This is a genomic window from Arthrobacter sp. SDR-2R, assembly GCF_057747955.1.
Window position 1 is genome coordinate 1,583,815 of the sequence record NZ_CM173231.1, and the last position, 113,105, is coordinate 1,696,919.

103 protein-coding genes and 3 tRNA genes (2 of these 106 only partly in view) are annotated in these 113,105 nt (G+C 67.4%); 64 read left to right on the forward strand and 42 right to left on the reverse strand.

Annotated elements, in window-relative coordinates; genetic code table 11:
- A protein-coding gene (locus AC3ANU_RS07360) for a hypothetical protein (RefSeq protein WP_488315769.1) crosses the window boundary here: on the forward strand, positions 1-96 show its end. Its footprint begins 399 nt before the window's first position; the window shows 96 of its 495 coding nt (coding positions 400-495); the start codon falls outside the window, past its left edge; its stop codon occupies positions 94-96.
- A gap of 368 nt (positions 97-464) precedes the next feature.
- On the forward strand, positions 465-845 hold the full coding sequence (locus AC3ANU_RS07365) for a VOC family protein (RefSeq protein ID WP_488315770.1): 381 nt from the start codon (positions 465-467) through the stop codon (positions 843-845).
- Between the two features lie 135 nt (positions 846-980).
- Here AC3ANU_RS07365 and AC3ANU_RS07370 read toward each other — a convergent pair whose 3' ends face one another.
- Together AC3ANU_RS07370 and AC3ANU_RS07375 are read right to left on the reverse strand one after the other, a co-directional pair.
- Positions 981-1,913 (reverse strand): phosphatase PAP2 family protein, encoded by a 933-nt coding sequence (locus AC3ANU_RS07370; RefSeq protein WP_056392974.1) that lies wholly within the window; start codon positions 1,911-1,913, stop codon positions 981-983.
- A 101-nt stretch (positions 1,914-2,014) separates the two neighbouring features.
- Positions 2,015-3,229 (reverse strand): MFS transporter, encoded by a 1,215-nt coding sequence (locus AC3ANU_RS07375; RefSeq protein WP_488315771.1) that lies wholly within the window; start codon positions 3,227-3,229, stop codon positions 2,015-2,017.
- 53 nt (positions 3,230-3,282) lie between these two features.
- Here AC3ANU_RS07375 and AC3ANU_RS07380 point away from each other — a divergent pair, with 53 nt between their 5' ends.
- The 6 genes from AC3ANU_RS07380 (at position 3,283) to AC3ANU_RS07405 (ending at position 8,873) form a co-directional block, all read left to right on the forward strand.
- Positions 3,283-4,269, forward strand: a complete 987-nt coding sequence (locus AC3ANU_RS07380) for an ABC transporter ATP-binding protein (protein WP_488315772.1) — start codon at positions 3,283-3,285, stop codon at positions 4,267-4,269.
- A 1-nt stretch (position 4,270) separates the two neighbouring features.
- Entirely contained in the window at positions 4,271-5,893 is a 1,623-nt protein-coding gene (locus AC3ANU_RS07385) for an ABC transporter permease (RefSeq protein ID WP_488315773.1), read from the forward strand.
- Positions 5,890-6,402 (forward strand): GbsR/MarR family transcriptional regulator, encoded by a 513-nt coding sequence (locus tag AC3ANU_RS07390; protein WP_134163956.1) that lies wholly within the window; start codon positions 5,890-5,892, stop codon positions 6,400-6,402. The genes AC3ANU_RS07385 and AC3ANU_RS07390 overlap by 4 nt, the downstream gene beginning before the upstream one ends.
- Complete coding sequence (gene corA, locus AC3ANU_RS07395; protein WP_018768637.1) at positions 6,399-7,415, forward strand: magnesium/cobalt transporter CorA; 1,017 nt, start codon at positions 6,399-6,401, stop codon at positions 7,413-7,415. Before AC3ANU_RS07390 ends, corA begins: the two co-directional genes overlap by 4 nt.
- A 70-nt stretch (positions 7,416-7,485) precedes the next feature.
- Entirely contained in the window at positions 7,486-8,472 is a 987-nt protein-coding gene (locus AC3ANU_RS07400; RefSeq protein ID WP_488315774.1) for an o-succinylbenzoate synthase, read from the forward strand.
- 158 nt (positions 8,473-8,630) lie between these two features.
- On the forward strand, positions 8,631-8,873 hold the full coding sequence (locus AC3ANU_RS07405) for a hypothetical protein (protein WP_018768635.1): 243 nt from the start codon (positions 8,631-8,633) through the stop codon (positions 8,871-8,873).
- A 34-nt stretch (positions 8,874-8,907) separates the two neighbouring features.
- Here AC3ANU_RS07405 and AC3ANU_RS07410 read toward each other — a convergent pair whose 3' ends face one another.
- Positions 8,908-10,080, reverse strand: a complete 1,173-nt coding sequence (locus tag AC3ANU_RS07410) for a serine hydrolase domain-containing protein (protein WP_018768634.1) — start codon at positions 10,078-10,080, stop codon at positions 8,908-8,910.
- Positions 10,081-10,381: 301 nt separating this feature from the next.
- Between AC3ANU_RS07410 and AC3ANU_RS07415 the strand changes: the two genes are divergently transcribed.
- Together AC3ANU_RS07415 and menD are read left to right on the forward strand one after the other, a co-directional pair.
- A complete protein-coding gene (locus AC3ANU_RS07415) occupies positions 10,382-12,448 on the forward strand; it encodes a PhoX family protein (protein WP_488315775.1) in 2,067 nt (688 codons plus the stop codon).
- Between the two features lie 191 nt (positions 12,449-12,639).
- Entirely contained in the window at positions 12,640-14,397 is a 1,758-nt protein-coding gene (gene menD, locus AC3ANU_RS07420) for a 2-succinyl-5-enolpyruvyl-6-hydroxy-3-cyclohexene-1-carboxylic-acid synthase (protein WP_488315954.1), read from the forward strand.
- A gap of 118 nt (positions 14,398-14,515) precedes the next feature.
- Here the strand turns inward: menD and AC3ANU_RS07425 are convergent, their stop codons facing one another.
- From AC3ANU_RS07425 to AC3ANU_RS07440, 4 genes are all read right to left on the reverse strand, one after another.
- Positions 14,516-15,292, reverse strand: a complete 777-nt coding sequence (locus AC3ANU_RS07425) for an amino acid ABC transporter ATP-binding protein (RefSeq protein ID WP_144600837.1) — start codon at positions 15,290-15,292, stop codon at positions 14,516-14,518.
- Entirely contained in the window at positions 15,289-16,251 is a 963-nt protein-coding gene (locus AC3ANU_RS07430; protein ID WP_488315776.1) for an amino acid ABC transporter permease, read from the reverse strand. The genes AC3ANU_RS07425 and AC3ANU_RS07430 overlap by 4 nt, the downstream gene beginning before the upstream one ends.
- A gap of 35 nt (positions 16,252-16,286) precedes the next feature.
- Positions 16,287-17,240 carry an ABC transporter substrate-binding protein gene (locus AC3ANU_RS07435; protein ID WP_488315777.1) on the reverse strand — a complete coding sequence of 318 codons (954 nt, stop codon included), beginning with the start codon at positions 17,238-17,240 and terminating at the stop codon, positions 16,287-16,289.
- 183 nt (positions 17,241-17,423) lie between these two features.
- Positions 17,424-18,824 (reverse strand): isochorismate synthase, encoded by a 1,401-nt coding sequence (locus AC3ANU_RS07440; RefSeq protein WP_018768628.1) that lies wholly within the window; start codon positions 18,822-18,824, stop codon positions 17,424-17,426.
- A 115-nt stretch (positions 18,825-18,939) separates the two neighbouring features.
- Between AC3ANU_RS07440 and AC3ANU_RS07445 the strand changes: the two genes are divergently transcribed.
- The 4 genes from AC3ANU_RS07445 (at position 18,940) to AC3ANU_RS07460 (ending at position 23,385) form a co-directional block, all read left to right on the forward strand.
- Positions 18,940-19,713, forward strand: a complete 774-nt coding sequence (locus AC3ANU_RS07445) for a demethylmenaquinone methyltransferase (RefSeq protein WP_377204606.1) — start codon at positions 18,940-18,942, stop codon at positions 19,711-19,713.
- A gap of 3 nt (positions 19,714-19,716) precedes the next feature.
- A complete protein-coding gene (locus tag AC3ANU_RS07450) occupies positions 19,717-21,048 on the forward strand; it encodes a geranylgeranyl reductase family protein (protein WP_488315778.1) in 1,332 nt (443 codons plus the stop codon).
- Positions 21,045-22,145: a polyprenyl synthetase family protein gene (locus AC3ANU_RS07455; protein ID WP_056392994.1), complete on the forward strand. Its 1,101-nt coding sequence runs from the start codon at positions 21,045-21,047 to the stop codon at positions 22,143-22,145. The genes AC3ANU_RS07450 and AC3ANU_RS07455 overlap by 4 nt, the downstream gene beginning before the upstream one ends.
- Positions 22,146-22,545: 400 nt before the next feature.
- Complete coding sequence (locus AC3ANU_RS07460; protein WP_488315779.1) at positions 22,546-23,385, forward strand: type IV toxin-antitoxin system AbiEi family antitoxin domain-containing protein; 840 nt, start codon at positions 22,546-22,548, stop codon at positions 23,383-23,385.
- A gap of 140 nt (positions 23,386-23,525) precedes the next feature.
- On the opposite strand, the gene AC3ANU_RS07465 is transcribed toward AC3ANU_RS07460, so the two are convergent.
- Together AC3ANU_RS07465 and AC3ANU_RS07470 are read right to left on the reverse strand one after the other, a co-directional pair.
- On the reverse strand, positions 23,526-23,954 hold the full coding sequence (locus tag AC3ANU_RS07465) for a hypothetical protein (protein ID WP_056392997.1): 429 nt from the start codon (positions 23,952-23,954) through the stop codon (positions 23,526-23,528).
- A 51-nt stretch (positions 23,955-24,005) separates the two neighbouring features.
- A complete protein-coding gene (locus AC3ANU_RS07470) occupies positions 24,006-24,659 on the reverse strand; it encodes a trimeric intracellular cation channel family protein (RefSeq protein WP_488315780.1) in 654 nt (217 codons plus the stop codon).
- A 60-nt stretch (positions 24,660-24,719) separates the two neighbouring features.
- On the opposite strand from AC3ANU_RS07470, the gene AC3ANU_RS07475 reads away from it, so the two are divergent.
- The 12 genes from AC3ANU_RS07475 to AC3ANU_RS07530 all read left to right on the forward strand — a co-directional run bounded on the left by AC3ANU_RS07475 (position 24,720) and on the right by AC3ANU_RS07530 (position 38,322).
- Positions 24,720-25,589, forward strand: coding sequence for a sirohydrochlorin chelatase (locus AC3ANU_RS07475; protein WP_018769001.1), 870 nt, complete (start codon positions 24,720-24,722; stop codon positions 25,587-25,589).
- A gap of 54 nt (positions 25,590-25,643) precedes the next feature.
- Positions 25,644-27,389: a nitrite/sulfite reductase gene (locus AC3ANU_RS07480; protein ID WP_488315781.1), complete on the forward strand. Its 1,746-nt coding sequence runs from the start codon at positions 25,644-25,646 to the stop codon at positions 27,387-27,389.
- Entirely contained in the window at positions 27,389-28,117 is a 729-nt protein-coding gene (locus tag AC3ANU_RS07485; RefSeq protein ID WP_488315782.1) for a phosphoadenylyl-sulfate reductase, read from the forward strand. The genes AC3ANU_RS07480 and AC3ANU_RS07485 overlap by 1 nt, the downstream gene beginning before the upstream one ends.
- Complete coding sequence (gene cysD, locus AC3ANU_RS07490; protein WP_018769004.1) at positions 28,114-29,058, forward strand: sulfate adenylyltransferase subunit CysD; 945 nt, start codon at positions 28,114-28,116, stop codon at positions 29,056-29,058. The genes AC3ANU_RS07485 and cysD overlap by 4 nt, the downstream gene beginning before the upstream one ends.
- Positions 29,058-30,464 (forward strand): sulfate adenylyltransferase subunit 1, encoded by a 1,407-nt coding sequence (locus AC3ANU_RS07495; RefSeq protein WP_488315783.1) that lies wholly within the window; start codon positions 29,058-29,060, stop codon positions 30,462-30,464. The genes cysD and AC3ANU_RS07495 overlap by 1 nt, the downstream gene beginning before the upstream one ends.
- Before the next feature lie 110 nt (positions 30,465-30,574).
- Complete coding sequence (locus AC3ANU_RS07500; RefSeq protein WP_488315784.1) at positions 30,575-31,741, forward strand: RtcB family protein; 1,167 nt, start codon at positions 30,575-30,577, stop codon at positions 31,739-31,741.
- A gap of 130 nt (positions 31,742-31,871) precedes the next feature.
- Positions 31,872-33,002, forward strand: a complete 1,131-nt coding sequence (locus AC3ANU_RS07505; RefSeq protein WP_018769007.1) for an ABC transporter substrate-binding protein — start codon at positions 31,872-31,874, stop codon at positions 33,000-33,002.
- A 28-nt stretch (positions 33,003-33,030) separates the two neighbouring features.
- Positions 33,031-33,756, forward strand: a complete 726-nt coding sequence (locus tag AC3ANU_RS07510; protein ID WP_056393004.1) for an ABC transporter ATP-binding protein — start codon at positions 33,031-33,033, stop codon at positions 33,754-33,756.
- The gene (locus AC3ANU_RS07515) at positions 33,746-34,702 is read left to right on the forward strand and encodes an ABC transporter permease (RefSeq protein WP_018769009.1); all 957 of its coding nucleotides are present in this window, start codon (positions 33,746-33,748) and stop codon (positions 34,700-34,702) included. Before AC3ANU_RS07510 ends, AC3ANU_RS07515 begins: the two co-directional genes overlap by 11 nt.
- Before the next feature lie 263 nt (positions 34,703-34,965).
- Positions 34,966-35,421: an SRPBCC family protein gene (locus tag AC3ANU_RS07520; protein WP_134163944.1), complete on the forward strand. Its 456-nt coding sequence runs from the start codon at positions 34,966-34,968 to the stop codon at positions 35,419-35,421.
- A gap of 74 nt (positions 35,422-35,495) precedes the next feature.
- Positions 35,496-36,758, forward strand: coding sequence for a uroporphyrinogen-III C-methyltransferase (cobA, locus tag AC3ANU_RS07525; protein ID WP_488315785.1), 1,263 nt, complete (start codon positions 35,496-35,498; stop codon positions 36,756-36,758).
- Positions 36,759-36,855: 97 nt separating this feature from the next.
- On the forward strand, positions 36,856-38,322 hold the full coding sequence (locus tag AC3ANU_RS07530; protein ID WP_488315786.1) for an FAD-dependent oxidoreductase: 1,467 nt from the start codon (positions 36,856-36,858) through the stop codon (positions 38,320-38,322).
- 72 nt (positions 38,323-38,394) lie between these two features.
- On the opposite strand, the gene AC3ANU_RS07535 is transcribed toward AC3ANU_RS07530, so the two are convergent.
- The 3 genes from AC3ANU_RS07535 to AC3ANU_RS07545 are packed head-to-tail and all read right to left on the reverse strand — an operon-like array spanning position 38,395 to position 40,804.
- On the reverse strand, positions 38,395-39,654 hold the full coding sequence (locus AC3ANU_RS07535; protein ID WP_488315787.1) for an SRPBCC family protein: 1,260 nt from the start codon (positions 39,652-39,654) through the stop codon (positions 38,395-38,397).
- Between the two features lie 28 nt (positions 39,655-39,682).
- The gene (locus AC3ANU_RS07540) at positions 39,683-40,510 is read right to left on the reverse strand and encodes a DUF1206 domain-containing protein (protein ID WP_018769014.1); all 828 of its coding nucleotides are present in this window, start codon (positions 40,508-40,510) and stop codon (positions 39,683-39,685) included.
- 3 nt (positions 40,511-40,513) lie between these two features.
- A complete protein-coding gene (locus AC3ANU_RS07545; RefSeq protein ID WP_026265726.1) occupies positions 40,514-40,804 on the reverse strand; it encodes a hypothetical protein in 291 nt (96 codons plus the stop codon).
- Positions 40,805-40,964: 160 nt separating this feature from the next.
- On the opposite strand from AC3ANU_RS07545, the gene AC3ANU_RS07550 reads away from it, so the two are divergent.
- A complete protein-coding gene (locus tag AC3ANU_RS07550) occupies positions 40,965-41,504 on the forward strand; it encodes a hypothetical protein (RefSeq protein WP_018769016.1) in 540 nt (179 codons plus the stop codon).
- 89 nt (positions 41,505-41,593) lie between these two features.
- Here the strand turns inward: AC3ANU_RS07550 and AC3ANU_RS07555 are convergent, their stop codons facing one another.
- The 3 genes from AC3ANU_RS07555 to AC3ANU_RS07565 form a co-directional block, all read right to left on the reverse strand.
- On the reverse strand, positions 41,594-42,856 hold the full coding sequence (locus AC3ANU_RS07555) for an AI-2E family transporter (protein ID WP_488315788.1): 1,263 nt from the start codon (positions 42,854-42,856) through the stop codon (positions 41,594-41,596).
- Between the two features lie 147 nt (positions 42,857-43,003).
- A complete protein-coding gene (locus AC3ANU_RS07560) occupies positions 43,004-43,684 on the reverse strand; it encodes a FadR/GntR family transcriptional regulator (RefSeq protein WP_268001779.1) in 681 nt (226 codons plus the stop codon).
- Positions 43,685-43,688: 4 nt separating this feature from the next.
- The gene (locus AC3ANU_RS07565; RefSeq protein WP_488315789.1) at positions 43,689-44,990 is read right to left on the reverse strand and encodes an MFS transporter; all 1,302 of its coding nucleotides are present in this window, start codon (positions 44,988-44,990) and stop codon (positions 43,689-43,691) included.
- A 136-nt stretch (positions 44,991-45,126) separates the two neighbouring features.
- Between AC3ANU_RS07565 and AC3ANU_RS07570 the strand changes: the two genes are divergently transcribed.
- Positions 45,127-46,722, forward strand: a complete 1,596-nt coding sequence (locus tag AC3ANU_RS07570; protein WP_488315790.1) for a CYTH and CHAD domain-containing protein — start codon at positions 45,127-45,129, stop codon at positions 46,720-46,722.
- A 43-nt stretch (positions 46,723-46,765) separates the two neighbouring features.
- On the opposite strand, the gene AC3ANU_RS07575 is transcribed toward AC3ANU_RS07570, so the two are convergent.
- Positions 46,766-48,202: a PucR family transcriptional regulator gene (locus AC3ANU_RS07575; protein ID WP_488315791.1), complete on the reverse strand. Its 1,437-nt coding sequence runs from the start codon at positions 48,200-48,202 to the stop codon at positions 46,766-46,768.
- A 168-nt stretch (positions 48,203-48,370) separates the two neighbouring features.
- Between AC3ANU_RS07575 and AC3ANU_RS07580 the strand changes: the two genes are divergently transcribed.
- Positions 48,371-49,801 (forward strand): aminobutyraldehyde dehydrogenase, encoded by a 1,431-nt coding sequence (locus AC3ANU_RS07580; protein WP_488315792.1) that lies wholly within the window; start codon positions 48,371-48,373, stop codon positions 49,799-49,801.
- A gap of 37 nt (positions 49,802-49,838) precedes the next feature.
- Positions 49,839-51,209 (forward strand): 4-aminobutyrate--2-oxoglutarate transaminase, encoded by a 1,371-nt coding sequence (gene gabT, locus AC3ANU_RS07585; protein ID WP_018769023.1) that lies wholly within the window; start codon positions 49,839-49,841, stop codon positions 51,207-51,209.
- A gap of 78 nt (positions 51,210-51,287) precedes the next feature.
- Here the strand turns inward: gabT and rarD are convergent, their stop codons facing one another.
- Positions 51,288-52,292 carry an EamA family transporter RarD gene (gene rarD, locus AC3ANU_RS07590; protein ID WP_478223068.1) on the reverse strand — a complete coding sequence of 335 codons (1,005 nt, stop codon included), beginning with the start codon at positions 52,290-52,292 and terminating at the stop codon, positions 51,288-51,290.
- A gap of 119 nt (positions 52,293-52,411) precedes the next feature.
- Between rarD and AC3ANU_RS07595 the strand changes: the two genes are divergently transcribed.
- From AC3ANU_RS07595 to AC3ANU_RS07640, 10 genes are all read left to right on the forward strand, one after another.
- Complete coding sequence (locus tag AC3ANU_RS07595) at positions 52,412-53,407, forward strand: DNA topoisomerase IB (protein WP_488315955.1); 996 nt, start codon at positions 52,412-52,414, stop codon at positions 53,405-53,407.
- Between the two features lie 75 nt (positions 53,408-53,482).
- Complete coding sequence (locus tag AC3ANU_RS07600; RefSeq protein WP_488315956.1) at positions 53,483-54,910, forward strand: FAD-dependent oxidoreductase; 1,428 nt, start codon at positions 53,483-53,485, stop codon at positions 54,908-54,910.
- Between the two features lie 82 nt (positions 54,911-54,992).
- Positions 54,993-55,268, forward strand: coding sequence for a DUF4304 domain-containing protein (locus tag AC3ANU_RS07605; protein ID WP_488315793.1), 276 nt, complete (start codon positions 54,993-54,995; stop codon positions 55,266-55,268).
- A gap of 54 nt (positions 55,269-55,322) precedes the next feature.
- The gene (locus tag AC3ANU_RS07610) at positions 55,323-55,928 is read left to right on the forward strand and encodes a TetR/AcrR family transcriptional regulator (RefSeq protein WP_488315794.1); all 606 of its coding nucleotides are present in this window, start codon (positions 55,323-55,325) and stop codon (positions 55,926-55,928) included.
- Entirely contained in the window at positions 55,928-57,199 is a 1,272-nt protein-coding gene (locus AC3ANU_RS07615) for a glycosyltransferase (protein WP_488315795.1), read from the forward strand. Before AC3ANU_RS07610 ends, AC3ANU_RS07615 begins: the two co-directional genes overlap by 1 nt.
- Before the next feature lie 33 nt (positions 57,200-57,232).
- The gene (locus AC3ANU_RS07620; RefSeq protein WP_056393038.1) at positions 57,233-58,594 is read left to right on the forward strand and encodes a helix-turn-helix domain-containing protein; all 1,362 of its coding nucleotides are present in this window, start codon (positions 57,233-57,235) and stop codon (positions 58,592-58,594) included.
- 124 nt (positions 58,595-58,718) lie between these two features.
- Complete coding sequence (gene exaC / locus AC3ANU_RS07625) at positions 58,719-60,242, forward strand: acetaldehyde dehydrogenase ExaC (protein ID WP_488315796.1); 1,524 nt, start codon at positions 58,719-58,721, stop codon at positions 60,240-60,242.
- 44 nt (positions 60,243-60,286) lie between these two features.
- Positions 60,287-61,309, forward strand: coding sequence for an alcohol dehydrogenase AdhP (adhP, locus tag AC3ANU_RS07630; protein WP_026265728.1), 1,023 nt, complete (start codon positions 60,287-60,289; stop codon positions 61,307-61,309).
- Positions 61,309-61,716 carry a DUF779 domain-containing protein gene (locus AC3ANU_RS07635; protein ID WP_488315797.1) on the forward strand — a complete coding sequence of 136 codons (408 nt, stop codon included), beginning with the start codon at positions 61,309-61,311 and terminating at the stop codon, positions 61,714-61,716. The genes adhP and AC3ANU_RS07635 overlap by 1 nt, the downstream gene beginning before the upstream one ends.
- A gap of 176 nt (positions 61,717-61,892) precedes the next feature.
- Positions 61,893-63,455 (forward strand): amino acid permease, encoded by a 1,563-nt coding sequence (locus tag AC3ANU_RS07640; protein ID WP_488315798.1) that lies wholly within the window; start codon positions 61,893-61,895, stop codon positions 63,453-63,455.
- A gap of 76 nt (positions 63,456-63,531) precedes the next feature.
- On the opposite strand, the gene AC3ANU_RS07645 is transcribed toward AC3ANU_RS07640, so the two are convergent.
- From AC3ANU_RS07645 to AC3ANU_RS07655, 3 genes are all read right to left on the reverse strand, one after another.
- Positions 63,532-64,167: a DUF2461 domain-containing protein gene (locus AC3ANU_RS07645; protein WP_478223072.1), complete on the reverse strand. Its 636-nt coding sequence runs from the start codon at positions 64,165-64,167 to the stop codon at positions 63,532-63,534.
- A 137-nt stretch (positions 64,168-64,304) separates the two neighbouring features.
- Positions 64,305-65,801 carry a catalase gene (locus tag AC3ANU_RS07650; protein WP_018769036.1) on the reverse strand — a complete coding sequence of 499 codons (1,497 nt, stop codon included), beginning with the start codon at positions 65,799-65,801 and terminating at the stop codon, positions 64,305-64,307.
- Between the two features lie 7 nt (positions 65,802-65,808).
- A complete protein-coding gene (locus tag AC3ANU_RS07655) occupies positions 65,809-66,294 on the reverse strand; it encodes a Fur family transcriptional regulator (protein ID WP_018769037.1) in 486 nt (161 codons plus the stop codon).
- An 81-nt stretch (positions 66,295-66,375) separates the two neighbouring features.
- Here AC3ANU_RS07655 and AC3ANU_RS07660 point away from each other — a divergent pair, with 81 nt between their 5' ends.
- Together AC3ANU_RS07660 and htpX are read left to right on the forward strand one after the other, a co-directional pair.
- Complete coding sequence (locus tag AC3ANU_RS07660) at positions 66,376-67,647, forward strand: MFS transporter (RefSeq protein ID WP_026265730.1); 1,272 nt, start codon at positions 66,376-66,378, stop codon at positions 67,645-67,647.
- Between the two features lie 29 nt (positions 67,648-67,676).
- Positions 67,677-68,543, forward strand: coding sequence for a zinc metalloprotease HtpX (htpX, locus tag AC3ANU_RS07665; protein WP_018769039.1), 867 nt, complete (start codon positions 67,677-67,679; stop codon positions 68,541-68,543).
- A gap of 203 nt (positions 68,544-68,746) precedes the next feature.
- Here htpX and efeB read toward each other — a convergent pair whose 3' ends face one another.
- From efeB to AC3ANU_RS07685, 4 genes are all read right to left on the reverse strand, one after another.
- Positions 68,747-70,123: an iron uptake transporter deferrochelatase/peroxidase subunit gene (gene efeB / locus AC3ANU_RS07670; protein ID WP_478223074.1), complete on the reverse strand. Its 1,377-nt coding sequence runs from the start codon at positions 70,121-70,123 to the stop codon at positions 68,747-68,749.
- Positions 70,120-71,316 (reverse strand): iron uptake system protein EfeO, encoded by a 1,197-nt coding sequence (gene efeO / locus AC3ANU_RS07675; protein ID WP_488315799.1) that lies wholly within the window; start codon positions 71,314-71,316, stop codon positions 70,120-70,122. The genes efeB and efeO overlap by 4 nt, the downstream gene beginning before the upstream one ends.
- A gap of 53 nt (positions 71,317-71,369) precedes the next feature.
- Positions 71,370-72,233 carry an iron uptake transporter permease EfeU gene (gene efeU / locus AC3ANU_RS07680; RefSeq protein WP_018769042.1) on the reverse strand — a complete coding sequence of 288 codons (864 nt, stop codon included), beginning with the start codon at positions 72,231-72,233 and terminating at the stop codon, positions 71,370-71,372.
- Positions 72,234-72,540: 307 nt separating this feature from the next.
- Positions 72,541-73,032 (reverse strand): YajQ family cyclic di-GMP-binding protein, encoded by a 492-nt coding sequence (locus AC3ANU_RS07685; RefSeq protein WP_018769043.1) that lies wholly within the window; start codon positions 73,030-73,032, stop codon positions 72,541-72,543.
- Positions 73,033-73,218: 186 nt separating this feature from the next.
- Here AC3ANU_RS07685 and AC3ANU_RS07690 point away from each other — a divergent pair, with 186 nt between their 5' ends.
- The 3 genes from AC3ANU_RS07690 (at position 73,219) to AC3ANU_RS07700 (ending at position 74,337) form a co-directional block, all read left to right on the forward strand.
- A complete protein-coding gene (locus AC3ANU_RS07690; protein ID WP_018769044.1) occupies positions 73,219-73,476 on the forward strand; it encodes a hypothetical protein in 258 nt (85 codons plus the stop codon).
- Positions 73,477-73,642: 166 nt separating this feature from the next.
- A tRNA-Tyr gene (locus AC3ANU_RS07695) sits at positions 73,643-73,724 on the forward strand.
- A gap of 187 nt (positions 73,725-73,911) precedes the next feature.
- Positions 73,912-74,337, forward strand: a complete 426-nt coding sequence (locus AC3ANU_RS07700; protein ID WP_056393052.1) for a CBS domain-containing protein — start codon at positions 73,912-73,914, stop codon at positions 74,335-74,337.
- A 105-nt stretch (positions 74,338-74,442) separates the two neighbouring features.
- Here AC3ANU_RS07700 and AC3ANU_RS07705 read toward each other — a convergent pair whose 3' ends face one another.
- A complete protein-coding gene (locus AC3ANU_RS07705; protein ID WP_478223075.1) occupies positions 74,443-75,450 on the reverse strand; it encodes a LysM peptidoglycan-binding domain-containing protein in 1,008 nt (335 codons plus the stop codon).
- A 401-nt stretch (positions 75,451-75,851) separates the two neighbouring features.
- Positions 75,852-76,586, reverse strand: a complete 735-nt coding sequence (locus AC3ANU_RS07710; protein ID WP_488315800.1) for an ion channel — start codon at positions 76,584-76,586, stop codon at positions 75,852-75,854.
- Positions 76,587-76,657: 71 nt separating this feature from the next.
- On the opposite strand from AC3ANU_RS07710, the gene AC3ANU_RS07715 reads away from it, so the two are divergent.
- Complete coding sequence (locus AC3ANU_RS07715; protein WP_056393057.1) at positions 76,658-77,212, forward strand: acyl-CoA thioesterase; 555 nt, start codon at positions 76,658-76,660, stop codon at positions 77,210-77,212.
- A gap of 92 nt (positions 77,213-77,304) precedes the next feature.
- Positions 77,305-77,742 carry a thioredoxin gene (trxA, locus tag AC3ANU_RS07720; protein ID WP_268001764.1) on the forward strand — a complete coding sequence of 146 codons (438 nt, stop codon included), beginning with the start codon at positions 77,305-77,307 and terminating at the stop codon, positions 77,740-77,742.
- Positions 77,743-77,809: 67 nt separating this feature from the next.
- On the opposite strand, the gene AC3ANU_RS07725 is transcribed toward trxA, so the two are convergent.
- Positions 77,810-78,088 carry a putative quinol monooxygenase gene (locus tag AC3ANU_RS07725; RefSeq protein WP_018769050.1) on the reverse strand — a complete coding sequence of 93 codons (279 nt, stop codon included), beginning with the start codon at positions 78,086-78,088 and terminating at the stop codon, positions 77,810-77,812.
- Between the two features lie 103 nt (positions 78,089-78,191).
- Here AC3ANU_RS07725 and AC3ANU_RS07730 point away from each other — a divergent pair, with 103 nt between their 5' ends.
- Positions 78,192-79,868, forward strand: a complete 1,677-nt coding sequence (locus tag AC3ANU_RS07730) for an AMP-binding protein (protein WP_488315801.1) — start codon at positions 78,192-78,194, stop codon at positions 79,866-79,868.
- Here the strand turns inward: AC3ANU_RS07730 and AC3ANU_RS07735 are convergent, their stop codons facing one another.
- The 4 genes from AC3ANU_RS07735 to AC3ANU_RS07750 all read right to left on the reverse strand — a co-directional run bounded on the left by AC3ANU_RS07735 (position 79,869) and on the right by AC3ANU_RS07750 (position 83,571).
- On the reverse strand, positions 79,869-80,186 hold the full coding sequence (locus AC3ANU_RS07735) for a hypothetical protein (RefSeq protein ID WP_488315802.1): 318 nt from the start codon (positions 80,184-80,186) through the stop codon (positions 79,869-79,871).
- 137 nt (positions 80,187-80,323) lie between these two features.
- Positions 80,324-81,817, reverse strand: a complete 1,494-nt coding sequence (locus tag AC3ANU_RS07740) for a calpain family cysteine peptidase (RefSeq protein ID WP_488315803.1) — start codon at positions 81,815-81,817, stop codon at positions 80,324-80,326.
- Positions 81,818-81,886: 69 nt separating this feature from the next.
- Positions 81,887-82,480, reverse strand: a complete 594-nt coding sequence (locus AC3ANU_RS07745; protein ID WP_018769054.1) for a hypothetical protein — start codon at positions 82,478-82,480, stop codon at positions 81,887-81,889.
- Between the two features lie 104 nt (positions 82,481-82,584).
- Positions 82,585-83,571, reverse strand: a complete 987-nt coding sequence (locus AC3ANU_RS07750) for a DNA glycosylase family protein (RefSeq protein ID WP_134163662.1) — start codon at positions 83,569-83,571, stop codon at positions 82,585-82,587.
- Between the two features lie 184 nt (positions 83,572-83,755).
- Here AC3ANU_RS07750 and AC3ANU_RS07755 point away from each other — a divergent pair, with 184 nt between their 5' ends.
- Positions 83,756-84,160, forward strand: a complete 405-nt coding sequence (locus AC3ANU_RS07755) for a VOC family protein (protein WP_018769056.1) — start codon at positions 83,756-83,758, stop codon at positions 84,158-84,160.
- 71 nt (positions 84,161-84,231) lie between these two features.
- Here the strand turns inward: AC3ANU_RS07755 and AC3ANU_RS07760 are convergent, their stop codons facing one another.
- Positions 84,232-85,419 carry an ArsB/NhaD family transporter gene (locus tag AC3ANU_RS07760; protein ID WP_488315804.1) on the reverse strand — a complete coding sequence of 396 codons (1,188 nt, stop codon included), beginning with the start codon at positions 85,417-85,419 and terminating at the stop codon, positions 84,232-84,234.
- A gap of 59 nt (positions 85,420-85,478) precedes the next feature.
- On the opposite strand from AC3ANU_RS07760, the gene AC3ANU_RS07765 reads away from it, so the two are divergent.
- Genes AC3ANU_RS07765 through AC3ANU_RS07785 form a run of 5 tightly spaced genes read left to right on the forward strand, consistent with a single transcriptional unit; the run spans position 85,479 to position 90,763 of the window.
- Positions 85,479-86,864 carry a cystathionine beta-synthase gene (locus AC3ANU_RS07765; RefSeq protein ID WP_018769058.1) on the forward strand — a complete coding sequence of 462 codons (1,386 nt, stop codon included), beginning with the start codon at positions 85,479-85,481 and terminating at the stop codon, positions 86,862-86,864.
- Positions 86,865-86,889: 25 nt separating this feature from the next.
- Positions 86,890-88,053: a cystathionine gamma-synthase gene (locus AC3ANU_RS07770; RefSeq protein ID WP_018769059.1), complete on the forward strand. Its 1,164-nt coding sequence runs from the start codon at positions 86,890-86,892 to the stop codon at positions 88,051-88,053.
- A gap of 49 nt (positions 88,054-88,102) precedes the next feature.
- Positions 88,103-88,609: a winged helix-turn-helix transcriptional regulator gene (locus AC3ANU_RS07775; protein WP_488315805.1), complete on the forward strand. Its 507-nt coding sequence runs from the start codon at positions 88,103-88,105 to the stop codon at positions 88,607-88,609.
- Entirely contained in the window at positions 88,606-89,967 is a 1,362-nt protein-coding gene (locus tag AC3ANU_RS07780) for an MFS transporter (RefSeq protein WP_488315806.1), read from the forward strand. Before AC3ANU_RS07775 ends, AC3ANU_RS07780 begins: the two co-directional genes overlap by 4 nt.
- A 25-nt stretch (positions 89,968-89,992) precedes the next feature.
- A complete protein-coding gene (locus AC3ANU_RS07785; protein ID WP_018769062.1) occupies positions 89,993-90,763 on the forward strand; it encodes an SDR family oxidoreductase in 771 nt (256 codons plus the stop codon).
- Positions 90,764-90,866: 103 nt separating this feature from the next.
- Here the strand turns inward: AC3ANU_RS07785 and AC3ANU_RS07790 are convergent, their stop codons facing one another.
- From AC3ANU_RS07790 to AC3ANU_RS07805, 4 genes are read right to left on the reverse strand one after another with little or no spacing between them, the layout of a single operon-like run.
- Positions 90,867-92,057, reverse strand: a complete 1,191-nt coding sequence (locus AC3ANU_RS07790) for an acyl-CoA dehydrogenase family protein (RefSeq protein WP_056393068.1) — start codon at positions 92,055-92,057, stop codon at positions 90,867-90,869.
- On the reverse strand, positions 92,054-93,547 hold the full coding sequence (locus tag AC3ANU_RS07795; protein WP_134163668.1) for an APC family permease: 1,494 nt from the start codon (positions 93,545-93,547) through the stop codon (positions 92,054-92,056). The genes AC3ANU_RS07790 and AC3ANU_RS07795 overlap by 4 nt, the downstream gene beginning before the upstream one ends.
- Positions 93,548-93,560: 13 nt before the next feature.
- Positions 93,561-94,772 carry a glutathionylspermidine synthase family protein gene (locus tag AC3ANU_RS07800; RefSeq protein WP_056393073.1) on the reverse strand — a complete coding sequence of 404 codons (1,212 nt, stop codon included), beginning with the start codon at positions 94,770-94,772 and terminating at the stop codon, positions 93,561-93,563.
- Positions 94,773-94,775: 3 nt separating this feature from the next.
- Complete coding sequence (locus AC3ANU_RS07805) at positions 94,776-95,417, reverse strand: Tat pathway signal protein (protein WP_134163669.1); 642 nt, start codon at positions 95,415-95,417, stop codon at positions 94,776-94,778.
- Positions 95,418-95,597: 180 nt separating this feature from the next.
- Between AC3ANU_RS07805 and AC3ANU_RS07810 the strand changes: the two genes are divergently transcribed.
- From AC3ANU_RS07810 to AC3ANU_RS07845, 8 genes are all read left to right on the forward strand, one after another.
- Positions 95,598-96,251 carry an MOSC domain-containing protein gene (locus AC3ANU_RS07810; RefSeq protein WP_056393075.1) on the forward strand — a complete coding sequence of 218 codons (654 nt, stop codon included), beginning with the start codon at positions 95,598-95,600 and terminating at the stop codon, positions 96,249-96,251.
- A 395-nt stretch (positions 96,252-96,646) separates the two neighbouring features.
- Positions 96,647-98,704, forward strand: coding sequence for a DEAD/DEAH box helicase (locus tag AC3ANU_RS07815; protein ID WP_018769068.1), 2,058 nt, complete (start codon positions 96,647-96,649; stop codon positions 98,702-98,704).
- Between the two features lie 295 nt (positions 98,705-98,999).
- Positions 99,000-99,071 (forward strand) — tRNA-Thr (locus AC3ANU_RS07820).
- Between the two features lie 60 nt (positions 99,072-99,131).
- Positions 99,132-99,205 (forward strand) — tRNA-Met (locus tag AC3ANU_RS07825).
- Between the two features lie 337 nt (positions 99,206-99,542).
- Complete coding sequence (locus AC3ANU_RS07830; RefSeq protein WP_056393080.1) at positions 99,543-99,791, forward strand: hypothetical protein; 249 nt, start codon at positions 99,543-99,545, stop codon at positions 99,789-99,791.
- Between the two features lie 23 nt (positions 99,792-99,814).
- Positions 99,815-100,006: a hypothetical protein gene (locus tag AC3ANU_RS07835; protein ID WP_018769070.1), complete on the forward strand. Its 192-nt coding sequence runs from the start codon at positions 99,815-99,817 to the stop codon at positions 100,004-100,006.
- A gap of 185 nt (positions 100,007-100,191) precedes the next feature.
- Positions 100,192-100,980, forward strand: a complete 789-nt coding sequence (yidC, locus tag AC3ANU_RS07840) for a membrane protein insertase YidC (RefSeq protein ID WP_488315807.1) — start codon at positions 100,192-100,194, stop codon at positions 100,978-100,980.
- A 138-nt stretch (positions 100,981-101,118) separates the two neighbouring features.
- Positions 101,119-101,673, forward strand: a complete 555-nt coding sequence (locus tag AC3ANU_RS07845) for a dihydrofolate reductase family protein (protein WP_018769072.1) — start codon at positions 101,119-101,121, stop codon at positions 101,671-101,673.
- Here the strand turns inward: AC3ANU_RS07845 and AC3ANU_RS07850 are convergent.
- From AC3ANU_RS07850 to AC3ANU_RS07870, 5 genes are read right to left on the reverse strand one after another with little or no spacing between them, the layout of a single operon-like run.
- Positions 101,658-102,869 carry an MFS transporter gene (locus tag AC3ANU_RS07850; RefSeq protein WP_134163672.1) on the reverse strand — a complete coding sequence of 404 codons (1,212 nt, stop codon included), beginning with the start codon at positions 102,867-102,869 and terminating at the stop codon, positions 101,658-101,660. The two genes, AC3ANU_RS07845 and AC3ANU_RS07850, sit on opposite strands and share 16 nt — an antisense overlap.
- Before the next feature lie 45 nt (positions 102,870-102,914).
- Entirely contained in the window at positions 102,915-103,712 is a 798-nt protein-coding gene (gene narI / locus AC3ANU_RS07855; protein WP_018769074.1) for a respiratory nitrate reductase subunit gamma, read from the reverse strand.
- Between the two features lie 2 nt (positions 103,713-103,714).
- A complete protein-coding gene (gene narJ / locus AC3ANU_RS07860) occupies positions 103,715-104,335 on the reverse strand; it encodes a nitrate reductase molybdenum cofactor assembly chaperone (protein ID WP_223992337.1) in 621 nt (206 codons plus the stop codon).
- Positions 104,332-106,026, reverse strand: a complete 1,695-nt coding sequence (narH, locus tag AC3ANU_RS07865) for a nitrate reductase subunit beta (protein WP_043424889.1) — start codon at positions 106,024-106,026, stop codon at positions 104,332-104,334. The genes narJ and narH overlap by 4 nt, the downstream gene beginning before the upstream one ends.
- Positions 106,026-109,733: a nitrate reductase subunit alpha gene (locus AC3ANU_RS07870; protein WP_488315808.1), complete on the reverse strand. Its 3,708-nt coding sequence runs from the start codon at positions 109,731-109,733 to the stop codon at positions 106,026-106,028. The genes narH and AC3ANU_RS07870 overlap by 1 nt, the downstream gene beginning before the upstream one ends.
- Before the next feature lie 105 nt (positions 109,734-109,838).
- Here AC3ANU_RS07870 and AC3ANU_RS07875 point away from each other — a divergent pair, with 105 nt between their 5' ends.
- Positions 109,839-110,495 (forward strand): SDR family oxidoreductase, encoded by a 657-nt coding sequence (locus AC3ANU_RS07875; RefSeq protein ID WP_018769078.1) that lies wholly within the window; start codon positions 109,839-109,841, stop codon positions 110,493-110,495.
- A gap of 31 nt (positions 110,496-110,526) precedes the next feature.
- Here the strand turns inward: AC3ANU_RS07875 and AC3ANU_RS07880 are convergent, their stop codons facing one another.
- The gene (locus AC3ANU_RS07880) at positions 110,527-111,738 is read right to left on the reverse strand and encodes an ROK family protein (RefSeq protein ID WP_488315809.1); all 1,212 of its coding nucleotides are present in this window, start codon (positions 111,736-111,738) and stop codon (positions 110,527-110,529) included.
- 96 nt (positions 111,739-111,834) lie between these two features.
- Here AC3ANU_RS07880 and AC3ANU_RS07885 point away from each other — a divergent pair, with 96 nt between their 5' ends.
- Positions 111,835-113,105 carry the 5' portion of a glycoside hydrolase family 13 protein gene (locus tag AC3ANU_RS07885; protein WP_488315810.1) on the forward strand. 442 nt of this gene lie beyond the right edge of the window, so 1,271 of the gene's 1,713 nt are visible here — the first part of the coding sequence; its start codon is at positions 111,835-111,837; the stop codon falls past the right edge of the window.

Sequence of the window (113,105 nt, forward strand, 5' to 3'; positions counted from 1 at the left end):
TACGCGAACCAGGTGCAGACCACCGCGTCAGCCACCGTGTCACTGGAACAAGGAAACAACAGCAACAAAGTCACCTGCTTGTCCACGACCTTCTAGGCGCCGGTCCACCGCCAGCCCGACGGAAGAAGGCGCCGCTGCTAACACCCCCCACGCAGCGGCGCCGCCTCCCGCCGGGCTGGGTTGCCCGTCCAGCTGTGGTTCAGCCCGCCCTTGTCACGACGCGCATGTTCACTTTCGACCCGCAGTTGCCTTTGCGCCCCGGATATTTGGGCCGCGGAGGGGAATATCCGCGTCGAGAACAACTACGCGCGTCGAGAACAACTACGCGCGTCGAGAACAACCCTGCGCGTCGGGAAAGGCGATGCGCGTCGGAGGTGAGTTCCCGCGCGAGGTGCGTGCCGCCGTCGTGCCTTCCTGTCCGTGTCCGCCCGCATGCAGCCGCGGCCCGTCCGTACACTGGCACCATGTCATGCCGTATCAGCGAACTGGTCCTGAACTGTGCCGACCCGGAACTGCTTGCGCGGTTCTGGAGCGGGGTCCTGGGTTATGTGGAGATCGACCGGGAGGATGGTGCGATTGAGATCGGACCGCCCGATGCCGGCTTTGGCGGTCTGCAGCCCACCATCTTCCTGAGCCCCAGCAGCAGCAATCCGCGGGTGGGGAGGCTTCCGCTGCATATCGACGTCAACCCGGTGGACCGGGACCAGGACGCGGAGCTGGAACGCCTGCTGGCCCTCGGCGCACGGCCGGCCGACGTGGGGCAGACCGGCGACGAGCAGTGGCACGTGCTGCAGGACCCGGAAGGCAACGAGTTCTGCCTCCTGCGCAAGCGGCTCGATCCCTGAGACCTCCGCCGGAGAGGCTGCAAGCGGGAGAGCAGTGGGGGTACCGGGCGGCGCCCACTTCAAGACGCCGCCCGGGCACCTGCAACTATCCCGGGCATGGCTCAAGCCAGGGGGTATCAATTCCTCAAGATTTGCTCAAAACCCCGCTGCCGGCGGCCGCTCCGTGCTACTGGGCGCGTCCCGCCGTCGTGCCGCGTAGGCGAACAGGGAGGTGGTGGCAACGGTGGCCAGGTATCCCGCGATCACAATCAGGGAGATGCCCGCCCAGAAGTAGTTGGTGGTGCTGGCCTCCTGCCATGGACTGGGCGCAATCCGGATCAACGAGTACACCGCCACCACGGCCGAGGCCAAGCCGATCAGCACCGGCAGCGTAAGCCAGATCCGGGCGGATCCCACATGCTCGCCGAACCCGTCCCATTCGTTCCATGAACCACGGCGGAGGATCAGCCAGCCGGCAGGGATCATGAACGCCCCCACCAGCAGGAACGCTGCCACCACGTCGGCGGGCCGGTGCCATTGGTTGATCAGCGTGGACACCCCCGAGGCGATGGCAAAGGTGCCGCCAATGAAGCCGGCCATGGGGCGCCAGCGCGGCGACGCCATCAAAAACACCGCAGCCGCCGCGGACGCGGCCAGGGTGGTGTGCCCGGACGGCAGCGAATTCAGCTCCAGCGTCAACACGCCTTTGTCCGGGCGCGGCGGCAGGAGGTCCTTCAGTACCTGGGTTGCCACGTTGGCGCCGATGCACGCGGCCACGGCGATCCCTGCCTCCGTCCAGTGCCGCCGGATCACCGTCACAAAAAGGACCACGACGGCGGCCATCACCAGCGAGATGGTGGGCAGCAGGTCCAGGAACCGGGTGGCGGCCTTGCCGGCGGGGCCGTGGATCTCCACGGCCTCCACCAGCGCGGACTCGTCAATGAACTGTCCGGTGGTGGTCTGGACGAAGAAGTAGTAGGTGGCAACCAGCCCGGCAATGCACGCCAGGGTGGACAGCACGAACAGGAACGCCGAGCCCGGGGCAGGCCGGGCCGGGGTCCTGGTGGGTAGTTGCCGTGAAGAAGTCATCGCGGTTAAGGGTGACACAGAAAGCTGGAAGACCTCTCAAGCGTTGAAACTGGCTCGCACTAACTGTCGTTTTCAGGGCTCAAAACGACAGTTACTGCGAGCTAGTTGGGCCGCGGGGGGTTGATTGGGCCGCGGTGGGTGGGTTGGACCGGGTCCAGCCGGGGGATGCTCGCCGCGGCCACTAGCAGCGCCAGCACACCCAGCCCGAACGGAAGCGCCGTGGCCGTGGCGATGCCGCCCACCAGCAGCGGCCCGCCGGCGTCGCCCAGTTCGCGTCCCAGTTCCGCCGAGCCCATGGTCCTGCCCATCCGTTCGGGGGGCGTGGTGTCCGCCAGGTGGGCGAAACCGAGGGGGGTCACCGCGCCGATCCCAACCCCGATGAACGCCGCGGCAACGAAGATGGTGACCACTCCCGGGGCGGCCGCCACCACGCCGACGCCCGCGGCAATCAGCAGCAGGCCCGTCGTCGTGCCCCTGTTGTCCGTGACGGCGTGCCGGTCCCGCAGCCGCCCGATCCACGGCTGGGTCAGCACCGAGCCCAGCGCCACCACGCTCACCGCCGCCGTCCCGGCGAAGGTGTCCAGGCCGTGCCGGGTGGCCAGCGCCGGAAGGAAGCCGACGGCGGCACCCAACGCACCCGTTGAGGCAGCCAGCACCAGCGTGGGGACCAGAAACCGGCGCTCGCCCACCTGCCGCGCCAGGTCCAGCACCGTGTACCGCTTCCGCGGCAGCGGCGCCAGATGCGGCACGGACAGCAGCACCCACACCGCGGTCACCGCAGCCAGCGCGGACAGCGTGCCGAACAGCAGCGGGAAACCGCCGGCCAGGATCAGCCCCGCGCCCAGCGGTGGGCCGATGATGTATCCCAGGCTTTTCCAGGACCCGTACCGGCCAAAGTAGGTGCCGGCCTTCCCGCCGCGGGCCATCCTTGCCACCATGGCGGACGACGCCGGCGAGAAGGCCGACGCCGCCGCGCCCTGTCCCAGCCTGGCCAGGGCAAGGATCAGCGGGTCAGCTGCGCCAAGGCCGATCAAGGACAGGGCGGCAAAAGCGAAGAGGCCGCCGACGACGACGGGTTTGGCGCCGATCCGGTCGCTGAGCGCACCGAAGACGGGCTTCAGGAAGACCTCGGCAACGTCGTAGAGGGCCAGCAGGATGCCCAGGTTCAGCAGGGTCAGCCCGATGTTTCCGCTCTGGGCGCCCAGCCCGGCCGCGATGCTGTGGGCACCGAAAGCGGTGACGAAACCCGCCGCATACAGCGGTGCCGAGGACGAGCTGGCGGCCTTGCCGCTGGACTGGGGGTGGCCGGTGCTCATAGTGGGGACTTTAGTACCTTCATAAATTTGTGAAAACTTCGAAGACTTGAACCATGAACACCGTTGTCCACACAGCGAACCTGCACAAGCACTTTGGGCACGTCAAGGCCCTTGACGGCCTCGACCTGGAAGTCCAGCGCGGTGAGATCCACGGTTTCCTGGGCCCCAACGGCGCCGGGAAATCCACCACCCTGCGCATCCTGCTGGGGCTGGCCAGGCCCACGTCCGGCTCCGCGTCCGTCCTGGGTTTCGAGCCCTGGACCCAGGCGGTGGAGCTGCACCGCCGGCTGGCCTACGTTCCCGGCGACGTCCGGCTCTGGCCCAACCTCTCCGGCGGGGAAACCATCGACCTGCTGTCCCGGCTGCGCGGCGGCACCGCCGACGGCGGTGCGTACAGGCGTCGAAAAGCCCGGCTGTGCCAGGTCTTCGACTTCGATCCCGCCAAGAAGGGACGCGCCTACTCAAAAGGCAACCGGCAAAAAGTGGCCCTGATCGCGGCCCTCGCCACCGAAGCCGAGGTGTACCTGCTCGACGAACCCACCAGCGGCCTTGACCCGCTCATGGAGGAGGTCTTCCGCAGGGAGCTGCTCACCGCCGTCGACCGCGGAGCCACCGTGCTCCTCTCCAGCCACATCCTCTCCGAGGTGGAGGTGCTGTGCCACCGGGTGAGCATCATCCGCGCGGGCAGGATTGTCGACGGCGGGACGCTGGACTCCCTGCGGCACCTCACCAGGTCGGAGGTGTCGTTCGCCGCTGACGGTTTGGACCCCGAGGCCCTGGCCCGCCTGGGGGCTGTGCATGACCTGACGGTCGACGCCGGGCGGATCCGGTTCAGCGCCGACACCGACCGGATCGCGGAGGTGCTTCCTGCCCTGGGCGCCTTGGGCGTTCAGGGCCTGACGATTGTTCCGCCGTCCCTGGAGGAACTGTTCCTGCGCCACTACGGCGACAGCGCCGGTACCGCAGGGCCACAGGCTGATGCGCCCGACGGCGGACATGGCTCCCGGCGCCACCTGCTCGGCGCGAGGGGGCGGGGCTGACATGGCCGTCCTCCTGGTCCTTTGGGGCCAGCGGCTGCGCCGGGACCGCTGGCAGCTGGTGAGCTGGGTGGCGGCCGTCGGGGCGTTTGCCTGGTTCGCAGCCGCCGCAGTGACCCAGACCTACGGCAACGTGGCCAGCCGCACGGAAATCCTGCAGGTGGCCATCGCCACGCCCGCCATCCTGATGCTGCGCGGCCTGCCCCGTGGCGCCGACCAGGGGGCCTTCACGTTCTTCCTGATCTACGCGTTCCTTGCCCTGCTGGCAGGCCTGATGAGCACCTTCCTGGCGGTACGCCACACCCGGGCGGACGAGGAGACGGGGACGGCGGAACTGGTGGCCGCCACGCCTGCCGGCCGCCTGCTGCCCAATACCGCCACCCTGCTGCACGGCGTCACAGCCAACATCCTGGTGGCGCTCGCGGTGTTTGGCGGATTCGCCGCCCAGGGGCTGGACGCGCAGGGTGCCCTGACCGCCGGAGCCGCAACGGGCGCCGCCGGCCTCGCCTTCCTGGGCGTGGGACTGCTGGTGGCCCAGTTCATGGGGACTTCGCGCGGTGCGAACGGGGTCTCGGCCGCGCTGGTTGTCCTGGCCTATGTCCTGCGTGGGATCGGGGACGCCACCGGAACGCCCGGCGCCGACGGGACCACTATGACTGAAGGGGCAGCCAGCTGGTTCTCGCCCATCGGCTGGGGCCAGCAGACGTTCGCGTTCTCTGGAAACCGTGCCTGGCCGCTGCTGCTGCCGGTGGGGCTTGCAGTCGGCTGCCTCACGGCCGCCTGGCTCATCCTCCGCACGCGGGACAGCGGGGCCAGCGTCTGGGGTGCCAGGCCGGGACGCGCCGCCGCCCGGCCGGCGCTTCGAAGCCCCGTGGCCCTGGCGCTGCGGCTGCAGTCCGGGTCAATCATCGGCTGGGGGTTCAGCGGCCTGGCCCTCGGGCTGCTGGCGGGGTCGCTGGGAAAGGCGATTGCCGCCGTCGACACCCCTGACACCAACATCACTGCCGTGATGCGGGCCATGCTCCAGTCGCAGGGCACATCACTGACCCAGCTCATGGTGTCGGTACTCTTCTCGATGGCCGGGGTCCTGGCGGCGGCGTGCGCCCTCCAGGCGGTGATCAGGCAGCGGCAGGAGGAAGCCGCCGGATCCGCCGAACTCTTGCTGGCCGCACCGGTGGGCCGCGTCCAGTGGCTGGCCGGCTACCTGCTGCTGGGCGCGGGGGCCGTGGTGCTGGTGGTGGGCCTGGCCGGGGTGGGGGCGTGGGCCACGCTCACCGGTTCCGGGGATACCTCAATGCCGGCCGATGCGCTGTGGGAAACCGCGCTGGCCCAGCTGCCCGCAGCGTGGATCTACCTTGCCGTTCCGGCGCTGGTGTTCGTCCTGTGGCCTGCCGGGACCACCGCCACCAGCTGGGCGTTGCTGGCCCTGGGCGTGATGCTGGGAATCTTCGGGGGCATGCTGGGGCTGGACCAAAGCCTGCGCGACCTGTCCCCGTTCACCCACACACCGGTACCGCACGGGGACGCCACGGACTGGAGCGGCGCATGGTGGATGCTGGCCATCGCCGCGGCTGCCGCCGCGCTGGCCATTGCGGGCATGCGGCGGCGGGAAGTGGGGTCGGCATGAGCACCCGAGCTGAGGTGGCGGCTGCCCGGGACACGCTGGCCGCCGCGGCTTCCACCGCCGCCGCTGCCGAAATAACTGCCGCTGCCTTCGCCGCCGCCGGTTTCCCCAAGATGCCGGCACGGACCCTGCTGGCACTGGTGTCCTCCGAGCAGGGGAGCCTCACGGCTGCGGAACTTTCGGAGCGGCTGGGGGCCAGCGCCGCGGCGGTCTCCGGGGCTGTGCGGTACCTGCAGACGGTGGGCTTCGTCCATCGCGTCTCCCAGCCCGGCAGCCGCCGCGACCTCTACGCCCTGCATGAGGACGAGTGGTACGTGGTGTCCATGCGGAACAGCCCCATCTACGAAAAGCTGGCGGCCCTGACCGACGCCACGGCGGAAACCCTCCCGGAGGGATCAGCGGCCCGGGCCCGGGTGGCGGACATGGCCCGGTTCTACCGGTTCCTCAATGCGCGGATGCCGGCCCTGCTGGACGACTGGGAGCGCGAACGGGCCAGGGAGGCCACGCCGTGACCATCATCGACAACGCCGTGTACGTGAACGGGCTGCGCACCGAGGACCCGGAAGACCTTGACGAGACCTACTTCCTGCTCCGCCAGCGGGAGGGGATGGCGTGGATAGGGCTGTACCGGCCTGACGCAGAGGAACTGCAGTCCGTCGGCGAGGAATTCGACCTCAACGCGCTGGCCATCGAGGACGCACTTGCCGGCCACCAGCGGGCCAAGCTGGAGCACTACGGCGAGTGCCTGTTTTTGGTGCTGAGGCCAGCCCGGTACCGTGACGACGAAGAAAGGGTGGACTTCGGCGAGATCCACGTCTTCGCCGGCGACGAGTACGTGGTCACCGTCCGGCACGCCGAGTCCCCGGATTTGGCCAAGGTCCGCCGCCGGATGGAGTCGATGCCGGAATTCCTGGCCCTGGGACCGGACGCGGTGCTCTACGGGATCCTGGACCAGGTGGTGGACGAATACGAGCCGGTGGTGGCGGGCCTGGAAAACGACATCGACGAAATTGAGGATGACCTGTTCGGTGCGGATCCGGACGTATCCCGCCGCATCTATGAACTGTCCCGGCAGGTCATCACCTTCCAGCGGGCCACGAGTCCGCTGGCGGGGATACTGCAGGCCCTGATCGCCGGAGCCCCGGACCGCGAACAGTCAACCGAGCTTCGGGACCACTACCGCGATGTCCTGGACCACGTCCTCAGGATCAATGAACGCGTGGCATCCTTCCGGGCCCTGCTCCAGAACGCGCTCGCCGTCAACGCCGCCCTCGTGGCCCAGCGGCAAAACGATGAAATGCAGCGGATGACAGAGTCCAGCTTTGAGCAGAACGAGCAGGTCAAGCGCATCTCCTCCTGGGCTGCCATCCTGTTCGCCCCCACGCTGGTGGCGTCCATCTACGGCATGAACTTCGTCAACATGCCCGAACTGGCGTGGACCTATGGCTACCCCTATGCGCTGGGTGTGATGGCGGCCATGGGGCTGGCCCTTTACCTGGCGTTCAAGCACAACAAGTGGATCTGACTTTCCTTCGCTGGCCCTGCGCCTCCTCGACGCGCAAAATTCGCAGTGAGGTGCGGCTACAGTAAACGGCATGCTTGACGAACTCCTGGCCAGCGCGCATGTGGTCAGCCTGCCCATGCGCGTGAAGTTCCGGGGAATCATGGAACGCGAGTCCCTCCTGCTCCGCGGGCCGGCGGGCTGGGGCGAGTTCTGCCCCTTTCCCGAGTATGGCGACGCCGAGGCATCGCACTGGCTGGCCGCCGCCATCGAGGCGGGCTGGCAGGGGTTCCCGGCCCCGCTGCGGGACAGCATCCCGGTGAACGCCACCGTGCCGGCTGTCTCCGCGGACCGGGTGCCGGACGTTCTGGCCCGGTTCGGCCGCGTGGACGCCGTCAAGGTCAAGGTGGCGGAGCAGGGCCAGTCGCTTGACGACGACGTCGCCCGGGTCCGTGCTGTGCGCGCCGCTTTGCCGGACGCGGCCATCCGCGTGGACGCCAACGGCGGCTGGGACGTGCCCGGCGCCGTGGAGGCGTTGACCCGGCTGGCGCCTGTTGGGCTGGAATACGCAGAGCAGCCGGTGCCTTCCATCGAGGGCCTTGCCGAGGTCCGGTCCCGGCTTCGGGACGCCGGGACGCCGGTGTTGATCGCGGCCGACGAAAGCGTCCGCAAGGAAACCGATCCGCTCCGGGTGGCCCGGGCGGGCGCGGCGGACCTGATCGTGGTCAAGGTGGCACCGCTTGGGGGAGTGCGGCGCGCCCTGGACATCGTGGCACAGGCCGGACTCCCCGCCGTCGTCAGCTCCGCGCTGGACACCTCCATCGGCATCCGCGCGGGCCTTGCCCTCGCCGCCGCCCTGCCCGAGCTGCCCTACGCCTGCGGCCTGGGAACGGTGTCGCTGTTTGACTCGGACATCACCACGGACCCCCTAGTGGCCGACGACGGCGCCATCCGCCTGCGCGACGTTGCCGCCGACGCCGGGCTGCTTGAGCGGTTTGCGGCTCCTGCGGAACGCCGCGACTGGTGGCTGGCACGGCTCCGCCGCGTGCACGCCCTCCTCACCCGAGCGACTGCTGAGTAGCTGCCGTTTTCACGCCCCAAACGGCAGCTAGCCGGCATTGGATGTCGCTGCAGGGTGGCGTCCTGCGGGTGATTGCCGGAGGGTTGCGTGGCTCCTATCATGGTTCCACCGGTTCCTCCCTGCACCGAACAGGGACGTTATTTAAGGTCACAAGTGCCATGGTGAAGATACCTTTCAGGCATCAGGCGGATGAATCGAAAAAGCGGGAAAACTCCGGGGAGCATCACCGGCTGCACCTGGCGGAATGGCTGAGGCGGGAGGACGAGGGCATCGAGCGTGCCTCCAGCAGTATCTTCCTCAGCAGCCATGACCGGCCCCTTGCCCCGCAACGGACCTGCATCCAGGGGCATGAGATCCTGCCGGGGGAGGACCACTGCTCGCACGGGCATCCCGTGGGTTGAGGAAGACGGCCACCAATCGGGGAGTGGTGTTTCCTCATTTTGCCGGCGCGCACAGCCGGTCAAGGGCCTCGTTAAGGGTTGACTCGATTTGGCCGACCAGGAGTTCGCGCATGTTCTGGGTGGACTCATCCTCCAGCTCTGTCGGAAGCGGCGGGGTGGTGACGGTCATCGCGGCCTGGTAGCGCCCGTCGCTGCTGCTGACCGCCACAGTCTGATAGTCCCAGAAGAGCCCCCTGCCCGCGTAGCGCGGCTGGGGCGAGCAGCCATCTGCGTGTTCCCAGAGGCCCAGCCCGTACGGCGAGAAGACGGTCTTCGCCGTCATCGCGCCCAACGACGCGGCGGAGATTGCCCGGCCCTGGAAAAGGGCCGCCATGAAGTGGTTCATGTCCTCCACTGTCGAAACGGCGCCCACGGCCGGCGAACCGGCACTGAAGATGTTGTCAGTGGTATCGATCCGCTCACCCCGGAGGGTCACATAGCCGTGGAGAAGCCCGGATTCGAGCGGGTCGAGGTGGTCCAGGGTGGTGCTCTTCAAACCAAGCGGACCAAAGATCTCCTCACGCATGACGCTGGTGAAGGGCTTATGCCGCAGTTCCTGGATAAGCAGGCCGAGTGCGAGGTAGTTCGTGTTCGAGTACCTAAAGGAGCCGACGCTGGACCCATCCCACGGGAGGGTGCCGGCCAGCTGCAAACCCCGCTCCATCGTCATCGTCCGGGAAACACTTGGGCGGAAGTCGACGTCGCGCGGCAACGCATCGTTGGCCTCCGGCATGCCAGACGTGTGGCTGAGCAGCTGTCTCACCGTGATGGGGCCCGGAGGCTTGAGTGCTGTGAAGCCGGGGATGACATCGTTTACGGGGTCGTCCAGGCCGATGAGGTGGTCGTCGACGAGTTTGAGTACTGCCACGGCCGTCATCGTTTTGGTGACGCTGGCGATCTGCACACGGTCGGTGGCCTGTGCCGGGGTCCTCGTTTCAAGGTCGCGCATGCCAAAGGCCTTGGACCACTCACCTTCCGGCCATTTGACCTGCACGACGGTGGCCACCGCGCCGTCGTTCATGAACAGCTTCACCTGGTTCTCAAGGGAACCGAAGGGGTTGGGGGAGCTTGGGGAGGGGACGGGCTCGTCCGGGGTGTAGGTGCAGCCGGTCACGGCGAGGACGGCGGCGAAGACCGCCCGCCGCCAGGCAGGTCTGTTCGTGCTCATGCCGGGGCATCCGCTCTGGACAGGGTGACGTGTTTGGGCCGCCTGCAGCGCCGTGTCCGGCCAAACCTCTGATGGCGCCGTCCGCCCAGCACTCCAATTTTAAGTCCGCCCACCGCCAGCGGGAAGCAGCCGCGGCATGTTCAGCCAACCCACGGAACGGGCGGTACCACCTGCATTGACGGATGAAACGTTCCTGCAGGTCACGGGCGGTTCACCATAACTTCATCCAATTGATGGCTTCCTGTAGGAACCGGCTGGAAGGGTGATCGGGCACCCCAGCGAGAATTCTTGGAAGGTTCCCATGTCTGAAACTGCCCGCAAGTTCACCCTGCTGCCCATGCTCGGCCATACCAAGGGCAAGCGCAGCCCCGTCACCTGCGCGCTCAAGTGCGACAACGCCTGCGCCGGTGACGTCTGCAACACCAGCTCCAACAGCTACTTCCGCGACATCGCCTCCGCCACCCTGTCCCGCCGCGCCGCCCTGGGCATGGGAGCCGCCGGTGCACTCGCCGTCGTCCTCGGTTCCGCGGTGAGCTCCGCCGAACCCGCCTCCGCTGCGGGCCTGTCCAAGGCCGCCAAGGAAGGCTTCGGCAACTCCAAGCTGCAGTTCAACGCCATCAAGCCCGTGGACAAAGCCGTCGACGCCTTCACCGTCCCGGAAGGTTTCACCTGGCAGCCGATCATCCGCTGGGGCGACCCGCTGTTCGCTGACTCGCCGGACTTCGACCTCAACAACCAGACTGCCGCAGCCCAGGCCCGCCAGTTCGGCTACAACAACGACTACACGGACATCGTGGAAATCCCGGGCAGCAAGGGCCGCCGCGCGGTACTGTTCACCAACCACGAATACACCAACGAGAACATCATGGTCCCGGCCGGCTACGACGCCGCCGAAACCCGTGCCATCGGCCGCGCAGCGCACGGCCTGGCCGTGGTGGAACTCGAGCGCAAGAACACCACCAAGCCGTGGAGCTACGTCAAGGGCGCCCCGCTGAACCGCCGCTACCTCTCCGATACCACCTACGAACTGACCGGCCCCGTCGCCGGCTCGGCCCTCGTCAAAACCGTCGCCGATCCCTCCGGCCGCGCCATCAAAGGCACGTTCGGCAACTGCTCCGGCGGCACCACCCCCTGGGGCACCATCCTCTCCGGCGAGGAAAACTTCAACGGCTACTTCGTGGCCGGCGGCACCTCCGCCAGCGACAAGCGCTACGGCCTCACCGCCAAGCCCACCGCCCGCAAGTGGGAGCTGGACGATCCCCGCTTCGACACCCGCAACGCCGGCTACGAAAACGAAACCAACCGCTTCGGCTGGATCGTGGAAGTCGACCCCTTCGACCCCACCTCAACGCCCAAGAAGCGCTCCGCGATGGGCCGCTTCAAGCACGAGGGTGCCAACGTGATCGTGGCCGAATCCGGTCACGTGGTGGCCTACATGGGCGACGACGAAAAGTTCGACTACCTCTACAAGTTCGTCTCCGCGGAGAAGTACCGTGAGGGCGACCGCAGGCACAACATGGACCTGCTGTCCCAGGGTGACCTCTACGTTGCCAAGTTCACCGGCAACTCTCCCGCGGCAGAAATCACCGGAACCGGGGCGCTCCCCTCCGACGGCGCGTTCGACGGCACCGGAGATTGGCTGCCCCTGGTGGTCGGCGGCAAGTCAGCCGTGCCCGGCATGTCCGTCGAAGAAGTCCTGGTCTACACCCGCCTGGCAGCGGACAAGGTGGGACCCACCAAGATGGACCGGTGCGAGGACGTCCAGCCCAGCCTGCACACCGGCAAGGTCTACGTGGTCTGCACCAACAACTCGGACCGCGGCACCGGCACCAAGGAGGGCGCCACCGAAGTCAACCCGCGCACCCAGAACCGCGACGGGCACATCGTGGAAATCACCGAAACCGGCGACCAGACCTCCACGAAGTTCAACTGGACCCTCCTGATGGTCTGCGGCGACGCGGCGCAGGGCGATGCCACCTACTTCTCCGGCTACCCGGCGGACAAGGTCTCGCCCATCTCCTGCCCGGACAACGTGGCCTTCGACTCCGTGGGCAACCTCTGGATCTCCACCGACGGCGCGCCGTCCGGCATCGGCTACAACGACGGCCTCTTCAAGGTCACCCTGGACGGCGCCGAGCGCGGCAAGGTGGAGCAGTTCCTCTCCGTTCCCCGCGACGCCGAGACCTGCGGCCCGGTCATCCACGACGACGAGCGCATGGTGTTCGTCTCCGTGCAGCACCCGGGCGAGGAAGGCACCTTCGAGGCGCCGCACTCCTACTTCCCGGACTACGTCCCGGCAGGCACGACGCCGGCACCCGGCCAGGTGCGCGCGCCCCGTCCCGCGGTGGTCCAGGTGTTCCGCGGCTAGTCTTCCTTAAGACTGGAAACGCCCGCTCACCTTTGACGGGTTTTCTGGAAACGCCCGCTCACCTTTGACTCCTAATGGGGCCCGGAGGTGAGCGGGCGTTTGGTTTTGGGCGACCAAAGGTGAGCGGGGGTTGGGAGATTGTTTGCCATACATGAGCGGGCGTCGCGGGGTGGCAGACTGGTTGGGTGACTTTGCCGAACGAACCTGCCCCGGAGGCCACCCCTGGATTCCCCGACCGGGATGACCCGGAAGCCCAGTTGAGCGCCCTGGCTGCGGCGCGGATCGCCGTCGACGTCCTGCTCGACGGCGGTGTGCGGCACGTGGTGGTGTCGCCTGGTTCCCGGTCGGCCCCCATGGCGTACGCCCTGGCCGAGGCCTCCGCGGCCGGCCGGGTGGACCTGCTGGTCCGGATCGACGAACGGTCCGCCGGGTTCACGGCCCTGGGCCTGGCCCTGTCCACCGGTTCGCCCGCAGCCGTGCTCACCACGTCCGGGACCGCCGTCGGAAACCTGATGCCGGCGGTGATGGAGGCCAACCATGCTGCCGTCCCGCTCATCGTCCTGTCCGCGGACCGGCCGGAGGAGTTGCGCGGAACCGGCGCCAACCAGACCACCGTGCAGCCGGACCTGTTCGGTGACCAGGTCCGGTTCGCGGCCGACATACCCGCCGGAACCAGTCCGGAGCGGGCCATTCAAACCGGGCTTTCCGCGGCAGCCGGCGCCTTCCCGGACCTGCCGCCGGGCCCTGTCCAGCTGAACCTCGCGTTCCGCGACCCCCTGGTCCCGTCCCCCGAAGAAGGTCTGCCGGAAGCGGTGGAACGGACGCGCTACCGGGTGGGCACCGAGCCCCTGGTCATGAACCTGCCCCCGGCAGCGGACAGCCTGCCCGAGCGGCGCACCGTGGTGCTGGCAGGGCACGACGCCGGGCCGGTCGCCGAGGCGTTCGCCCGCGCCCACAACCTGCCGCTGCTCGCCGAACCGTCCTCCAATTCCCGGTTCGGACCCAACGCCGTGGGCCCGTACCGGCTGCTGCTGGAGCATTTCGGACCCAGCTCGGCGCAGCCGATTGAGCGCGTGGTGCTGTTCGGCCGGCCCACCCTGTCCCGTCCCGTGGCCGCGCTGCTGGCCCGCGACGATGTTGAATCCGCTCTGTACCAGCCGGTTCCGGTCGCATGGTACGAGCCTGGCCGACGCACCGAGCTGCCGCTGGAGAACCTGGCCGACCTTGCCGATTTCGCCGGCCGGGGCACCTCCGCCTGGCTGGACACCTGGCTCCTCGCCGGCTCGGCTGCCCAGCATGCCCTGGACCAGGTGGTCTCCGCAGAGGCCGCCGCCACCGGCCCCTCCGTCGCCTCGCTGGTCTGGAAGCACGCCCGCGGCCAGCTGCTGCTGGGGTCCTCCAACGGCATCCGGGACGTGGACCTGGCCGGAGTGCCCGCCACTGATCCGGCCGCCACCGTCTACGCAAACCGGGGCCTTGCCGGGATCGACGGCACCATTTCCACAGCAACCGGCATTGCCCTGGGCGGCCGGCAGGAGACCACCGCCCTCATGGGCGACGTGACCTTCCTCCATGAGGCCGGCGGACTCCTCCTCGGCGCGGGGGAGGAGCAGCCGGACCTGCGGATCGTGGTCCTGAATGATTCCGGCGGCGCCATCTTCGGGCTGCTGGAGCACGGGGGAGTCGAGGAGGGTGGCCGGTACGGGGACGTCGTCGAGCGCCTCTTCGGTACCCCGCACTCAGTGGACATCGCGGCACTCGCCGCAGCGTACGGCGTCGCACATTCACTGGTAAGTACGACGGCGGGACTCGCCGAAGCGCTGGCCCGGCCTGTGCAGGGGCGCAGCATCGTGGAGGTCCGGACGGACCGCCGGCAGCTGCGGCAGCTCCACGCCCGCATCAAGGAAGCGGTGGCCGCGGCAGTTGAGGGCGTGCTGGCCGGCCGGTAAGCGCCTGGGGGGCGTGCGCACGTCCTCGACGCGCATATTCCCTCTGGAAGCACAAATTCCCTGGCGCTACCGAGATAACGGCAGCGCCAGGGAATTTGGGCTTCGAAAGCGGACCAAGCTAAAGCACTCGGCTGAGGAACTCCTTGGTGCGCGCATGCTGCGGGTTGGCGATGATCTCGCGGGGATCGCCCGACTCCACCACCACGCCGCCGTCCATGAACGTCAGCGTGTCACCCACCTCGCGGGCGAAGCCGATCTCGTGGGTGACCACGATCATGGTCATGCCGGACTTGGCCAGGTCCTTCATCACGTTCAGGACGTCGCCCACCAGCTCCGGATCCAGGGCCGAGGTGGGCTCATCAAAGAGCATGAGCTCCGGCTCCATGGCCAGGGCCCGGGCGATGGCGACGCGCTGCTGCTGGCCGCCGGAGAGCTGGGAGGGGTAGTGGCCGGCGCGGTCGCCCAGCCCCACCCGGTCCAGCAGCTCAAGGGCACGCTTCTGCGCTACAGCCTTCGACTGGCCCTTCACATGCACCGGTGCTTCCATGACGTTCTGGAGCGCGGTCTTGTGCGGGAACAGGTTGAACCGCTGGAACACCATGCCGATTTCCCGGCGCTGGGCGGCGATTTCCTTGGTCTTGAGGTCGTGGAGCCGGCCGTTGACCTCGCGGTAGCCGATCAACTGACCGCCCACGGAAATCCGCCCGGCACTGATAGTTTCCAGGAGGTTCACGCAGCGCAGCATGGTGGACTTGCCCGAACCCGAGGGCCCGATCACCACTGACACTTCGCCCTGGTTGACGGTCATGTCGATGCCCCGGAGCACATGGTGGTGCCCGTAGTACTTGTGCAGGCCTTCGATCTTGACCAGCGGCTTTTCGGCTGTGATCGTCATCGTGCACTCTCCTCGGGGAAGTCCGTCTTCATTGAGTGGTGCGCGTCAGCACCCGCACCGGAGGCTTTGGCAGCAGCCGGGTTGACGCCGGCTGCCGGGGCCTGGTTGTCCACGCCCCTGCCGTAGTAGGCCTCAAGGTAGTGCTGGCCGACCATCAGGATGCTGGTGACCAGGAGGTACCAGAAGGCGGCAACGATCAGCAGCGGGATCGGCAGGTAGATGCGGTTGGCGAGGGCGTTGGTGGCGAAGGTCAGGTCCAGGGTGAACGGGACGGCGAGGACCAGCGAGGTGGTCTTCAGCATGCCGATCGTTTCGTTGCCTGTGGGCGGCACGATGATCCGCATGGCCTGCGGCAGGATGATCCGCCACATGATCTTGCCCTTGGACATGCCGAGCGCCTCCGCGGCTTCCTGCTGGCCCCTGTCCACGGACTTGAGGCCGGCCCGGAAGATTTCCGCGAGGTAGGCCGACTCGTTCAGGCCGAGGCCGAGGATCGCGGGGATCAGGCCTTTGCTGGGATCGGAGAGCGCATAGCTGAACAGTTCAGGACCAAACGGGATCCCCAGCGTGAAGGCCGGGTAGAGAACCGTAACAAGGCCCCAGAACACCAACTGCGTGTAGACCGGTGTTCCGCGGAAGAACCACACCCAGACCCAGCTGGACCAGCGGAACACGGGGTTGTCGGACTGCCGCATGACTGCCAGCAGGATGGCCAGGACAATCGCCAGAACCATCGACGCCACGGTCAGCAGCAGGGTCCAGCCCACGCCCTGGACAACCTTCACGTCCAGGATGTAGGTGCCCACAATGTCCCAACGGAAGTTGGGGTTGGTGAACAGGCTCTGAAGAAGGCCTGCGACCAGGAGGAGAATGATGGCGGCGCTGATCCACCGGCCGGGGTGGCGCACCGGTACTGACTTGTTCAGTATCGGTGTGTCCCGGTGTTGATGATGTTCCATATGCACGCCTGACTTGTCGTCGGAAACGCGAGAACTCAAGACTTGACCGCCGGGTTGACCTCGGACTTGGTAATGGCGCCCTCAGAGTTGCCCCAGCCCTCCAGGATCTTCTTGTAGGAGCCGTCCTCCATCAGCTTGGTGACGGCTTTCTGGATGACCTCAGCCCAGGCGGTGTCAGCCTTGGCCACGGCGATGCCCTGCGGAGCGGAGTCATAGACGTCGCCCAGCTTTTCCAGCTGTCCATTGGTCTGGGTCAGCGCGTAGCCGATGATGGGGGAGTCGGCGGTCATGGCGTCGATGCTGCCGTTCACCAGTCGGGTGGTGACATCCGTCTGGTTCTTCAGGGTGACGATGTCAATGGGCTTCTTGCCGTCCGCGACGCACTTCTTGTTGCGGTCCGAAAGATCCGGGTCTTCCTGGACGGTCCCGGTCTGCACACCGATGGACTTGCCGCAGACATCGTCCAGGGAGAACTTCTTGGGGTTGCCCTTCTGCACGGCCCAGGCGGTGCCGGCGTTGAAGTAGCTGACCATGTTCACGGCGCCCAGTCGCTCCGGGTTGATGGTGAACGAGGAGATGCCCAGATCGTACTTGGGGCCGAGGGCCGGAAGGATGCCGGTGAATTCGGCAGTCTGGACCTGGACCTTGAGGCCCAGCGTGGCGCCGATGGCCTTGGCGATGTCCACGTCGTAGCCCACGGGAGTCTGGCCGTCCGGACCCAGGAATTCGGCCGGTGCGTAGCTGGTGTCGGAGCCTACCATGATGGTGCCCTTGGACTTGATGGTGTCCGGGACCATGGCAGCGAGGGCGTCGTCCTTCTTAACCGTGGACGGATCAAAGCTCGCGCTGGCCTTGCCTGAGGACGTGGCCGCGCCGGAGGGACCCGTTTCCGAGGCGTTCGTGCATGCTGAGAGGGCCAGGGCGCTGATGGCGATCATGGTGGCAGCGGTCAGCTTGGAAGTGCCCAGGAGGGTACGGGGAGTCTGCATTTCTTACCTTTTGTTGCAGGGGCTATGAGGTACTAACGCGGCTTATAGTGTAACGCTCAACAAGAGAGGTACGTCACACGCAACTAAGTTTCACTATTGGATAACTGTAGCGGGGGCAAAAGCAAGCCTTTAGGAGCGGGAAGAGTCTGTGATCCCAGACTTCGTACCCAGTCCGGGGAAGAATCAGCTCTTGATGCCCAGCGATTCCAGCATGGGCCGGAACTTGGCCCACGTTTCGGCCAGCTCGGCTTTGGGCTGCGAGCCGTCAACGATGCCGCAGCCGGCATATAGCCTCACGGTGTCGGTCGACTCGATGACCGCACCTCGCAGGGCGATGCCCCATTCGCCGTTCCCGGCGGCATCCAGCCAGCCCACCGGCCCGGCATAGGGGCCGCGGTCAAGATGTTCCAGCTTCCGGATCAGTTCGCCCGCCACCAGGGTGGGGGTTCCGCAGACAGCTGCCGTGGGATGCAGGGCGTTGATCAGGGCCAGGCAGGTGGGCACGTGGCCCTCCACCTCGGTGAGTTCCGCCTTGACGTCCGAGGCCAGGTGCCACACGTTGGGCAACTCCAGGATGAAGGGCTCATCATGCGCATTCATGGCCTCCGAGAACGGCGCCAGCTGCCTGGTCAGGGACTGGATGGCAATCTCGTGCTCATGCCGCTGCTTCTCGGAGCCGGCGAGCACGCGCGTAGCGTAATCCATGGGCGGACCGTCCTCGCCGTGCGCGTCGCGGCGGTCCAGGGTGCCGGCCAGCACGCGCGCCTGCGCGGTGCGGCCCTCCACCTGGATCAGCATCTCGGGCGTGGCCCCCACCAGCCCGTCCACGCCGTACGTCCAGCATTCGCGGTACCGTGCGGCAAGTTCGCGCAGCACGTCCGCGGCATGTACGCCGGAAGGAATTGTAGCCACAACGTCCCGCGCCAGCACCAGTTTCTCCAGTGCCCCCGTGCGGATCTCGGCAACACCGGCGGCCACGGCCTCCATCCAGGCTTCCTCACTGAGGGAACCGGTGTGCAGCGTTGCGCCGGCCGCCAGGGGGAGGGGGCGTACGACGGCGCCGCGGGCCTTGCCGGGCACGCCGCCCAGGGAAGCGTCCCCGGCGGAGTCCGCTGCCGCCGTCGTGCCTTCAACGTCCGGGTCTTCGGCGGGAGCACCGCTGAGCCAGCGGTCCAGTGCGGCGAGGGCCGACTCTTCGGTGAGCTGGCCGTCGTCGAACGTCAACTGCGTGAGCCATGCCTGGTTGTCCCGCACGCCCACCACGATCTCGGGCACGATCAGCCGCGACTCGTGGGCGGAAGTCTTGGAAAAGGCAAAGGAGCCGAAGGCGACGGGGCCAGTGCCGGGCAGCTCCACGGAGTCCGCGACCTCAGCCTCGAGGACCAGGTGCCGCCACCAGATGTCCGCCTCCAGGAACCGGTCCGGCCCGGTGGCAGTGAAGCGGGCAATCTCGCCAAACCCGGCCAGCCCGGCTTCCCTGCGGGTCCAGCACAGGACATCGTCCCTGACCAGAAACGAAGGCAGCCCCCCGGGGAACGCTTTGCCATCGAGGGGGACTGTCAAGGTGCGGAACGTGCTCGTCATGATGAGACAACACTACTCCCGCGTACACGGTGGCCTCCCCGGCGCCCTGATGCAGGCTTGAGTGGGCAAAAAAGGGCTGGTCAGCACGCACGGGAACATTTGAGACAATGTCATGGTGAACCGAGCATCCTTGGATAAGCGTCCGGACGAAGTAGCCACGATGTTTGACGACGTCGCACCGAAATACGACGTCGTCAACGATGTCCTCTCCATGGGGCAGACCCGCCGCTGGCGGAAGATCGTGGTGGACGCGATGGAAGTCTCCAAGGGCCAGCGCGTCCTGGACCTCGCGGCCGGAACGGGGACCTCCAGCGAGCCATATGCCGACGCCGGCATAGACGTGGTGGCCTGCGACTTCTCCCTGGGCATGCTCAAGGTGGGAAAGCGCCGCCGCCCGGACATCAACTTCATTGCCGGTGACGCCACCAACCTGCCGTTCGCTGACAACACGTTCGATGCCACCACCATCTCCTTCGGCCTCCGCAACGTGAACGAGCCCAAGAAGGCGCTGCTGGAGATGCTGCGCGTCACCAAGCCGGGCGGCCGGCTGGTCATCGCCGAGTTCTCCCAGCCCGTGGTCCCGCTGTGGCGCACCATGTACACCGAATACCTGATGCGGGCCCTGCCGGCCATCGCGGTCAAGGTCGCCTCCAACCCCGACGCCTACGTCTACCTGGCCGAGTCCATCCGTGCCTGGCCGGACCAGGACCACCTGGCCGCCTGGCTGCAGGAGGCCGGCTGGGAGAACGTCACCTACCGCAACCTGACCGGCGGCATCGTGGCAGTCCACCGCGCCTTCAAGCCCGCCTCGCCGTCCAACGGCGGCGCTGCCGCCATCGCCGCGCACAAGGGCCCGGTGGCCAAGCTGCGCCGCAACATCGTCCGCTGACCTGTGAAGGTACTGATTGTCGGCGCCGGCCCTGCCGGGTCCACCGCCGCGTACTACCTCGCCAAGGCCGGCCTCGATGTCACGGTCCTGGAGAAAACCAGCTTCCCGCGCGAGAAAGTCTGCGGCGACGGACTCACGCCCCGGGCCGTCCTCGAGATCCAGAAGCTCGGCCTGCCGCACCCTGAGAACGACGGCTGGCGGCGGAACAAGGGCCTGCGCCTGATCGCCGGCGGCCGCACCATCGAACTGCCCTGGCCCGAGGTGTCCGACTTCCCGCAGTACGGCCTGATCCGCACCCGGCTTGGCTTTGACGAGGAACTGGCCCGGCACGCCCAGGCCGCGGGTGCCACCATTCTCGAGCGGCACAGCGTCACCGATGCCCTCCGGGACGACGACGGCCGGGTCACCGGGGTCCGCGCAGCGCTCCTTGACGAGTCTGGACGGAAGACGGGACAGACGCACGACTTCAGTGCCGACGTCGTCCTGGCCGCCGACGGCAACTCCACCCGCACCGCCGTGTCCCTCGGCATCCAGAAGCGCGACGACCGGCCGCTCGGCGTCGCCGTCCGCACCTACTTCACCTCGCCGCGCACCGACGACGACTGGATGGAAGGCTGGCTGGAACTTCCCGGCCGTGACGGCAAGCTGCTGCCCGGCTACGGCTGGGTGTTCGGCGTGGGCGACGGCACCTCCAACGTGGGCCTGGGCATCCTGAACTCCTCCAAGGAATTCGGCAAGCTCGACTACAAGCAGGTCCTGCGCGAATGGACCGCCGGCATGCCCGCCGACTGGGGCTTCACACCGGAAAACCAGGTGGGGGAGATCCGCGGCGCCGCGCTGCCCATGGGCTTCAACCGCACCCCGCACTACTCGCCGGGACTCCTGCTGCTGGGCGACGCCGGCGGCATGGTGTCCCCGTTCAACGGTGAGGGCATCTCCTACGCGATGGAGTCGGCGCGTTTTGCCGCGGAGTTCATCATCGACGCCTCCTCGCGCTCCATGGCAGCAGGCGGAACGTACGACGCCGACGCGCACCTTTCGCGGTACGCGGACTACGTGCGGGACCAGTGGGGCTCGCACTTTACCCTCGGCCGGGCCTTCGCCGCGCTGATCGGCAAGCCGGCCGTCATGAAACTCGCGCTGCGGACAGGCATGCCAATCCCAGTGCTGATGCGGTTCGTGGTCAGGCTCCTTGCCAACCTCACGGACCCCACCGCCAAAGGCTTCGAGGACCGGGTGATCCGCGTCCTGGAATCGCTGGTTCCGGCCACGTCCAATACCCCGTCAGCTCCGAATCAGCGGTATCCGCAACAAAAAGTTAGGGTTAACCCGTGACCAAATCCGCAGACCACAGCTGGACGCACGCCGGGCACGGCCTGCCGGACTCCGAACCCAGCCTCAACACCACCGCCATTGCCACGGGCCTCCAGCTGCCGGCAGGCTTCGCGGCCATCGCGGGGGACGCCGAGCTGGGGCCGGCCATCACCAACAACCTGGCCAAGGTGGAGAAGAAACTCCGGGAAGCCATCGCCAACTCGGATCCGCTGGCTGACGCAACGTCGCGCCACCTGGTGGAAGCCGGCGGCAAGCGCATCCGGCCGCTGCTGACCCTGCTCTGCGCCCACCTCGGGGACGCATCCCTGCCCGCAGTGGTGCAGGCCGCCGTCGTGGTGGAACTGACGCACCTGGCAACCCTGTACCACGACGACGTTATGGACTCCGCGCCGTTCCGCCGCGGCGCCCCTACGGCCCACGAAGTATGGGGCAACTCCGTGGCCGTCCTGACGGGCGACCTGATCTTTGCCCGGGCCTCCATCCTGGTGTCCGAACTCGGCGGGCGTGCGCTGGGCATCCAGGCCCGCACGTTTGAGCGGCTGTGCCTGGGCCAGCTGCACGAAACGGTGGGGCCCCGCCCTGACGAGGATCCGGTGGAGCACTACCTCTCCGTGATCGCGGACAAGACCGGCTCGCTGGTGGCAGCTTCCGGCCAGTTCGGTGCCATCTTCTCCGGCGCCGACGAGGCCTTTGAGGACATCCTGGTGGAGTACGGCGAGAAGGTGGGCGTCGCGTTCCAGCTGGCCGACGACGTCATCGATGTAACCGGCGTGAAGGTGAAGTCCGGCAAGTCGCCCGGAACGGACCTGCGTGAAGGCGTTCCCACCCTGCCCGTCCTGCTCCTGCGCAAGGCTGCCGCTGACGGTGACCAGTCCGCCGTCGACCTTTTGACGCTGATTGACGGCGACCTGTCCTCTGATGATGCACTGGCTGCCGCCGTGGCCGGGCTGCGCGAGCACCCTGTCACTGCTCAGTCCTGGGTGGTGGCACGCCGCTGGGCTGACGAAGCCATCGCTGCCCTGGCCCCGCTGCCCGAGGGCGTGGTCAAGGAGTCGCTGTCCAACTTCGCGCTGGCCGTGGTGGACCGCGCCAGCTGATCCTTGGTTTTAGGAGCCCGGTTCCCCTGGTTTATCCAGTTGGTGCCGGGCTTCTTCTTGTGCCCCCCCGCTTAACGGGACAGCCCCGGTCCTCAACAACCGAAGCTGCTGTGAACCGGGGCCATCTCTCCGTTCGCATCAGACCCGCCGGAGGCGTTTAGCGGATCCGTGAATAGCTTATGACAGCTTTGTCATAACGTGCAAGTCCCTTGTTACTGCCGGTGTCAAAGATTTTTCAGGGCTGCCTTTGCGGCCGTCGTGGGGCACATTGAGGGCCGCCCCCTGCATACAGGGCTGTACCCGCGGCGGGTCCGTGTCGAAGTGCCCCACGACTGCAGGTTCTCCACATGGCGCGGCCCGGAACTGTCGCTTGCGGCAAGGTGCAGGGGACTGTGGAGCCATGGATATTGAGGCTTTTCTCCGTCGCCGGGGAGGGGTGGCCCGGACTGCAGCACTGCACCGGGCGGGATTCTCCAGAACGCGGCTGGACAAGTTCCTGGCAGCAGGCCTCATCGTGAGGGTCCGGCGGGGTGTTTATGGCCTGCCGGTGGAAGGCGGCGTGCTCGGTTTGGCGCTGCAGCACAATGCGCTCGTGACCTGCCTTTCCGCTGCCCCCGTTTATCAGCTGTGGACCCTGGAGAAGGCGGGTGTGGTCCATCTGAGCCCTGGGCACAGGAAGACAGTGCCGGGCACCCTCACCCACGGCCGGATCCGCCACCCTGTCCATCCCTGGCTGCCGGTGGCAGGCCTGGCCGACGTCCTCATCCATGCCCTGCACTGCCTGCCGGAACTGGAGGCGCTGGTAATGGTCCAGGGCGCCGCGCAACGCGGTGATGTGACGGTGGACTTCCTGCGGCGCAAGCTTCCCGGGAACCGCAACGCCCGTGCCCGGTCAGTCCTGGATCACGTAATTCCGCGGGCGGACTCGCTCCTGGAAGTCTTGGCCAACTACCACTTCCACAGGGCCGGCCTCCATGTCCGCCGGCACGTGGAGCTCCCGGGCGTGGGGGAAGTGGACTTCCTGATTGAGGATTTCCTGGTGGTGGAAACCGACGGCGCCAGCCACCTGGAGGCAAAGCAGGTTAAGAAGGACAGGGCACGCAACAATGCCACAGTGATTGGCGGGCGTCTCTGCCTGAGGTTCGGCTATGCGGATGTGGTCCACCATCCCGGGGTGATGGTGGACCAGGTCCTGGCGGTGCTGGAACAGAGCCGGCGGGGATCATTCAGTGCGCGGTGAGTTCCCGCGGCCGCGGGGCACTTTGGCCGCGACAGTTGGCAAAACAGGCTGGGATCACGGCGTGTCCGTGTCAAAGTGCCCCAGGACCGCAGCAGTGCCCCAGGACCGCAGCAAGGCAGCCCAGCCGAAGCGGGGAGTCCCTACTCTTCCTCTTCGTCCTCGAACGCCCACTCGAACATGTCGAAGACGAATTCGGAGAAGGTGCCTTCCTCGGACTTCCACTGGCCGCGGGCATTGTTGCGGCGGTACACGATGGGATCGGGGACGCTGAGGTCTCCTACGCGGAAGCCCCAAGTGAACTGTTCCTCTTCGTCCTCGAGGAACATGAGGAAGCCCTCGTCGTCGACCTCGAGCTCTTCGGGGTCCCAGAAGTAGTGGTAGGCCTCCATGAGGTCCTCGCAGCCGCCAAGGGCCAGGTAGAACTCGCGCAAAACCAAGGGGATCTGGAACTGGTGCCCGGCGAGGGCCTTATCCAGTTCCTCCGGGGTCAGGCCGTCCTCTTCCTGCCATTCATCCTCGAGATACTTCGGAACAAGCGCACGGAACTTCTCGAGGAACATGTCAGTCATGCTCATATCCTAGCCAATGCGGAGCACCCCAAAATGACACCGGGGCAGCACTCACAGCCCTGGATCGGTGCCGCGCCGGTGCCACCCGCGGACTGCGAGGGGGGCCTGCCAGGAACGCCGCCACGCCAGGACCCGGAACGTGAAAACCACTGCCGCGATGATGGCCGCCGTGAGGACGTTGAACACGCCGAAGACCCAGAGCACGGCAGTCATGGCAGCCCCTACAAAAGCCGGCAGCGCGTAGATGTCCTTGGGGTTGAACAGTTCGGGAACCTCATTGGCGGTGATGTCCCGCAGCAGCCCGCCGCCCACCGCCGTCGTCACCCCCAGCAGCACGGACGCCACCGGGTTAAGGCCCGTTGCCAGCGCCTTGAGCGTGCCGGTCATGCAGAACAGGGCCAGGCCCGCGGCGTCGAAAAGGATCAGCAGGGACGTGTAGCGCTGCACGCTGGAGAACAGGAAGAAGACCAGCACCGTGGCCAGCAGCGGCGGGGCCAGGTACGCCGGATTGGTGAAGGCGGCGGGAACAATGGCCAGGATGATGTCCCGGATGACGCCTCCGCCGAGCCCCACCAGGGAGGCGAGCAGCAGCGATCCCACGATGTCGATCTGCTTCCGCGCCGCCAGCAGCGAGCCCGAGACGGCAAAGAAAAACACGCCCAGCAGATCCAGCCACACCGGGGAGTTGTCAAAGGCGAATGTCATGGGGCGTCCCGGTATTTCAAAGAGGGCGGACAGGGCGGCTCCAACGTTACGCTAGCCCCTATGAACAGCCCCATCATGATCGCCTGTGCCCATGGGACGTCCAACACACAGGGGGCCGCGGAGGTCAACGCCCTGCGCGCCGCCATTGCTGAACTGCGGCCAGGCCTCGACGTCCGGGAAGCCTATGTGGACGTCCAGCAGCCGGACCTGGTGGATGTGGTGGCGGGCTTGCCGGAGGGGGAGGCCGCCGTGGTGGTTCCCTTGCTGCTCAGCGTTGGCTACCACGTGAAGGTGGACATCGCGCGGGCCGTGAAGAGCCGTCCGGGCAGTGCGGCCGCCGCACCGCTGGGCCCCGACCCGCGGCTCGCCAGACTGCTGGACCAGCGGCTGCGCGAAGCCGGGACCACGGACAACGACGTCATCGTCCTTGCCGCCGCCGGCTCGTCCAACCCCAACGCCGCCGTCAGCGTGGAGGAGTTGCTGCGCCAGCTTCAGGAGCTCCGGTCCAACCGGATCGTGGCCGCCTACGGTGCCTCGGCCAAGCCCTCAGTGCCCGACGCCGTCGCCATGCTTCGGGAGGAACTTGAAGGAGGTGCCGGGGCGGGGGAGTCCGCCGGGGCCGTCGACGTCGGCGGAAGGGTGGTGATTGCCTCCTACCTCCTGGCGCCGGGCTTCTTCCACGACCAGCTGGCCAAGGCAGGAGCCGACGTCGTGACCGAACCCCTGCTGCCGTCCCCCGTGCTCGCCGAGATCGCGCTGGACAGGTACGACGCCGCCGTCGCAACGATGAACGGGACCCCTGCGGAAGCACCGGCAGCGGCACCCCTGGAAGCCGCCGCACCGGCCCCGGCCGCACCCGCCGCGGATGCACAGGAGGGTGGCATCTTCAAGGCCCTCCGGCGTTTCGTGACGAAATATTTCCCTAGGTGACTTAGCGTTTCCGGCCCTTTGTGACGCAATTCGGGCGGGACCTACAGTCGATGCATGACTGATACAGCTCTAGCCGGAGCGTCCGCGGACTCCGCTGCCACCAAGCGCCCCGCCCGCCCGTCCCGTCCTGCTGCGAAGCCGCACGGGCAGTGGAAGGTGGACGGCAAGACGCCCCTGAATGCCAACGAAACCTGGAAACAGGAAGACGACGGCCTGAACGTGCGCGAGCGTATCGAGACCATCTACGCCAAAGAGGGCTTCGACGCGATCCCCGGCCAGGACCTGCACGGCCGGTTCCGCTGGTGGGGCCTGTACACCCAGCGCAAGCCCGGGATCGACGGCGGCAAGACCGCAACGCTTGAGCCGCACGAGCTCGAGGACAAGTACTTCATGCTGCGCGTGCGGATCGACGGCGGCGCCCTGACCACCGAGCAGCTGCGCGTCATCGGCCAGATCTCCGTGGACTTCGCCCGCGACTCCGCCGACCTCACCGACCGCCAGAACATCCAGCTGCACTGGATCCGCGTGGAGGACATCCCCGAGATCTGGAACCGCTTGGAAGGCGTGGGCCTGTCCACCACCGAGGCCTGCGGCGACGTTCCCCGCGTCATCCTGGGCTCGCCCGTGGCGGGCATCGCCAAGGACGAGATCGTCGACCCCACCCCGCTCATCGAGGAGCTGGGGGAGCGGTTCATCGGCAACCCGCTGCTGTCCAACCTCCCGCGCAAGTACAAGACCGCCATCACCGGCCACCCCAGCCAGGACGTGGTGCACGAGATCAACGACTGCGCCCTGGTTGGTGTGAAGCACCCCGAATTCGGCGCCGGCTACGACCTGTGGGTGGGTGGCGCGCTGTCCACCAACCCGATGCTCGGCAAGCGCCTGGGCGCGTTCGTGAAGCCGGAGCAGGCCGCGGACGTGTGGCTGGGCGTCACCAGCATCTTCCGTGACTACGGCTACCGCCGCATGCGCACCAAGGCCCGCCTGAAGTTCCTGCTGGCTGACTGGGGTCCGGAGAAGTTCCGCCAGATCCTCGAGGACGAATACCTGGGCTACAAGCTGGCCGACGGTCCCGCCGCGCCCAAGCCCACCGCACCGGGCGACCACATCGGCGTGCACGAGCAGAAGGACGGCAAGTTCTTCATCGGCGCCACCCCGCTGGCCGGCCGGCTGTCCGGTGCCCAGCTGGTCAAGCTCGCGGACACCCTTGAGGCCCGCGGCTCCCGGCGCCTGCGCACCACCCCGCACCAGAAGCTGGTGGTCCTGGACGTCGAGAAGGAACAGGTTGAGCCCCTGGTGGCTGAACTGGACGCCCTGGGCCTGTCCGCCCGCCCGTCCGTGTTCCGCCGCGGCACCATCGCCTGCACCGGCATCGAGTACTGCAAGCTGGCCATTGTGGAGACCAAGCACACCGCCGCCACGGCCGTGGCCGAGCTGGAGCGCCGCCTGGCCGACCTCGCCGAATCCGGCGAGCTGCCGCAGGCACTTTCGCTGCACATCAACGGCTGCCCCAATTCCTGCGCCCGCATCCAGACGGCGGACATCGGCCTGAAGGGCATGATGCTGCCAACGCCCGACGGCGACCCCTCCCCGGGTTTCCAGGTCCACCTGGGCGGCGGGCTGGCTTCCAACGACCGCGAGGAAGCAGGGCTGGGACGCACCGTCCGCGGCCTGAAGGTGTACGTGGACGACCTGCCCGACTACGTGGAGCGGGTGGTCCGCCGGTTCGTGGCCGACCGTGCCGAAGGCCAGACCTTCGCCGAATGGGCCCACGCAGCAGACGAGGAGGCATTGCAGTAATGGCAAAACACCTGGCACCCGCACCCGCCAAGCGTCCCGTCGAGGAGCTCAAGGCGCTGGCTGAAGCCGGCGCGGCCGAACTCGGCTGGGACGCCCCTGCCCGCGATGTCATCGCCTGGGTGGAGCGCAACTTCGGACTGCCCGCCGTCGCCGTCGCCTGCTCCATGGCCGACGCCGTCCTGCCCGCCCTGGTGGCGGACCAGATGCCAGGCGTCGACGTCCTCTTCCTGGAAACCGGCTACCACTTCCCGGAAACCTACGCCACGCGTGACGAGGTGGCCGCGAACCTCCGCGTCAACGTGGTGGACGTGCTCCCCGAAAACACTGTGGAGCAGCAGGACCGGCTCCTGGGCAAGGACCTCTTTGCCCGCGACGCCGCCCAGTGCTGCGCCCTCCGCAAGGTGGCCCCGCTGCAGCGCACCCTGGCCGGCTACGAGCTCTGGTTCACCGGCGTCCGCCGCGACGAAGCCCCCACCCGGACCAACACGCCGCTGATCGGCTGGGACGAGAAGAACGGCCTGGTCAAGGTCAACCCCATGGCCGCCTGGACATTCGACCAGCTGGTCCAGTACTCCGACGACAACCTCCTGCCCGTCAACCCGCTGCTTTCCCAGGGCTACCCCTCCATTGGCTGCCAGCCCTGCACCCGCAAGGTGGCACCCGGCGAGGACCCCCGTGCCGGCCGCTGGGCAGGAACCGACAAGACAGAATGCGGACTACACGTATGAGCACTTCACTTACCGAGGAGACCCAGGTGACTGACGCCGCCGTATCCACGCGCCTGTCCAGCCTGGACACCCTGGAGTCCGAGGCCATCCACATCATCCGCGAGGTTGTTGCCGAGTTCGAGAAGCCCGCGCTGCTGTTCTCCGGCGGCAAGGACTCCGTGGTGATGCTGCACCTGGCCACCAAGGCGTTCTGGCCCGGCAAGGTGCCGTTCCCCGTGCTGCACGTGGACACCGGCCACAACTTTCCCGAGGTCATCGACTTCCGCGACCGCACCGTTGAGCGGCTGGGCCTGAAGCTCGTGGTGGGCTCCGTCCAGGAGTTCATCGACCGCGGCGAGCTGGCCGAGCGCGCCGACGGCACCCGGAACCCGCTGCAGACCGTCCCCCTGCTGGACGCCATCCAGCAGAACAAGTTCGACGCCGTGTTCGGCGGCGGCCGCCGCGACGAGGACAAGGCCCGCGCCAAGGAGCGCATCCTGAGCCTCCGCGACGAGTTCGGCCAGTGGGACCCGCGCAACCAGCGCCCCGAGTTGTGGAACCTCTACAACGGCCGCCACACCGTGGGCCAGCACGTCCGGGCCTTCCCCATCAGCAACTGGACCGAGCTGGACATCTGGCGCTACATCGAGCGCGAGAACATCGAGCTGCCGGGCCTCTACTACGCCCACGAGCGTGAGGTCTTCGCCCGCGACGGCATGTGGCGCGCGGTGGGCGAAGTGTCCCAGCCCCGCGACGGCGAGGAAGTCATCACCAAGACCGTCCGCTACCGCACAGTGGGGGACATGTCCTGCACCGGCGCTGTGGAATCCAACGCCTACACCGTGTCCGACGTCGTGGTGGAAGTCGCCGCCTCCACCCTGACCGAACGTGGCGCCACCCGCGCAGATGACCGCATCTCCGAGGCCGCCATGGAAGACCGCAAGAAGGACGGGTACTTCTAATGACCACCGAAGCAGTTCTCCCGGCAGACCTGGAAACGGCCCTGCCCACCACGCTCTTCCGCTTCGCCACGGCAGGATCGGTCGACGACGGCAAGTCCACTCTGGTGGGCCGCCTCCTTCACGATTCCAAGGCCATCCTGGCTGACCAGCTCGACGCCGTCGCCCGCACCTCGGCCGACCGCGGTTTCGGCGGCGACAAGGGCGGGATCGACCTGGCCCTGCTGACCGATGGCCTGCGCGCCGAGCGCGAACAGGGCATCACCATCGACGTGGCCTACCGCTACTTCGCCACCGACCAGCGCAGCTTCATCCTGGCCGACTGCCCCGGGCACGTGCAGTACACCAAGAACACGGTGACCGGCGCGTCCACTGCGGATGCCGTCGTCGTGCTCATTGACGCCCGCAAGGGTGTGCTGGAGCAGACCCGCCGGCACCTGTCCGTGCTGCAGCTGCTGCGCGTGGCGCACGTGATCGTGGCCGTGAACAAGATCGACCTGGTGGACTTCAGCGAATCCGTGTTCCGCGGGATCGAAGCCGACGTGCAGCAGGTGGGCCGCGAACTGGGCCTGGGCGCCGACGGCATCAGCGACCTCCTGGTCATCCCGGTCTCCGCTCTCGACGGCGACAACGTGGTGGAGCGCTCCGAGCGCACCCCCTGGTACACCGGCCCCGCACTGCTGGAGGTCCTGGAGACCCTCCCCGCCGCCGATGAACTGGAAAGCCACCTGGAAAGCTTCCGCTTCCCGGTGCAGCTGGTCATCCGGCCGCAGGGCGCCCTGGCCCCCGACGCCGTCGCCGCCGGCCTGGATGTGGAGGCCTTCCGCGACTACCGCGCCTACGCCGGCCAGATCACCGAAGGCTCCGTAAAGGTGGGGGACCAGGTGTCCGTTCTGACACCGGGCCAGTCGCCGCGGACCACCACTGTGGTGGGCATCGACTTTGCCGGGGCTTCCCTGCAGGAGGCCGCCGCCCCGCAGTCGGTGGCCATCCGGCTGGCGGACGAGTTCGACGTCGCACGCGGTGACACCATCGCGGCCGCCGGCACCGTCCGCGAGGCTTCCGCCGACCTGTACGCCGCCCTGTGCTGGCTGTCCCCGAAGCCGCTCCGCGAAGGCCAGAAGGTGCTGGTCAAGCACGGCACCCGGACGGTGCAGGCGATGGTCCGCAGCGTCTCCGGCAAGCTGGACCTGGCCACCTTCAAGCTTGAAGGCGCCTCCAGCCTGGAACTGAACGACATCGGGCACGCGCAGCTCCGGCTCGCCGCCCCGCTGCCGCTGGAGAACTACCTGCACCACCGCCGCACCGGCGCATTCCTGGTGATCGACCCGCTGGACGGCAACACGCTGGCCGCCGGCCTGGTCAAGGACCACCCGGGCGACCACGAGGACGAGCGCTACAGCATCTAGGTACTCCTTTCGAAACCGCGGCTTGTTCGCAGATCCGGACCGTGAAGGTTCTGACGCGCGAACAAGCCGCGGTTTTGCCGTCTCGTAAGGTTGTCAGAGGAGGCGAAAGCATGGAGACCATCAGCCCGAAGCTCCTCAACTGGGCGTCCATCCTGGATGACATGACCCGCGAGCAGGCAGTGATGACCGCGGCCCTGCCGTTCATCTACCCGCACCTGGCGCTGATGCCGGATGCGCACCTGGGCATGGGCGCCACCGTGGGCTCCGTCATCCCCACGCTGCGCGCCATCATTCCGGCCGCGGTTGGCGTGGACATCGGCTGCGGCATGATCGCGGTCCGCACCCAGTACTCCGTGAAGGACCTGCCCAAGGACCGCAAGCGCCTCCGGGAGGACATCGAGCGGGTCATCCCCTTATCGGCAGGGCATAACAACAGGCAGGTCCTTCCCACGGCGCAGCCGCGGATCGCGGAGCTGAAGCAGCGGGCCGCGAAGGCCGGTTTCAACCCTGCCCAGTACGTTCCCAAGTGGGAGCTGCAGCTGGGGTCCCTGGGCTCGGGGAACCACTTCATCGAGGTGTCCGCAGATGAGGACGACGGCGTGTGGCTCTTCCTGCATTCGGGCTCGCGGGGCATCGGCAACAGGATCGCCCAGCACCACATCGGCGTCGCCCGGCTTATCAGCCGCAAGAACCAGATATACCTGCCGCACCCGGACCTCGCGTACCTGGACGAGGGAACCCCGCAGTTCGAGCGGTACATTGCCGAGCTGCGCTGGGCCCAGCACTTCGCCCTGCTGAACCGGGAGGAGATGATGGACCGCGTAAGAACCCAGTTCAGCCACTGGGTGGGCGGGCCGGTCCGCGAACGCGAGCGGATCAACTGCCACCACAACTTCACCGAGCAGGAAACGCACTACGGCAAGTCCGTGTGGGTGTCCCGCAAGGGCGCCATCAAAGCCGCCCCCGGAGATCCCGGACTTATCCCCGGGTCCATGGGGACGGCGTCGTATGTTGTGGTGGGCCGTGGCAACCCGGCGTCGTTGAACTCCTCACCGCACGGGGCGGGGCGTGAGTACTCCCGGAACGCTGCCCGGAAGGCCTTCACGCTGGAGGAGCTGAAGCGGGCCATGCGGGGCATCGAGTTCCGCGCCTCGGAGGCCTTCATTGACGAAATCCCGGCCGCGTACAAGCCGATCGACCAGGTCATGCAGGATGCCGCGGACCTGGTCACGGTGCGGCACAAGCTGCGGCAGCTGGTCAACGTCAAAGGCAACTGAATCTGCGAAACAGGGCAGGAGTGCGGCCAAATGTGACGCTAGATGAACGTGCGTGACCCCCCGTTTCCGCGTCGTTGAACGCGTTTGGGCCACTCCCTATGGTGAAACAATGACTAGTTCCAAGCCCGGGATGACCCGCATCGTGGCAGGCGAAAGCGCGGTTCCCACGCGCAGGCGCGCCGTCGAGGCTGCCTTGGCCATCGGGCTGGTCCTGCTGATCGCCGTCGGCGCCATCGTGGCCTCGAACATTTCCCGCAACAGCGAGGCGCAGGCCGCCGAGCCCACCCCGGCCGCGGAACTGAAGCTGGGCTACTTCGGCAACGTCACCCACGCCGCGGCCCTGGTGGGCATCAAAAAGGGGTTCCTCGCGCACGCCCTGGGCAGCACCAGGCTCAGCACCGAAACCTTCAACGCCGGCCCGGCAGCCATCGAGGCCCTGAATGCCGGTGCCATCGACGCCGCCTACATCGGCCCCAATCCGGCCATCAACTCGTTCGCCAAGAGCCAGGGCCAGTCCGTGCGGGTGATTGCGGGCGCCGCGGCGGGCGGTGCACAGCTGGTGGTCAGGCCCGGGATCAACTCCGCCGCCGACCTCAAGGGCAAGACGCTCGCGTCCCCGCAGCTCGGCGGCACGCAGGACGTGGCCCTCCGGGCCTGGCTCAGCAAGCAGGGCTACAAGACCAACGTGGACGGCAGCGGCGATGTCGCCATCAACCCCACAGACAACGCCCAGTCCCTCAAGCTGTTCCAGGACGGAAAGCTCGACGGCGCGTGGCTGCCTGAGCCGTGGGCCTCACGATTGGTGCTCCAGGCCGGCGCCCAGGTGCTGGTGGACGAAAAGGACCTGTGGGACGGAACCGGCACCGGCAAGCCGGGCGAGTTCCCCACCACCATCCTGATCGTGAACCAGAAGTTCGCCGCGGACCACCCGGACACGGTCAAGGCGCTGCTGAAGGGGAACGCGGAATCGGTAGCGTGGCTCAATTCGGCGCCGGCCGGCCAGAAGGCGGAGCTCATCAACTCCGCCCTGCAGGAAACCGCCGGGGCAGCACTGCCGGGAGATGTCCTTACCAGGTCGCTGGCCAACATCACCTTCACCCTGGACCCCCTGGCCGGCAGCTACTCCAAGCTCCTCCAGGACGGCGTGGAGGCCGGCACCACCAAGAAGGCCGACATCAACGGCCTCTTCGACCTCCGTGCCCTCAACCAGGTCACCGGCGGTACCGACAAGATTTCTGCGGCCGGACTCGGCCAGGACTGACCCACCCCCACTACCTAAGGACGGCACCATGCCAGTCGTACTGGAACACCTGGGCAAGCGCTTCGGCGACGGCGCCCCGGTACTGGACGACGTCAACGCCAACATCAAGCAGGGCGAGTTCGTTGCCCTCCTCGGTGCCTCCGGCTGCGGCAAATCCACCCTCCTGAACATCATCGCGGGACTCGAAGCGCCGACGTCGGGCGCCCTGGAAGTACCTAGCGACGGCGCCGCCTTCATGTTCCAGGACGCCGCCCTCTTCCCGTGGCTCACCGCCCGGGAAAACATCGAGCTGGCCCTCAAGCTCCGCGGGGTGGGCAAGGCCGAGCGCAAGGCCAAGGCCCAGGAGCTCCTGGAACTGGTGCACCTGGGGACGGCGGGGGACAAGCGCCCGCACGAGCTCTCCGGCGGCATGCGGCAGCGCGTCTCGCTGGCACGTTCGCTGGCCCAGGACCGGCAGCTGCTGCTCATGGACGAGCCGTTCGCCGCGCTGGACGCAATCACCCGCGACCTGCTGCACGACGAGCTGGAACGCATCTGGAAGGAAACCGGGCGCACCATCGTCTTCGTCACCCACAACGTCCGCGAGGCCGTCCGGCTGGGCCAGCGCGTCCTGCTGCTGTCCTCGCGCCCCGGCCGCGTGGTCCAGGAATGGGCCGTCACCGAGGAACACCGAACCGACGCCGGGCTCGCCGGCCAGCTGACCGGGGTCATCACCGCCCGGCTGCGGGAGGAGATTCGCCGCCATGCCAAGTAAGTCCCTGTCCGGCTCCGCGCCGGTGGTTGAGCCCGACGAAACCAAAACCCGCGAGCCAGTCCATGCCGCCCTGACCCGGACGTCCACCGGCAACGAGGACCTCCGGGAGCTGGAATCCGGCCTTGACTCGCTGCAGTCCGACGCCGACCGCAAACACCGGATCGACTGGAGCCGCATCCTCCTGCCCGTAGCCGCGCTGCTGGTGCTGGTGCTGGTCTGGCAGTTCTACGTGTCCCTGGGCGTCAAACGGCGCGACCTGGTTCCCGGGCCGCTGGACGTCCTTGGCCAGCTGGGCGTTCTCTGGGGCGACGGCAAGTTCCAGGAATCAGTCTGGACGTCGCTGCAGCGCGGCGTGGTGGGCTTCCTGATTTCGGTGGCCATCGCCACGCCGGTCGGCCTGCTGCTGGCCCAGGTGGCACCGTTGCGGCGCGCGTTTGGACCGCTCATTTCGGGACTGCAGGTCCTGCCCTCCGTGGCGTGGGTCCCCGCGGCCATCATCTGGTTCGGCCTTACTGACGCCACCGTGTACTTCGTGGTGTTCATGGGGGCCATCCCGTCCATCATCAACGGGCTCATCTCCGGTGTGGACCAGATCCCGCCGCAGTACCGCCGGGTGGGCACGGTGCTTGGCGCGTCCCGGCTGCAGATGGCCCTGCAGATTGTCCTCCCGGCCGCGCTGCCGGGCTACCTGGGCGGCCTCAAACAGGGCTGGGCCTTCTCCTGGCGCTCCCTCATGGCCGCGGAGATCATCGCTGTGGGCGGCACCATCGGCTTCGGCCTGGGGTCGCTGCTGGACCAGGGCCGGACCCTGTCCGACATGGGCGTGGTCATGGCCGCCATCCTGCTGATCCTCGCGGTCGGCATCCTGATTGAGCTTCTGGTGTTCGGCCCCATCGAGAAGCGCCTCCTGCGCCGCCGCGGCCTCCTGGCCGGCAGCACCCGCTAAGTCAGCCCGCACCCAGGCACCTGAGAGCCCGAAGGCGAGTCCCGCCGTCGGGCTCTCTGCTGTCCTGTGCCCTGACTGTCCTGTGCCCTGACTGTTCTGCGCCCTGCTGTCCTGGGCCCTGACTGTCCTGTGCCCTGACCTGACGGAACCGGGGCACTTTGACACGGACACGCCGGGTTTCAGGGCCGGTTCGACGCCGGAACGCGCCAAAGTGCCCCGCGACCGCCGGCGCCCACCAGGACGGGCCGTGGCAGACTGGCGCCATGACCGCCAGCTTCGAGTGCCGCACCGCGTCCCCGCTCCCCGTGGAGCAGCTCTTCGACCGGGCGCGCAGCATTGACATCCACTTGGAGTCGCAGCGGACAGCGGGCGAGCGGGCGGTGGGAGGGGTGACAACCGGGCTTATCGGGGAAGGCCAGGAAGTAACGTGGCGAGCCAGGCACCTCGGCATACCGCTCACCATGACCAGCCGCATTACCGCCTTCGATTACCCGCGCAGTTTTACCGACGAACAGGTCAAGGGCCCCTTCAAGGCCTTCCGGCACGTCCACGAATTCGCGCCTACTGCCACGGGAAGCCTGATGGTTGACCGGGTGGAGTTCACCGCCCCGCTGGGGGTCCTGGGCCGCGCCGTCGAGCGCCTGTTCCTGGCCCGGTACCTGGAGCGCCTCATCGTCCGCAGGGGCAGGTTCCTCGCCGCTGCGGCTAAACGTTTGTGACGCAGCATTACCTTACGTGAACTGGTGTTGCTCGGTCTTTGTGGGCGAATGTGACGCGGACCTACCGTTGATTCATGGCAATTCAGGACATTTACCCCACGGCGCTGCGGCTGCTCGGCCGCCCGGTGCTGGTGGTGGGCGGCGGCCCCGTTGCCGCCCGCCGCGCCAAGGGGCTGCTCGACGCAGGGGCCGTGGTCACCGTCGTGGCTCCGGTTGCCTCGCCCGCGCTGCTGGAGATGGCCGGCGCCGGCCTGCTCACCTGGGAAGCGCGGCCCTACCTTTCCAGCGACGTCGACGGCGTGTGGTTCGTCCAGACCGCCACCGGCGATTCCGCCGTGGACGCCCAGGTGTCGGCCGACGCCGAGGCACAGCGCGTTTGGTGCGTCAACGCCTCCAACCATGAAGCTTCCGCCGCCTGGACTCCCGCCGTTGCGGAGGTGGACGACGTCAAGATCGCCATCAACGCCGGCGGCGACCCGCGGCGGGCCATGGCCGTGCGCGATGCCGTGGCCACCGCCCTCGAAACCGGCGACCTGCCGCTGCGCCGCCGCCGCGCACACCAGGGATCCGTCGCGCTGGTTGGCGGCGGTCCCGGCGATACGGGCCTCATCACGGTCCGCGGCCGCCGGCTCCTGGGCCAGGCCGACGTCGTGGTCGCCGACCGCCTGGGCCCCCGCGGACTGCTCAACGAACTCGCCCCGGACGTCCGGATCATCGAAGTCGGCAAGACCCCCGGCCACCACCCCGTTCCGCAGGCTGGGATCAACCGGATCCTCGTCGAGGAAGCCCTCAAGGGACACCGCGTTGTCCGGCTCAAGGGCGGGGACCCCTACGTGCTGGGCCGCGGCGGCGAGGAAGCCGAATACTGCCGCCAGCACGGCGTCGAGGTTGAAGTGGTCTCCGGCGTCACCTCGGCAATCTCCGTTCCCGCAGCAGCCGGCATTCCCGTCACCCACCGCGGCCTGGCCAAGGGCTTCAGCGTGGTCACCGGCCACGAGGAACTCTCCGAGGTACCCGCCCGTCCGGACCACACGATCGTCCTGCTCATGGGCGTGGGCCAGCTGCGCGAATCCGCGTCCGCGCTGGGCGAAGCCGGCCTGCCGCAGGACACTCCGGTTGGTATCGTGGAAAACGGCTATTTGCCGGACCAGCGCGTCACCATTGGCACGCTCGGTTCCATCGCCGACCAGGCCCAGGCGGCCGGCGTCGCAAATCCTGCCGTGATTGTCATCGGTGACGTGGTGCGCGTGAGCCCCTTCGCGCCGTCGCACTTCAAAACCGCTGACTACAGCACCACCACCCCGAACAGCCCCCGCAAGACCGTCCCCACCACCTAGCCCCACCCAACTGACTGGCAGTTGTTGTCGTTCTGAGCCGTCAAAACGACAACAAATGCGAGCCAGTTGGGCCGGAACGAAGAAAAGGAACACAGCCGTGTCATCCAGCACCACCGTAGGAACTGCTGCGCGTCCGCTGCGCGTCGCCGTCGTGGGCTCCGGCCCGGCCGGCGTCTACGCCGCTGACATCCTCACCAAGAGCGAAGCCGTCAAAAGCGGCGAGCTGACCGTCAGCATCGACCTCTTTGACCGCTACCCGGCACCCTACGGCCTCATCCGCTACGGCGTGGCCCCGGACCACCCCCGCATCAAGGGCATCGTGAACGCCCTGCACAAGGTGCTGGACCGCGGCGACATCCGCTTCTTCGGCAACGTGGACTACGGCACGGACCTCACCATCGAGGACCTCCGGACCCACTACGACGCCGTCATCTTCGCCACCGGCGCCATCAAGGACGCGGACCTGAACATCCCCGGCATCGAGCTGGAGGGCTCGTTCGGCGGCGCCGACTTCGTCTCCTGGTACGACGGCCACCCCGATGTCCCGCGCGAATGGCCGCTCGAGGCCAAGGAAATCGCGGTGATCGGCAACGGCAACGTGGCCCTGGACGTGGCCCGCGTGCTGTCCAAGCATGCCGACGACCTCCTCACCACCGAGATCCCGGACAACGTCTACGCGGGCTTGAAGGCTTCCCCGGTCACCGACGTGCACGTCTTCGGCCGCCGCGGACCCGCCCAGGTCAAGTTCACCCCGCTGGAGCTGCGCGAGCTGTCCCACTCCAAGGGCGTGGACATCATCCTGTACCCGGAGGACTTCGAGTTCGACGAGGAATCGGACCGCCAGATCCAGACCAACAACCAGACCAAGACCATGGTGGGCACCCTCACCAACTGGATTGCCGAGCAGCCCGAGGACGTCTCCGAGCTCAAGGCGTCCCGCCGCCTGCACCTGCACTTCCTGCACAGCCCGGTGGAGATCTATGACGACGCCGAGACCCCGGGCAAGGTGGCCGGCATCAAGTTTGAGCGCACCGAGCTGGACGGCACCGGCAACGCCCGCGGCACCGGCGAGTACGTGGACTACCCGGTCCAGGCCGTCTACCGCGCCATCGGCTACTTTGGTTCCGCCCTCCCGGACGTGGAGTTCGACCACAAGAAGGGCGTTGTGGTGAACGACGGCGGCCGCGTCCTGGACTCCGACGGCAACCACGTGCCGGGCATCTACGCCACCGGCTGGATCAAGCGCGGGCCGGTCGGCCTCATCGGCCACACCAAGGGCGACGCCCTGGAGACCGTCACCTACCTGCTGGAAGACCGCGAAAACCTTCCCGTCGCTTCGGCACCGGAGGAGGACGCCGTCACCGAACTCCTCGACGCACGCGGCGTGAAGTTCACCAGCTGGGAAGGCTGGCTGGCGCTGGACGCGCACGAACTCGCACTGGGTGCAGCTGCCACTGAGGCCGGGGGATCGCACGGCGTGGAGGTCAAGCGTGAGCGCATCAAGGTGGTGCCGCGCGAGGACATGGTGGACATCTCCCGCGACGGTGTGGCCGCGCAGGTCTAACGCACGGATTCAACGCACCATCAGACAGGAACCGCGGGGCCATTGGTCCCGCGGTTCCTGCTTTAATATGCCCTAATCCTGTTGCTTACCAGCGCCGCCAACGGCCATCAGCTCCAGGCGCCGCAGGGTCTCCCGGTTCCGCGCCGAAATCAACGGGTCCCGCAGGAATTTCGGCATCAGCCTGCCGGGCCCGCGGATGGCATCCTCGGCGATGGTCACCAGGCACTGGTCGCCCCGGTCCTCCAGCGTGATCTCCACCTTGGCCTCGCCCATCGGCCAGCCCCGCGCCACCAGTTCCAGCGAGCGGCCTGGCTCGACGGCCGCCACGCTGGTGCTGTCATCAATCACCAGCGGCCAGGCGCCCACGGAGTGGTGCAGCCGGGAACCCTGCCGGGGCCATTCGGCGTCCACGTCCCTGATCCGGGATGCGCCCACCACCCAGCCGGAATACAGCCAGCCGTCGGCGATGACCCGCCAGACGTCGGCCGCGGGGGAGGTGAACAGCTGCGAGACGGTGGACATGGAGTTCCTTCCGGTTCCGGTCATGCTTTGGTGGGGTGCTTCGGCGGACCCCGCCGGGTGTCCGGGGTCCTTCAAGTGTCCGACGGCGGGAGGTGCGGGCCGCCGTGCGGCCCGGTAGGACGGCTTCCGCAGGCGGCGGGTCCAGGCGTACGTCCGGGCGCCCGGCGGCTGGTTCTCAAGGGGGTCGAAACGCAGCGGGATGTCCGCGGGGTCCGCACCCGCGTTCAGCCGCAGTTCACCGCACGCCCGCCACGGCCCTCCGGGTCTGGCCCAGGACAGTCCCAGCACCCATTCGCCGGAGGCCGGCGACCCCGAAGGCAGGTTCAGCGTCCGCAGTCCCAACAGCACCGGGCCCGTCCGGCCGCGGTACGGCATCAGCGTGGTCAGGGTGGCTCCCGCAATGTCCAGCCGCGGCATCAGGAGGAACCTGCCCGGCAGTCCCCAGCCGGTGGAGGCAAACAGGACGTCCGCGGGGTTGGTACCGGAGGCAGCGGCAGGGGTCGAGGAACCGGCGGAAGCACTGGTCGGCGAAACCCGGAGCGCCAGGCCCAGGATGTCCGGCAGCGCCTGCGGCAGGCCCAGGGACCGTGAAAAGCGGGCCACCACCTGGTCGGTCCCCGGGGAATCGAGCCAGTCGATGCCGCTGGGCTGCGCGGGGTTGCCGGTCCTGGTGAGCTGTCCGGCCAGGCCCAGGCCCTGGGGGTGGATGGGCCGGTCCGGCCGCGCGAGTTTGAGGAGCCGGAAGAGGGCGGCAAAGGCCTGCCCGGCACTCCCGGTGACGGTGGAAAGAACGCGCGGCTGCTGGGTCATACTTCCTTCCTACCCATAAAGCGGCGGACTACATGCGCCCGAACCGGGCCCGGATCAGCGCGAAGATCCCGTAAGCGATGAAGCCGGCGCCAATGGCCACCAGGAGGGTGGGCCCGAACGGGTGGTGCTGCAGGGCCTTGAGGCTGCCGTCCAGGCCGGTGGATTCCTCGGGCCGGTGCTTGGCCGCGGCGATCACGAACAACAGGCCCGTGAGGTCCAGCGCTATCCCTTTGGCCACATGGCCGGTGACGCCCAGGCTGTCGATAAGCCTGCCGCGCCGGGTGCCGTCGAAGTGGAAAAGCTCCTCCTTGAAGCCGCGACGGATTCCCTTGACGATGAAGTAGATGCCGATGCCCAGGATGGTCAGCCCCAGCGCCACCAGGACCCACGGCCCCAGGGGGTTGGCCATCAAGCTGGCACTGAAGTCCCGGGTGTTGTCTCCCGAGTCGCTGCGCTGGCCCAGGGCGAAGCCCGCGAACGTAAGGCCCACACTGCCGTATGCGATGGCCAGGAATCCCGAGGAGACCAGCTTGGCCAGCCGTTCCTTGCGGGCCAGGCTCCGTGCGCGCAACGTCGCTTCGCTGGCCTGCCACAGGGCAAGGCCCAGGCAGGCCGCCACGCACCCCCACATGACCACGGGTCCCCACGGGTTGTCCGCGAGCTGGGCGATGGCGCCGGTGGGTTCGGCATCGCCCGGATGGCCGAGGGCGATGGCAACGGCGATGGCCCCAACGATGATGTGCAGCACCGCCATGACGGCAAATCCGGTGCGGGCCAGGACGTCCAGGGCCTTGTGGTTGGACGCCTCCTCGACAGCGTCTGCTGCCTGGCTGAGGGTGGAATCGCCGTCGGACATGGTTCAGCCGTTCATGGGCCCTTCGGCCCTCAGCTTCTCCGCGCCCGGTCCCTCCACGTGCACGGTGCAGCGGACCACCAGCTGGCCCGGGGCGTTGTCCAGTTCCACCAGGGAATCGTCCGCGCTGAGGACGGTGAACACCTCGGACCCGGTGACCGCCTCCACGCCCTTGGCTTTGGCGGTTTCCCGCGCATTCCTGAGCGCCTCGCGCTGCAGGCCGTCCACGTAGCCGCCGTCACTTTCACGGGCGGGGTCCCCGAAGGCCCAGCCGAACAATGTTCCTGTTTTTCCCATGGCGACGATATTACGCGGTTGCCCCCGCCCGGGACGGGGTTTCGTAATATTAGTAAGTGTGCTTACCATGGGCGCACCATACCTCGATGGAACAGGCAAGCGAAGTCCGCTGCACAGCGGCAAAACCCGGAACCAGTTCACAACGTTAGGAACGCACATCATGGCAGGAAACCTCATTGCCCGTTCAGTTCACGACCTGACCGCGGCAGCATGGTTTGGCGGATCACTCATGGGCGCCATCGGACTCAACGGCGCGGCGGCCCAGGCCAAGGACCCCGCCGAGCGCACCCGGCTTTCCAGTGCCGGCTGGATGAAGTGGGCGCCGTTCCAGACGGCGGCTTTCGCCTCCCACCTGGTGGCGGACCTCGCCATCGCCTGGGAGAACAAGGGCCGCATCGCCAAGCAGGAGGGCGTGGCCCGCGACACCGTCATCAAGACGGCGGTCACCGTGGTGGGCGCCGCGGTGACCCTGTACTCGGGCATCCTGGGCAAGAAGGTGGAAAAGCTTGCCGGTGAAGGCGCCGAAGGCGCAACGGAGCCGCACGGCGCGGCCTCGGACGAATTGAAGACGGCCCAGCAGCAGCTCAAGCTCCTGCAGTGGGCCATCCCCGGCTTCGCAGCCCTGGTGATCATCCTCGGCGCCAAGCACGGCGAGATGCAGCGGCCCAAGAACGTCTTTGCAGGCCTCCGCGGCGAGTAGGGCGGACACGCAGTAAGAAGCTGACGACGGCGGCCCGGCACGTAAGTGCCGGGCCGCTGCCGTGTCCGGGGTGCTTGGGGCGGAGTCCGCTAGACCGGTTGCGTATTGGCCGGGGGCAGGTCCGGGTTCATGTCCTTCAGGTCCGGGTCCTCGGCTGTCCACACTTGGATGATGGCCCAGGCCACCGCCGCCAGCGGCACGGACAGGACCGCGCCCACGATCCCGGTCAGGATGGTGCCGGCAGTCAATGCCATGAGGATCACCAGGGCATGGAGCTGAAGTGACTTGCCCATGACGACCGGCTGCAGGAGGTCGCCCTCCAGCTGGTTGACCGCGACGACGACGGCCACCACAATGAGGGCCACCACCGGCCCGTTGGCAACAAGCGCCACGAGGGCGGCCAGGATGCCTGCGACCGTTGCCCCCACCAGCGGGATGAAGGCGGTAATGAAGACGATGATGGCCAGCGGAATGGCCAGCGGTACCTGCATGATCAGCAGCGCCGCACCGATGGCCACGGTATCCACCAGGGCCACGATCGCTGTGCCGCGGACGTAGCCGCCCAAAACCTCGAGCGTGCGGCGTCCGGACCGGCGCAGCTTGGCTTCACGCTGGCCGGAGAAGGGGCGGAGGAAGAAGTCCCAGATCTTGGCGCCGTCCTTGAGGAAGAAGAACAGGATGACCACCATGAGGCTGGCCCCGGCAATAAATTCGGTCACCACGGACAGCCCGGTGACCGCGCCGGAGCGGACCTGGCTGCTGGTGGCAAACTGAACCACCGCCTCCCGTGCCTGGTTGAGCTGTTCCTGCTCGATGGGGATGGGCCCCGTCAGCAGGAACTGCTCCAGCTCGTCGAGGCCGGAGGAGGCCTGCGCCGCCAGTTCGCCCCACTGGTTCCGGACGGAGAAATAGATGACGGTGGACACGCCGGCCAGGATCACCAGCAGCGCCACGAACGCCATGCCGGTGGCCAGACCACCCGGTATCCCGCGGCGGCGGAGCATGTTCACGAACGGGCCGATCGCTGCTGCCAGGATCAGGGCGATCAGGGCGGGGATCACCAGGAGCTTGACCTGCATCAGCGCGAAGACGGAGACGGCGACTACCAGCACAACCAGCAGAACCTGGGCTGCGCGGGTGCCTGCCCTGCCCAGGCCGTCAGACCAGAGCGCGCCCGGCGGCCTGGAGCCCGATGCTTTCCCGATGGTGCCTGGGCGCTGACCCTGGCGGGCTGCACCGCCCGGCCGCCCGGCATCGGCATGTGCCCCATCGGCAGCCGCTGCACCGTCCTGCGCCTGCCGGAGGGGCTCGTTGCCCAGCTCTTGATCACTAAGGCGTGTTGATCGCGCCATGGGTACTCCTCATCGTCCGGAGGGTGCCCTGCGCCACGGGATGCGGCGCAGGGCAGAACAACCTTCGTCAGATGGTAAGCCTACTGATGGTTTGGGGGGTGCGGAAACCCCGGAGCGGGCCCTTCCCCGCAGGGTGTGCCGCCGGGACTACTCGGCCAGCCACTCCGCGCAGGAGTTCAGGTTCCGGTTCACCGTGGCGACGGCAGCGTCCTCATCGCGCCGCTCGATCGCAGCGAGCAGCGTCTCGTGGCCGTCCCGCGGAAGCCCGTTGAAGCCGGGCCGGCGCTGCTGTGTGAGGAGATCCTGGTGGAACGCGGTTCCGAAGCTGGCGTAGAGCTCGTGCAGCAGCGGGTTCCCGGACGCCCGGGCGATGCCTTCGTGGAAGTGCCAGTCGGCGTCCGCCCAGGCTTCGACGTCCCCGTTGTTCCAAGCCTGGTCCCGGTTGGCGAGCAGGGCACGCAGGGCCGTGACGTCGTCGTCCGTGGCATTGCGGGCGGCCAGCCGGGCCGCCTGGGTGTCCAGGCCCAGCCGCACCTCAAGGATGTGCTGCTCGGTGTGGTCCTGGTACATCCGCTGCGCGGCGCCGGACATCTCGCTTGTGGCGCGCACATAGGTGCCGTCCCCGCGCCGGACCTCCAGCATGCCGCCGTGGGCAAGGGCCTTGACCGCTTCACGGAGGGTCCCGCGGGAGACGCCGAGCCGGGCCATGAGTTCCGGTTCGGGCGGGATGCGCTGGTTCAGGGCCCACTCGCCGGAGTGGACCATCCCGCGCAGCTTGGCCGTGACTTCGGCGGCGAGCGGCGGCCGGACTGACGGGCTCAGGGACATGGCGTTACTTCCTTCCATCCGCAGCCCGGACCGGAGCTGCCCCTGCGGGCTTTCCGGTCATGGCGCGGCCGGTAATCAGGTGGGATACCACAATCTGTACCAGGGCCAGTGCCAGCAGCAGCACCAGCGGCAGGATCCAGCCGCCCGTGGCGCTGTGCAGCAGGCCCATGCCGAACGGGCCCACCGTGGCCAGCAGGTAACCCGACGACTGGGCCAGCGTGGACAGTGCAGTGGTTTCGGCGGTGCTGGTGCCGCTGCGGCTGATCATGACCATCACCAGCGGGAAGATGCCCAGGCCAAAGCCCAGCAGGACGGCGGGCACGGCCGCCAGCCCCACGGGGAGGACCAGGAGCGCCAGGATTCCCACGGCCATGGTGATGCTCACCAGGTAGAACGCCGGGCGCAGCATCCGCGGGCGGGAGCCGATGGCGATCAGCACCATGCCCGCCGGAACGGAGACCAGCTGCATGAGCCCGAACATCAGTCCGCTGTCCGAGGCGCTCAGGCCCATGGTGGTGAGCATGTAGGGAAACCAGCTGAGCAGGGCGTACGCGAGCAGGGCCTGAAGGGCGAAGATCGCGGTGAGGAGTTGACCTTTGCGGGTCCGCAACAGCGGCCAGGGGGACACGCGCAGGCCCGTGGCCGGGGCGGCGTTGCGGTGCGCGTGCAGTGCCACGGGCAGGAACCCCAGGAAGGCGGCCACGGCAGCGATGCCGACGGCGCCCACCGCGGCGGACGGGGATCCGAGGGCTTGGGCCAGGGGTACGACCAAGACGGAGGTCAGGGTGCCGCCGGTGGTCATGGTCACGGTGTAGACGGCGGTCATGAGCGAGGTGCGGGAGGCGAAGTGCTCGCGGATGAAGGACGGCATGGCCACGTTGCAGATGGCCAGTCCGGACATGCCCACCACGCTGCCGGCCACGAGCATGCCGGTGGCGGGGATGCCGCGCAGCAACAGGCCGCCGGCCAGCAGGGCCAGGGACAGCAGGATGGCTTTCTCCACACCCACCTTGCCGCTGAGCCAGGACGTCGCGGCGCCGGCCACCGCGAAGCAGAGTGTGGGAATCGACGGAATGATGGCCGCCACCAACGCCCCGTAGCCCAGTACCGACTGGAGGTCGTGCAGCAGGGCTGACGCCCCGGTGATGCCCGCGCGGAGGTTCAGCCCGATCAGCACCAACGCAATGACACCGAACACGAGGGCGGAGCGTGGCTTGGCAGGCGCCATGCCGGGTGCCGGCGCGACCGGGGCTGCGGCGGGCGCCTGGATGCTTGCGGGCGGGGAGGCGGGGGGAGTGGCGGACATACACTCCACACTAAAGGTTAGACGTTTGATGTTTGCGCTTTTGTGGCCAACCTCTCCCGGTCCGGCGCCGCTGCAATAGACTGCCAACGGACTGTCGGAGGGCCTGGCGCGGACCAGGTGGTGCGGAAGGACGGCTGTGGAGGCTTCCCAGGGACTCGAGATCGAGAAAAAATACGACGTCGACACTGGCGCCGCAGTGCCTGCATTGGAGCAGGCGGCAGGGGTGGCCCGCACGGGCAAGCCGCATACCGATCTCCTTGAAGCGGTCTACTTCGACACGCCAAAGCATTCCCTCGCCGCCCGGCGCATCACCCTCCGCCGGCGCACGGGCGGGAAGGACGCCGGGTGGCACCTGAAGCTGCCACCCCAGGCCGCCGCCGCAGCCGGGGAAGGCCCGCAGCAACGCACGGAACTGCACGCACCCCTGGGCCGCCCGGACGTGGTCCCGGACGCCCTGCTCACCCACCTGCATGCCTACCTCAGGGGTGCCGTCCCGGTGCCGGTGGTCAGACTGCACACGCGGCGCACCACCTACCCCCTGTACGGTGACGACGGCGTGCACCTCGCCGACCTCGCCGACGACCAGGTCACCGCCGAACGGCTGCAGGATGGGGCCGAAGCCACCCGGCAGCAGTGGCGCGAGTGGGAACTGGAACTGGTCCACGGCGACCCAGGCCTCTTTGGCCCGGTGGAGGAACTGCTTGCCGCTGCCGGCGCCCGCCCCGCAGGCCACGCCTCCAAGCTGGCCCGCGCACTGGGGCCGGGCAAGGCGGCCGGAACGCGGTCCCCCGGCAGCGGGGACGCCGCCGGCCCCGCCGGCGACGAAGGCAGCCCGGCGCTGCTGGCCGGAAAGCGCGCCCCCGCAGCCGCCGTCGTCACCGTGTACGTGGGGGCGCAGATTGAGCAGATCCTTGCCACCGACGCCGCTGTCCGGGGCGAGGAGCCGGAGGCGGTCCATGCCATGCGCTCGGCAACGCGCCGGATCCGCTCGGTCCTGGGCGCCTACGGGAGGCTGTACCGGGCGTCGCCGGTGCGCAAGCTGCGGAGCGAGCTGAAGTGGCTGGGCCAGCTGCTGGGCCGGCCGCGCGACGCTGAAGTCCTGCGGGAGCAGCTCCGCGGAGAGCTGGCCGGGCTGCCGCCCGGGGACGGTGTTGCGGGAGCAACGGCAGGGCTGGAACAGCGCACGGCCGCCGATTACGACGACGTGTACCGGCTCCTGCGCGAAGCCCTGGGAACGGAGCGCTACTTCCGGCTCCTGGACAAGCTCGAGGACTTCCGGGACAACCCACCGGTGCGGGCCGAAGCGGTTACGCCCGGCCGGCGGGCGGCGGCAAAGGCGGTGGACAAGGCCGCCAAACGGCTGCGCCGCTCACGCAAGGCTGCCAAGGGGGCACGGCGCGGCAGGGAACAGGAACTTGCCCTCCACCGTGTCCGCAAGGACGCCAAGCGGCTGCGCCACGTGGCCGAATCAGCCGCGCTGGTGCATGGCAAGCGTGCGGGCAAGGTGGCAAAGGCCGCCCGCCGGCAGCAAAAGATCCTGGGCAGGTTCCAGGACGCCGCAGTGGCCCGTGACCTGCTTGCCGGTGTCGCCGCCGACAACACCGACGCGGCCGCCGCAGGCATCTATGCCCACCTGCTCAGCCGGCAGGAAGAACGGATGCTGGCAGCCCGGGCCGGCTTCCGGAAGGCCTGGAAGAAATCCCGCGACCTGTTGGGGCACGGCGTCATCTGACCCGGCAGCAGGGCGCTGCCGGCCCCCTTTTCCGCCTCCCTGCCTACCGGCCCTGGCGGGCCGACAACCGGGCCACGGCCAGGGCGAGCCACAGCTGCACCCGGTCGGCGGTGACGGCGGGGTCGTACCCCGTCAGTTCGGTGATCTGGGCCAGCCGGTAGCGGACGGTGTTGCGGTGCAGCGTGAGCTCCTCCGCCACCGCGGCCACCGAGCCGTTGTTGTTCAGGTAGCTCTCCAGCGTGGCCATCAGCTCAGAGCCGTGTGCGGCATCGAAGGACCGCAGGGGGTTCAGTGATTCGTGGGCCATATCCGCCAGCGGCACATCCTCGCTGGCCAGCAGCAGCGACGTCAGGCTGAGCCGCTCGGGTTCGTTGACGGGCAGGCCGTGGCTGGCGGCGTCCCGGGCCTCGAAGTAGCTCCAGCGCAGGCCGTTCGGCTTGGTGTACGCCCCGCCGATGCCGATCGTGGCGTGGATCCCGGCTTCGGCGAGGTGGTCGCTGAGCTTCCGTGCCAGCGCCGGCGCCCTCCCGCCGTCGTCATTGACCACCAGTACCAGGTCCTTGCCCACGACGGCGGCAACGGCCTTTTCCAGTTCCAGCGGCACCGAGGTGCTCCCCAGGGCCTTGCCATGGGCGGCCGAAACAGCGAGCAGCACCACGTTCTTGCGGGTGCTGTTCACGCCCACGCCGGCCAGGCGGCGCTGCGCCTCGCTGGTCTCCAGCGCGCCGTGGATCACGTCTTCCAGCACCTGGCCGCAGAGGGCACGCTGGGCCTGCCGCTGCTTGACCATGTTGTTCAGCTCCACGCTGATCAGGTTCTGCGCGTAGCCAATGATCCCTGTGTCCTCGAACGGCTGGCGCACCCACAGCGTGCACGCATCGCGCCGCCCGGTAGGGACGGGATAGCTGGACCAGGTCTCCGCCGACGGGCTGGCGGTGCTGCTGTTGTACAGCTGCGCCGTGAACTGCGTGAGCGCGATGTCGGTACGCAGCATGCCCCCCAGGTTCTTCAACAGCTCGGAAAGTCCGCCGCCGGTCAGCAGCGCCCGCGCCAGCACCTGGTGCCCTGCGATCAGCCGTTCCAGCTTGGCGTAGTGGTCCGCCGACTGGGCGTCCGCCACCAGCTTGGTGATGGCAATGAAGGGGGTCTCGTACGGCACCTCCACCACGGGCAGGCCCCAGCGGTTGGCCTCCGCCAGGAGGGCCGGCGGCACCGCCTCATGCGAAAGGCCCACGCCGAAACCGATGCCCACCGCGCCGGCGCGCTGCACCTGGCGGACAAAACGGCGCTGCTCAGGGGCGGAACGCAGCCGCAGGCCGGTGGTGAGGACCAGCTCGCCGCCGTTGAGGAACCGCTGGGGATCCTCCAGCTCCGTGACGGCAACCCAGTTGATGTCCTGGTTCCAGGTAGTCTCCGCCACGCCCGCCTTGGACAGCTTCAGGGAGGACACGCCCACCAGGGCAGCAAGGGAAATGGCCATGAAGCAAGGATAAACGTGAGCTGGGCAACCGCACTAAACCTCTTTGGCAAGGGTGTGCAGGTGGCTATTCACCCCGCTTGGGCGCTGGCATAGGCTCAAGGCAGTTCCATCCATCCGTCGTGGTCTCCGCCCGGCCGCCGATGGCCCTTACGAAAGAGGTTGCACACCGTGGTCCAAACCTTGCAGAACTTCATCAACGGGAAGTTCGTCACCCCCGCCGGCACCACCCTGCTGGACGTGGTCAACCCCACCAACGGCGACGTGGTGGCGCAGGCCCCCGTTTCCGTGCAGGCGGACGTCGATGCCGCCATGGCGGCTGCCAAGGACGCCTTCAGGACCTGGAAGCATGTCACCCCGGGCCAGCGCCAGCGGCTGCTGCTCAAGCTCGCCGACGCCATCGAGGCCAACAGCGACGAGCTCGTCGAAGCCCAGCACCGCAACACCGGCCAGGTCCGCTCCCTGATCGCCTCCGAGGAAGTGGCTGCCGGCGCCGACCAGCTCCGCTTCTTCGCCGGCGCCGCCCGCATCATGGAAGGCAAGTCCGCGGGCGAGTACTTCGAGGGCCACACCTCCTACGTCCGCCGCGAACCCATCGGCGTGGTGGCCCAGGTGGCGCCCTGGAACTACCCGTTCCTGATGGCGATCTGGAAGATCGGCCCCGCGCTCGCGGCCGGCAACACCGTGGTCCTGAAACCGTCGGACACCACCCCCGAATCAACCCTGGTCCTGGCACGCCTGGCCGGCGGCATCTTCCCGGCCGGCGTGCTGAACGTGGTGCTCGGCACCGGCGAAACAGGCGCCATGATGGTGGAGCATAAGGTCCCCGGCCTGGTGTCCATCACCGGTTCCGTGCGCGCCGGCATCGCCGTTGCCTCCGGTGCCGCAAAGGGCCTGAAGCGTGCACACCTTGAGCTCGGCGGCAAGGCGCCGGCCATCGTGTTCAAGGACGCCGACATCAAGAAGAGCGCCGCGGCCATCGCCGAGTTCGCCTTCTTCAACGCCGGCCAGGACTGCACCGCCATCACCCGCGTGCTGGTGGAGGAGTCCGTGCACGACGACGTCGTGGCCGCCATGGTGGAGCACACCAGGACCCTGCACACCGGCTCGCAGAACGACGAAGACAACTACTTCGGCCCCCTGAACAACGTGAACCACTTCAACGCCGTCACGTCGGTGGTGGAGAACCTGCCGGCCAACTGCCGGATCGAAACCGGCGGCCACCGCGCGGGGGAGAAGGGCTACTTCTTCGAACCCACCATCATCACCGGAGCAAAGCAGACCGACGACGTGGTGCAGAAGGAAACCTTCGGCCCGGTCATCACGGTGCAGAAGTTCAGCACCGAAGAAGAGGCAGTGGCCATGGCCAATGACGTGGACTACGCCCTGGCCTCCAGTGTCTGGACCACCAACCACGGCACCGCCATGCGGCTGAGCCGCGACCTGGACTTCGGCGCCGTCTGGATCAACACCCACATCCTGCTCACCGCCGAAATGCCGCACGGCGGCTTCAAGCAGTCCGGCTACGGCAAGGACCTCTCCATGTACGGCGTGGAGGACTACACGCGCATCAAGCACGTGATGTCCGCCCTCGACGCGTAAAACCACCCACCGCCAGGCTTCAAAGAAAGGCCTTCCCATGACCACCACCGCATCAGACATCACCTACCGCCTGGAGCAGAAGCGCAACGTCCAGGCCGACTTCCCGGGCCCCAAGTCCGTGGCACTGACCGAACGCCGCAAGTCCGTGGTGGCTGCCGGCGTCGCCTCCAGCGTCCCGGTCTACGTTGCAGACGCCGACGGCGGCATCATCCACGACGTCGACGGCAACTCCTTCATCGACCTCGGCTCGGGCATCGCCGTGACCAGCGTGGGAGCGTCCGATCCCGCCGTCGTCGGCGCCGTCAAGGAAGCGGTGGAGCACTTCACCCACACCTGCTTCATGGTCACCCCGTACGAAGGCTACGTGGCGGTCGCCGAGCAGCTGAACCGCCTCACCCCGGGCGACCACGAAAAGCGCACCGTCCTCTTCAACTCCGGCGCGGAAGCAGTGGAAAACGCCGTCAAGGTGGCCCGCCTGGCAACCGGCCGGGACGCCGTCGTCGCCTTTGACCACGCCTACCACGGCCGCACCAACCTGACCATGGCGCTGACCGCCAAGGCCATGCCGTACAAGACCAACTTCGGACCGTTCGCTCCCGAGGTCTACCGCATGCCCATGAGCTACCCGTACCGCGAGGAAAACCCCTCCATCACCGGTGCCGAGGCCGCCAAGCGTGCCATCACCATGATCGAGAAGCAGATCGGCGGCGACCAGGTGGCCGCGATCATCATCGAGCCCATCCAGGGCGAGGGCGGCTTCATCGTTCCCGCCGAGGGGTTCCTGCCCGCGCTGGCCGCCTGGGCCAAGGAAAAGGGCATCGTCTTCATCGCGGACGAGGTCCAGTCCGGCTTCTGCCGCACGGGCGAATGGTTCGCAGTGAACCACGAGGGCGTCGTCCCGGACATCATCACCATGGCCAAGGGCATCGCCGGCGGCATGCCGCTGTCCGCCATCACCGGCCGCGCCGACCTGCTGGACGCCGTCCACCCCGGCGGCCTGGGCGGCACCTACGGCGGCAACCCGGTGGCCTGCGCCGCGGCGCTGGCCTCCATCGGCTCCATGGAGGAGTACGACCTGAACGGCCGTGCCCGCCACATCGAGGAACTCGCGCTGGGCCGGCTCCGCGGCCTGCAGACTGAACTGGCCGGCTCCGGCACCGCCGTGATCGGCGACGTCCGCGGCCGCGGCGCCATGCTCGCCGTCGAACTTGTCCAGGCAGGGTCCAAGGAGCCGAACCCGGAACTGACCAAGGCTGTTGCCGCCGCCTGCCTCAAGGAAGGCGTCATCATCCTCACCTGCGGCACCTACGGCAACGTCATCCGCCTGCTGCCGCCGCTGGTCATCACCGACGAACTGCTGAACGACGGCCTGGATGTCCTCGCCGCCGCCATCAAGGCCAACGCCTAACCGGAACGACTCCCTCCGGCAACGCAAAGAAGGTGGGCTCCCGGTTGGGAGCCCACCTTCTTTGTCATCGGACGCTATCTAGGCGGCCTGGCGGAGCGCTGCCCGGCGGGCCACCGAGTTCCTGCGCGCCGTCCGCAGCATGTCCAGGGTCAGCAGGAGCAGTGCCAGCCACACCACCCCGAACCCCATCCAGCGCTCCACGGTCATGGCCTCCCGGAACACCAGCAGCGCCACCAGGAACTGCAGCACGGGGGCAAAGTACTGCAGCAGCCCGATGGTGGTCATGGGCAGCCGCCGCGCGGAGGCGCCGAAGAAGAGCAGCGGAACGGCGGTGATCACGCCGGACGCCAGCAGCAGCCAGAAGTGCCCGGGCCCCTGGGAAGTCAGCGTGGAGCTGCCGTTCGCGGCCAGGACCACCATGGCCACGGCGGCCAGCGGTGCCAGCACCATGGTCTCCACGCTGAGGCTGGTGATGGCGTCCACCCTCGACCCCACCCGGTTCTTGACGAAGCCATACAGGCCGAAGCTGAACGCCAGCGTCAGCGCAATCCACGGCAACTTCCCGTAGGAGTAGGTGAGGACGCCCACGGCCACGAAGCCCACGCCCACCGCGGCCCACTGGAGCGGACGCAGCTTCTCCTTCAGGACCAGCACGCCGAGGAGCACCGAGACCAGCGGGTTGATGAAGTAGCCCAGTGACGTTTCCACCGCCTGCCCGGTGGTCACGCCGTAGGTATAGGTCAGCCAGTTGATGGCGATCAGGAAAGCAGCCAGCGCCAGGGAACCAAACACGCGGCGGTCCTTCAGCGCCGCAGTCAGCACCCCCCACGCCCGGGTGACCGTAATCAGGAGGGCGCAGAACAGGAGCGACCACACCACGCGGTTGGCCACGATCTCGACGGCGCCGGCCGGCATCAGGATGAAGAAGTACAGCGGGAGCAGCCCCCACAAAACGTACGCGCCGATGCCGAACAGCATTCCCGCCGTCGAATCCCCGGCGACTGCCTTGGGACCCGCGGGCACCGCATCACCTGCCGTGGAGCGTGACGTGGGGGAGGTGGCTACGGGGGTTCCTTCTGGCATGGGCACGCTCTCCATAACAGCAGCCCGCGGGCAGGTATTCCGGGAGGCAGGCGGGAAAACCGGAAAATAGTCAGTAGGCTTTCTTTCATGACATGTGCCCGTACCCCGCAGCCGGCCCCATGAGGCTCCGGCGCAGCAACGCCTCGGGCCGCGGCTACCGCAGGGTACCGGCAGGCAAAGGCTTCAGTTACCGGGACCTGGACGGCTCCACCCTGCCGCCCGGTCCCGTCCGTGACCGGCTGGAGAGCATCGGCATCCCGCCCGCGTGGACGGACGTCTGGATTGCCCCGTTTGAGAACGGCCACATCCAGGCCACCGGGGTGGACGCGGTGGGCCGTCGCCAGTACATCTACCACCCGGAGTGGCGTGAGCGTAAGGACCGGGTGAAGTTCGACCGGTCCCTCCAGCTGGCCGAATCGCTGCCCGCGGCACGCCGCATGGTCACCATGGACCTGCGCAGCGATGGCTTCACGCGCGAGCGGGTCCTGGCGGCCGCGTTCCGGATGCTGGACAGCGGATCCCTGCGCGTCGGATCCGAACGCTACACCAACGAAAACGGCAGCCGGGGGCTGGCCACCCTGCTGTGCGCCCACGTCCAGGTCCGCAAGGACCACATCCTGCTGCGCTTCCCGGGCAAGAGCGGCAAGGACTGGGAATCGGAGATCCGCGACCCGGACCTCGCCGTCGTGCTGCGCCTCCTCAAGCGCCGCGGGCCCAACGCCCGGCTCCTGGCCTACAAGGAGGGCAGGACCTGGCGTCCGGTCACCAGCGCGGACATCAACGCCTACGTGAAGGAGCGGACCGGATCGGACTTCACCGCCAAGGATTTCCGCACCCTTCGCGGGACGGTGGCCGCGGCGGCAAGCCTTGCCCGGACCGGCCCCCAGCGCACGGCGGCCAAACGGAAACGGGCCATCAGCCGGGCCATGCACGAGGCCGCGGAGACGCTGGGCAACACACCCTCCATCGCCCGGAAGAGCTACGTGGACCCCCGCGTCCTGGACCACTTCCATGACGGCGAAACCATCGATCCAAAGCGCCTGGACTCGGCGGAGGCCGAACTCCGGGCACTCCTGTACCGCGAAGGCAAGGTGGTGGCCCTGGCCGCCAACTAGAATGGGGGACTGTGCGCTGCATGACGCGGCGCAGTCTCATGAAACGTGAGCAGGACCAGTTCAGAAGGGCTCCCGGTGTCCAACAAGAGCGAAACCGCCAACCGTCCCCTCCGCGTCGCCATCGTCGGCGCAGGACCGGCAGGAGTCTATGCTGCGGACATCCTCACCAAGTCCAGCGGGGTGAAGGACGGCGACTTCCAGGTCAGCATCGACCTCTTCGAGGCCTACCCCGCGCCCTACGGACTGATCCGTTACGGCGTGGCCCCGGACCACCCCCGCATCAAGGGCATCGTGAACGCCCTGCACAAGGTCCTGGACCGCGGGGACATCCGGTTCCTGGGCAACGTGACCTACGGCCGGGACCTTACCCTGCACGATTTCCGGGCCTTCTATGATGCCGTGATCTTTTCCACGGGCGCCGTGAAGGACGCGGACCTGGATATTCCCGGTATCAACCTCCAGGGCTCCTTCGGCGGCGCCGACTTCGTGTCCTGGTACGACGGGCACCCCGATGTTCCCCGGGAATGGCCGCTCGAGGCCAGGGAAATCGCCGTCATCGGCAACGGCAACGTGGCCCTGGATGTGGCCCGCATGCTGGTCAAGCACCCCGAGGAGCTGCTGAGCACCGAGATTCCGGACAACGTCTACCAGGGCCTGAAGTCCTCGCCCGTCACGGACGTCCACGTTTTCGGCCGCCGCGGACCGGCCCAGGTTAAATTCACCCCGCTGGAACTGCGCGAGCTCAGCCATATGGACGACGTGGACATCGTCCTGTATCCGGAGGACTTTGAATTCGACGAGGCCTCGGATGAGGCCATCCGCAGCAACAACCAGGTCAAGACCATGGTGAACACGCTCACTAATTGGCTGGTTGAGGAGCACGCGGAGTCGGAGAGCCCCTCCTCCCGCAGGCTGCACCTGCACTTCCTGCACAGCCCCGTGGAAGTGCTCGACGACGGCACGGGCAGGGTGGGCGGCATCAAGTTTGAGCGCATGCAGCTGGACGGGACCGGCAACGCCAAGGGCACCGGGGAGTACGTCGAATACCCCGTCCAGGCTGTCTACCGGGCCATCGGCTATCACGGCTCCGCCCTGGACGAACTGGAGTATGACGCCAAGCGCGGCGTCATCCCCAATGAGGGCGGACGCGTCCTGGATGCCGACGGGAACCCCGTCCCGGGCATCTACACTACGGGCTGGATCAAGCGCGGACCCGTCGGGCTCATCGGCCACACCAAGGGCGATGCGCTGGAGACCATCGGCTTCCTGCTGGAGGACCGGCCGAACCTCCCCGCTGCACAAAACCCGGACCCGCAGGCCATCATCGACTTGCTCGAGGAACGCGGTATCGAATACACCACCTGGGAAGGGTGGAACAAGCTCGACGCCCATGAGGCTGGACTCGGGGCCGCTTGGACCGGACCCGAAGGCCTGGACCACGTGGTGCGCGAACGGATCAAAGTGGTGCCGCGCGAGGACATGATCCGCATCTCCCGCGGCTGACTCCGGCCGCACTCCGCCAACAGGTGGTTACTTAGGGAGGGCCATCAGCAGGAACGTCATTCAAACCACTTTTGACGGGTTCATGAAGGGTGCGGGATTCTCGAAGCACAGCGGATCCTGGTACCGCGACACCGATGACGTGATCACTGTGGCCGAATTGCAGAAATCGCAGTATGGACTGCAGTACTACGTGAACATTGCACTGTGGCTGCGCCCTCTGGGAGAGGCGAAAACCCCCAAAGCGCAGGCCTCCCACGTTCGCAGCCGCCTCTCACTGCTTGTTGGAAGCGCGGACGGGCAGCTGGAGGCGCTGGCCGTGAAGGGGCCATCTGATGGGTCGGGCGGGCCCTGGTTGTAAACCTGGCCCTGTGACCTCTGGCCGCAGAGCCGTATTCAAGTTAGTCTAATTAACATGAATATGGCGGGAACCCGTGCCTACGACTCCCGGAAGCGTGCGGCCTCTGCCGCCGCAACCGGGCGCCGGATCCTGCAGGCAACGCTGGACCTCTTCATGGAGGGGCCGCTCGCCGGCGTGACGCTGAACGCCGTTGCTGAACGGGCCGGGGTGACCGTCCAGACCGTCATCCGCCGCTTCGGCGACCGCCCGGGCCTGATCCACGCCACGGCGGAATTCGCGTCAGCGGAGGTTGCCGGCCAGCGCGGTGCCGCTCCTCCCGGCGACGTACCCGCCGCCGTCGACAATCTCCTGGAACACTACGAAACCACCGGCGCCCTGGCCCTGAAGATGCTGGCCGAGGAGGAAACGTCCCCTGTCCTCGCAGAGATCACCGAAGGCGGCCGGCAGCTCCACCGGCAGTGGTGCGAACGCGTCTTCGCGCCCTTCCTCGCAGATGACTTCCTGCCGGACGGGGTAGAGCGGAAGCGCCGCCTTGCCCAGTTCGTCGCCCTCTGCGACGTCTACACCTGGAAGCTGCTGCGCCTCGATGCCGGGCTCAACCGCGACCACGTGGCCCACTGCCTGCTCGAAATGCTGGAACCCTTCATCCGGAGGCCCTGATGTCCACCGTCCTTGCCTACACCTCTCCCGCCATCGGCCATCTTTTCCCCATGGTCCCGCTGCTCCAGGAGCTGAAGGCCCGCGGCCATGGTGTCCACGTCCGTACCCTGCGCCGGCAGGTCCCGCTGCTCATGGAGGCGGGGTTCCATGCCGGACCGGTGGATGACCGGATACTTGCGGTCGAGGCCACTGACTACCGCGCCAACAACGCGAAGGCGGCCCTGGCTTCCAGCGTGGAGACCTTCACGGCCCGCGCCCGGTTCGACGCCCCGGACCTGCAGCAGGCCATTGATGACGTTCGCCCGGACCTGATGCTCATCGACATCAACGCCTGGGGAGCCCGCATCCAGGCCGAATCCTCGGGGCTGCCGTGGGCCACCTTCAGCCCCTACACTCCGCCGCTCCAGTCGAGGGGAACGCCGCCGTTCGGACCCGGGCTTGCCCCCATGTCCGGCCCACTGGGGAGGGCCCGTGATGCACTGGCCCGCCGCCTGGTGACCGGCGCCGTGGAAAAGCTGATGCTGCCGCACATCAACGCGCTGCGGGCGGAGCTGTCCGCCGGCCAACTGCCACCCGTCAGCGGTGCGGACGAGATGTTCCGCACCGCGCCGCTGATGCTTGTGGCCACGTCGCAGCCGTTCGAGTATCCCCATCCGGACTGGGGGCCGGACGTGCGGATGATCGGCGCGCTCGGCTGGGAACCGCCCGCGGAGCCTCCCTCCTGGCTCGGGGATGGCCAGGACCCCGTGGTCCTGGTGACCACATCCTCCGAATACCAGGCCGACGAAGCCCTGGTACGGGCGGCGCTGGCCGGCCTGGCCGCTGAACCCTTCACCGTGGTGGCCACCCTGCCGGCAGCGGACACCGGGTCCGCCGGGGCGCACCGGGCATCCGGCGCCGAAGCCTTTGCGTCCGTCCCGGCCAATGCCCGGCTGGAACACTTCGTGCCGCACGGCCCCGTCCTTGACCGCGCCGCCGTCGCCATCACGCACGGCGGCATGGGGGCGACGCAGAAGGCGCTCGCCAAAGGGGTGCCCGTGGTGGTGGTTCCGTTCGGCAGGGACCAGCACGAGGTGGCGGCGAGGGTGGTGGCCGCCGACGCCGGGGTGCGGCTGAGCCGGAAGCACCTCACCCCGGAAAGGCTCCGCGCCGCCGTCCACCAGGCCCGGACCAAGGCGCCGGGGGCGCGGCGGGTTGCGGAGGGCTACGCTGCCGCGGGTGGAGCAGTGGCAGGAGTGGATGCGCTGGAGGAACTGGTACGGCTAGACTAGCCGCGCCAGAAGCCTGCACTTTCCGGGAGTTCGATGACGAACCTGCTCCAGCCTGAACCGCGCCAGCGCGCCGCGCTGGCCGGTCACGAGCGCCTGGACGGTGCCATTCCAGAGATGCCGGGCCTGGGCGATGCCACGCCCGAAATCCCCGGCCTGCGCAAACTCATCAGGGAATCGTGGCTACGGTCCGCCGGCTTCAAAGCCAATCCTGACAATGCGGCCGCGCCGCTTGCCTTCGACTGGGACGAGCTGGAGGACTACCGCCGGCAGCACCCCCTGGCAGCGATCATGCCGGTCATCAACAAACTCCTGGTCCAGCCCAGCCATGACAGCGGCCTCCTGGTGGCCGTAGGCGATGAGGTGGGCAGGCTCCTGTGGGTGGACGGCGACCCCACGCTCCAGCGCCGCGCCGAAGGCATGATGTTCGTCCCCGGTGCCGACTGGTCCGAGGCCAGTGTTGGCACCAGTGCCCCGGGAACGGCCCTGGCCCTGGGCAAGGGGATCCAGATCGCCGGCGCCGAGCACTACCAGCGGGCCGTCCATCCCTGGAGCTGCACCGCCGTCCCCTTCCACGACCCCGATTCAGGCGCCGTGCTGGGCGTCGTGGACATCACCGGGACAGCCACCGCGGTGGCGCCGCATACGCTGTCGCTGGTGGAAGCCACCGTGGCGGCCGCGCAGGCGCAGCTGCGGGTGGAGCGCCTGCAGCGCGCGGCGGAGCTGGCCAGGAAGCCCGTACGACGGCGGTCCCCGGCGTCCGCCGGCAGGCAGGGCCAGGGTGCCAAGGAAGGCAGCCTCTACCGGAACAGCCTGCAGCTGCTGGGCCGCGACCAGGCGCTGCTCAGCCTGGGCGGCAGGACGGTTTCGCTGTCCGCCCGGCACAGCGAGATCCTGGCCCTGCTCAGCACCCACCCGGACGGGCTCACCGCGGAGGAACTCAGCTCCCTGCTGTATCCCGGGGACGGCCCTACCATGACGCTGCGCGCCGAGATGGTCCGCCTGCGCAAGGTCATCCAACAGCTTTCCCCGGACGCTGTTCCCGGCTCGCGCCCCTACCGGCTGCCTGTCGACCTGGTGCCGGACACCGGCCAGGTGCTTAGTTGCCTGCAGCGCGGTGCACACCGGATTGCCCTGGAGATTTACCGCGGCGGCGTGCTCCCGCGCTCCGAGGCGCCCGGCATCATCGAGCTGAGGAACAGGGTCTCGTCCCTGCTCCGGGAGGCCGTCCTCACGGATGGAAGTGCCGAGTCCCTGCTCAAGTACGCCGCGCTTCCCGAGGCAAGTGACGACGTCGGAATCCGCCGCGCCGCGCTCCGCCTCCTGCCGCCGCGCTCACCCAAGCGGGCCGCCGTCGTGGCCGACCTGGAACGGCTGGAAGCCGAACTGCGCGCCTGACAACGCCCCCCTGTGACACCGGCCACAGACCTGCAACCTGGCTGCAACCTGCCAACTCCTACGCTGTCTCCAACGGCGAACGGCCCCTGGGGCCCGCCTTCTGCACAGCAAAGGAGCTAAGCACATGACCGTTTACGCACAGCCGGGAACCGACGGTTCGAAGGTCACCTTCAAGGACCGTTACGAAAACTGGATCGGCGGCGAATGGGTGGCCCCCGTGAAGGGGCAATACTTCGACAACATCACTCCGGTGACGGGCAAGGCGTTCTGCCAGGTGGCCCGCGGCACGGCCGAGGACATCGAACTGGCGCTGGACGCGGCGCACAAGGCGGCACCGTCCTGGGGCAAGACCTCAGCAGCGGAACGTGCCGCCATCCTGAACAGGATCGCCGACCGCATCGACGAAAACCTGGAAATGCTCGCCGTCGCCGAAACCTGGGACAACGGCAAGCCGGTCCGGGAAACCCTCAATGCGGACCTGCCGCTGGCGGCGGACCACTTCCGCTACTTCGCCTCAGCCATCCGTGCCCAGGAAGGCAGCCTCTCCCAGCTGGACGAGAACACCACCGCATACCACTTCCACGAACCGCTCGGCGTGGTGGGCCAGATCATTCCCTGGAACTTCCCCATCCTCATGGCCGTCTGGAAGCTGGCACCCGCGCTCGCCGCCGGAAACACGGTGGTGCTCAAGCCCGCCGAACAGACGCCAAGCTCCATCCTGGTGCTGGTGGAACTCATCGGGGACCTGCTGCCCGCCGGCGTCCTGAACGTGGTCAACGGCTTCGGCGTGGAGGCCGGCAAGCCGCTGGCCTCCAGCTCCCGGATCCGGAAGATAGCGTTCACCGGCGAAACCACCACCGGCCGGCTGATCAGCCAGTACGCCAGCCAGAACCTCATCCCCGTCACCCTGGAACTGGGCGGCAAGAGCCCCAACATCTTCTTCAACGACGTTGCCCAGGAGAACGACGCGTTCTACGACAAGGCCCAGGAAGGTTTCGCGCTGTTCGCCTTCAACCAGGGCGAAGTCTGCACCTGCCCGTCCCGGGCGCTGGTCCAGGAGGACATCTACGACTCCTTCATGGCGGACGCCGTGGCCCGGGTGGAAAAGATGGTCCAGGGCAACCCGCTGGACACCGATACGCAGGTTGGTGCACAGGCCTCCAACGACCAGTTGGAGAAGATCCTGTCCTACATTGACATCGGAAAGCAGGAAGGCGCCAGGATCCTCACCGGCGGCGCCCGCGCCGAACTCCCAGGCGATTTGGCGGGTGGCTTCTACGTCCAGCCCACCGTGTTTGAGGGCCACAACCGGATGCGGATCTTCCAGGAGGAGATCTTCGGGCCCGTGGTGGCGGTGACCAAGTTCAGCGACTACAACGACGCCATGGGCATCGCCAACGACACCCTCTACGGGCTGGGCGCCGGTGTCTGGTCCCGCAACGGCAACGTGGCCTACCGCGCCGGCCGGGAAATCCAGGCCGGCCGTGTCTGGGTCAACAACTACCACGCCTACCCGGCGGGTGCCGCCTTCGGTGGCTACAAGTCCTCGGGCATCGGCCGTGAAAACCACGCCATGATGCTTGACCACTACCAGCAGACCAAGAACCTGCTGGTCAGCTACGACGAAAGCAAGCTGGGCTTCTTCTAGGCCAGCACTACCTCCCCCGCCACAACGACGCAAGGATTTCGCCAATGACGACGACAATGCAAGCAGCAGTAGTAACCAAATTCGGTGCCGACCTGTCCGTCCAGGACGTCGCCATGCCGGTACCCGGGCCCGGCCAGGCACTGGTCAAAGTCTTGACCACCGGCGTATGCCACACCGACCTCCACGCAGCAGAAGGGGACTGGCCGGTCAAACCCGCCCCGCCGTTCGTTCCCGGCCACGAGGGCGTGGGGGAGGTGGTGGCACTGGGTGAAGGCGTCACCGACCTCCGCATCGGAGACGTGGTGGGCAACGCCTGGCTGTGGTCCGCCTGCGGTGACTGCCAGTACTGCCGCACCGGCTGGGAGACCCTCTGCGAGGCCCAGCAGAACGGCGGCTACACGGTGGACGGGTCCTTCGGGGAGTACATGCTCGTGGACTCACGCTTCGCGGCGCGCATACCGGCGGGATCCGACCCCGTCGAGGTGGCGCCGGTACTGTGTGCCGGCGTCACCGTCTACAAGGGCCTGAAGATGACCGAGACCCGGCCGGGGCAGTGGGTCACCATCTCCGGCATCGGAGGGCTGGGGCACATCGCCGTCCAGTACGCCGTCGCCATGGGCCTGCGGGTGGCCGCCGTGGACGTCGCGGACGACAAGTTGGCCCTGGCCAGGACCCACGGAGCGGAAGTGACCGTCAACGCGCTGCATGAAGATCCGGTAGAGGTGATCCAGCGTGAAACAGGAGGGTGCCATGGGGTGCTGGTTACGGCGGTGCATCCGTCAGCATTCGGACAGGCCATTGGCATGGCCCGCAGGGGCGGCACCATCGTGTTCAATGGACTGCCTCCGGGGGACTTTCCGGCGCCGATCTTCGACATCGTGCTCAAGGGGCTGACGGTCCGCGGTTCCATCGTCGGAACCCGGCAGGACCTTGAGGAAGCGCTGGATTTCTACGCCAGGGGAAAGATCCGCCCCACAGTGTCCGTCCGGGAGCTCTCCGAGGTCAACGCCGTCTTCGATGAGATGAAGCACGCCAAGATCGACGGCCGCGTGGTGCTGAGGTTCTGATGCCGGACCACGGGATGGACGCCGCCGTGACGCTGCCCGGGGAAGACTATTCCCGGGTGGCGCTCACGCCGGCGGCCGTGGACCTGCTGCGGATGCTCTGGGACCGGCACGGACCGCTCATGTTCCACCAGTCCGGAGGCTGCTGCGACGGGTCCTCACCCATGTGTTACCCGGCAGGGGACTTCATCACGGGGGACTCGGACGTCCTGCTGGGGCTGTTCGACCTGTCCGACGGCCTGCAGCCACTTCCGCTGGAGTTCTGGATGTCCCGGGAACAGTTCAATTACTGGAGCCACACCCACCTGACCGTGGACGTTGTACCGGGCCGGGGGAGCGGCTTTTCGGTGGAAGCGCCGGAGGGCAAACGCTTCCTGATCCGGTCAACGCTGATGGACTGGCCTGCCTAGCAAGTTCGACGCTTTACGCCTCGGGGCTCTCCATTAGGAGGGCCCCGAGTGCGTTGGCGGAAGAATATTCGGCGCAGCGGCCGTCTCACTATTCGGGACGATTGGGGCCGTCCAGTGGATGGACACTATCGTTGATAGGTCTGTTTCCATCACAAACCAGGATTGTGACCCCCCTTATGAATCTTCTGCGGACAAAATCCATCGAGCAGTCGATTGCCGACGCCGATGAGCCAGGGCGCAAACTCAAGCGTTCCCTCAGCACCTGGGACCTCATGATCATGGGCGTCGCCGTTGCTGTGGGCGCCGGTATCTTCTCGGTGGGCGCCAAGGCCGCTGCCAACTTCGCGGGCCCCGCCGTCACCGTCTCCTTCGCCATCGCCGCCGTCACGTGCGCGCTGGCCATCATGTGCTACGCAGAGTTCGCCACCGCCATCCCCGTGGCCGGATCGGCCTACGTCTTCACCTACGCCACCATGGGCGAACTCCTTGCCTGGATCATCGGCTGGAACCTGATCCTCGAGCTGTTCACGGCCGCCGCCGTCATCGCCAAGTACTGGGGCATCTACCTCAGCAAGGTGTTTGCCCTCACGGGCCTCGACATCCCGCCGGCCCTCTCGCTGGGCGGCGTGGACCTCTACTGGGGCGCCTTCCTGATCGTGGCCATCTTCACCGTGCTGCTGGTGCTGGGCACCAAGCTGTCCGCCCGCGTGGGCAACATCTTCACCCTGATCAAGATCGGCGTGGTGCTGTTCGTGATCGTGGTGGGCTTCACCTACGTGAAGCTGGAGAACTACAGCCCGTTCGTTCCCGCCGCCCAGCCCACGGCAGGCACCGGCGCCGCGGACGTCCTGAAGCAGTCCTTCTTCGGCTTCCTGACCGGTGCCGCGCCCGCCCAGTACGGCACCATGGGCATCTTCGCCGGGGCCGCACTGGTGTTCTTCGCCTTCATCGGATTCGACGTGGTGGCAACCTCCGCCGAGGAAGTCAAGAACCCGCAGAAGACGCTGCCCCGCGGCATCTTTGGCGGCCTGGCCCTGGTGACGCTGCTCTACATCCTCGTGTCCCTGGCCCTGACCGGCATGGTGTCCTACACCCAGCTGGCCGAGGCCAAGAGCCCCACCCTCACCACTGCCTTCGAGGCCGTGGGCGACACGTCCGCCGCCAAGGTCATCGCCTTCGGTTCCCTGGTGGGCCTGACCACCGTGATCATGGTGCTCCTCATGGGCCTGTCCCGCGTGGTGCTGGCCATGAGCCGCGACGGACTGCTGCCCCGGTCGCTGTCCAAGACCAGCGACAGGCGTTCCACCCCGGCGCGCCTCCAGATCATCTGCGGCGCCGCGGTTGCCCTGGTGGCAGGCCTGACCAACGTGGACCTGCTCGAGGAAATGATCAACATCGGCACGCTGTCCGCGTTCGTGGTGGTCAGCCTGGGCATCCTGGTGCTCCGCAGGAAGCGCCCGGACCTGAAGCCCGCCTTCCGCGTCCCGTTCGGCAAGGTACTGCCGGTTGTCTCCGCGGTGCTGTGCCTGTACCTGATGACCAACCTCGCTGTGGAGACCTGGATCTTCTTTGCCGTCTGGCTGGTCATTGGCCTGGCGATCTACTTCGCGTACGGACAGCGGCACTCCCGGCTCAACGAGCGCTTCGCCGAGGCCAACGCCAGCGTCAACGGGGCCGCGGGTTCCGCTGCAGCCCCCGCCGCCGAACGGGACGACGAGGATGAGCTGAGCCGCACCTGACGGCCCGCGACCACTCCTCCTGAACTGCCCGCCCGGCCTGCGCCGGGCGGGCAGCCGCATTTCCGGCAGCCGCGTTTCAGGGCGCCGCGTACCGGCCCACCCATTCCACGAGCGGCCGGAGCTGCCGCCACCGTTCCGCGATCCGCTCCTTCGCGGCGGGTGTGGAGACCCACTCCGGCCGGCCCACTTCGACTCCGGCGGAGAGCGATTTGTGCTTGAGCAGTTCGGCGCGGGGATGGTCTTTGTCGAATCCCCGCGGGACGGTTTTCAGCGTCTCGCCCTCGATGGCAAAACCGGCGCCGGCCACGGCATCAACAATGTCCTGCAGGGCGGCGCCGCTGGCGGAAGCGTCGGCGGCCGCGCGGAACCGTGCCAGCTGGGCGGGAGTGTGGGAGTGGTAGCCCCCACCGATCAACAGCCCGTCAGCATTGATTTGGAGATAGAAACCCACGCCTTCCTGGCGCGCAGCGAATGCTCCCTGGGCAGTTTTGTAGGGCGACTTGTCCAGTGAGAAGCGGACGTCGCGGTTGGGGCGGAAAAGCTTGGCCGGTCCGAACTCGGGTTCCAGCTCGGAGAGCAGGAGGGTGAGTGGTGCCTTGACTGATTCCTCGTACGTTGCCTTGTGTGCCAGCCACCAGTCGCGGTTGTTGTTGTCCTCCAGCTGTGCGTAGAAGCGGAAAGCTTCGATGGGGATGCCTGCGAAAGTGTTCATCTACGGAGCGTAGGGCTGCCGCCCGCAACCAGCCAGATCTACGCCGCCGTATGTGCAAAAGCGGCCCGACTGCAGAACACCCCGCCACGGAGGCCCGTGACGGGGTGTTCTTTCGGTTCAGCCGGCAGGAAGCCTGGTCAGCCGATCTTGTTGGCGGACTCTGCATCCGAGGCCGGAGCGGAGGGGGCATCCCCTGCGCCGAGGTTGGCGCGCAGCTTGGCGCCGAGTTCGGCATCAACGTTGGTCCAGTACTGGATGGCGCGTTCCTTGATGCCCGGGCTCTGGACGCCGCCCACGGCACCGGTGATGGTCTCCAGGAAGCGGGCCTTTGCTGCCTCGTCGTAGACCTCGCGGTACAGCGCGCCGGCCTGGACGAAGTCGCTGTCCTCGGCGTGGAGGGAGTGCGCGGCAAGGGTCAGCTCGCCGTCGTTCTCCCAGCCGCCGGCCGGGTTCTGCGGCTCAACGGCAGCCGGGCCGCCCACGGAGTTGGGTGCGTAGACAGGCACGGAGGGAGCGTTGAACAGGTAACGTCCGGCACCGTCCTGGCTGTAGTTGTTGACCTGGTTCTTGGGCTGGTTCACCGGGATCTGCGCGTGGTTGGTGCCCACGCGGTAGCGGTGTGCGTCCGCGTAGGAGAAGATGCGGGCCTGCAGCATCTTGTCCGGCGAGGCGGCGATGCCCGGCACGAAGTTCGACGGCGCGAAGGTGGCCTGCTCGATCTGCGCGAAGTAGTTCTCCGGGTTCCGGTTCAACTCCATGGTGCCCACCTTGATCAGCGGGTAGTCGCCGTGCGGCCACACCTTGGTCAGGTCGAACGGGTTGAAGCGGTAGGTCTTGGCATCCTCGTACGGCATGACCTGCACGTGCAGGTCCCAGGACGGGAAGTTGCCCGCGGCGATGTTCTCGGACAGGTCGCGGATGTAGAAGTCCGCGTCAGAGCCGGCCAGCTGTTCGGCCTGCTCGGAGCTCATGGAGTTCACGCCCTGGTTGGACTTGAAGTGGTACTTGACCCAGAAGCGCTCACCGGCTTCGTTAATCCACTGGTAGGTGTGCGAGCCGTAGCCCTGCATTTCGCGCCAGGAGGCCGGCAGGCCGCGGTCACCCATGAGCCAGGTGACCTGGTGGGCGGACTCGGGGGACAGGGTCCAGAAGTCCCACTGCATGTCGGCGTCGCGGAGGTGCGTGCCCGGCAGGCGCTTCTGGGAGTGGATGAAGTCCGGGAATTTGATGCCGTCGCGGATGAAGAAGACGGGGGTGTTGTTGCCCACGAGGTCGTAGTTGCCCTCGGTGGTGTAGAACTTCACGGCGAAACCGCGGGGGTCGCGCCAGGTGTCCGGGGAGCCGTTCTCGCCCGCGACGGAGGAGAAGCGGATCAGCATCTCGGTCTCGACGCCGGGCTGCAGGAACGCGGCCTTGGTGTACTTGGAGATGTCTTCGGTGGTCTTGAACGTGCCGAATGCGCCGCCGCCCTTGGCGTGCACTACGCGCTCCGGAACCCGCTCGCGGTTGAACTGCGCGAGCTTTTCAACGAGGTAGTGGTCGGTCAGGATGATGGCACCATCGGCACCAACTGACTTCGAGTGAGCGTCGGATGTAACCGGCGCGCCTGACTGGGTTGTGGAAACGGCAGTCATTGTTCTCCTATTTCTCTTTTTCTTGCGAGGGACTGTGGGGAGGAAGTTGCTGGGCCTGCTGGCATTCCTGGCAGATGCCCTGGTACATGACGTCCGCGATCTGGATGGTCATGGGCTTGGCGTCCGGGTTCCAGTGCGGCGTGAGGCAGGGGGCGTGGCCGACGGCGCAGTCCACGTCCTCCACCCGGCCGCAGCTGATGCAGATGGCGTGGTGGTGGTTGTCGCCCACGCGTGTCTCATACAGGGCAGGGGAGTGCGGCGGCTCGAAGCGGCGCAGCATGTGCAGGTCCGTCAGGTCGCCGAGGACTACATAGACGGACTGGGCCGTCAGTTCGGGCAGCTCGGCCCGGGCGGCGGCAAGGATGCTTTCGGCAGGCGAGTGGGGGTGGCGTTCGACGGCGGCAAGGACGGCCAGCCGCTGCTTGGTCACCCTGCGGCCGTGGGCGCGCAGGGCTGCAGCCCACGCTTCCTGGCCGTCAAAGTGCTCCATCATGGCTCCATTGAAACACTTATTTTTAGCAACTCACAATAAGGCGTGGCTTACCTTCCCGTGTCGCCCGCTAGTGTTACGGGGGTGGGGAAACTGCTTGCCGATGTCACACCGCTCAGGGAAAGCCCGGCATTCCGCCGGTTGTGGCTCGGATCGGCCGTGTCCGCCGTCGGCAGCCAGCTCACCCTGGTGGCAGTGAGCCTCGAGGTGTACCGCCTGACGCAGGACAGCTTCTACGTGGGCCTGCTGGGCATCTTCGCGCTGGTTCCCCTCGTGATCGGTGGCCTGATGGGCGGCTCCATCGCCGACGCCCACGACCGCAGGCGGATTGCCCTGCTGGCCACCACCGTGCTCTGGCTGACCACCGGCCTGATCGCACTGCAGGCCTGGGTGCAGCTCGGCAACGTGTGGGTGCTGTACCTGCTGGTGGCACTGCAAAGCGGGGCCCAGGCCATCAACCAGCCGGCACGCAGCGCCATCATCCCCACGCTCATCCGCAAGGAACTCCTGCCGGCCGCCAACGCGCTGAGCATGCTGACCCTGGGCCTTGCCATGACCGCGGGGCCGCTGCTGGCCGGCCTCCTGGTGGCGTGGCTCGGGTTCGGCTGGACCTACACCATCGACTTCGTGAGCTTTGCCTTCGTCCTATGGGCTGTCTACCGGCTGCCACCCATGCCGCCCACCGGTGGACACAGCAAGGCGGGGATCCGCTCCGTCATCGAGGGGTTCCGGTTCCTTGGCACGCGGCCCAACCTCCGCATGACCTTCATCATCGACCTCATCGCCATGGTCCTTGCCCAGCCGCGGGCGCTGCTGCCCGCAGTCGCGGCCCTCATGATCGGCGGCGGCGAGGCAACCGTGGGCATCCTGCTGGCCTGCACCGCCGTCGGGGCCTTCCTGGCCGGCTTGTTCTCCGGTCCGCTGGGCAGCGTGCGCCGCCAGGGGACCGCCGTCGTCGTTTCGGTGATGGGCTGGGGCGCGTCCATCGGGGCGTTCGGCCTGGTGGTGCTGCTGGCCGGTCCCGCGCCGGCCGGGGCGGTGACCCTGTGGCTCCTGCCCGCCGCCGTCTGCTGTGTCCTTGCAGGCATTGCCGACTCCATCAGCAGCGTCTACCGCAACACCATCCTGCAGGCCGCGGCCCCTGACCACCTCCGCGGCCGGCTGCAGGGCGTGTTCATCGTGGTGGTGGCCGGCGGCCCTCGAATCGGGGACCTGCTGGCGGGTGGCGCGACTAAGATTTTGAATGAGGGCTGGGTCCTGCTGCTCGGCGGTGCGCTGTGTATTGCGGGGGCCTTGCTGGCGGCGAAACTGCAGCCGGGCTTCCGGACGTACGATGCGCGGAACCCGGTTCCCTAGCCGGCCGTTCCTTTTAACGAGGAGGAAACGTGCATAACCATCACAACGGACTGAAGACCGCGGCACTGTTCGGGGTGCTGTGGGCGGTGCTGCTGGGCCTTGGCGGGCTCATCGGCGTGGGGACACGCAGCTCGGCCCCCATCTGGATCATGGCCCTGATCGGCGTCGGCACCACCTTCTACGGGTACTGGAACAGCGACAAGATTGCCATCCGGGCCATGCAGGCCATCCCGGTCTCCGAAGCCCAGGCGCCGCAGCTCTACCAGATTGTCCGCGAGCTTTCGATGCGCGCCAACCAGCCCATGCCGCGCATCTATGTGTCGCCCACCATGAACCCCAACGCGTTCGCCACCGGACGCAATCCGCAAAATGCCGCGGTCTGCTGCACCGAGGGCATCCTCCAGCTCCTGGACGCCCGTGAACTCCGCGGCGTCCTGGGACACGAACTGATGCACGTCTACAACCGGGACATCCTCACCTCATCCGTGGCTGCCGCCGTCGCGGGCGTCATCACGTCCGTGGGGCAGATGCTGCTGTTCTTTGGCGGCGGTGACCGGCGCAACGCCAACCCCCTGGCCATGATCGCCATGGCACTGCTGGCGCCGTTCGCGGCGTCGCTGATCCAGATGGCCATCTCCCGCACCAGGGAGTACGACGCCGACGAGGACGGTTCGCAGCTCACGGGCGATCCGCTGGCGCTCGCCTCGGCACTGGCCAAGATCGAACGCGGCGTCACCATCGCGCCCCTGCCGCAGGACCAGCGGCTGGTCAACGCCTCCCACCTCATGATCGCCAACCCCTTCCGCGGCGGCGCCATGAACAAGCTGTTCGCCACCCACCCGCCCATGCGGGACCGGATCGCCCGGCTGGAGCGGATGGCCGGCCGGCAGACGTAGCCGGTTGCCCGCCGTCGGACCTGTATGCCGATGCCCTGCCTTCAGCAGCGACCTGCGCCTTCGCCGGCGACGCGCACCTTCATTTTCGCTGCGCAGATTCCTTGGCGCCTCTGGTATTTCGGGTGCGCCAAGGAACCTGCGCAGCGGTTAGCCTTTGGCGCGTCGGGAACGACGGCGGGGCGGGGCCGGCATGGGCGGTCCCGCTACGCGAAGAGGCCTTCGCCGATGAAGCCGCCGGGCTTCACCCCGCCCGGCACCGCGAAAAGTCCGGAGCCCGTGTGCTTCAGGTACTCCACCGCCAGGGTGTCGCCCTTGGCCATCGCCATCTGCATGGGGACATAGTGGGTCCGTGGATCGGTGACGAACGCAATGAAGAACAGCCCGGCGTCCAGGTGCCCCAGGCCGTCGGAACCGTCGGTGTAGTTGTAGCCCCGGCGCAGCATCCGCACGCCGCTGTTCTGGCTGGGATGTGCCATCCGCATGTGGGAATCGAGGGGGATCAGGGGTTTTCCGCCCTTGCCCTGCCGCGCGAAATCGGGCTCGGTGAACTCCCCGCCGCCGGACAGGGGTGCACCCGTTCCCTTGGTCCGGCCGATCAGGCCTTCCTGTTCGCCCAGGGACGTGCGGTCCCAGATCTCGATGTGCATGCGGATCCGGCGGGCCACCAGGTAGCTGCCGCCTGCCATCCAGGCATCCTGGGGCCGGGCGGCCGCTGCCCACACATGCTGGTCCAGCAGTTGCTGGTCCTCCACCTTCAGGTTGTTGGTGCCGTCCTTGAACCCGAAGAGGTTCCGCGGGGTCTCCTGCGTGCGGGACGTGGACGATGTCCGGCCGAAGCCCAGCTGGGACCACCTGACCCGCACCTTGCCGAAGCCGATCCGTGCCAGGTTTCGGATGGCGTGCACCGCCACCTGGGGGTCGTCCGCGCAGGCCTGCACCACCAGGTCGCCGCCGCTGCGGGCGGGGTCCAGGTCCTCGCCGGGGAAGTGCGGCAGGTCGGCCAGGGCCTCGGGCCGGCGTCCTTCCAGTCCGAAGCGGGCCACGCCGTCCTTTTCGAACAGGCCGGCGCCGAAGCCGAAGGTCAGGGTCAGCTTTCCCGCGTTGAGGTCCAGCGCCTCGCCGGTGTCCTCCGGAGGGGCACCATAGGGTCCGTCCACGGCGCCGGTTGCGCCCGCAGGGCGGCCCTCGGTCAGTGCTTCCGCAGCCCGCGTCCAGTCCTTGAGCAGCTGGACCAGTTCCTCACGCTTCGTCGTGGTGACGTCGAACGCGGCCATGTGCAGGCGGTCCTGGGCGGGGGTGGTAATGCCGGCCTGGTGGTGGCCGTGGAAGGGGACCACCGGGCTGTCGGCGGCCGGCGGCGCGGCAGAGGCGGCCACGGCGTCGTGCCCCAGGAAGCCTGCGGCGAGCCCCGCTGCCGCACCGCCCAGTCCGGCGATGCCAAACAGGCCGCGCCTGCTTAGGCGGGCTCCCGCCGTCGGCTGTTCCCGGTCCCCGCCATCCTGCGCCGCCCCAGGTGAAGCGGCAGGTTCATCCGGCGCGGAGGCCTCCGGCGGCCGGCCGCCAAAGGGGCAGCCGGTCACAGGACCACCGCCGCCGTCAGCCGGGACAGCGGTTCGCCGAGCGCGTCAACCAGTGACGCCAGCCGCTGGACCTGCTCAGGGGCCAGCTTGTCGTAGGAGGCGAAGCCAGTGCCCTGGGCGTGCGTGGCCAGCTCCGCCTGCAGTGCGGCGAATTTCTCATCCAGGGAGGAGGCCAGGGCAGCGTCCTTCCGAAGCAAAGCAGGCTTCAGGCTTTCGAAGGCGATGCGGGCGCCGTCGACGTTCGCCTGGAAGTCCCAAAGATCCGTGTGCGACCAGATCTCCTCCTCCCCGGTCACCTTTCCGGTGGCAACCTCGTCCAGCAGTTCCTTGGCGCCGTTGCCCAGCATGTCCGCGGAAATCTCCAGGGTGCGGGTGCGCTCCACCAGGTCCTTGGTGTCGGCCACCATCCGGTCTGCGATCGAGGACCGTTCCGCTGCCGTCAACGCCGTGTAGTCCGCCGGCGGGAACAGGTCCTTCTCGGCACGGTGCCAGCCGGTCCACTCCTGGCCCGGTTCGAGATCGGCTTCACGGGCATCAAGTTGCGGGTCCAGGTCCCCAAAGGACTCGGCCACGGGCTCGATCCGTTCCCAGTGCTGGCGCGTTGCCGCGTACAGGGAGCGCGCCTCCTCCGCGTTGCCGGCCGCGAAGGCGGCGGCGAACTGCTGGGTGCCGGTGAGCAGCTGCTCGCTCTGGTCCTTGACGTAGGAGGCGTACTGCCCGGTGGCGGTGTCCAGGAGGTGCTGGAAGTCCGTGTCGGTCGACGGCTGGTTTCCGGACTGGGTGACTTCCAGGGCGCCCCTGATCCCGTCGCCTTCCATGCCCGGCTTGCAGGCTGTCGTGTAGGTGCCTGCCGGGGCGGTGACCACCAGGTTGCGGGTCAGGCCGGGGCCGATGTTCTCCACCTCGCCCAGGATGCGCAGCCCGTCCGCTGCCAGCAGGTAGAACTCGGTGACCTCCGTGCCCTCGTTCTTCACGGAGAAGCTGAGGTTTCCGCTGGGCACGCTGCCGGCCGAGACCTTGCACTCGGTATTTGAGCTGACAACCTCGATGGCGCCACCCGAGGTGTCCGCTGCCTTGGTGTTGTCCGTGCAGCCGGTGAGGAGCAGAGGGACGGCCACGACGGCGGCAGCAAGGGCGGCGGGCTTGTTTCGGAAGACGTACCGGGGTGTTTTGGGCAGGGTGAAGCCGGGCATTGGGTTGTCCTTTGGGTGCGGGTGCGGAGGTCTTTTGGCGGTCAAGCAGTCGGTCAGGCAGCGGCCGGGGCTTTGGCGGCGTGGTTGTTGCCGGCCATGGTCCTGCCTGGCGGCACCGACGTGAAGTGCGTGCGCAGGTAGAGGAACAGCACGGGCAGTACGTACACAAGCCACGCCGCGGCTTCCAGCCAGGTGGTAGCCGGGGAGAAGTTCAGGGTGCCCTTGAGCAGGGTGCCGTACCAGGACGACAGCGGTACCGTGGCGCTGATATCGAACGCCAGGGAGTGCAGGCCCGGAAGGAGCCGGGCCTCCTGAAGATCATGGACGCCGTAGGACAGCACGCCGCCGGCGATGACGATCAGGGCGGCGCCGGTCCAGGTGAAAAAGCGGGAGAGATTGACCTTCAGGACGCCGCGGTGCAGCAGGTAGCCCAGGCCGGCCGCGGTTGCCAGGCCAAGCAGGGCGCCCAGCAGTGGCTGGGTGGTCTCACCGGTGGCCTTGGCCGCCGCCCACAGGAAGAGGGCCGTTTCCAGGCCTTCCCGTCCCACGGCGATGGCTGCCACCACGGCCAGGCCCCAACCGGCCCCGCCTGCGGACCGGTCAACGCGCGACTTCAGGTCGCTGCCGAGTGTCCGCGCGGTGCGGGCCATCCAGAAGACCATCCAGGTGACCAGGCCGACGGCGAGGATGGACAGGCTGCCGCCAATCGCCTCCTGCGCCTCAAACGTGAGGCCCTTGGGGCCGAAGGTCAGGAGGGCCCCGAACCCGACGGAGACAGCCACGGCCGCCGCAACGCCTGTCCACAGCCGGGGGATGAGGTGGCGGCGGTCCGTCTTGGCGAGGTAGGCCATGAGGAGGACCACCACCAGGGTGGCTTCGAGTCCTTCGCGCAGGCCGATCAGGTAGTTGGCAGTCATGGAGGTTCTTTCGCTCAGGTAAGCCTTACTTAGGCAGGCCTAAGGATGAGATTACCCGGCGCCGGCAATTACGCAAACTAAACGTGCTGTAATTTCGTGTTCGTTACGCATGGCGGGGCCGCAGCGGAATCGGCGACCGGCTCCGCCGCCCGCGACACGCCAAGCCGCCCGCGACACGCAAAGCCGTCCGCGACACGCAAAGCCGCCCGCGACACGCAAAAAGGCCGGCGCCCCCGGAATATCGGGTGCGCCGGCCGTTAGGCGTAGCGGAGGAAATTATCCGCGTCGAAATCGACGGCGGGGAGGGCTAGCTGCGGAAGTTCACAAACTGCAGGTCGGCTTCCTCGAAGTCCTTCAGCAGCGCCATGGTGGCCTGCAGGTCATCGCGGGACTTGGAGGAGACCCGCAGTTCGTCGCCCTGGATCTGGGACTTCACCGATTTGGGCGCCTCGTCCCGGATCAGCTTGTTGATCTTCTTGGCCAGGTCCTGCGCAATGCCTTCCTTGATGGAGGCTTCCAGGCGGAACTCCTTGCCGGATGCGTAGGGCTCGCCGGTATCCAGCGACTTTAGTGAGATTCCGCGGCGGATCAGCTTGGACTGCAGTACGTCCAGGACCGCCAGGACGCGCTCCTCGGAGTTGGCCTTCATGAGGATCTTCTCGCCGCTGAAGTCCACCTCGGCCCCGACGCCCTTGAAGTCGTAGCGCTGGGCGAGTTCCTTCTGGGCCTGGTTGAGCGCGTTGGCCACTTCCTGCTTGTCCACTTTGCTTACGACGTCGAACGTTGACTCGCCTGCCATGACTCTCCTTTGTTGATGGGGCGCCCCGTGCGGAACAGGGCCAGGATCACTGGAATCCAGCCTAGTACGGATGCCCGGACCGGTGGGGGCCGCGGATTCACAGTTCCCTCTCAGCGGACGCACCGGGGGAACGAAGGCGCGCTGGCGAGAGTTGGAGCAGTTGTACTGAAGTTCGAGAGGAACACCATGCACCGCAAGGCCGCCCGTTATGTCACCCGGACCACATCAGCAGCAGCGGGGGCGGTGGCCACGGCGGCGACCTCGGTGGCGGCGGCAGCGCTGGCAGCCTCCATCATCTTCAGCCCGGTGGCCGACGCCTCCTCCCGCATGGACGGGGTACGGGCGGACCTTCAGCGGGCCGTGCAGCTGAACCAGATCACCGAGGAGCAGGCCCTGAGCTTCGAGGCCAAGCTGGCCGGACGCATCCTGGGCCAGGAGGCATAAAACAGCGGTTTTCCGGCGCTGTTCCGCGGCTTTTGGGGCTGCCCGGGGCTCGATTCGATTCTTCGACGGAAGTTCTGTAAAGTTGTCTTGCCCGCGGTTACTGAAGCGGAACGGACGGAAACGGACGCTCCGAACACTGCATCAGCGGGTACTTCTTTTGAAGTTCGGCAGATTACCCGAGCGGCCAAAGGGGGCTGACTGTAAATCAGCTGGCAACGCCTACGGGGGTTCGAATCCCTCATCTGCCACCCAAGGAAAGCCTCCGGAACCATCAGGTTCCGGGGGCTTTTTCGTGTCTCCAGGCAGGGCCGGAGGCCGCCTGGAAACGGTGCCAAACCGTCGTCGACACCATGGGGGTGCGGGCGTAGTCTGACAGAATCGGCGCACGTGCCCCGATGCCCTGCGTCGATAAATCCATCGATGAAGGAGGATTCAATGAGTGCTGTACGTGAATTCATGACCACGGATGCGCGATGTATCCGTGAAGGCGAGTCCCTTGTGGACGCCGCCCGGATGATGCAGGACCTGGACTGCGGCGCCCTCCCCATCTGCGGGGATGACGGCAAGTTGAAGGGCATGATCACCGACCGCGACATTGTGCTCAAGTGCGTCGCCGCCGGCCGTGACCCGGGCCAGATGATGGCCCGCGACCTCGCCTCCGGCAAGCCCTACTGCGTCGACGCCGACGCCAACGTCGATGCAGCCATCGACATGATGGAAAAGCACCAGGTCCGCAGGCTTCCGGTGATCTCCGACCACAAACTGGTGGGCATCATCAGCCAGGGCGACATTGCGCGCAACTACTCCGAACAGCGCGTAGGCGAACTGGTGGAGCACATCTCGGAGCGCCACGGGGTGTAGGGCCGGCGACACGTCATGGCCTTGTCCGCGGATCCAAGCCGTAAAAGGTTCGGACCCGCGGACAAGCTTTTGATAACCCGGGTCAGCTCCCGGGTTCATGTGCATTCAGTTCAGTGCGATCAGCAGCATCTGGCTGGTGCCCGGGATGCAGGTCTGCAGGATCGCCCGGGGGAAACCGCCGAACACCGCAATCACGTCGTTGGTGGTTCCGGGATTGGGGACCGTCCCGCGCCCCGTTACCGTGAAGGTTCCATAGCCCGGGATGCTCACCGTCTCACCCACGCTGATCCCGGAGAACCGGGCCCAGCCGCCGCAGAAATCATGCTCGGTGATGAACAGCGAATAGCCGTCGTTGGGGGTGAAGTGGATGGGCCCGATGCAGGCGTCCACCATGGACTGGCCGCCGGAGCCGGCAACGTAAATGGTCCGGATTGCAGGCGCTGCGGGGACGGGAGCCGGAGCAGGTGCCGGTGCGGCCGCTGGAGCCGGGGCCGCGGCAGGTGCCGCGGCCGGAGCCGGGGCGGGTGCGGCCACTGCGATGGCCGGACCGGTCAGCAGGAGCGTCTGGCCAGGGTAGATGATGCTGTAGGCGCTGAGCCCGTTGGCCGCGAGCATGGCGTTCATGTCCACGCCATGGCCGGCAGCAATCGCGCCCACGGTGTCGCCCGGGACCACGGTGTACACGTTGGGGTCACCGGCAGGCGCGGGGGCCGGTGCGGGGGCCGGTGCGGGCGCAGGTTCGGCTGCTGCCGGTGCGGGGGCAGGCGCCGGGTCGGCGGCCGGCGCAGCAGCCTGTGCCGCCACCGCCGATGCCGCACCCGGATCGCTTTGTCCGGATGCCACGGCGTCCGTGGCTGTTTCGGCTGCGGCGCTTGGCGACGGTGGTGAGGCGGCCTCTGCCACCTGGGCCGCCGCCGTCGTGCTTCCGCCGAGGGTAGCGGGCGGCGCTGCCATGGCGCCCACGCCTACCGCGGCCACAACGGCCGCCGTGGCCATGCCGGCCCATAACTTGTTGCTGATGACCGGCCGGCCGCTGTTGAGGTCAGTCCGTGGTTCGTCGGTGGCGAAGCTTCTGCTGGTGCCCTCGGGGGAGGGGATGAAAGGCTGTTTCATGGAGTTGGCCCATCTGGGTTCGGTCCAGCCAGGTTGTGCTGCTGCACACCGGTGCGCCGGACGGATGGCGAAGTCATTGCACCGCCGGCCCCGGCAGTTGCCGGAGCCGCAGGCGGCGCAGGGTGGAGGCATCCGCATACCCAGAAAATGCGGAACTCCGCGTGAAGGCAGGAACGTCCGGAAGCCACCCGGGGGACCTGCCAGTGCGTGTTGGTCCTAGGAATCCCGAGTCTAGGAATCGCCCCAAGGCCGGGGCACCAGTAGGAATTACCCGAGTTTTCGGGGCCGGTACCCGCCCGCGGCAGCGAAGCTACTCAGCATCCGGAAGCCCAATACTTGCCACCGGCCGTGACCTGGAGGGCGCAGGCCAACCACCAAACGGAATCTCTCAATCCCCGCTTCTACGGCGTCCGGCGTTCCCGCAGCTCGGCGATTTCCCGGCGCAATGAGGCAATCTCGGCCACCAGTTCCGTCACTTCAACCCGCAGCGGCTCTTCCACGGCCTCCGCCACCGTTTCCGCTGTATCCTCAACCCGCTGGACGAGCCAGGAGGCAATGGACGCCGTCACGACACCCAGCACGGCGATGCCGCTCATCATCAGCGCCGTGGCCACCAGCCGGCCGATGGGCGTCACCGGGTACATGTCCCCATAGCCCACCGTGGTGATGGTTGCGGTGGCCCACCACAGGGCATCGCCGAACGTGGTGATCTTGGCGTCCGGCGCCCATTGTTCGACGTCCAGCACAGCCAGCGCACCGACAAAAACCAGCAGCGCCGCGGACCCCGCCACATACGTGACCACGCGGCCGCGCAGCGTTTCGCCCACGGTACGGTGCAGGACGGACAACAATGTGACCAGGCGCAGCAGGCGCAGCGGCCGGAAGAACAGCAAGGCCACGATCACCAGCTCGTGCAGGTTCCGGATGAACCACTGCCGCCGGTCAGCCGAGAGCCACAGGTTTGCCGAGTAGTCCAGGACGAAGACGAACCAGGTCACCCACATGACCGCCTCAAGCCAGTCCGCCCCACTGCCCTCGACCCTGCCGATGACCTGCCAGGCGTATGCGCCGAGAAATACCAGTGCCGTCGCCATCAGGGGCCACTCCGCCAGGGCCCGGTAGCGTTGCTGCGTCATGCAGAAAATCCTAAGGGGATGGACCGCGGCACAGCAGGCCAAAAGATGTTACCGGCGGGTAACATTGAGGCATGCACCTGCTCCTGAGAACACTGCTTCTGCTTTTCCGGTCGAAACGGCGGCCGCCGCTCACCGTATGGGAACCGGCATCCCTGCCATTGCGCGTCCTGCCCACGGACATCGACATCGCCATGCACGTCAACAACGGCATGTACCTGTCCCTGATGGACCTGGGCCGGTTCGACCTCATGGTGCGCAGCGGCGTCTGGAAGCGGATGCGCCGCCGCGGCTGGAGCCCGGTGGTGTCGGCGGAAACCATCTCCTTCCGCAAATCCCTGCAGCTGTGGCAGGACTACGCCATCGAGACCCGCATCATCGGGCTGGACACCAAGGCGATCTTCTTCGAGCAGCGCATGGTGGCCGACGGCGAGATTTACGCACGTGCCTACATCGCCACCCGGCTGGTCACCAAGACCGGCCCGGTCAGCCAGGAGGAGATCATCGCGGAGTTCGGGACACCGCCCGGGGACCTGGTGCTGCCCGAGTGGATCCATGAGTGGCGCGCCTCCAGCGCCCTGCCCGGCAGCCGCACGCCTTCCCCGCACCTGTGGGATGCCAACCGCTGAACCCCCGTGCCGGCGTCGTCCTTGCCCTATTCCCGATGACGCGGGGAGCGAACACGGGCGACAGCCGGGGCCCCGGCGCGTAGCGTGGACACATGGCTACCCTCGACATCACAGGTGAACAGTTCGCATCCACGATCGAAGGCAACGACATTGTCCTGGTCGATTTCTGGGCAGAATGGTGCGGCCCCTGCAAGCAGTTCGGCCCCACCTACGCAGCAGTTTCCGAGAAGCACCCTGACGTCGTGTTCACCAAAGTGGACACCGAAGCAGAGCAGCAGCTGGCGGCGGAGGCAGGCATCACCTCCATCCCCACCCTGATGGCCTTCCGTGAAAAGGTGCTGGTGTTCTCGCAGCCCGGCGCCCTGAACGCCCAGCAGCTGGAACAGGTGGTGGACGCGGTGAAGGCACTGGACATGGACGAGGTCCACGCCCACGTGGCCCGCCAGCGGGAAGAAGCGGCAGCGGCGGCCAGCCAGCCTGCCGGCCCCCGGGACGGTACGCAGGACGGCACCCAGATCCCCGACCTCTAAGACTCTGACAGCACAAAAAATGCGGGACCTCCCACTGGAGGTCCCGCATTTTTGCGTTCAGGCTGCGTCAGACGCGTTCCAGCTTGACCGGTTCGGCCAGCAATGCGCTCAGCGACTCGTTCAGGTCCTGCACAGCGGTGCCCTTGGAGTGCTTGTCCAGGTCCTCCTCGGACGCCCACTGTTCGGTCAGGACCAGCTTCTCCTCCGTGGCTTCGGTCAGCTCGTAACGGATGCAGCCTGGCTCGTTCACCACCTCATCGATCGCGATTTCCAGGGCCAGCTTGACGCGGAAGAACTCGCCGTCGTTGGGAATGAACGTTGCTATCAGGTCAATGGGTGCACTCATGCCTTTCACAATACCGGGGCTGCAGGTGGCGCCCCGTTGTGTTGCGCCCGTTTCCCCGCCTGTCTTCCTTCTCCTGCAGGGATCCTGTTGGTAGCGTGCCACCATGCGTGCTTATACAGCCGGGGACACTGACGTCCCGCTCCTGGAGGAAACCATCGGCGCGAACTTCGAGCGCGTGGCCGCCCAGTTCCCCCTCCATGACGCCTTGATTGAGGCCGCACCGGTGCCGGGCGCCGATGCCCGCCGCTGGAGCTACACAAAGATGAACGACGACGTCGACCGGCTGGCGCGTGCGCTCCTCGCCCTGGGCATCGCCAAGGGGGAGCGGGTGGGCATCTGGAGCCCCAACTGCGCCGAATGGACGCTGCTGCAGTACGCCACCGCCAAGGCCGGCGCCATCCTGGTCAACGTCAACCCGGCCTACCGCAGCCATGAACTGGAATTCGTGGTCAAGCAGAACGGCATGCGCATGCTGTTCACGGCGCCGTCGGACAACAACAGCGACTACGTGGCCATGGCGCGGCAGGCCCTGCTGACTTGCCCGGACCTGCGGGAGCTGGTCTTCCTGCCGGACCACGGCCTGGAGGGGCTGACGGCCGGGAGCCCCCAAAGCGATGCCGAACTGACGTACGCCGAACTGCTCAAGCGGGCGGACGACGTGAGTCACGCTGCCCTGAAGGCCCGCATGGCCGAACTCCACCCACACGATCCCATCAACCTCCAGTACACCTCCGGCACCACGGGGTTCCCCAAGGGTGCCACGCTGACGCACCACAACATCCTGAACAACGGTTTTGCGATCGGCGAGCTGCTGGGCTACACGGAGCACGACCGCGTGGTCATCCCTGTGCCCTTCTACCACTGCTTCGGCATGGTGATCGGCAACCTCAACGCCCTCAGCCACGGCGCCGCCACCATCATCCCGGGCCGGGGCTTCTCGCCCGCCGCCGCACTTGAGGCCGTCCAGGACTTTGAGGGGACGTCCCTGTACGGGGTGCCCACCATGTTCATCGCCGAGCTGGCGCTGCCCGACTTCGCATCCTATGACCTGTCCACGCTCCGCACGGGGGTGATGGCCGGTTCGCTGTGCCCCATCGAGGTGATGAACCGGGTGATCTCGGAAATGAACATGGTGGACGTGGCCATCTGCTACGGCATGACCGAGACCTCGCCCGTGTCCACGATGACCCGCAAGGGGGACACCCTCCAGCAGCGCACCGAGACCGTGGGCAGGACCATGCCGCAACTGGAGAGCCGGATCGTTGACCCTGCCACGGGGGAGGAACTGGAGCGCGGGCAGATCGGTGAGCTCTGCACCCGCGGCTACGCGGTGATGGCCGGGTACTGGAACCAGCCTGACAAGACGGCCGAAGCCATCGACGCCGACGGGTGGATGCACACCGGCGACCTCGCCCGGATGGACGACGACGGGTACGTGGTGGTGGAGGGCCGGATCAAGGACATGGTGATCCGGGGCGGGGAGAACATCTACCCCCGGGAAATCGAGGAGTTCCTGTACACGCACCCTGCCATCCAGGACGTCCAGGTGATTGGGGTTCCTGATCCCACATACGGGGAGGAGCTGATGGCCTGCATAATCCTCAAGCCGGGCGCGGAACGGCTGGACGCCGCAGCGGTGGCCGAGTACTGCCGGGGGAGGCTGGCCCACTACAAGATCCCGCGCTACGTGGAGGTGCGCGAGAGTTTCCCCATGACGGTCTCAGGGAAGGTCCGCAAGGTCCAGATGCGCGAGGAAGCGGTGGCCCGGCTGGGGCTCTGACTAGCGGGGCTGCTGCACCAGGTCGAATCGGACTTCGCCCTCGCAGATCGAGGTGATCCGGATGGTGTAGCCGTCGAATGTGGCTTCCTGCCCGAGTGCCAACCCCGGAAAGTCCTTCGATGCCGGGCTGCTGACCTCGAACAAGGCTACCGACAGGTCCACCGTCGGCGGGTCATTCTTCAGGTGTGTGCTGGACAGTCGCACGAGCGGTGTGGCATCCGGGCCCCGCGGGGAGTCCGGCAGAAGCGGAAAAGAGCCATTTGCAGACGGGATGATCCGGTAAATTCCAGTGTTGGTGCAGCTTGCCGTTGACGTCATGGCTGGCTCCTTTGATGCTTGGGGTGAGTGCTGTTGGGACGGCTCTGCGGAGGGGGAGCAGCCGCTCAGAGAGAGTGCCAGAGGCAAAACCGTGCAAGCGAGAATGCGGCCACGAAGCCGCAGGGCTGGACGCCGCATCAGCCCGCCACCGTGGCATCGCTGAAGAGCTTGCTGAATTCGTCCTGCGAGATGTACATGCGCGGCTCGGAGGGGCCCCATGGGTTTTGAAGGATGATGTTCCCCCGCTCGTCAGCTCCGGTAACGAAATAGGCGTGGCCGGCATGGTATCCGTTGGGCGCCTCCTCCGGCGTTTCACCCAGTGTTGTGACCAAGGCCGGACGTCCCCGGCCGGCCGCCTCCCACAGCTTCCCGGCGTCGTCGGTGCGTTCCACGTCCGGTCCTGCCAAAAACTGGAATGCGTCGGGACCCCAGTTGCCTTCAATGGCGCGGTAGTTGCCTGGCGGATACGCCTGGTCCGGGGGCGCCCCTTCCGCTGTCCCGTCGTTTCTGTCGTCCTCGGTGTAAACCTGTGCCAGCGCTTTCTCGACATAGGCAGGCCAGTTGCCGCCAAACCCTGTTTTGGCTCCCATCTGTGCGCCCTTGCTGTTTGCCGGCAGGTCCGAGGTGACGGTGACCCACTGCTCCTCTCCGTTCTTGTCGAACAGCAGGACGGAAACCGTGCCGTTGCCGTTGTCCGTTACGTGCTCGCGGGCCCAACCCGAATCGGCATTGATCATGGCCCCGGCGGCGGCCAAAACCACGCAGTCCCCGTACTGCCCCTGCCTGATGTCGTCAGTGCCCGGGCGTTGTCCGACCACCGGCCACTTGGGTTCCATCCACCGGTTCGTGCTGCTGGCGTCAGGGCCATCAGGCCTCGCTGCATCTCCCATGGCCTGCCCGTCCGGCTGGGCCCACGGTATGAGGTCCTTCAGGCGCCCCACCTGCTCTGCTGACGCCTTGGACAGGAGCTGGTCCAGCAGTTGCTGACGTTCGAAAGGCGTGGTTCCCTCCCAGTTGAACAGTCCCCTGCCGTCGCTCGCCGCGCCGCTGCCCAGGCTTCGGAGCTCATCATCGGTTAACGACTCCAGCAACTGGTTCAGCTGGGCAGGTTTGAGCCCGGTCAAGGCGTCGCGGAGCTTGTTGACGTCCGAATCGTTGCCCACAAAGAAGTTGTCGCCCGAAGCAGCGTCCCTGACCAGGCCCTGTAGCCTGTCCAGTTCGGGCGCGGCAAGGTTCGCTTCGCCGCGGTCGGGGTGGCGCGCCACAGAATGCTCCCCGCCGGTCAGGTAATCGGACGTCGCATCCCCGGCGGCCTTGCCGGGGGTGCCCCCGGCCGTACTGGTCCGGCCTGACGCGCCACCGGCGCCGCTGGCGCGTTCCTGCTCGTCCGCGTGCCGTGCGGCTGCCTTCCCTGCGTCCGCAAGGGCCTCAATGACGCGGCCCAGCAGGAGGCTGTGCGTGCCATTCCAGTCGTTCCGGAACCTCTCGGCGTCGGCCCCTTTCCAGGTGCCCGGCTCGCCCATGTTCCTCGACAGCGCCGTGGCAGTGGACATCAAGCGCGCGGAAGAGGCGGTAAGGGCCTTTCCCAGGGCGCGAAGTTGGGCGACGTCCGCCCCATAAATGCCTGCCATTATTCCCCCAAATATCCAGGCTCAAGCTTACGCGAGGCGCGCCGCCGGAGGCATGGGGAGAACTGGCCGCTAGCTACTGCGGCCGGTTGGGCGGCGGGATAGCCGTAGCGCCACAACGGCCACGACGGCGCCCGCCGCCAGTGCGACCAAGGCCAGGACCGCTGCCCCGTTCCTTCCGGCCATGGGGGCCTGTCGCGTCCTGCCGCCGGTGACCTCGTTGGCGGGAATGTGCCACTCGGACGGAGCCGGAAGGATCCCCTGCGGCAGTTGGGTCTCGCGCAGTTTCCGTCGGGCGGCCAGCCGCTCCCGCACCGTCTCATCGGGGGCAGCCTCCAGATCGTCGGCGGCGATGGCTGTCGGGTAGTCGATGATGTAGGGCTCACCGTAGAACGCCGACGACGCCACGGACTCCACCCAGGTGAACGGTGGTGGGGCAACGTCCCGCGCGGTGAACGCGGTCAGCAGCATCTCCCGGATTTCCTCAAGGCTCTTGCCCGTGGCCCCGCGGCGAGTCACGTCGAAGATGGCCAGTTGCAGCTTCAATTTGGCATCCCCGTCAGGATCGTGCGCCTCCGGGTCCACCACCGCGGGGTCTTGCCCGGTTGGATCCACGTCCAGGGGTTCCCCGCCGGCGTAGTTGGTGCGTCCAGGATCGGAGCTCATGGATTCCTCTCAATCGTGGTCCGGCCGTGCCTGGCTGGACGCCACACCGTAGCCTTACCCATCGCGGTCCGGATCAAGCACCCGTTGACCTGCCGTGGCAAGCCTCAGTGCCCCCGGTGGTCCTGGATGGTCATCCGCGGGCCAAAAGTGGGCTTGCGGTAACCGGTGCTCTGGATCATCCGGACCACGCGCTGCCGGTGCCCCCGCCAGGGTTCCAGCAGCCGGAGCATCCCGGCGTCGTCCGTCCTGCGTCCGGTGAGCGCAGCCCCCACGTAGGCGGCGAGGTGGTAGTCGCCCACGGAGATCGAATCCGGGCAGCCGTGGGTGCGCTGCACAACCTCGGCGGCGGTCCATACCCCGATGCCCGGAATGACCTGCATCTTCCCGGCAGCCTCCGCGGCCGGCAGCGCGGCGAGCCGTTCAAGTGCGGCGGCGGAGCGCAGCGCGCGCATGACGGTGGCTGAGCGCTGGGGACCCACGCCGGCCCTGTGCCACTCCCAGCTGGGAACCTGCAGCCACTGCGCTGCCGTTGGCGCCACCACCAGCCCGGCCGGGGTGGACGTACCGGCCCGGGGAGCCGGGGTTCCGTACCGGTGCACCAGATAGCGGTAGGCGCGCCGCGCCTCAATGACCGTCACCTTCTGTTCCAGGATGATCGGCACCAGCTGGTCCACCATGCGGCCGCTGGACGGCAGCCGCACCGCCAGGCTGCGCCGCCGGGCCTCCCGGACCATGTGGGGCAGTGTGGCATGGAAGGAGGGTTCGTCGAAACCCCGCCAGTCGTCGTCGTCCCCCAGGAGCCGGGGCGCTGCCCTGACGGCGGCCGCGGCACCGGGACCCCAGGCCTGGATGTCCACCAAGGGGGCGGCTGCTGCCTCGCCGCCCGCCGGGGCGAGCCGCATTGTTGCCGGACCGGCCGGCGTCGTAAACGCATTCCAGATAACGTCGCCTTGAACGCAGAAGGAAGGATCACTGTTGCCCCGCAGAAGAGGCGCAAGCGTGCGGGAAAGGCTGTACGGAGCCTCCGGATACCACCGCAGGGACACGTCCGCCGCGGCTGCCACCCGGGGAGGTGCCTCTGCGATCGTCATGCCTTCAATCGTCCCACGGACCACTGACAGCGGCGGGACAACCAGCCGGCCCATAAGCCAGCCGGGGGAGGAAAACGGCCGGAAGCAAAGGTAGAACGGCCCTAATTCCCCGCCCGGGCAAAACCTAGAATCCACCCTGTGGCGCGGAACAGACTGTGCCGCAACCCGACACGGCAGGAGGGCCATGATGGGCGGAGTGGTGCATTTCGAAATCCCCGCGGACGACCAGGACCGGGCCAGCAAGTTCTACCGGGAAGCCTTGGGCTGGCGGATCGAACCAGTGCCAGGGATGGACTACAGCATGGTCATCACCGCGGACATGGATGACAACGGCCAGCCAGTGGCCGCCGGTGCCATCAACGGGGGCATGATGGCCAGGGAGGGGGAGATCACCAACCCGGTGGTCACGGTGGACGTCCCGGACATCAATGCCACCCTCAAGAGGGTGGAGGAACTGGGTGGATCAGTGGTGGTACCGAAGAACGAAATTCCCGGCATGGGCTACACGGCCTACTTCAGGGATTCCGAGGGCAACGTGATGGGCCTCTGGGAGAATCTCCCCGCCGAAGGGGACGCCCAGCGCGGCTGACAGCCTTCGCTGTACGGTGCCGTTTCACGGGTGCCGGTCCGGGGCTGCCGTTTCACGGCGGCCCGGCCGTTTCACGGCGTGCCGGAAACCAGCCACAGCGCCAGGACGGCCAGCGGCACCGTCAGCACCACGGCCACCAGGCCCGCCAGGGCGAACCCGCCCCACCGGATGGGGACGTTCAGCACCCGCAGCCGCTCATGCCAGAGCAGCGTGGCCAGCGACGCCCACGGAGTCACCAGCGGCCCAAGGTTCACTCCGATGAGCAGTGCCGCAAGCCTTGCCGGCGATCCCGCCACCGGTTCCAGTGCCAGGTAGGCGGGCAGGTTGTTGGCGGCGTTGGCGGCACCGGCGCCCAGCCCGGCCAGCTGCAGGAGCGCAGGCAGGCTCTCACCGGAACCGGCAACACCCGCCAGCAGTGCGGTCAGGCCGTGCGCGTGCAGTGCTTCCATGAGCATGAACAGGCCCACCGTCAGCATCAGCGGCCGCCATGGCACCATTGACCACCGCAGGACGGACGGCCGGCGGCGCAGGAAGACCACCAGGAGGAAGGCCGCGGCTGCCAGTGCCGGGTACTGCACCGGCACTCCGGACACCAGCGCAGGCAACAGGACCAGGAGCGTGACGGCAGCGGCCTTCAACAGGGTGCGGTCGCGGATGGGATGCGGAGGCTGCGGCCCGTATGTTCCGCGCAGGTCCCGCCGGAAAGCCAGCCACAACAGGACCAGGGGGACCAGCAGGCCCACCAGGGCGGGCGCCCACACCAGCCCCGCAAAACGCCAGGGGCTCAGGCCCAGCCGGTCCTGGGCCAGGAGGTTGGTGAGGTTGGAAACGGGAAGCAGCAGTGAAGCGGTATTGGCCAGCCAGATGCTGGTCAGCGCAAACGGCAGCGGCGGGATCCGGGCATGGACGGCCAGCAGGACCACCACGGGCGTCACCAGCACCGCCGTCGTATCCAGGGACAGGAACACGGTGGACACCGTGGCCACCGCCACCACCAGCAGCCACAGCTGGAAGACCCGGCCACGGCCCAAGGCCGCCAGCCTGTCCGTCACCACCCGGAACAGTCCTGCCTCGTCCACCAGTTCGGTGACCAGGGACATGGCCAGCACGAAGGCCAGGATGGGAATGGTCCGGGAAGAAAGCTCCCCGAACGCGGGCAGGGGGAGCGCACCGAGTGCCAGGGTGGCTATACCTGCTGCCAGCGTTCCGCCGGGCAGCAGGTAGCTCCGGGCGGCTTTCAGCCATGCGAACTGCTTCACCGGCCTATCCTCGCATCCCGCACCGGGGCGGGCGCGCAGGAAGCGGTAGCTTAGTACCTATGAAGTACGCCCAGTCCATCCTGGACCTCATCGGCAATACCCCGCTCATCAAACTCAACCACGTGACCGACGGCCTCAAGGCCACCATCCTGGTCAAACTTGAGTACCTGAATCCGGGCGGATCCATCAAGGACCGCATCGCCGCGCAGATGATCGAGGACGCCGAGCGCGAGGGCAAGCTGAAGCCCGGCGGCACCATTGTGGAGCCCACCTCCGGCAACACCGGCGTGGGCCTGGCCCTGGTGGCGCAGCAGAAGGGCTACAAGTGCATCTTCGTGGTCCCGGACAAGGTGGGCGAGGACAAGCGTGCGGTGCTGCAGGCGTACGGCGCGGAAGTGGTGGTCACGCCCACCTCCGTTCCGCCGGACAGCCCGCAAAGCTACTACGGCGTCTCGGACCGCATCACCCGGGAGACGCCGGGCGCCTACAAGCCGGACCAGTTCTCCAATCCCGCCGCCCCGGGCAGCCACTACAAGACCACCGGCCCCGAGATCTGGCGCGATACCGACGGCAAGGTAACGCACTGCGTTATCGGCGCGGGCACGGGCGGCACCATCACCGGCACCGGGCGGTACCTCAAGGAGGTTTCGGCGGACCGGCCGGAGTCCGACGGCGGCGTGGTCAAGATCATCGGCGCGGACCCCGCGGGCTCGGTCTACTCCGGCGGGACCGGGCGCCCCTACTTCGTGGAGGGCGTTGGCGAGGACATGTGGCCGGCCAACTACGACAAGTCGGTCCCGGACGAGGTGATCGCCGTCAGCGACGCCGATTCCTTCGCCATGACCCGCCGGCTGGCGCGGGAGGAGGGACTGCTGGTGGGCGGCTCCTCCGGGATGGCCGTGGTAGCCGCGCTGCAGGCGGCCCGGGACCTGCCGGAAAGCGCCGTCGTCGTGGTCATCCTCCCAGACTCAGGACGCGGCTACCTGGCCAAGATCTTCAACGACCAGTGGATGCGCTCCTATGGTTTCCTGTCCGGCGGCGAGGAAACCTCCGTGGGGGAGGTCATCAAGTCCAAGAACGGCGAACTGCCGGACCTGGTGCACATCCACCCCAACGAGTCTGTCCGCGACGTCATCAACATCATGAACGAGTTCGGCGTCAGCCACATCCCGGTCCTGTCCCAGGAACCGCCCGTGGTCATGGGCGAGGTCCTCGGCGCCGTGGACGAGCGCACACTGACTGCCAAACTGTTCCGGGGCGAGGCCAAGCTGACGGACAAGATCTCCGAGCATATGGGACCCAAGCTGCCCGTCATCGGATCGCTGGAAACCATCTCTGCCGCCAGGGAACTGCTGTCTGACACGGACACCCTGATGGTCACGTTCGTGGGTGCGCCCGTTGGCATCCTCACCCGGCACGACCTGCTGGCCTACCTCAGCAACTGATCTGCGTTACCCGCAAAGGAGCACCATGTCCCTGCCTGAAAACCAAGGTTTCAACACCCGCGCCGTCCACGCCGGCCAGGACTTCGAGCCCCGCACCGGAGCCGTGGTGCCGCCGCTGCACTTCAGTTCCACCTATGCCCAGGACGGGATCGGGGGACTGCGCAGCGGCTACGAATACGGGCGCGGCGGAAACCCCACCCGGGACGCGCTGCAGGAACAGCTCGCGTCGCTGGAACTGGGCACCTCCGCCTACAGCTTCAGCTCCGGCCTGGCCGCGGAGGACGCCCTGATCCGCGCGCTGACCCGCCCCGGGGACCACATCGTGCTGGGCAATGACGCCTACGGTGGCACGTACCGGCTGATCAGCCGGGTGCTCGGCGACTGGGGAATTGGCAACACCCCCGTGGACATGGCCAACCTGGACATGGTCCGCGACGCCGTGGCCTCCCATAAGACCCGCTTCCTGTGGGTGGAGACACCCTCCAATCCGCTGATGAAGATCACCGACATCGCAGCGCTCGCGGACATAGCGCACGACGCCGGGGCCCTCCTGGTGGTCGACAACACCTTCGCGTCCCCCTACCTGCAGACCCCGCTCGCCCTGGGTGCGGACGTGGTGGTCCACTCCACCACCAAGTACATCGGCGGCCACTCCGACGTGGTGGGCGGCGCCGTCGTGGTGAAGGACGCCGAACTGGCGGAAAAGATCGGCTTCGTCCAGTTCGCCGTGGGCGCCGTGTCCGGGCCCATGGACGCCTTCCTGACCACCCGCGGACTGAAGACCCTGGGCGTCCGCATGGACCGGCACAGCGAGAACGGGCAGGCCGTGGCGGAGTGGCTGCTGGAACGCCCGGAGGTTGAGGCCGTCCTGTATCCGGGCCTGCCCAGCCACCCCGGCCATGAGCTCGCCAAAAAGCAGATGCGGAAGTTCGGCGGCATGGTCTCGGTGCAGTTCAAGGGCGGTGAGGCGGCGGCCCGGAAGGTGGCGGAGTCCACGTCCGTGTTCACGCTCGCCGAATCCCTGGGCGGGATCGAGTCGCTGATGAACTACCCCTCCGAGATGACCCACGCGTCCGTCAAGGGCACCGAGCTGGCTGTCCCGGTAAACCTGCTGCGGCTGTCCTGCGGCATCGAGGACGTGGAGGACCTGATCGCGGACCTGGACCAGGCGTTCTCGGCCATCCCGTAACCACGAAAGGGTCTGGCTTTCTTGAGGAAAGCCAGCTAGGGTTTTCCCTATGCCTCTTCGATCCGACTGGTCCCAACGCAGCTGCAGCATGGCCCGCGGCCTGGACATCCTGGGCGACCCATGGAGCATCCTGGTGCTGCGCGAGGTCTTCTTTGGGAATGGCCGCTTCGACGCCATGAAAAGCCGGCTGGAAGTGGCGGACTCGGTGCTCACCAAACGCCTGGCAGGCCTGGTTGAGTCCGGGCTGCTGGCCAGGAGGGCCTACGACGACGGCGGCCGCACACGCCAGGAGTACGTCCTCACCCCCAAGGGTGAGGACGCCCTGCCGGTGCTGAACGCGGTCACCATCTGGGCGGAAAAACACCTGCCCGCGCCGTCGGACCAGGCCCACCTTTACGTGATCCACACCGGCTGCGGGAAACCCACAACCTCGGCGGACACCTGCACCGAATGCGGCGCGCGGCTGACGGCGGCCAACACCAGCTGGCACAGCCGGTCCAGGTCCGATCAACCCATCCGGCTGTCCACCGCATCCGGGAAGGGAGCGGCCTCGTGAGCACCCTGCCCGAGGAAACGGCCGGAACTCCCTTGCAGACCACCGTTCTTCAGGCGCCCGGACCTCGACGCCGCCTGCACCCGGCCTGGATCGTCGCCGCCGTGGCATTCCTTGCCTTGGTTGGGGCAGCCGGATTCCGGGCCGCCCCGGGCGTCCTCATGGTGCCGCTCCAGCAGGAGTTCGGCTGGTCCACCACCGTGCTCTCGGCGGCCGTCAGCATCAACCTGGTGCTGTTCGGCCTCACGGCTCCGTTTGCCGCCGCCCTGATGGAGCGGTTCGGCATCCGGGCCGTCACATCAGCAGCCCTGGTCCTGATCGGCATGGGCAGCGCGCTGACCGTGCTGGTCAACCAGTCATGGCAGATCCTCCTCACCTGGGGGCTGCTGATCGGGCTCGGCACCGGCTCCATGGCACTGGTCTTCGCCGCCACCATCGCCAACACGTGGTTTACGAAAAACCGGGGCCTGGTCATCGGCATCCTGACGGCCGGCAGCGCCGCCGGCCAGCTGGTCTTCCTGCCCTTCATCGCCCTCCTCGCGCAGGATCCCGGGTGGCGCCAGGCCTCCCTGCTGATCGCTGCCGGGGCGCTTGCCGTGGTCCCGCTGGTGCTGAAGTTCCTCAAGAACTCGCCGGCCGACGTCGGGGTGCTGCCCTACGGCGCGGAAGGGCCAGCCATTGAAGAACAGGCTGGTTCCCCGGCAGCGGCTCCGGAAGGCGCCCCGCGCAGCAACGCCGCCGTCCGGGCGCTCCAGGTCCTCAAGCGCGCCAGCAGGGTGCGCACGTTCTGGGCGCTCGCGGCCGGTTTCGCCATCTGCGGCGCCACCACCAACGGTCTGATCGGCACCCACTTCATCCCCTCCGCCCATGACCACGGCATGCCCGAAACCACGGCCGCGGGCCTGCTGGCCGTCGTCGGAATCTTCGACATTATCGGGACCATCGCCTCGGGCTGGCTGACGGACCGCTTCAACCCCCGCGTCCTGCTCGCCGTCTACTACCAGTTCCGCGGCATCGGGCTGCTGGTGCTGCCGCTGCTGCTGAATGCACACGTGCAGCCCAGCATGATCGTGTTCGTGGTGATCTACGGATTGGACTGGGTGGCCACCGTTCCGCCCACGGCCGCCATCTGCCGTGAAACGTTCGGTGCTGACGGCAGTGTGGTGTTCGGATGGGTCTTCGCCGCCCACCAGCTGGGCGCCGCCGCGGCGGCCATCGCGGCCGGGGCCTTGCGGGATGCCACCGGCCACTACACCTACGCCTGGCTGGGAGCCGCAGCCATGTGCACCATCGCTGCGGTCATCAGTGCCACCATCCGCCGGCACCACAGTTCGCGGGAAGCGGAGCCGGCAGCGGCTTGATCTGGGGCGCGGCTAGGCTGGTCGGATGGAACCCGTCGCACCCGCCCCTGTCCGTCCCGTTGCCCTGGTCACCGGCGTGGGACGGCTTGCCGGCATTGGGGCCGGCATTGCCCGGCAGCTCGCGGCGGACGGCTGGGACCTGGCCCTGTCCTACTGGGCCGACTACGACGCCCGCATGCCGTGGGGGAGCGAACCCGAGGACGTGGTCCGCCTCACCGCCGAGCTGGAAGCGATTGGCGCCAAGGTCCAGGTCTTGTCGGCAGACCTCCAGGATCCCGGCGTCCCGGACAGGCTGGTGGCCGAGGCCGGGCAGCTGGCGGGCCCGCTTCAGGGCCTGGTGCTCAGCCACGCTGAATCGGTGGATTCGGGCGTGCTGGACACCAGTATCGAATCCTTTGACCGCCACTTCGCCGTCAACACACGCGCCAGCTGGCAGCTGATCGCCGCCTTTGCGCGGCAGGCACCGGACGACGGCGGCGCGATCGTTGCGCTGACCAGTGACCATACGGCGTTCAACCTTCCGTACGGTGCCTCGAAGGGTGCCCTGGACCGGATCGTCATCGCCGCCGCCCGCGAGCTGGGTCCGCAGGGGATCTCGGCCAACGTGCTCAACCCGGGGCCGGTGGACACCGGCTGGATGTCCCCGGAGGTCCGCCGGGAGCTCACCGCGCGCCAGCCCACCGGGAGGCTCGGCACCCCGGCCGATGTCGCCGGCACCGTCGCGTTCCTTCTGTCCCCGGCCGGCCGCTGGGTATCCGGGCAGCTGATCAAGGCCGACGGCGGCTTCTCGGCCTGAGTGCCCTGCACCCCCTTCGCGCCGCGCCCTCCCAACTGACTCGCAGTAGATGCCGTTTTGGGCCCCCAAAACGGCATCTACTGCTAGCTGGTTGGGGGAGGGGTCAGTGGAAGGCGTCCAGGCCGGTGATGTGCCGGCCAAGGATCAGGGTGTGCACCTCGTCCGTGCCCTCATAGGTGCGGACCGACTCCAGGTTCGCGGCGTGCCGCAGCGGTGAATAGTCCGTGGTGATGCCGTTGCCGCCCAGGATGGACCGCGCCTCCCGGGCCACGGCAATCGCCTCGCGGACGTTGTTCAGCTTGGCCAGCGAAATCTGCTCCGGCCGGATGCTTCCGGCGTCCTTCAGCCGGCCCAGGTGCAGCGCCAGCAGGGTGCCCTTCTGGATTTCCACCAGCATGTTCACCAGCTTCTCCTGCGTGAGCTGGTAGCCGGCCAGCGGCCTGCCGAACTGCAGCCGCTCCTGCGAGTACGCCAGGGCGGCTTCGTAGGAATCCCGGGCGGCGCCCATGGCACCCCAGGCGATGCCGTACCGGGCCTCGTTCAGGCAGGTGAACGGCCCACGCAGCCCCCGCGCTCCCGGGAGCAGGGCCTCGGGACCCAGCCGGACGTCGTCGAACACCACATCGCACTGGATGGAGGCGCGCATGGACAGCTTCTGCCGGATAGGCGTGGCAGTCACGCCGGGGGTGCCCGCCGGAACAAGGAAGCCGTGGACGCCGTCGTCCGTCATGGCCCAGACCACCATCACCCCGGCCACTGAGGCGAGCCCGATCCAGCGCTTGGCACCGTTGAGCACCCAGCCGGCGTCATCCCCGCTGCCATCCCGCTCCGCGAAAGTGGCCATGGAGGCGGGATCTGAACCCGCCGTTGGCTCGGTCAGGGCGAAGCACCCGATGACCTCCCCGGCCGCCATCCGGGGCAGCCACTCCTGCTTCTGCTCCTCGGATCCCCACGTATGGATGGCCGTCATGGCCAGCGAGCCCTGGACGGACACGAAGGTGCGGATGCCGGAATCGCCGGCCTCCAGTTCCATGGCCGCCAGGCCGTATTCGACGGCGGACCGGCCCGGGCAGCCATAGCCGTCCAGGTGCATCCCCAGGACGCCCAGCTCACCCAGTTCCGTCGCGAGGTCGAGGGGAAAGACGGCGTCCTCGTACCAGCGGGCGATGTCCGGCTTGATCCGCTGGCGGGTGAAATCCCGGACCTTTTGCCGGAGCTCCAGTTCGTTCGCGGACAGCAGGGAGTCGAGGTCCAGGACGTCAGACGGGCCCGCGGTCACGGCTTCACCAGTCATTTCTTCACCTGGAAGTATCCGCGGGTGGACGGCATGAAACGGCACGCGGCCGCGAGGACCACGCCCAGCGCCAGCAGCAGCACCCCGCTCACAAAGGCGCCGCCGACACCGAAGATTTGGGTGTCGCCGTACGCCGGGTCCCACATCTGGACCGCCGAGATGAAGAAGGCGGCGGTCAGGAGCAGCGCGCCGGCGAGGGGGAGGATGCCGCGGAACCAGAGGTTGCGCGCCGATGCCCGCAGGGTTCCGCGGAAGTACCAGAAACAGGCGAAGCCGGTCAGGGCGTAGTAGAACGCGATGAACAGGCTGATGGCACTGATGGAGTCCGCCAGCAGGTTCTCGCTCAGGAAGCTCATGGCCACGTAGTAGGCCGCGGCGGCGCCTCCCATCACTTGGGTGGAAAATCCCGGGGTCTGATTGCGCGGGTGCACCTCTGCGAACTTTGCCGGCAGCGCGCCGTGGACCCCCATGGAGAGGGTCCCGCGGGCCGTGGGCAGGATGGTGGTCTGGGTGGAGGACAGCACCGAGGCAAGAACCGCGACGACGATCAGCCAGCCCCACGGGCCCAGCACCACGTCCTTCATGGCCAGGAACACATCGTCCTGGTTGGCCTCGTTGCCCAGGCCGATCCCTTCCGAGCCCACGGTGGCGTACATCATCACCAGCAGTGCCACGGAAACGTAGATTGCCACCAGGACGAACGCCGAGATCACGGCGCCGCGGCCGGGTGTGGTGGACGGGTTCTCGGTCTCCTCGTTCACCGCCAGGCAGGTGTCCCAGCCCCAATAGATGAACAGGGCAAGGAGGGCGCCGTGTACTACGGCGCCGGGGTCGGCAAAGGCGCCGGCCGGGTTGAACCATTCCAGGTCAAAGGCCTGCCCTTCCGGTGCCCCGCCCACGATCCGCACCACGATGGCCAGTGCGAAAATGCCCAGCGCAATGTACTGCACGTAGGTCAGCACGCGCTGGACGTGCTCGCCGAGCCGGATCCCGCGGTAGTTCACCAAGGTCATGAGGATGATGAACAGCAGCCCCGTGCCGGTGACCAGCAAGGTGTTCTCCGCCAGCGATCCGTCGCCCACCAGCAGCCAAAGATACTTCCCCGCTACCTGGGCGAGGTTGGCCAGGACCACGATTCCGGCCAGGGCCACGCCCCAGCCGCCCAGCCAGCCTGCCCAGGGGCCGAAGGCCTGGCGGGACCACGTGAAGGTGGTGCCGCAGTCCGGGATGGCGCTGTTCAGCTCGCGGAACGCGTAGGCGATGAACAGGACCGGGATGAAGCCCAGCAGCAGGATCAGGGGAGTGTAGTTGCCGTTGACTGCAACGATCAGGCCCAGGGTGGCGGCGAGGGAGTACACCGGCGCGGTGGAGGCCAGCCCCAGCATCACGGAGTCGCCCAGGTCCAGGATGCCGGCCCGCAGTCCCTTGGCCGGCACGGTGGTGCCGGTCCCGCGCCCGGGGCCGCCCGTCGTCGTCATGTCCGTGCTCATGCTGTCACCGGTTTCATAGAACGATTCCTGCCTTGGTGGAGTCGGCCACCGCCGAAAGCGGCGCCGGCGCGTCAATGGTGTTGGGGACGAAGCGGCAGAAGTAGTCCGTGACCGGCCCGTCCGATTCCCGGATGCCGCAGCCCACGGACTCGCCGTCCACCACCCAGAGGCCCAGCACCGGATGGTTGCCGTCGAAGTCCGGCAATGGGTGGTACTGCTGGTAGCACCAGCCCTCCCGCCCGTAGCCGCCGGGCTGCTCCAGGCTGATCCCGTCCGCGTGGATCCGGATGTTGTCGCCTTCACGGCCGTGGAGGGGCTTGCCCACCCACTCCTTCAGCGGCCCCGGATCCGTGAGGTACGCGGGCAGCAGGTTGGGATGGCCGGGGTACAGATGCCACAGGGCGGCCAGCAGGGCCTTGTTGGAGAGCAGCATCTTCCAGGCGGGTTCCACCCAGCGCGGGTTGTGCGCCCGCTCCAGCAGGCGGGGCCCGAACTCCTCCTTCATCATCAGCTCCCAGGGATAGAGCTTGAAGATGGTGTTGATCAGGAAGTTGTCCAGGTCCACGAAGCGGTTCAGGTTGGGGTCCCAGCCGATATCGGACATGTTGATCCCGATGGTGGTCCACCCCGCCTGGCCGGCGACGTCGCGCATGTACGCGGCGGTCATCCAGTCCTCGCCGGATTCCTCCACCTCGGAGTGGGCCACGTGGAGGGTGCTCATGCCGGTGCGGTACTGGAATTTCTTCCACTGCCGGATGAGGGCCTCGTGGATGCCGTTCCACTGGTCCTTCTCCGGAAACACGTCCTGGAGCCAGAACCATTGGGCGACGGCGGCCTCGATGAGTCCGGTGGGGGTGTCGGCGTTGTATTCGAGCATCTTGGCCGGCCCGCCCCGGCCGTCGTAGATGAAGTCGAACCGGCCGTAAACATCCACGTCGCCGGCCTGCAGCGATGCGGCCGCCAGTTCCAGTGCCTGGGGGCCGATGCCGATGCTGCCCATGGCGCCGGTGGCCAGGAACTTCGCGGCTTCCAGGCACATCCGGTGCATCTCCTCGGCCACCACTTCAAGGGTCTCCACCTCGTCCATGGTGAACTCGTAGTACGCGGATTCGTTCCAGTACTCGATCCGGCGCCCGTCGTCCATGGTGGTGGTGGAGAACACCAGGCCCTGCTCTTCGATCTTCTGCTTCCAGCCCGGCCGGGGTTCGGACAACATCCTCTTCATCCGTCAGCCCCCCGAGACCTTGCCGCCGCCACCGCTTGAGCCGCTCTTGGCGCTGGAGCCGAAGCCGCCGCGGCTGACCGTGCCGCCCTGGCTGCTGTACCCCGTGGAGGCTTTTGCGCCGCTGGGGACGGTCCGCGTGTAGTTGGGCGCGGTGGACCGGTTCTGGCCAATGGGCGGAACACTTGCCCCGCGGGAGTAGAAGTACCAGGCGTAGATGCCGCCCCCGCGGCCCGCAGAGCTATCGCAGTTGGTGTCCGCCACGCGCTCGCCGGTTTCGTCGTTGAAGCACACCTGCGCGTACTCGGGATCATCCTCATTGCTGGCCACCACGGCTGTGATGGTCCCGGCCAGGAGGGCTGTCACGCCCAGGCCCACCACCACGGTGCGCCGCTGGGAACGCTTCTTCCGTGCGGCCGCGTCATTGAGCTGCTTTTCCCGCTCCCGCGCGAACGGGTCGACAGGGGTGACGGGCTCATTGAGGAGTTCGGGGCGCAGGTCCGGCTTGGGGACCTGCCAGGGCGGAGGCTTGGCGGTGCTGCTGCCGGTTCCCGGTTGCGGCCGGCCGGACGCGCCGTGCTGCGCCTCGGAAGCGTTGTCCGGCTCCTTGCTGGGATCCTCGTTCGGGTCCATGGTGTTTGAATCCACAGCGTCCCCTTCAGTTGTCCACGTGAATTGGGCACAGCGCTGCACCCCCAATTGCAATCCTCGGATCAGCGTAATCCCTGGGCAGGCCGGCTGCGAGTAAAACCGCGCTCGACGGCAGGGGAGAACTGCCCATCCCCGCGCCGCAGGGAGCCAGGGCGCGGGAACCCTAGACTGGATGCCATGGAATCTGGTTCTGTCCTTGCTGTCTGCCGCGTCCACCAGCTCATCGCGGACCAGGGAAACGTTGGCGTGACGGCCATCGACAAGCGCCCGGCGGACGGTCCGGTGAAGGTCCACAAGCTGGGCCTGCGCGGAGACATCCAGGCCAACCGGGTGCACCACGGCGGAGAGGACCAGGCCGTCTACGCCTATTCCCAGGCCGACGCCGACTTCTGGGCGCGCACCCTGGGACGCGAACTGCCGCCGGGCATGTTTGGTGAGAACCTGCGGGTGGCCGGCATCGAAGCCACCCACGCCGTCATCGGGGAGCGCTGGAAGGTGGGGGCCGACGTCGAACTTGAGGTCACCTCCCCGCGCGTCCCCTGCGCCACGTTCCAGCGCCGGATGAAGGAACCGCAGTGGGTGAAGCGGTTCACCGAGGAGGGGCGGGTGGGGACCTACCTGCGCGTCATCCGCACCGGCAGCATCCGCGCCGGCGACCCCATCCAGCGGACCTTCGTGCCGCGCCACGGCATCACGATCGGCCAGTGGTTCAGTGAGCCGGACGCGGAGGTCATCGAGGCGCTCCGCAGTGCAGAGGCCGACGGCGAGATCCGGCTCCAGGACGAATACCACACAAAGTTTGGGCTGCTGCTGCGGCGGCTGGGGCAGTAGCATCCCTGCCCGGGGCGGGCTGTGTGCGCAAGCTCACCGCCGCCGTCGGGCATTGAATTGGCGGTCAATGGCGTCCGTACCTTACACTTGAAATATCCCCCACTCCGGAAATCCCTTATTCCTGCCCAATTTTTGAGGCAGGACTGGCAAGTGTTGGGGCCCGCACAAGCGATGCGGGCATTTTCATAGGGAGAGCCGGCTAAAGAAAACGCTGTACAGACTGCTGGGATAGCAGCCAAGAGATGCAGCGCGAAGTCCTGCCACGGGATTGCGAAAGCGCCGGACTTCTGTGACCGGCCGGTCAACGTTTGCCCGGCATCATCGGCACGCGTACTGCGGCTCCGCTCACCTCGGGTAGTGCCGCCTGGCCCCCTATGGATGAGGAATATCCCCCTATGCCCGAAAACCAGAACGAAACCACCGCCGTTGTTGAGGATGCCCCCGTGGCTCCCGCCGCCGAGGCTCCCGCAACCGCTCCCGCCGCCGAGGCTCCTGCCGCTGCGGACGCCCCTGCCGCTGAGGCAGAAGAAAACACCGTGAAGTTCGCTGACCTTGGCATCGACGGCCGCGTCCTGGCCGCCCTGCAGGACGTTGGCTACGAAAAGCCTTCCCCCATCCAGGCAGCAACCATCCCGCTGCTGCTTGAAGGCCGCGACGTCGTGGGCCTCGCCCAGACCGGCACCGGTAAGACTGCAGCATTCGCAGTACCGGCACTGTCCCGTCTGGCCGAGCTCCACGACCTCAACGGCCCGTCCCGCAAGACCCAGGCCCTGGTCCTGGCACCCACCCGCGAGCTGGCCCTCCAGGTGGCCGAGGCCTTCACCTCCTACGCCAAGCACATCGACGACTTCACCGTCCTGCCCGTCTACGGCGGCTCCGCCTACGGGCCCCAGCTGGCCGGCCTGCGCCGCGGCGCCCAAGTGGTTGTTGGTACCCCCGGCCGCGTGATCGACCACATCTCCAAGGGTTCCCTGGACCTGTCCGAACTCCAGTACCTGGTGCTGGACGAGGCCGACGAGATGCTGCGCATGGGCTTCGCCGAGGACGTTGAGCAGATCTTCCAGCAGACGCCGTCGGACCGCCAGGTGGCACTGTTCTCCGCCACCATGCCGAGCCAGATCCGCCGCATGTCCAAGCAGTACCTGAACGATCCCGCCGAGATTTCCGTCAAGTCCAAGACCACCACCGGCGCCAACACCCGCCAGCGGTACCTGCAGGTCATGGGCCCGCACAAGCTCGACGCCATGACCCGCATCCTCGAGGTGGAAGACTTCGACGGCGTCATCGCCTTCGTGCGCACCAAGATGGCCACCGAGGACCTTGCTGACAAGCTGAAGTCCCGCGGTTTCCAGGCCGCCGCCATCAACGGTGACATCCCGCAGCAGCAGCGCGAGCGCACTGTTGACGCGCTGAAGGAAGGCCGCATCGACATCCTGGTGGCCACCGACGTCGCCGCCCGTGGCCTTGACGTGGAACGCATCAGCCACGTCATCAACTACGACATCCCGCACGACACCGAGTCCTACGTGCACCGCATCGGCCGCACCGGCCGTGCAGGCCGTTCCGGTGACGCCATCCTGTTCATGACGCCGCGGGAGAAGTACCTGCTGCGTTCCATCGAAAAGGCCACCCGCCAGCCGGTGGAGCAGATGCACCTGCCCACAGCCGAGACCGTCAACACGTTGCGCCTGGGCAAGTTCGCCGAGCGCATCACCGAGACCCTCGCCTCCGAGGACGTCGCGGCGTTCCGGGACCTCATCGCGTCCTACGAGGAGGAGCACAACGTTCCCGCAGCAGAGATCGCTGCCGCCCTTGCCGTGATGGCGCAGGGCGGGCAGCCGCTGCTGGTCAAGGAACTGCCTGCCGCTCCTGAATTCCAGAAGCGCGAGCGCTCCAAGGACGGCTTCGGCTCACGTGGGCCGACCCGTGCGCTGACCGAGGGCAATGCCACCTACCGGATCGCGGTGGGACGCCGCCAGCGCGTCATGCCCGGCTCCATCGTGGGCGCCATTGCCAACGAAGGCGGCATCTCCTCCGCGCAGATCGGCGGCATCGACATCCGCTCGGACCACTCCCTGGTGGAGCTGCCCGCGGACCTGAGCCCCGACCAGCTGAAGGCCCTGTCCCGCACCCGGATCGGCGGCGAGCTGATCCACCTCGAACTGGACAACGGCCGCAAGCCGTCCGGTGACCGCGGCGCCTACCAGGGCAGCCGCGGCGGTGACCGGGGAGGCAACTTCAAGGGCAACGGCGGGTTCAAGAAGGAATTCCGCAAGAACGATGGCGAGCGGTCCTCCGCTGACCGCGGCGGCCGTTCGTATAGCGAGCGCTCCTTCAGCGACCGCGGCCAGTCGGGCGACTCCCGCTTCGGCGGCCACGGCGACGGCTCCCGCAAGCCCCGCAGCGGCAGCGAGGGCGGGCACCGCGACTTCAACCGCAAGGGCAAGTGGTAAACCCCCGGCGTTGAGGAATTGACGACGGCGATGGGCCGGCTTTCGAGCCGGCCCATCGGCGTTTAACCGCACGGGTGTGGGACTCGCCACATCCGCGCTCCCGCACGGTGGCGAGGGGCCCTGGGAAGGTGCCTGCCGCCGTCGTCCGCCCTGCTTCCCATCACCCCTCCAGCCCCGGAATTCCGCGGAAAAACACGCTTCCGCAGCCCGGAAAAGCACTTGCCCGACCGTCCGGAAGGGGCTCCGGGCGCCGATTTGTTGGTGCGTAAATCTTCCGGTAGAGTATTTACTCGTTGCCCCCCTAGCTCAGTGGTAGAGCGCGTTCTTGGTAAGAACGAGGTCACCGGATCGATTCCGGTGGGGGGCTCTGAATGAGGGCCTGCGTCAAGGCGGTTTGACCGGCTTGACGCAGGTTTTTCTCATTCGTGGCGGTGTAGCTCAGTTGGTTAGAGCGCACGACTCATAATCGTGAGGTCGGGAGATCGAGCCTCCCCACCGCTACAGGCTAAGCCCCCGGGATCCATGGATCCCGGGGGCTTTTCTGTTTGCTGCAAGTCCATCCATCTCTAGCGGCGTCTCGACTTCAAGGCACTTATCTAAGCGGCGGTGTTGACTGCTCAGCATGCTTACTATTAGGTTGGACTGAGCAGAAAAGTGGCATATGTCACGCCATATTAGGGCCCGTCAGGGCACAACAGGCTGCTTGGCCTGTAGATAAAGTACCCAGCCGCTGGCTTTGACTCCCCAGCTGCTGGACGAGGCGGGTGGTTCCTTACGGCGGCCGCCCGCCTCACCACACCAGGAAGCTCCGTGGACGCCCTATTGGGAAGGTGGAAGCATGGGCACTACGTCATCTGACGGGCACGAGGGCTGGATTCTGCCTTGGTGGGGCTTCATCCTCGGCTTATGCCTGCTTATTCCAACCCTGGTGCGGTTCGATTGGGAAGGCTGGACCGGGGTCGATATTTTTTTCGCGGCAACAGGCACGGTTCTGGTCATCGCCTGCGTGAGCAGGCTTGGGATCATCCTGAGCCGTGCGCGGCACTATCGGGTGAAATCAGAAACTGAAGGGCGTGACGCTCTGTAGGCCCCGCAGGTCGAGATTGAGCCATGTCGTTCACCTACTTATCGATTTCTGCCGCGATTATCGTGGCCTCGCTGGTGCTGTACGATCAGTGGCTCATGGCAGACCAGCGGGGCAAAACCAGGCAGTACAAGAAGACACGCCTGATCAGCATGTGGATCGGCTTAGCCATGGGTGCTGCCTTCCTCTTCCTCTTCCTTTTCGTCCAAACAGACTGAAGATTCATCCTGCATGTCCCACACATGGGGCCGAGGGGCCGCTGAACGTCCTGTCTGCCCCCTTGGCCTTCCCCACACCAATACCTGTCTGCGGCGGCCAAGCCCCCGGAATCCGCAAGGTTCCGGGGGCTTTCCTGTTTCCCGGATCCGCAGTAGCTTGGCAGCAATTGGCGGACGGGGGATCGGTGGACTTTTTCACGGCGGTGATGCAGCCGTTCCGGTGGCTGGTGTCCGCCGTCATGGTGGCTTTCCACGACGGGCTGGCCGCCGTGGGCATGCCGGCGGCGGGCGGCTGGACCTGGACGCTGTCCATCATCGGGCTGGTCCTGGTCATCCGCGCAGCACTAATCCCGGTGTTCCTGGCCCAGGTAAGGGCCCAGCGCAGGATGCGGCTCCTGCAGCCGGACCTGAAGGAGCTCCAGGACAGGTACAAGGGCAGGACAGACCCTGCGTCCCGGCAGGCCATGGCCCAGGAACAGATGGCCCTCTACAAAAAGCACGGCACCAACCCGTTCTCTGCGTGCCTGCCGCTGTTGATCCAGGCACCGTTCTTCCTGGCGCTTTTCCAGGTGCTGTCCGGAATTTCCAACGCCTCGCGGCAGGGCGAAGGCATGGGCGTGATGGGACACGACCAGGTGGTCCAGTTCGATTCCTCCAGCATCTTCGGGGCACCACTGTCCTCCTCCCTGCTGCACGGCGCAGGCGACCCGGCCGCCGTGGCTGTGCTCGCCGTCGTCATGATCCTGGTGATGATCGCCAGCCAATTCCTGACGCAGAAACTTGTGGCCGCACGGACCATGGACGGCCAGGACAGCGACAGTCTCCTGATGCGCCAGCAGCAAGTCCTGCTGTACGTCCTGCCCGTGGTCTTCGGCGTGGGCGGGATCTTCTTCCCCATCGGAGTCCTGGTCTACTGGACGGTTTCCAACCTCTGGACGCTGGGCCAGCAGTTCATGGTGTCGCGGCAGCAGTAAGGCTTTGCCGGATGCTGCGGTCCTAGCCTTGTTCGCAATGACCCGCGTAGAAGGCACGGATGTGCGAACAAGCCCAGGAATGCCGCAAGCAGCGCCGAAGGCCTATGCGGGCCTGATATCCGGCGGCAGAATGGGGCCATGGCGAAGCTGATCTACTCCGCAATCATGTCCCTCGACGGCTACACGGCAGACAAGGACGGCAACTTCAACTGGTCCGCGCCGGATGCGGAGGTCCACGGTTTCATCAACGACCTGGAGCGGGATGTGGGCACCTACCTCCTGGGGCGGCGGATGTACCAGGTGATGTCTGTCTGGGAAACCATGGGCACGTCCGGGGATCCTTCGGTGATCCAGGACTATGCCCGGATCTGGCAGGGGGCGGACAAGGTGGTGTACTCGACGACGCTGGCCATCGCTGCCACGCCCCGCACCAGGCTGGAGCGGCAGTTCCGCCCGGAGACGGTGCGGGACATGAAGGCCGGCACGGACAGGAACATCAGCATCGGCGGCCCCACGCTGGCGGCACACGCCCTCAACGCCGGCCTGGTGGACGAATGCCAGTTCTTCATCACCCCGGTTGCCGTGGGCGGCGGCCTGCGCTTCCTGCCGGACGGACTGGAGGCCCGGCTGGAACTGCTGGAGGAACGCCCGTTCGGAAACGGCGTGGTGTACCTGCGCTACGGAGTCCTCTGAACCGCCGGCGCACCCGTCCTGCGCTGGACCGCGAAGAGCGTGAACAACAGGGCCACCAGCGCGGTGCCCACCAGCAGGAGCAGCCCGATCGAATAGCTGCGGGTCGCTGCGTCATAGGTGGCGCCCATGACCAGAGGGGGGAAGTATCCGCCCAATCCGCCAGCGGCGCTCACGATGCCGCTGATGCTGCCCACCTTCCCCGCCGGTGACAGGACGCCGACCCACGCAAACACGCCGCCCGTTCCCAGACCCAGCGCCGCCGCCATGGCAACGAATGTGGCACCGGCGGGGACTTCGCCGTCGGGCCGCATGTTCACCACCCAGCCCAGGACCGCGACGGCGGCAAGGGCGGTGAGGACTACCGGTTTCGGGCCCAGCTTGTCAGCCAGGACCCCGCCCACCGGACGGGCCAGGACAGCGGCCAGGGCAAAACCGGCGGTCCGGGCGCCGGCGCCGGAGGGATCGAAACTGTACACGTCCCGCAGATAGGTGGGCAGGTAGGTGGCGAAGGAAACGAAACCGCCGAAGACCACGGCGTAGAGGAAGCACATCTTCCAGGTGACTGCCGTCCTGGCAGCGTCGAGGAGTTTGGGCAGCACCGGCAGGTGGCTGGGCGCCCAATCCGGGGATTCCTTCATGGCGAACCACACCAGCGCCGCCATCACGGCCAGGACGCCGGCGATCAGCAGGTGCGTCTGAAAGTATCCGATCCCGGCCACAAGCCGGGGATTCAGAAATGCCGCCAGCGCCGTGCCGCCCATCCCGGCGCCGAAGACACCGGTGGCGAACCCGCGGCGGGCTGGTTGGTACCAGGCGCTGACGAACGGGATCCCGACGGCGAAAACGGTCCCTGCCACGCCGAGCAGCAGCCCGGCCCCCAGTACCAGCGCGAAGGAACTCAGGAGGCCGCCGACCGACACCAGGAGGAGGGGAGGGATGGCGGCCAGGAGCACGAAGGTGAACATGGCCCTGCCGCCGTACTTGTCCGTGAGCGTGCCCACCACGATCCGTCCCAGCGAACCGACGAACACCGGCATGGCCACCAGGATCCCGGTGCTGGCCGGCGTCAGGGACAGGTTCTGGACGTAGAAGGCGCCCAGCGTGGCCACGGAGTTCCATGCCCAGAAACCTGCCACGGATGCCGCCGTCGCCAGCGCAAGGTTCAGCGCCCTCCAGGTGCCCGGCGCTGTGGTCATTCCGGCCACTTCCTGCTCCTCACCATGATCCAAACGCACCGCCGGTCAGCGGTTGCGGGTGTCCCTGTCCGGCGTGCCAACGGCGGACCAGCCCCGGCCCTTCGTTTCCCTGTCCCGCGAGCGGTAGACGATGTACGGGCGGAAAAGATAGTGCAGGGGTGCCGTGAAGGCGTGCACCAGGCGCGTGAACGGCCAGATGACGAACAGCGCCATGCCCACCAAGGTGTGCAGGTGGAAGGTGAACGGCGCAGCGGCCATCGCCGCGATGTCCGGCTGGAAGATGAACAGCGACCGGAACCACGGCGCCACCGTTTCCCGGTAGTTGTGCCCGTGTTCTCCCTCGAACACACTGGCCAGGGTGGTCCACAGGCCAAAGACGATGGCCGCGGTCAGCACCACGTACATGGTCTTGTCGTTCCTGGTGGTCGCCATGAAGACCGGGCCGGTGGTGCGCCGCCGGTAGATCAGCAGCGCGATCCCGCCCAGCGTTCCCACCCCGGCGATGCCGCCCACCAGCAGGGCGTTGAAGTGGTAGAACTCCTGGCTCATGCCCGCCGCCGCCGTCCAGGCCATCGGGATCACCAGGCCGAAGAAGTGCCCGGCGATGACCGCAAGCAGCCCGAAGTGGAAAAGCGGGGAGGCGATCCTCAGGAGCCGGGATTCGTAAAGCTGGGAGGACCGGGTGGTCCAGCCGAACTGGTCGTACCGGTAGCGCCACACCAGCCCGCCCACCAGCACCACCACCATGACATAGGGCAGGACGCCCCACAGGACGGTATCCCAGGCGTTGAGTACGACGGCGGGTCCCGGCTCCGCCACGGTGGACGCCTTGAGTGCGGGCATGGTCAGGCCCTCCTGACCGGCAAAAGCCGCGGATCGTAGGGATCCAGTCCCACGCTTTCGGAGGGTGGACCGTATCCGGCCATGCGCATCACTTCCTTCTCGTCCTGGGGTGACTTCCCGGGCAAGGTGGCGCAGATGGCCGCCAGGATCGTGGCATGCGGCAGGTTGTCCCGAAGCAGCCCCAGCCGAAGCATCTCCAAGCTGGCCCGGTAACGCTTCAGCAGGGTGCGTCCGGCCGCGGAATCCACCCGGGCAGCGAATTCCAGCACCATGGGCAGGTAGTCGGGAAGTTCCCCGTCCAGGTCCACCAGGGCGCCGCTGTGCCGGTAGGCCTCCTTGAAGAAGCCCAGCACCTCACCGCGGCGCCGGGTGTCGCCATCGGTCCAGTAGCTCAAATGCAGCGCGTGCCGCCGGCCGAGATCGAACTCGCGGACATATTGGGCCTGCAGTTCCATGGGCGGGGTGGCCTCGAGAAGGTCCAGTACCGGCGCAAATGCCGGCAAAGCCCCGGGAAACTCGGAAAGCGCTGCCCGGACCAGGGGAACCCGCTGCACCAGGTCCTCATCGGGATAGGACAGGCACCAGGCCGCTGCCAGGTACACCACCTGGTCGTGGCGGTTCACGGCTGGTCCTCCGCAGCGTCGAGGGTATCCGCTTCGTGCCCCTTGTCCGGGAACAGGCCGGGCGGCGCCCCGCGGCCGTCCCAGTTCAGCAGGTTCACCCTGCCCTTCAGGCCCGTCCCCGCGGAGACCTCGTCACTTGTCTGCCGGTCGCGCAGGGCGTGGAAGGTGTCCACGGCCACCGGGACGGGCCTGCCGCTCGCCTCCCCGAAGGGTGCCGAATCCTGCATGCCAGGGCCGCCGTCGAAATCCAGCGAGCAGCCCATCTCCTCCAGGTCGTGGGCCTGCTCCACGTGCGCCTTGGGAATGACGTACCGTTCGTCGTATTTGGCAATGGCCATCAGCCGGTACATCTCGTACATGGTCTGGCCGTCCATGCCCACGGCCTCGGGGATCGAGTCGTCCGGGTCGTTGCCGAGGCTGATGCCGCGCATGTAGGAACGCATGGCGGCCAGCTTCTTCAGTACGGCCGTGACCCGGTCCGCATCGCCTGCGGTGAACAGTTCCGCGAGATACTCCACCGGGATGCGCAGCGCATCAATGGCGCCAAAGAGATTGCCGTGGTCCTCGCCGTCGTGCCCCTGGTCCCGCAGCAGGTCCACAACGGGTGAGAGCGGCGGCACGTACCAGACCATCGGCATGGTGCGGTACTCGGGGTGCAGCGGGAGTGCCACTTTGTAGACCTTGGCCAGGGCGTAGACCGGCGAGCGCCGCGCGGCGTCGATCCAGTCCTCGGGGATCCCCTGGGCGCGGGCCTCGGCCTGGACGGCGGGGTCGTTCGGGTCCAGCAGCACGTCCATCTGGGCGTCGTAGAGTTCCTTGGGGTCGGTGACCGCGGCCGCCGCGGTGACGGCGTCGGCGTCGTACAGGAACAACCCCAGGTACCGCAGCCGGCCCACGCAGGTCTCCGAACAGACCGTCGGCAGCCCCACCTCCACCCTTGGATAGCAGAAGGTGCACTTCTCGGCCTTGCCCGTCTTGTGGTTGAAGTAGATCTTCTTGTACGGGCAGCCGGTGACGCACTGCCGCCAGCCACGGCACTTGTCCTGGTCCACCAGCACAATCCCGTCCTCCACCCGCTTGTAGATCGCGCCGGAGGGGCAGGACGCCATGCAGGACGGGTTCAGGCAGTGCTCGCAGATCCGCGGCAGGTAGAACATGAACGTCTGCTCGTAGGCGAACTTGATCTTGTCCTCGGACTCGCGCCGCACCTTCTCCACGATCGGGTCCAGGTGGCCGTTTTCGGTGGAGCCGCCCAGGTCGTCGTCCCAGTTCGCGGACCACGTGATTTTCGTGTCTTTGCCGGTGATCAGGGACTTGGGCCGGGCCACCGGGAAGTCGTCGCCCAGCGGCGCGTCCACGAGGGTCTTGTAGTCGTAGGTCCACGGCTCGTAGTAGTCCTTGAGCTCGGGCTGGACGGGGCTGGCGAAGATCCCCAGGAGCTTCTTCACCCGGCCCCCGGCTTTCAGCACCAGCTTGCCGCGCTTGTTCAGCACCCAGCCGCCGTGCCACCTCTCCTGGTCCTCGTAGCGGCGCGGATACCCCTGCCCGGGCCGGGTTTCCACGTTGTTGAACCAGACGTACTCGGTGCCCGCACGGTTGGTCCAGGCCTGCTTGCAGGTCACGGAACAGGTGTGGCAGCCGATGCATTTGTCCAGGTTCATGACCATGCCCATTTGAGCCATGACACGCATCAGTACTGCACCTCCTGGGAACGACGGCGGACGGTGGCAACCATGTCGCGCTGGTTCCCGGTGGGGCCGAGGTAGTTGAACGCGTAGGCCAGCTGGGCGTAGCCGCCGATCAGGTGCGAAGGCTTGACCAGCAGCCGGGTCACCGAGTTGTGGATGCCGCCGCGCCGTCCCGTGGCTTCGGACTTCGGCACGTCGATGGTGCGTTCCTGTGCGTGGTGGACGTAGACCACGCCGGCCGGCATCCGGTGGCTGACGATCGCCCGGGCCACCAGGACCCCGTTGATGTTCAGGCACTCCACCCAGTCGTTGTCCTTGACCTGGATCGCCTCGGCGTCGGCGGGGCTCATCCAGACCGTGGGGCCGCCGCGGGAGAGCGAGAGCATCAGCAGGTTGTCCTGGTATTCGGAGTGGATGGACCACTTGGAATGCGGCGTCAGGTACCGGACCACCACTTCCAGCTCCCCGTTCCGGCCCAGTTTGGGTTCGCCGAAGAGCCGGTGCATGTCCAGCGGCGGCCGGTAGATGGGCAGCCCCTCGCCGATGTCCGTGATCCAGTCGTGGTCCAGGAAGAAATGCATCCGCCCCGTCAGGGTATGGAAGGGCTTGAGCCGTTCGATGTTGATGGTGAACGGGGCGTAGCGCCGGCCGCCCGTTTCGGAGCCTGACCATTCCGGCGACGTGATCACGGGGACCGGTCCGGCCTGGGTCTGGGCGAAGGTGATGAACTTTTCCTCGGAGCCCTCGGACAGGTCCGCCAGCTTCCTTCCGGTGCGGACTTCGAGGTCTTTGAAGCCCTGCACGGACAGCGCACCGTTGGTGGTGCCGGAGAAGGCCAGGATGGCCTCGGCCATTTTCGCGTCGGTGTCGATCGCCGGCCGCCCGTCCGCTGCGCCGCCGAGCATCACGCCGTTGGAACGGCTGAGCCGCTCCAACGGGCCGGCGAGTTTGTACGTGACGTTCTTGACGGTGAAACCGAGCTTGTCGGCCAGGGGCCCGACGGCGGCGAGCTTGTCCGCGATGGCCGTGTAGTCCCGCTCCACCACCGAAAAGGCGGGCATGTTCTGGCCCGGTACGGCGGGAATGTCCGTGTCACGCCAGTCCCGCACGATCCCCCCGGGCTGGGCCAGCTGGCCCGGGGTGTCGTGCTGCAGCGGCACGCTGACCAGGTCCCGGCGGACGCCCAGGTGGGTCTTGGCCATCCGGGAGAACTCCCGGGCCAGCAGGTGGAACATCTCGAAGTCCGTTTTGGTTTCCCACGGCGGGTCGATTGCTGGGGTGAAGGCGTGCACAAACGGGTGCATGTCCGTGGAGGACAGGTCGTGCTTCTCGTACCACGTGGCGGCCGGGAACACGACGTCGGAGAGCAGCGTGGTGGAGGTCATCCGGAAGTCCGCGGAGACCAGGAAGTCCAGCTTTCCTTCCGGCGCCTTTTCGTGCCACTTCACATCCTTGGGTTTAAGTCCCTCGGCATCCGTGCCCAGGACGTTGTTGTGGGTGCCCAGCAGGTTCCGCAGGAAGTACTCATTGCCCTTGGCGGAGGAACCGAACAGGTTGGAGCGCCACAGGATCAGCGTGCGCGGCCAGTTCTCCGGGGCGTCCACGTCCTCGATGGCCGGGTTCAGTGTCCGGTTCTTGAGTGCGTCCGCGATATAGCTGGGGGTGTCCTTGGCGGTTCCGGCGGCGACGGCGGCCTCCGCCTCGTCGGCGAGGTCCAGGGGGTTGCGGTCGAACTGCGGGTAAAACGGCATCCAGCCGAGCCGGGCGGACTGGGCGATGGCGTCAGCGGTGTGCAGGCCGTCCAGGGCGCCGGTGGACAGCGGTGATTTGAGGGCGTCGGCCGAGTACCCGTCCTGGCGCCACTGGTCCGTGTGCATGTACCAGTACCCGGTGCCGATCATGGTCCGCGGCGGCCGGGACCAGTCCAGGGCATTGGCCAGCGACACCCAGCCGGTGACCGGGCGGGTCTTCTCCTGCCCCACGTAGTGCGCCCAGCCGCCCCCGTTCCGTCCCATGCAGCCGGTCAGCATCACCAGCGCCAGGATGGCCCGGTACGTGGTGTCGCCGTGGAACCACTGGCAGATGCCGGCGCCCATGATGATCATGGACCGGCCCTTGGACTGCTCGGCGTTGCGGGCGAACTCGCGGGCCACCCGGATGCAGGCCTGGGCGGGTACGGAGGTGATCTCCTCCTGCCATGCCGGGGTGTAGGGCGTGGCGGCGTCGTCATAGCCGGCGGCCCAATCCCCGGGCAGCCCGTCGCGGCCCACTCCGTACTGCGCGAGCATGAGGTCGAACACCGTGGTGGCCAGCTGGCCTTCCACCTCGATGACGGGCACGCCGCGGCGGAGCACGCTGCCGGTGCCGTCCGCCTGCTCGAAGCACGGGAGCAGGACCTCGGCGCTTTCTCCCGAGACCTCCCGCAGCGACAGCGCCGGTTCCATCCCCTCGAGGTCCAGGTTCCACTTGCCCTCGCCGCTGCCGGAGTAGCGGAAGCCCAGGGACCCGTTGGGGACGGCCGGACGGCCGGCCTTCTTTTCGAACAGGACGGTGCGGAACGCAGCGTCCTGTGCCCCCGCTTCGGCGGGAAGGTCCTTGGCGGTGAGGAATTTTGACGGCGTCAGCGCGCCGTCGTCGTTCCTCACCAGCCGGACCAGGAACGGAAGGTCCGTGTACTGCTTCACGTAGTCGGTGAAGAACGGCACGTCCCGGTCCACGAAGAATTCCTTCAGCATGACGTGCCCCATCGCCATCGCCAGGGCAGCGTCCGTTCCCGCCTGGGCGGGAAGCCATTCGTCCGCGAACTTGGTGTTGTCCGCATAGTCCGGGCTGACCGTGACCACCTTGGTGCCGCGGTACCGCACCTCGGCCATCCAGTGCGCGTCCGGAGTTCGGGTGACCGGGACGTTCGATCCCCACATCATGAGGTAGCGCGCGTCCCACCAGTCACCGGACTCGGGAACGTCGGTCTGGTCCCCGAACACCTGCGGGCTGGCGACAGGCAGGTCAGCGTACCAGTCGTAGAAGGACGTCATCACCCCGCCGATCAGCTGGATGAAACGCGTACCGACGGCGTGCGAAACCATTGACATGGCCGGGATGGGGGAGAAGCCGGCGCAGCGGTCCGGGCCGTAGGTCTTGATGGTGTTCACGTGGGCGGCGGCGGCAATCTCGATCGCTTCCTGCCAGGAGACCCGGACCAGGCCGCCCTTGCCGCGGGCCTGCTGGTAGCGCCGGCGCTTGTCCGGGTCGGCCGCTATCTCGGCGAAGGCCAGGACCGGGTCGCCCAGGCGTGCTTTCGCTTCCCGGTACATCTCCACCAGTACACCGCGTGCGTAGGGAAAGCGGACCCGGGTGGGGGAGTAGGTGTACCACGAAAAGGCTGCCCCGCGCGGGCAGCCTCTCGGTTCGTATTCGGGACTGTCAGGGCCCACCGACGGGTAGTCGGTCTGCTGGGATTCCCAGGTGATGATGCCGTCCTTGACGTACACCTTCCAGGAGCAGGAACCGGTGCAGTTCACCCCGTGGGTGGAGCGGACCACCTTGTCGTGGCTCCACCGGTCGCGGTAGAAGATGTCGCCCTTGCGGCCCCCCTCCCGGAAGACGGCCCTGCCGTCGTCGGTCTGGTCCCACCGGGTAAAGAAACGGCCCAGCTTCAACATTGCTTCTGATGCGGGTCCATCTAACCCCGCACGGGGTCCGGCAGCCATGCCCCCAAGCTAGGCGGGAGCCGGAAACGCGGAACAGGGCACAAAGGCCCTGTTCCGTGGACCATGGCTGCTCCGAATCCCTCCCGGGGCGGGCAGAATGGGTGCATGACACGCATCGCCATCATCGGCGGCCACGGGAAAGTGGCCCTCCTCCTGTCCCAGCTCCTCACCGGCGAGGGCCACTCCGTCACCTCGTTTATCCGCAATCCGGACCATGCGGACGACGTCGCCGCCACTGGCGCCACGCCGTCGGTCCTGGACGTGGAAAATGCCACGACGGCGGCCATCGCCGATGCCTTGGCCGGGCACGACGCCGTGGTCTGGTCCGCCGGGGCTGGCGGCGGCAACCCCGGCCGCACCTACGCGGTGGACAGGGACGCTGCCATCCGCTCCATGGATGCGGCGGCCCAGGCAGGGGTGGACCGGTACGTGATGGTGTCCTACTTCGGTGCGGGCAAGGACCACGGAGTGCCGGAAGACAACAGTTTCTTCGCCTACGCCGAAGCCAAGGCGGCCGCTGACGAGTACCTGCGCGGCAGCGGGCTGGCGTGGACCATCCTGGGGCCCGGGGCACTGACCGACAAGCCGGGGACCGGGCTGATCGACGTGGACCCGTCGCCGGATGGGGACCGTGACACGTCACGTGCCAACACGGCGATCGTGGCCGCGGCGGTGCTGGACCTGCCCCAGACCGCAGGCCGGACCATCGAGTTCCGCGACGGCACGCTGCCGGTGGCAGCGGCCCTGGAACCGGGCGCGTAGACCCCGGCGGGCAAGGGGCGCGTGGCCTCGGTTATGCCGGGGCGACCGGCGCGGCCAGCTCCAGGTCCAGGGAATTCTGCTCCACGTAGTCCAGGGCGCAGCGCACGGCACCCACCGTGACGATTGAGTCGCCCAGCGGGGAGACCGCCACCCGCGCGGGGGTGGCGGTGAAGTCTTTCAGGCGCTCGCTGATGGGTGCAAGGAGCACGCCCGCGGAATCGGCCACCCCGCCGCCGATCACCACCAGCTCCGGATTGAGCAGGGTGGCTACGGTTCCCACCACCCGTGCCATCCTGTCCGTCAGCCGGTCCATGATGCCAAGAGCCACGGCGTCGCCCTGTTCCGCCGCCGCAAAGACCTGCTCAGCTTCCAACCGCCCGTGGGGGACGGAGCGGAGGGCGGTGGGGACCGGAATGGCCAGGGCTTCGGCGGCCCAGGTCCGCGCCAGGTGGGCGATGCCGTAGGTGTCGCCCACGCCTTCCACCAGGTCCAGGTACGCCAGCTCCCCGGCGCTGCCCCGCGTTCCGTGGACCAGCCGGCCGCCCTCCACGATGCCCGAACCCAGCCGTTCGCTGGCCAGGATCACCACCACGTCGTCAATTCCCGCGGCCGCCCCCTGCCAGCGTTCGCCCAGGGCCGCAAGGTTGGCGTCGTTTTCCAGCAGCACCGTCCAGCCCCGGGTTTCCTTGAGGGCCGCCCCCAGTCCCAGGTCGAACAGCCCCCAGAACTTCTGCGTGGCCACCACCTCCCCGTGCCGGTCCACGGGTGCGGCTACTCCGGCGCAGACGGCCAGTACCCGGCCGGGCTCCGTTTCTGCGGACCGCAGGGCCGCCTGGGCTACGCCGTCGATGAAGGCTATGCGTTCCCGGGAACCAACGTCTCCCGCCTGGAAAGGCCGGCTGGACCGTCCCAATGTCTTGCCCCGGAGGTCGGAAACCACCACGGTGACCTTTGAATAGCCGATGTCCATGCCCAGGACCACGCCTGCGCGCTCGTTGAGTTCGAACCGGCGGGCGGGGCGGCCCTTGTGGTACCCGCCGAATTCGCGCTGGTTTTCCCGCTCCAGGACCCAGCCGCGCCGGACCAGGTCCTCGCAGACGGCGATGGTGGTGGCGCGGGTCAGGCCCGTGGCGGCCATGACGTCCGTGACGGTCACCGCGGCCGAGGCGCGGAGGAATTCGAGGACCGCGCCGGCACTGACCCGCCGCAGCAACTGGGGAGTCGCCGGAACCAGTTCAGGCATGCTGTTGACCTTCCTGAGCAAAGCACCAGATAATACTTGGGGAAGTAAATTTAGATTCAATATAAATGTACCTGCTGCAAAGAAAAGGACCACCCCTTGTCCACCACTGCCACGCTGGCAACCCTGTCCGACTCCGACCGTCCGGCCGACCCCAACTGGTGGCGCCAGGCCTCCGTATACCAGATCTACCCCCGCAGCTTTGCCGATTCCAACGGCGACGGCATCGGCGACATCAACGGCATCACCGCCAAGGTCCCGTACCTGAAGTCGCTGGGCATCGACGCCGTCTGGCTGAGCCCCTTCTACCCCTCCGCACTCGCCGACGGCGGCTACGACGTGGACGACTACCGCAACGTGGACCCGCTGCTGGGCACCCTGGACGACTTCGACGCGATGGCCAAGGCCCTCCACGAAGCCGGCATCAAGCTGATTGCGGACATTGTCCCCAACCACTCCTCCAACCGGCACAAGTGGTTCCAGGAAGCGCTGGCCTCGCCGAAGGGTTCGCCGGCCCGCGACCGCTACATCTTCCGCGACGGCAAGGGCCCCAACGGCGAGTTCCCGCCGTCGGACTGGGACTCGGTGTTCGGCGGCCCCGCCTGGGAGCGCATCACCGAACCCGACGGCACCCCGGGCCAGTGGTACATGCACATCTTCGCCAAGGAACAGCCGGACCTGAACTGGTCCAACCGCGAAATCCGGGATGACTTCCTGAAAACCCTGCGCTTCTGGTCCGACCGCGGCGTGGACGGCTTCCGCGTCGACGTTGCCCACGCCCTCACCAAGGACCTCACCGAGCCGCTGCTCTCCAAGCTGGAACTGAGCGCCGCCAACACCGGAGTGGACGGATTCGACGACGGGACGCACCCGTTCTGGGACCGCGACGAAGTGCACGAGATCTACGCCGAATGGCGCGAGGTGTTCAACGAGTACAACCCGCCGCGCACCGCCGTCGCCGAAGCCTGGGTGCACGCCACCAGGCGTGCCCGCTATGCCAGCCCCCAGGGCCTGGGACAGGCGTTCAACTTCGACCTGCTGCAGGCCGACTTCGACGCCGCCGAGTTCAAGGAGATCATCACCCGCAACCTGGCCGAGGCTGCCGCCACCGGCGCCTCCTCCACGTGGGTGTTCTCCAACCACGACGTGGTACGGCACGCCACCCGCTACGGCCTGCCGCAGGTGGCCAAGGAAAAGGCCGGCGCCAAGGGCCAGGACGGCAAGGACTGGCTGCTGGCCGGCGGCCCCAAGGACCAGCTGGACGTTGAACTGGGCGAGCGCCGTGCGCGGGCCGCCACCCTCCTGATGCTCGCCGTTCCCGGCTCCGCGTACCTGTACCAGGGCGAGGAACTGGGCCTGCAGGAAGTGGC

Bases quoted from the DNA above. Each gene is read 5' to 3' on its own strand.
- AC3ANU_RS07545 (WP_026265726.1), bottom strand. From the start codon at position 40,804: ATGGGAAAAACAGGAACATTGTTCGGCTGGGCCTTCGGGGACCCCGCC.
- AC3ANU_RS07740 (WP_488315803.1), bottom strand. From the start codon at position 81,817: ATGGCAGGCATTTATGGGGCGGACGTCGCCCAACTTCGCGCCCTGGGA.
- exaC (WP_488315796.1), top strand. From the start codon at position 58,719: ATGACCGTTTACGCACAGCCGGGAACCGACGGTTCGAAGGTCACCTTC.
- AC3ANU_RS07605 (WP_488315793.1), top strand. From the start codon at position 54,993: ATGAAGGGTGCGGGATTCTCGAAGCACAGCGGATCCTGGTACCGCGAC.
- AC3ANU_RS07470 (WP_488315780.1), bottom strand. From the start codon at position 24,659: ATGACATTCGCCTTTGACAACTCCCCGGTGTGGCTGGATCTGCTGGGC.
- AC3ANU_RS07880 (WP_488315809.1), bottom strand. From the start codon at position 111,738: ATGCCTGAACTGGTTCCGGCGACTCCCCAGTTGCTGCGGCGGGTCAGT.
- AC3ANU_RS07725 (WP_018769050.1), bottom strand. From the start codon at position 78,088: ATGAGTGCACCCATTGACCTGATAGCAACGTTCATTCCCAACGACGGC.
- AC3ANU_RS07715 (WP_056393057.1), top strand. From the start codon at position 76,658: ATGCACCTGCTCCTGAGAACACTGCTTCTGCTTTTCCGGTCGAAACGG.
- AC3ANU_RS07440 (WP_018768628.1), bottom strand. From the start codon at position 18,824: ATGACGAGCACGTTCCGCACCTTGACAGTCCCCCTCGATGGCAAAGCG.
- AC3ANU_RS07480 (WP_488315781.1), top strand. From the start codon at position 25,644: ATGACTGATACAGCTCTAGCCGGAGCGTCCGCGGACTCCGCTGCCACC.
- AC3ANU_RS07850 (WP_134163672.1), bottom strand. From the start codon at position 102,869: ATGACCACAGCGCCGGGCACCTGGAGGGCGCTGAACCTTGCGCTGGCG.
- AC3ANU_RS07870 (WP_488315808.1), bottom strand. From the start codon at position 109,733: ATGGCTGCCGGACCCCGTGCGGGGTTAGATGGACCCGCATCAGAAGCA.
- AC3ANU_RS07730 (WP_488315801.1), top strand. From the start codon at position 78,192: ATGCGTGCTTATACAGCCGGGGACACTGACGTCCCGCTCCTGGAGGAA.
- AC3ANU_RS07755 (WP_018769056.1), top strand. From the start codon at position 83,756: ATGATGGGCGGAGTGGTGCATTTCGAAATCCCCGCGGACGACCAGGAC.
- AC3ANU_RS07460 (WP_488315779.1), top strand. From the start codon at position 22,546: ATGGATATTGAGGCTTTTCTCCGTCGCCGGGGAGGGGTGGCCCGGACT.
- AC3ANU_RS07635 (WP_488315797.1), top strand. From the start codon at position 61,309: ATGCCGGACCACGGGATGGACGCCGCCGTGACGCTGCCCGGGGAAGAC.
- AC3ANU_RS07560 (WP_268001779.1), bottom strand. From the start codon at position 43,684: ATGTCCCTGAGCCCGTCAGTCCGGCCGCCGCTCGCCGCCGAAGTCACG.
- AC3ANU_RS07555 (WP_488315788.1), bottom strand. From the start codon at position 42,856: ATGGCGCGATCAACACGCCTTAGTGATCAAGAGCTGGGCAACGAGCCC.
- AC3ANU_RS07370 (WP_056392974.1), bottom strand. From the start codon at position 1,913: ATGACTTCTTCACGGCAACTACCCACCAGGACCCCGGCCCGGCCTGCC.
- AC3ANU_RS07500 (WP_488315784.1), top strand. From the start codon at position 30,575: ATGGAGACCATCAGCCCGAAGCTCCTCAACTGGGCGTCCATCCTGGAT.
- AC3ANU_RS07405 (WP_018768635.1), top strand. From the start codon at position 8,631: ATGGTGAAGATACCTTTCAGGCATCAGGCGGATGAATCGAAAAAGCGG.
- trxA (WP_268001764.1), top strand. From the start codon at position 77,305: ATGGCTACCCTCGACATCACAGGTGAACAGTTCGCATCCACGATCGAA.
- AC3ANU_RS07575 (WP_488315791.1), bottom strand. From the start codon at position 48,202: ATGGCCATTTCCCTTGCTGCCCTGGTGGGCGTGTCCTCCCTGAAGCTG.
- AC3ANU_RS07710 (WP_488315800.1), bottom strand. From the start codon at position 76,586: ATGACGCAGCAACGCTACCGGGCCCTGGCGGAGTGGCCCCTGATGGCG.
- AC3ANU_RS07375 (WP_488315771.1), bottom strand. From the start codon at position 3,229: ATGAGCACCGGCCACCCCCAGTCCAGCGGCAAGGCCGCCAGCTCGTCC.
- AC3ANU_RS07705 (WP_478223075.1), bottom strand. From the start codon at position 75,450: ATGAAACAGCCTTTCATCCCCTCCCCCGAGGGCACCAGCAGAAGCTTC.
- AC3ANU_RS07435 (WP_488315777.1), bottom strand. From the start codon at position 17,240: ATGCAGACTCCCCGTACCCTCCTGGGCACTTCCAAGCTGACCGCTGCC.
- AC3ANU_RS07550 (WP_018769016.1), top strand. From the start codon at position 40,965: ATGGCAGGAAACCTCATTGCCCGTTCAGTTCACGACCTGACCGCGGCA.
- AC3ANU_RS07750 (WP_134163662.1), bottom strand. From the start codon at position 83,571: ATGACGATCGCAGAGGCACCTCCCCGGGTGGCAGCCGCGGCGGACGTG.
- AC3ANU_RS07650 (WP_018769036.1), bottom strand. From the start codon at position 65,801: ATGACTGCCGTTTCCACAACCCAGTCAGGCGCGCCGGTTACATCCGAC.
- efeU (WP_018769042.1), bottom strand. From the start codon at position 72,233: ATGACTGCCAACTACCTGATCGGCCTGCGCGAAGGACTCGAAGCCACC.
- AC3ANU_RS07390 (WP_134163956.1), top strand. From the start codon at position 5,890: ATGAGCACCCGAGCTGAGGTGGCGGCTGCCCGGGACACGCTGGCCGCC.
- AC3ANU_RS07510 (WP_056393004.1), top strand. From the start codon at position 33,031: ATGCCAGTCGTACTGGAACACCTGGGCAAGCGCTTCGGCGACGGCGCC.
- AC3ANU_RS07700 (WP_056393052.1), top strand. From the start codon at position 73,912: ATGAGTGCTGTACGTGAATTCATGACCACGGATGCGCGATGTATCCGT.
- AC3ANU_RS07620 (WP_056393038.1), top strand. From the start codon at position 57,233: ATGACGAACCTGCTCCAGCCTGAACCGCGCCAGCGCGCCGCGCTGGCC.
- AC3ANU_RS07465 (WP_056392997.1), bottom strand. From the start codon at position 23,954: ATGACTGACATGTTCCTCGAGAAGTTCCGTGCGCTTGTTCCGAAGTAT.
- AC3ANU_RS07800 (WP_056393073.1), bottom strand. From the start codon at position 94,772: ATGAAGAGGATGTTGTCCGAACCCCGGCCGGGCTGGAAGCAGAAGATC.
- rarD (WP_478223068.1), bottom strand. From the start codon at position 52,292: ATGCCAGAAGGAACCCCCGTAGCCACCTCCCCCACGTCACGCTCCACG.
- AC3ANU_RS07745 (WP_018769054.1), bottom strand. From the start codon at position 82,480: ATGAGCTCCGATCCTGGACGCACCAACTACGCCGGCGGGGAACCCCTG.
- AC3ANU_RS07845 (WP_018769072.1), top strand. From the start codon at position 101,119: ATGGCGAAGCTGATCTACTCCGCAATCATGTCCCTCGACGGCTACACG.
- AC3ANU_RS07595 (WP_488315955.1), top strand. From the start codon at position 52,412: ATGAGGCTCCGGCGCAGCAACGCCTCGGGCCGCGGCTACCGCAGGGTA.
- AC3ANU_RS07505 (WP_018769007.1), top strand. From the start codon at position 31,872: ATGACCCGCATCGTGGCAGGCGAAAGCGCGGTTCCCACGCGCAGGCGC.
- AC3ANU_RS07540 (WP_018769014.1), bottom strand. From the start codon at position 40,510: ATGTCCGACGGCGATTCCACCCTCAGCCAGGCAGCAGACGCTGTCGAG.
- AC3ANU_RS07425 (WP_144600837.1), bottom strand. From the start codon at position 15,292: ATGACGATCACAGCCGAAAAGCCGCTGGTCAAGATCGAAGGCCTGCAC.
- AC3ANU_RS07565 (WP_488315789.1), bottom strand. From the start codon at position 44,990: ATGTCCGCCACTCCCCCCGCCTCCCCGCCCGCAAGCATCCAGGCGCCC.
- AC3ANU_RS07795 (WP_134163668.1), bottom strand. From the start codon at position 93,547: ATGAGCACGGACATGACGACGACGGGCGGCCCCGGGCGCGGGACCGGC.
- AC3ANU_RS07815 (WP_018769068.1), top strand. From the start codon at position 96,647: ATGCCCGAAAACCAGAACGAAACCACCGCCGTTGTTGAGGATGCCCCC.
- AC3ANU_RS07810 (WP_056393075.1), top strand. From the start codon at position 95,598: ATGGAATCTGGTTCTGTCCTTGCTGTCTGCCGCGTCCACCAGCTCATC.
- AC3ANU_RS07875 (WP_018769078.1), top strand. From the start codon at position 109,839: ATGACACGCATCGCCATCATCGGCGGCCACGGGAAAGTGGCCCTCCTC.
- AC3ANU_RS07655 (WP_018769037.1), bottom strand. From the start codon at position 66,294: ATGATGGAGCACTTTGACGGCCAGGAAGCGTGGGCTGCAGCCCTGCGC.
- AC3ANU_RS07410 (WP_018768634.1), bottom strand. From the start codon at position 10,080: ATGAGCACGAACAGACCTGCCTGGCGGCGGGCGGTCTTCGCCGCCGTC.
- narH (WP_043424889.1), bottom strand. From the start codon at position 106,026: ATGCGTGTCATGGCTCAAATGGGCATGGTCATGAACCTGGACAAATGC.
- AC3ANU_RS07520 (WP_134163944.1), top strand. From the start codon at position 34,966: ATGACCGCCAGCTTCGAGTGCCGCACCGCGTCCCCGCTCCCCGTGGAG.
- AC3ANU_RS07610 (WP_488315794.1), top strand. From the start codon at position 55,323: ATGAATATGGCGGGAACCCGTGCCTACGACTCCCGGAAGCGTGCGGCC.
- AC3ANU_RS07785 (WP_018769062.1), top strand. From the start codon at position 89,993: ATGGAACCCGTCGCACCCGCCCCTGTCCGTCCCGTTGCCCTGGTCACC.
- AC3ANU_RS07770 (WP_018769059.1), top strand. From the start codon at position 86,890: ATGTCCCTGCCTGAAAACCAAGGTTTCAACACCCGCGCCGTCCACGCC.
- cobA (WP_488315785.1), top strand. From the start codon at position 35,496: ATGGCAATTCAGGACATTTACCCCACGGCGCTGCGGCTGCTCGGCCGC.
- efeO (WP_488315799.1), bottom strand. From the start codon at position 71,316: ATGCCCGGCTTCACCCTGCCCAAAACACCCCGGTACGTCTTCCGAAAC.
- cysD (WP_018769004.1), top strand. From the start codon at position 28,114: ATGAGCACTTCACTTACCGAGGAGACCCAGGTGACTGACGCCGCCGTA.
- gabT (WP_018769023.1), top strand. From the start codon at position 49,839: ATGACCACCACCGCATCAGACATCACCTACCGCCTGGAGCAGAAGCGC.
- narI (WP_018769074.1), bottom strand. From the start codon at position 103,712: ATGCCCGCACTCAAGGCGTCCACCGTGGCGGAGCCGGGACCCGCCGTC.
- AC3ANU_RS07385 (WP_488315773.1), top strand. From the start codon at position 4,271: ATGGCCGTCCTCCTGGTCCTTTGGGGCCAGCGGCTGCGCCGGGACCGC.
- AC3ANU_RS07685 (WP_018769043.1), bottom strand. From the start codon at position 73,032: ATGGCAGGCGAGTCAACGTTCGACGTCGTAAGCAAAGTGGACAAGCAG.
- AC3ANU_RS07535 (WP_488315787.1), bottom strand. From the start codon at position 39,654: ATGACCCAGCAGCCGCGCGTTCTTTCCACCGTCACCGGGAGTGCCGGG.
- AC3ANU_RS07415 (WP_488315775.1), top strand. From the start codon at position 10,382: ATGTCTGAAACTGCCCGCAAGTTCACCCTGCTGCCCATGCTCGGCCAT.
- AC3ANU_RS07775 (WP_488315805.1), top strand. From the start codon at position 88,103: ATGCCTCTTCGATCCGACTGGTCCCAACGCAGCTGCAGCATGGCCCGC.
- adhP (WP_026265728.1), top strand. From the start codon at position 60,287: ATGACGACGACAATGCAAGCAGCAGTAGTAACCAAATTCGGTGCCGAC.
- AC3ANU_RS07690 (WP_018769044.1), top strand. From the start codon at position 73,219: ATGCACCGCAAGGCCGCCCGTTATGTCACCCGGACCACATCAGCAGCA.
- AC3ANU_RS07485 (WP_488315782.1), top strand. From the start codon at position 27,389: ATGGCAAAACACCTGGCACCCGCACCCGCCAAGCGTCCCGTCGAGGAG.
- AC3ANU_RS07790 (WP_056393068.1), bottom strand. From the start codon at position 92,057: ATGACTGGTGAAGCCGTGACCGCGGGCCCGTCTGACGTCCTGGACCTC.
- AC3ANU_RS07645 (WP_478223072.1), bottom strand. From the start codon at position 64,167: ATGAACACTTTCGCAGGCATCCCCATCGAAGCTTTCCGCTTCTACGCA.
- AC3ANU_RS07400 (WP_488315774.1), top strand. From the start codon at position 7,486: ATGCTTGACGAACTCCTGGCCAGCGCGCATGTGGTCAGCCTGCCCATG.
- AC3ANU_RS07735 (WP_488315802.1), bottom strand. From the start codon at position 80,186: ATGACGTCAACGGCAAGCTGCACCAACACTGGAATTTACCGGATCATC.
- AC3ANU_RS07640 (WP_488315798.1), top strand. From the start codon at position 61,893: ATGAATCTTCTGCGGACAAAATCCATCGAGCAGTCGATTGCCGACGCC.
- AC3ANU_RS07475 (WP_018769001.1), top strand. From the start codon at position 24,720: ATGAACAGCCCCATCATGATCGCCTGTGCCCATGGGACGTCCAACACA.
- AC3ANU_RS07830 (WP_056393080.1), top strand. From the start codon at position 99,543: ATGGGCACTACGTCATCTGACGGGCACGAGGGCTGGATTCTGCCTTGG.
- AC3ANU_RS07380 (WP_488315772.1), top strand. From the start codon at position 3,283: ATGAACACCGTTGTCCACACAGCGAACCTGCACAAGCACTTTGGGCAC.
- AC3ANU_RS07765 (WP_018769058.1), top strand. From the start codon at position 85,479: ATGAAGTACGCCCAGTCCATCCTGGACCTCATCGGCAATACCCCGCTC.
- AC3ANU_RS07365 (WP_488315770.1), top strand. From the start codon at position 465: ATGTCATGCCGTATCAGCGAACTGGTCCTGAACTGTGCCGACCCGGAA.
- AC3ANU_RS07835 (WP_018769070.1), top strand. From the start codon at position 99,815: ATGTCGTTCACCTACTTATCGATTTCTGCCGCGATTATCGTGGCCTCG.
- AC3ANU_RS07615 (WP_488315795.1), top strand. From the start codon at position 55,928: ATGTCCACCGTCCTTGCCTACACCTCTCCCGCCATCGGCCATCTTTTC.
- AC3ANU_RS07515 (WP_018769009.1), top strand. From the start codon at position 33,746: ATGCCAAGTAAGTCCCTGTCCGGCTCCGCGCCGGTGGTTGAGCCCGAC.
- AC3ANU_RS07495 (WP_488315783.1), top strand. From the start codon at position 29,058: ATGACCACCGAAGCAGTTCTCCCGGCAGACCTGGAAACGGCCCTGCCC.
- AC3ANU_RS07430 (WP_488315776.1), bottom strand. From the start codon at position 16,251: ATGGAACATCATCAACACCGGGACACACCGATACTGAACAAGTCAGTA.